Genomic DNA, 115343 nt, shown 5'->3' on the forward strand with positions numbered 1-115343 from the left:
TTCAACCGTCTTCAAACGAAATGGAAAATACTATATGACCTATACAGGTAACCACGTATTTAGCAAAGGATATCGGGTGGATGTGGCAGTTAGCACGACAGGTCCGAGGTCCGGATATGTTACTGATAGCACAAACCCGGTATTAATTCGTACAGAGGGTCCAACCGTGGGATTAGGACACAACACTGTAGTAACAGGACCTAATCTGGACACTCACTATATGATGTATCACAATTTGGAAGGTAACGGAATCATTGGACCGCTGCGGCATCTGAACATGGACCGAATTGTATGGAATAACGACAAGATGATCGTGCAAGGTCCGACTTCAACGGATCAACCCAATCCAGAAATGCCTGTTTTCTATGACTACTTCGATCGTTCTGCAATCGGAAGTAATTGGTCCAACGTGAACGGTGGTAATTGGGGCATCTACAATCAGGAACTCATGTGGCAAAATTCAATGGGCAGCTCAACTTGGTATAAACAAGTGACGGCTTTGAGCAGCGCATCGGATTATACGGCTGAATTTAACATGAAGGAAATGAATCGGGGAACGTCCACCAATCCGAGATACGGCGCTACATTCTCCTATACGAATGAGAACAACTACGGTGTTGCGCTGATCAGTTCGAAAAACAAAAGACTTGAGACATTTTTCCGAATTAACGGTGTGGATCAGGCTTGGCAAACATTCGATCTGCCTGCCGACTTCAATTATTCGAAATGGCATAACATACGGATAGAAAAATCGGGATCAACGTTTAAATACTACGTAGATGGTATGTTCAAAGCAACGCGTACCGCCAATGTAGGAGCAGGCAAAATTGGTGTTCTGACAGAGGATACACATGCGGACTTCGGCTATACTGCTTTTAACAATGATGTGAACGGAAGCAGTGCATGGAATGCCTCCAAGCCGATTCCAGGCACAATCGAGGCCGTTCATTATATGAAAGGAGGCGAGGGTGTCGCTTATCACGATACAACGGCTGGGAACCTGGGCGGGGCTTATCGTACCGATGCCGGGGATATTCGCCTGAATAACGAAGGACTGTACAACTTGGGCTGGAATCAGACGGGAGAATGGTATAAATACAAAGTAAACGTGGAGTCAAGTGGATATTACGATATTGATTTTCGCATGGCTACCTCGTTGGACGGGGCTCAGATCCGAGTGTGGGATGGTTCGACCGACTTAACGGGTATCGTCAATGTACCTAATACGGGCGGATGGGATAATTGGAAAAACATCTCCAAGAAAAAGGTCTATTTAAATGCTGGACAACGGGAATTAAAGGTTGAATTCGTAACAGGCGAGGCTGATTTCTCAAGAATGACGTTTCAGAAGAATGTTGATGTGACAAGTGTAAGTGATAATTTTAACGACGGCGACGATAATGGATGGACACGGTTTGAAGGAACCTGGGCTGTAGAGAATGGTGAATACAGTGCAGCGAGCACCGGACCTGCCAAATCTACATTTGGAGATTCAGGATGGGCAGATTATACGGTCGAGGCGGATATTAAGATGATTGACTCAGGGGGAGATGGGGGGTTACTTGTCAGAGTGTCCAATCCATCCCACGGTACAGAACGAGGTCAGAACAATTATGATGCTTTACAAGGATATTACGCCTATCTGACCACAAGCGGAGTTAGTCTGGGCAAGATGAATTATAATTGGGCGCTCCTCAAGAGCAACGCGCAATCATATTCCACCAATACCTGGTATCATATGAAAGTTGCCGTTAATGGTACAAACATCAAAGTTTATGTGGATGATATGGTCAACCCGAAGATCGATTATACTGACAACAGCCTGAATCCGTTCACGCATGGCAAAATCGGTGTTAGAACGGCAAACAAGCATACGCATTTCGATAACGTATCCGTTTCTCCTTGAGCCGGAAGCTAGGCGTTGAGAATGAAAATGGTTGTAACGAGAACTGAAATGCATATCAAGCCGCCAATTGGCGGCTTTTTTGCCTTAAACATGTAAGCTATTGCGACCAAATGATGCCTTCCTCTGATCTCCTTCACCACCGTCATTTCCCATTAGCCAATCCAACCCATTTCATTGATAATTAAATGATGGTTTCAACAGGAGAGGGTGGTTGGTAATGATGAAAAGTAGTGATCTGCTGATTGGATCGCATGTATCCTTTGGAGGAAAAGAGATGTTTCTTCAGGCTAGTAAAGAAGCCGCTTCTTACGGTGCATCTACTTTTCTGATGTACACTGGCGCACCGCAGAATTCGAAACGAAAATCTATTTCGCAATATAATATAGAAGCAGGTCATTTGCACATGAAGCAGCATGGCATTTCCAATATTGTCGTGCATGCTCCATTCCTGATTAATCTGGCGAATAGTTGCAAACGAGAGGTGTTTGATTTTAGCGTACAATTCCTGCGAGACGAGATCGAACGAACGGCAGCGCTGGGATCAAATCAGCTTGTTCTTCACCCCGGGGCCCACGTAAATGCTGGATTGGACATCGGTATTCGACAAATAATCCGGGGATTAAATGAAGTATTACAAGACGATAATCACCCGGAGGTACAGATTTCGTTGGAGACGATGGCGGGAAAAGGAACAGAGTGCGGAACAAGCTTTGAAGAACTGGCACAGATTGTCGATGGCGTGCAGCGGAATGAACGGATTTCCATATGTTTGGACACTTGTCATGTTCATGATGCCGGATACGATATTGTTGATAATTTTGATGGGGTACTTGAGCAGTTTGATAAGGTGCTTGGCCTTGATCGATTAAAAGTACTGCATATCAATGACTCCAAGAATGTGCGGGGATCGAGGAAAGATCGCCATGAAAACATTGGGCACGGACATATCGGACTTCAGACTTTGGATTATATCGTACATCATCCCCAGCTCGTGTCAATTCCGAAACTGCTTGAGACGCCGTCGATTGGCAAAATAAAATATAAAAGTGCACCTTATCGACATGAAATTGCCCTGTTAAGAAGAGAGTGCTCCGAACCCGTGCAGAAGGAAGAGGATTCTTTAGAAAACAGTAAATAGAGAGTATTCCAAACATTCGCTCACTCATTCCATGTTTATTCTCACGGGACATATGTTAAAATGGATGTAGAACGTTACTTTTTATTAAAAAGGAGGCCGCCATGCAGCCAATAGAGCCTCAAGACATCCAACACCGGATCAATCAACTTCTCGATCAGGACCTATATTTACACCTCGAACTCACGTCAGGTGCTTACGCCAGTCACTTCGATAGCACAAGGCATCCGGGGTCGGCATTCATTTCCAATGCGGTCATACGATATACGCAAGGATCTATCTCGGGCACAGGCCCATACCGAGTTGGTTTAAAAACCACTCACGGCTGGATATACGCTGAAGGACTTACACACATTGACGAGCTGGAACAAGAACGACTCATTCTGGCTGGTCACGATAGTCAAGGAAAGCTGGTTGTAGCTTTACAACTTAGTCGGGAATTGTTCTGATGAAAGCGGAGGATTAAATAAGCATGAATAACAAACAGATTGAACATCAGCGCATTTTAGTTGTGTTTCCCCATCCCGATGATGAAGCATTCACTGCTTCGGGAACGTTGGCGAAGTACATAGAAGGCGGTGCTCAAGTCACTTATGCTTGCCTGACTCTAGGGGAGATGGGACGTAATATGGGCATCCCTCCATTTGCCAACCGGGTCACCTTGCCAATAATCCGTAAGGATGAACTCATAGAGTCCTCCAATGCGATTGGTATTCAAGACTTAAGGATGCTCGGTTTTCATGATAAAATGATCGAGTTTGAAGACCCTGAGCTGCTAGATGGCCACATCTTAGCCCTGATCAAGGAGCTTAACCCTTCACTGGTCATTACTTTCTATCCGGGGTATAGTGTGCATCCCGATCATGATGCAACCGGAGCCGCGGTTACGCGAACGATTGGTCGATTGCCCGCAGAGGAGAGACCTATTGTGTACTGCTGCGCATTCTCGAACAATCACGAAGAGAGTATCGGGAAAGCGGATGTGATTGAAGACGTGAGCGGATTCCTTGCCAAGAAAATGGCGTCGATTCGAGCTCACCGTTCACAATTCCAAGCGCCGGAACTTGTCGGCAAGGGGAAATTGGACGATGAACAAATCCGAAATCGGTTTGGAAGAGAAGCATTTTGGACCTATAAGTTCAATTAATTTTACAATCTGTACAATCTAAATTACGTAAAAAGTCGCCATTATGGCGACTTTTTTTCGTTTTAAACATAACATATTGTTCAGGTGGAGAATGGAGTGAGTAGGGGCAATCGTATGGTTTCCATGCGCTTCCATGGGTAATAACATATTGACCATTAAACTTGTAAGGAGTGATACAATTGAAAGAACTTCGTTCTGTTTTTATTAAAATCCCGATACTCGTTATGTTTGTTGCACTTACAGCTTGCTCTGGAAAAACAGAGCTGCCTGCAACCTCTGAACCATCAGCACCAACAAATGAGTCGGTTACAGCTCCAACCACAGAAAATGAGGAAACATCTGAAACGACACGACCGCAAACAGAAAGTTTTGATTTGATGACAGGGGAGGGGAATTCATCACAAACGGCCACCTTGCATCAAGGGGAAGGTTTTACATTGTACGTGTTCGAGAAGTTTTCTTTTGATGCTGCCAAAGGCCGCTTGTCGCTGACAAGCAATCCGGACTACTATGTGGATATTGAACCACTGCCCTCAGATTATGATCTGGAAAAGCTTAAGACAACTGGGCAAGAGAACTTGGAAAAATTCGGTGCGGTGACTGATTATAGTGGCGAGTTGATTGAGCACCCGCTTGGTTTCGCCGAGCTTTATCTTCAAGCTTCAGGTGAAAAAGGGATAAACGATTATATGGTCTGGAAATCAGAAAAAGGTGACGCTTTTTTATTCCGTCTTCACAATGCCAAAGGGGAAGAAGCTTCCGATTTCGCTAGTCCGGTCCTTGTTTCCTTATCTACGGTTCAGGGCGAATAGTCGTCATCGTCATCTTAAGGAGTGAATGGACATCTTAATGCCAAAAATGCGAAGAAAACGAATCATTCGAATTACTGCGATAGTCATTTTACTTTTGCTCATAACGTGCATCGCATTTGTTTATGTTAATGACAGACCTGGCGGACTAGCCGATCGGCGCATGTCCAAAGCAATGGGAATGAGTGAAACCATGCATATTCCTATAGGAAAAACTGCTGAAGAAGCGATCCGAAAGTTTAGAAATAATGATGATTCATTACAAATCATTCATCAAGAACCGGTAGACGGCGGCATAATTTTGTTCAAACAAAAAACGGGTCAGGAAAATAACAGCAATCTTCAGATGGAGTATGCTCGGAAAATAATATTCGGATGGAAGTGGGCATGGGGTGGCGGATATTCCATTGGTGAATCATCTCAATTCACGTCTGCACTGGATTACATGAGCATACCTGAATTGAGTCACATATCGACACCTTTCCCTATGCTGTTTGGACATATATTAGACCCGGCTATTCAGCGTGTAACAGTCGAGTTTGAGGGAAATGAGAAACCAGTAGTTGCCGAAGCCAAGTTGGTTGAGGTGGGGCCGGAAAGCATAATCTGGTTTGTATCACTGCCCTCGTCTGCAACAATTCCGTATGAAATGAAGGGATTCAACGACAAAGGAGAACTCGTAACCCATAAACAAATTGATGATCCGAATGGCATGGGCGCCATGGTTCTGGGAGAACGTTAAAGAGTGTTCGTACGGAACCTGCGAGTAGGGCGAGATCGTCAAGTCTGGAAGACAATAAAAAGGGAACAACCCACTGTTTAGGGTTGTTCCCTTATACGTTACAAGGAAAATTCGGGTTTACAAAAAAATAAGTAAAAGAATTCCGACTACGAAGCAATAGTATGAAAAGTAAATCAAGTTCCCTCTTGCCATAATTCCCATGAACCATCTCATTGAAAAGTAGGTTACGATAAGGGTCGTAATGAACGCTAAAATGTAAGGTATAGCTAACTGCGCTCGGTGCGGATCGGTTACAATGTCAGAAGCCCCTAATATTACCCCGCCAATGCTGATCGGAATGTAGAGCATAAAAGAAAATTTCAACGCCGTTTCTTGTTTCATCCCGACAGCAATAGATGCAATGACTGTTGCACCAGAGCGGCTTATTCCCGGAATAAGAGCCACCGCTTGAGCCAGACCCACCAGTACTGCGTCTTTCGCAGACAAATCGCCATCTCTTTTGCGCCCGCGAAGGTTTCGAATGAGCCATAGGGCAACCCCTGTAATCAGTAAACTAATCGCAACCGTATAGACAGAAGTGAATATTTCTTCAATTTTATCCTTGAATAGCACAGCCCCAATCGCAGCAGGCAGGGTACCTATGATTATGTATAGACAAAACATAAAATCTGCTCTGTACTCCGCATTGCGAGAGACTAGAAATCGCCAGCCTCCTACAATAAGTTTTTTGATATCTTCCCGAAAAATAAACATAATGGCAATCAGTGAGGCTGTGTTTGTCAAAATTTCAAAGGATAATCCGTTCTGCTGCATGCCAAGCAGTCGTTGAACGATAATCAAATGTCCGCTTGAAGAAACCGGAATAGGCTCTGTAGCCCCTTGTACGATACCTAATAACACATATTTCAACCACAAAATAAAGTCTTCCATTGTATCCTCCTACTCATTATTTTCGATTAGCTTTGACATATTTCAGTTGGGCCACAATGATGACACTAATAATCACCAAAAGGAACCACGAACTTATCTTGCTAAAACTGACCAGTTGCCAGGAGTCATGCTGGTCAGGGTATTTCCAGCCGTTAAAAAATGTAGCTATATTTTCAGCAGTCCAGATGAAAAAACCTACGATGACAAAAGCGAGCGTTAACGGCATTCGATAGGTAGTTAATCGTACCCGATAGATAATCCATGTTTTACGAAAAACAATAAATACCAGAGCGGTCAACCACCAACGAAAATCGGGAATAAAATGATGTGTGAAAAAGTTGATATAGATGGCTCCTCCTAACAGAACCGAAGATGCAAACCCAGGCCAGCCTGTCATGTCCATACGCAATCTGCGCCATATTTGGCACATAAAGCTTGCTACACTTGCATACATAAATCCGCTATAAAGGGGAACGCCAAAGAGCTTGGTATAACCAGGCTCAGGGTATGACCAGGATCCCATCCACACCTTATACATCTCCAGTACCAATCCAATCACGTGAAATATACATATGACTTTGATTTCATCACGTGTTTCCAATCCGCTCCGGTACATAAGGTATTGTACTGCTAATAAAACAAGCAGAATGGCATCATAGCGATAAAGAAAGGGTATCTGAATTACGCTAGAAAGGGCCAACGTTCCAAAGATCGCCACAGGAAAAATGCAACTCATCGCCTGATGATAACCAAAATGCAGGAGCTGTACTAAAGGTTTCAAGTTATGTTTATCTCCTTCCTAAGCCTTGTTCATAATAATATAGATATGGTCCGTTTGTAAAAAGAGAAAAAAAGATCTATATATTTTCTTATTTTCAATTCGAGCTTATTCAAAGACAAAACAGGCCCCTCGTCAACTGGAGGGACCTTGTTTTTTGGCTAATTCAATTATGCATTTTCAGACAGCTTGTAGGCAGATTTAATCGTATGTTCAATGAGCGTCGCAATCGTTACAGGACCAACACCGCCCGGTACAGGTGTGATTGCTGAAGAAGGAACAAAGCAAGCTTCGTAGTCCACATCTCCGACGTTGCCTTTGTTATAACCTGCATCAATAACGACAGCACCTGGTTTAATCCAGTCTCCTTTAACAAAGAGCGGTTTGCCCACGGCTGCAATTATGATATCGCCAAGCTTCACGATTTCTTCCAGATTCACGGTTTTGGAGTGGCAAGTCGTCACCGTTGCATTCCGGTTGAGCAGCATGGCTGAGACAGGTTTGCCCAGAATTGGACTTCTTCCGATGACAACTGCATGTTTGCCCTCGATCTGAATATTGTAGAAATCCAAAATGCGCATAATAGCCTGTGGTGTACAGGAAGGGAATTCTGCGTCTCCAAAAGCATTAAGTGCAAAACCGAGAGTCGTAACACCGTCAACGTCTTTCTCGATACTAATGGCATCAAAAGCTGCTCTTTCATCGATATGATTCGGGACAGGGTGCTGAAGCAAAATACCGTGTACGGAAGGGTCATCATTTAGCTTGTTTATTTCTTGAATTAATTCATCCGTGGTGGTATCCGCAGAAAGAACGACCTTAATGGATTGCACGCCTAAGCGAGCACAAGCATTTCCTTTCATACGCACATAAGTCGCTGAAGAAGGATCATCTCCGACGAGAATTGTAGCGAGACAAGGCTGAATGCCTTTTTCCTTAAGAATGGCAACCTTCGAGGCCATGTCTTCCTTCATAAAATCTGCTACCGTTTGTCCATTCAAGATCAGTTTGTCAGTACTCATTTTCACATCGCCCTTTCAACATAAAAAAGAGGCAAGGAAATAAATATTCCTTACCTCTGCCCAGGCGTACGGCTTATTACAAAACCATATGCTCCCTCACGGTTCACCGTGTTCGCCAGTTACATATGATCGTTTAAATTGTTTAGATTGATAGTACTTGAAAAAGCAAAATTGTTCAATAGTTAATGGATTTCTCTTATAGAGAGAGATGATCTTAAGGATTAAGTATCTCGTCTATTAATGAAAATTCAACACGATCTACTTTCCAGCCCTTATTTGTATAGACGAGTGTGGCACTTCGGTAGAGTGTTTCCTTGTTACCGTAAACGGAACTAGAACCCGAGTATTGACTTAATCTAGCTGTATTACTGTCAGGGTAAGTCAGACCGGATTGGCTGATGATTTTGAATTTAAAGTCGTATTCCAGCCTATCCCGAATAATTTCGTTGATAAAACGATCTGTAAAATAGGCGCTAAAGTATGTCCGAATTTGCTTAATGGAAGACAGGTTTGTCGCTTCATTTAATTTATCAACGAAGATTTGCTGTTGTTTGGCCGTTATTCTCTTTGTATTGGGCACTTGCACTTTGGGTTTTGCCATCGTCACCTGTATTTGCGTGCCATCCAGAGTGATTGTTGCTTGGCTGGTTTGTTGATTCCATTGCACGTCAGCGCCTAAAGTTTGACTGATAAACCGCGCCGGGATATAGGTGGTGTTATCGTTTAATTCCGCAGGAACATCCAGAGAAACTGCCTCTTGGTTAACCAGTATCTTTTTAGAGTTAATGGTCAAAAGTATTGTCATTTCACCTTTGGTAATGGTGATATTTTTTAGTTCTTTATTCCAGTTAACTTCCGCTCCCAAGTTTTCGGACACTGCCCGTAACGGAATTAGAACACGATTATTTTGTAGCATGCCAGTATCCATTGTGATGTACTGGTTTGCAGCTTCCCCGGTAGCCGCAAAGCTCGGCAGGATGAGCAGAGTCGTTGTCAGCAAGGAAATAGTGATTTTTTTAAACATAGGCTCCTCCTCTAAGGATTAATTATTTAAATATGTAGACGTTATCAAAATAGAAAATGTTTCTGTATGTAAGATGCCATTCTCCAAGCAGTAAGGTAGCCTAGGGCTTAATTCTAATTTTTTACTTTTACCAGAGGAAATAGTTGATAACTGTTCTCACTCATGATATATTGTTAACAAGTAAACTATCTCGGATTAATTTCCTGAATTAGTTTAATCATTCAAGGTTTTTTTATTGTTTATAAGTAAATAAGGAGCGATTGAAGAATGGATTCAAACGATCGAACAAAACAGTTACTGTATGACCAATTTATCCGGTTTTTACATGTATATGAGAATCACAAGGATACGGAAATTGAACATTTTCTAAGTATCGCCCAGCGGGAAAGCATGGACAAAATCCCTCAGCATTTGACCGCGGTTCATATGATAGATTGCATTGGCAAGCATGAGCCTATTAACAACACAGGGATTGCTGAGGCGATGAATTTGTCCAAAGCAAGTATTACCAAGATCGGCAACAAACTGCTGGAGGAAGGATTCGTCAAACGTACGAAAATGAATGACAACAAGAAGGAGAGCTATTTCCGGTTGTCACCACAAGGCAAAAAGATCTTTGAACTGCATGAACGTTTACATGTACTTGAGGCTGAACGGTTCTATCGTTCTTTGGACAAATATTCGGAACCGGAGCTGAAAATAATACTTCAATTTCTTCAAGACAGCAGCATGGATATGGAATCCAGATAAACTGAAGGAGAGTGAAACACTTGAGTCTGGCAGAATTGATCAGGGAACGCAGAAGTATTCGTAAATGTAATTCTACACCGGTGGAAAAGGAGTTGGTTGTTGAATTGCTGCACAAGGCTACGCGGCTTCAACCATCTGTTGAAGCTGGCTTATGGCGTGTCGTTTATGCCGGAACCCCCGAAGCACGCAAACGGTTGGTGGACTGCATGCTGGAACAGATGTCGCAGAGCAAGCTCGGCAAGTTGATTCCGGGAAAACTGCTGGATGTGTTTAAAAAGAGGTTTACCGATATTCCTGCTCATGTCATTGTTATGTCGACTGTAGGACCGGATCGTCTGACCAATGATCGCAATTATGCGGCTGCCTGCGGGATGATGCAGAGCTTCCAACTGCTGGGATGGGAACAAGGGTTAGGAATGCTGTGGGATACAGAGTCCATGATTCAGAATGAAGGCTTTTTCAAAGGAATTGGACTGCGTGAGGATGAAAGATTTGTTGGCATTCTTCATATGGGATATTACGACAAAGCGCCAAGAAGCCGGAAAAGAACACCAGCTGAGCAAAAGTGGACTGTATTTCAGGGTCAGACTACGTAGAAGGGAGGATGTAAATATGGAATTGTCCGATCTGCAAGGGGGCATACACAGTCCGAAATATTTTTTGGATCGACCGGTATCACAGGAGCTAATCCTTGAATTGCTCAATCACGCCGTGTGGGCGCCAAATGATGGACTTCGTGAGCCGTGGCGATTTATTTTTGCCGATAATCGTAATGGGAAACTCATGCAGGGAATGCAGGAGCACGCTCCAGCGTATCTTCTGGTTCTGGTGAAGGAAGAGGCGGATCATCATAAGCGGGAAGAGGACTTTGCAGCTGTCTGCTGTCTGATCCAAAATTTTCGTTTGCTTGCCCATGAACAGGGCCTGGGTGTGCGCAGTACGTTGCATGACTGGATGTACGACCGGAGTCGTGCTGAAAAGTTTGGCGTGTTAGGCAACGAGCGAATTGCTGCGGTTCTGGAATTGGGATATGGCGCTGTACAGCTGGAAGGGAAAACTGAGATAACAGAACCTCAGCTTCAGTTCGAACTGCTGTAGCGTAGAAGATATAGGAAAGAAAATTTAAATGAATGAGGAACGACAAAACCTTGATCGGGATTGTCGTTCTTTTTTGTGCGGTGTGTATCCGATTTGTAGATTACAAGTCAGCTATAGCGGATACACACAACTAATCCAGAGATTCACCTATTTTAGAAAAATGATATTTCTATAATGTGTTAATTACCTTGTTATGAGAATTGAATTGTGTTCTATTCTGTAAAGCAGATAAATCACCATCTAAATTCTTCAGGTTGGGAAGGAAAGCTGCGGCGACCGAACAAAGCAAGGGGAGCAGACCCAAAGACAAGAATAAGAAAGGCAGACCATAGAGTTCTGCAACCGCTGCACCTGCAAAAGCACCTACAGGCTGTAGTCCGCCACCAATGAGGAACCGTATTGAGTTGACTCGGCCTTGAAGAGGTCCGGGGACAAGTGTACCATGCAAAGCTGAACTGAGAGAACCAAAGAAAGGTCCTGCTGCACCAGCGGCACATAAGGCAACGAGCGCAAACGGATAACTCGGGAATAGGCCCAGTAAGGCGTTAAAAAGCCCGATGGCGGCTAGGCTGCACAACATAACTGTCCGTCGTCTTTTGATTTCACCCATCCACGAGATGACCAAAAGTCCTATTAATGTGCCACATGCTGAAGCAGTGGTGAGTGTACCCATAGCAGCGGCATCCCGATTTAACACTTCACGAACAAAAGGAATCATCATCGTCCAGATTGCTACAGAAGACATGTTGCTGATCGAAACCATTCCCATAATCGAAAGCATGGCCGGGAAACTACGATAAAAGGAGAAACCTTCATGGATATCTCTGAAATAAGCCTTAATTGAAAATGAGGACTTAGCTGCTACTGGCTTCTGCATTGTGGGCAGATAGAGCAACGTGGCAATGGCGGCGGTGTAACAAACGGCGTTGATGCCCAGCGTTGGCAACGCCCCAGCTACGGCAGTAAGAGCTCCGGCTAAGGCTGGGCCCAACAAAGCAGCTGCATTACGGCAGCCGTCGATTACCGCGAATGCACGCACCAATTTGTGTTTATCTGATACTCCGGGAATAATTGCCATTGCGGTGGGCATGAATAGGGCAGAACATGCCCCGCTTAGTCCTGCGGCCAGGAAAAGATGCCATAATTGCAAGTGTCCTGCGAGTCCCAGACTCAGCGGTAATAAGAGAGCAAGCAACCTAACAGAAGCAAGCACTGCCATGAACCGCCCTCGGTGTAACCGATCGGCTAACGGCGAGCCGAGCAACCGAATGGCCACTTCTGGAATGCTAAAGCTTAGTGCCATCGCACCCATGGCCATCTTAGATGCAGTTATTTCATAGACAAGCCATTCCATAGCCAGAAGACCAAATACGTCACCAAATGAACTCAGAGTGACAGTCGCTAGTAAACCATAATAACTGCGCTTAAGCATGAGTGTTCCTCCGTGTGCGTAGGTTAAAGGGCATGATCATCATTCTTCAATATAAGCTGAAATCTGTTCCGAAAGCTTGTTGAGAGCTTCTAAACGCAAGCTGTAAGAGGTCGTTTTCTGGTTATGATGCACGATGACAAGCCCCGCTGCCCTTAATGAAATCAGGTGGTAGTGAACCGTACTTTTAGAAAGTTTAACCTCGCTAACGATCTCAGTGAATGTTAACTGCCTTCCAGCCAACAGGCGGAGGATATATAATCTGGTCTCGTCGGACAAAGCTCGCGTTAGACGCAACAACCGATGTTCAGGCCGACCCGTTGCTGGTGGGAGAATATCGGCAGAGTAACTTGTGAAAATCACTTCATCAAAGATGGCTGAGGTGACAAAGGGACGAGCATGATATTGAGGGATTAGAATCACTTGTTTGAGCAGAGGAGTGGGGTATAGACGCATACCTTCTGTTGCCTCCTCATAGACCTCTAAGTCATTGGTTCCGTTTAAACTGGACTGTCTGGTTTCAGCTTCTAAGGCGAGACCTTCGATAATCGCCGAATCAATTTGGCTGAAATAGTGGGTATCCCATTCACGCAGCGCTTCGGATGTCCGGCTGCGCAGTTCCGGGAGATTGGAGGGAACGGACAACTTCACATTAGCAGCGATGTCATATAGCTGGCCCGTGGTTAGGTCTTCAAGCCAATCCAAAAAACCACTCACTGAGCGTTCACCGGGACAACTCCAAATATAAGGTGCAAGGCTAAAATCATCTACAAGTTTCATCGTCTCCCGCATTTGTTGTAGTTTGGCAGGTGCGAACCGATCTTGTACTTCTCTGACCCATAGTTTTCCAGCATCCAGAGCATTATGATTCTGTTTACTCATGAAAACCGTCAGGCTGCTTACACATTCATAAATTGGCGCGAAATCAACTTCCACTTTGTAGTTCATAGCTCGAATTTCCCCCTGTTCTTTCTTGTTCTATATTTATAGAACAACTAATTTGTTTTATTTTATACGAACAATTATGGGTTTGCAACAAAAATGTCCAATGATTTGCTTATTCTCTTCAACGAAAAAAGACGTTCCCACGGGTGGCGAGCACCTGAAGAAGCGTCTTTATGATTTATAATGACAGCAAAATGAGCAGTCTGGTTTTAAAATAACTGAATAATACTCACCGATAGTGTATATTGAAAATTTAATCTTGGTTGAGTGCTGCTATCTGATCTTTCACATTTACATTACTTAATCCCCCGTGGTAACAAATGACAGATGTAATATCGAAATCTGCATATTTTCTCAACGAGAGCTTTGCTGCGTTCATATCCGGTGTAGTCGGGGCGTGAATTCCACCAAGTATACCTTCTACACTGTACATGGAATCCCCGGCAATGAGAGTTTTACTTTCCTTCAAATAAAGACTGATATGACCGGGTGTGTGTCCAGGCGTGTGAATAACGCGAATCCCGCCGCAAAACGGCAGTTCCTGACCATCTATTAAAGTATGGTTTACTGTGCCCTTTGGCGGATTATCCAGGTGACCATCTTTTATCAGAGGCAGTTCCCCTTGGATGTACGGCTTATCCAATTCGTGTGCATATACATAAACAGCGTTGCCACGCGTCTGTAAAATCTCCGGTAGATTCCCTATATGATCGACATCCTGATGGGTCAAAATAACTGCATTTAATTGGTCTATTGAAACGCCAGCCTTCTCCATTGCCACACGTAAATCCTTAAATTGACCTGGAAAACCAGTGTCTATTAGAATAGTCATTTCTTGATCCTTTAAAAGAATAGGGTGTATCACATTCCCATGATAGTCCAGATGGAGCATTTCGACTCCCTTTGAAATTTCCATAATATTAATCCTCCGTAGAAAGAAATTTATAAATAAAGTATCTCTTTGTAAACGAATCAAGTCATTAAAAAGATACGGGATAGAATTGGAAAAAAAGATTATTGTTTTCTCGTGAACCAAACCAAGTATAGGATGATCTAATGAATAGAAGGAATGAAGGGAAGGGGGAGCATTGGTGGATTTATCAGAAAAAGCCGAACTTGCAAGGCAAGGAGATAAGGAAGCTTTTGTATTTTTAATACGTGCTGTTCAACAAAGCCTATTTGTTATAGGAAGATCAATCGTTAAAACGGATGAAGATTGTGCAGATGCGATACAGGAGACCATTGCTAAAGCTTTTTCTAATGTACATACACTGAAAGAGCCAACTTATTTTAAAACTTGGATCATTCGGATTTTAATCAATGAGTGTAATCGGATTATTAAGAAAAAAAAGCGAGTATCCCTTGTCCCTTATGATATGAGAAAGACATCTTATAAGGGGGATTTTGAACAAATTGAGCTGTTTGAGGTAATTGACGAATTGGATGAACAGCTTCAAACCATCGTGACACTTTTTTATATCGAGGACTTATCGGTCAAGGAAATATCTAGAGTGCTTGAAGTTTCCGAAGGAACAGTAAAGTCAAGGTTATTCAGGGCCAGACGACAATTATCAGAGCTCGTTCTAGAGGAAGGAGAGGGCAAATATGAATTTTCATGATCCGGTTGACCGTGAGATCAAGCAATTATTAAATGCTAAAAGAAAAGACCTGATCATTCCTGATACAGTACAACTTGCTATGGAGAACGCACTTTCCTCCATTTCGGAGCAGAAGGTAAAAAAGAAATATCCCCATAAAAAATGGAGATGGGCAGCAGTAGCTTTAGCCCTCTTTTTCATCCTAGGAGCGGTTTCGATTTATTCCGTACCAACATTTGGTGAGATGATCCGGTCTTTATTTGCCAAGGATAACCCGGATATTGGACTTTTGCGGGCACAAGAATTGGGACTAGTGCATAATCCTCACATTAAAGTCAAGGACAAAGGTTATACGCTGGTAATTGATGAAGCAGTTGCAGACCCTACCCGAGTGACGATGGCTCTTCAACTCTTTGATAAAAAAGGTAAGCACGATCGCTATAAGTTACTCCTTGGAGATCTGAACAACATTACAATCAAAGATGCTAACGGTAAAGACTTGGACACCATGTACGATATGGGGTACACAAATGATTTTTATTATATGGTTGCTTTCTTCAATGAGCCATTGGAGACAGACAAGATTACGATAGAAGGGAATATTGGGACGCTTGGCAACAGAAACGAGCCTTCCATTGAAGGAGAATGGAACTTTAGCTTTGATATAGATATGAGAGAGGCTAACCAGCAAACGAAGATAGAAGAATTATCAGGTAGCTACACAACGCCACACGGAATGACAGTCACTTTAAAGAGGTTAACGAGAATGGTACAAGGAGTCCGTTTTGAACTGGAGACTGAACTTAATGATGCTGCAATGGCAAGGTCACCCGGTGATTTATGGGAAAAGCAGATGTTGAGCTTTCACTTTGAAACTAAAGAGAATGAAGAAATTCATTCGGTAAATTCGAGAAAGAATGGTGACATGGTTAGTCTGATGTCTACTGATTATGCAGTCATTGGAGACGGGAAGATTCGTTGGAGTTATATTTTCAAGTACTTGCCAGAGCATGAACCATATCGTTTTATTTTGGATGGTTACTCGGTCGCGGAAACAGACGGTAGCAGAATTTCCTTTAGGCCATCGGAGCTGATAGAACCCAAATCTTTTCAAATATTAACAGACCGCATAGAGTTGGTTGGGACGTCGCTTGAGGACTCACAAAACCCTGATGCCACATTTGAAACAGCCGTATCGTTCTACGGGGAAATGGATAACGAAATAAACAATGAAGAATGGAAAGCATACGATTCAGCAGGCAAGCAGTATGACGTTAGTAAGTGGGGGATTTCAACCTTAAAAAATACGCTTTCTAATAATTGGAGAGAGGGATTTATTAGTATGGGGAATCGCGATACGCAGCAGCCTTATGAATATCGGATTATGGGGTTAGACCACATTCCGGAGGAACTTATCCTGGTAAGACGTGTAGTGGATAAAAGGTACAAAGACCCGGACTGGTCCGTAATGCTAAAATAATTTATTAATGTGTAGTCTATCCAGCACTAATATCCTCAGCATCACTTTCACAGCCGCCCTTCTGGGCGGCTTTTTGCATATTTGTTTTCCTGTAGGTAGAAGTCGATTTTTAGAAGGAAAACAGACATAAATCTAAACATATTAGAGATTAATCTTTAGTTTGTCAGGTTTTTATGTAACCGTTATCATTCTATAATTTAGTCAGAAAGGAGGTAAAAGTAAAAAAAGAATTGCATCAAATGGTAATTGAGAACTTCAACCGAGAATCAGACGAAAGCAGTCGATAAGGCAAATACAATCATATTGGGAGGTAGAGTATGTTTAAATTTAGCAAAAAAATGTTGACGGTCATTCTTGCGGCTTCCATGAGTTTTGGCGTGTTTGCAGCAACCTCAAGTGCAGCGACAGATTATTGGCAGAATTGGACCGATGGCGGCGGTACGGTTAATGCTGTGAATGGGTCGGGCGGAAATTACAGTGTGACATGGCAAAATACGGGGAACTTTGTTGTTGGTAAAGGCTGGAATGTTGGATCTCCAAACCGGACAATTAACTATAATGCTGGGGTTTGGTCTCCATCCGGCAATGGCTATTTGACACTCTACGGGTGGACAAGAAATGCACTTATTGAATATTACGTTGTAGATAGCTGGGGCACTTACCGACCAACAGGAACGTTTAAAGGTACTGTCACCAGTGACGGAGGAACATATGACATCTATACAACGATGCGATATAATGCACCTTCCATTGATGGCACACAAACCTTTGCCCAGTACTGGAGCGTAAGACAGTCGAAGAGAGCGACCGGGGTTAACTCCGCTATTACGTTCAGCAACCATGTGAACGCATGGGCAAGTAAAGGAATGAATCTGGGTAGCAGTTGGTCATACCAGGTGTTAGCGACAGAAGGATATCAAAGCAGCGGAAGTTCTAACGTAACGGTGTGGTAAGTAATCCATGGTAAGCAACCCCACGGTGATCCGTTTAATGAAAGTAAAACAGATTTTTATACATTAGGGACAGGCTCAATGCCTTTTCCTCAGTTCTACCATCAGTCCGGAAATGTTGAAGGCCGTTTCAGTCAGACAAACGGTCTTCGACGTTGCCGCATACGAATGGCAGGCATCATAGCCAATTATTTTCCCATTAGCTTAAAGGAGATTGTTCAATGAGAAAGCTATTAATGTTCTTTTTAATAGCAACAATGGTAGTGATGAGTGCTTGTTCGCAGGATAAACCCGAACCGGAGGATAACCTTGTATTCGTGCAAGGTGGAACGTTTAAGAACAACAAGTCCAATTTTGCTGGAAGAAATGCGACCCTGTCTAACTTTTATATCGGGAAATATGAGGTAACTCAAAAAGAGTGGGAAGATGTCATGGGAAATAACCCCTCCGGATTCAAAGGAGATCAATTACCGGTAGAAATGGTGAGTTGGTATGATGCGGTAGAGTATTGCAATCAAAGAAGTATACAAGAGGGCTTGAAGCCGCATTACAACATCGATAAGGATACCAAAGACCTTAATAATAAGAATGAGAACGATAATATTAAATGGATAGTAACCATTAATGAGGGAACTAATGGTTACCGACTGCCTACAGAAGCGGAATGGGAATATGCCGCAAGCGGAGGTCAGGATAGCAAGAATTACACATACAGCGGCAGCGACAACGCCGACAAAGTCGCATGGTATTGGAAGAACGCCGGGGACAAAATCTTAACTGGAGACTGGAACTGGCCTGCCATAGAGAGCAACAAAAACCAAACCAAATCGATTGGTACTCAACAGCCCAACGAGCTTGGTATCTACGATATGTCTGGCAATGTAAGAGAATGGTGCTGGGACTGGTACAGCGATGCTGAGAGCCAAATGGCTTCATTTCGGGTAATAAAAGGCGGGGGCTGGATCGGTGGTGTCAACAATAACGAGATCGCTTTTCGAGGCAAATTCGATGCAAATGGTTTTGGTCCGGATCAGGGGTTTCGTGTTGTTCGCGGAGAATAGTCGAAACGTTGTAAAGTACCCAAATAGTTTAAGACGGCCCTATATGCTGCAAAGTAGGTCGTTGAACTTAAAGAGATGCCAAGGCTATAGCAGATTAGCCGGGGCATCTCTTTTTGAAATGCTTGTATTTCATTCTAATGCACAGGATCGGAAAGGTGATGCATTGTTTGTCGTACAAATCGACCCTTTATTTTGCAGGATCAAAAAGTATCCTACGACACAAAAATGATCGGATCATACAAAAAAGTGCGTACTATTCAACGATCAGGGCACCTGATAATCTAACATTCGAAGGGCAAGTTGAATTGTAGTTCAATATAAAAATCGTACTGAAGGGGTGGGAAAAATGCCAGCGTATCAACTTCACTTGAAAGATAAACGGATCGTATGGGGAAACGCAATAGATGTGGAGTCTCTCATTGGCACATATCCACAGGATTCAATTAGACCAGGAGAGAATGTGGCTTTGGATTGGAAATTGCCTAATGGCATATATAGAGCAAAAGAGGTCGTCATAGAGCTGGATAAACTGCTTGAGGCGATACTGGTTCAGCTGGGCGAACCGATAGACGGTAATCCTTCGGTGTTATTGGACAGCCTTCAGGCCAATTTGGCGATCTCCGGTGATCTTTCATCACTACCGCTTGGACCTTTGGCTTTGAAGGATAAGGCAGGTGTTGAAATTACGGCACAGGCGGCACGTATCGGTGAACAATTGGTTCTCTGGGCACGAGAGATTAATTCTGAAAAGAGGGCACTGGCACAATATGGACCGGAAACTCTAGGAGAGCTGGAATTTAGAAGTCATTGCTATGGTCATACCCTGATACCGGAAGCTATTGCTCAGGTTTGGGGTCCCGCTGGGGGACCAAGAGTTATGCAGTTATATAATGAATACTTGCACCAATTTGTATTGCTGCGGGATGCATTACTTCCCTTTGCCAATTGGGAACAAGTACCGTTTGAAGTCATGGAACACACGCAATTCAAAGGATTACGTTTTCTGGAGCCTGCCCGTAAGGTCTTTTTAACTCAATTGCTCGGGAAGGAATTAACTCACAAGGCGATTGTTCAATATGCACAGAGTGTGCTTAGCTCGAGTTTGACCTCTGCTGGTTACGGCTTTCAATATCCTTTGGGAACTGTGTTGCCCGCTGGATTGGGAGAGTCGGCTGGTACGGCTGCACGTTATCTTCTGAAGTGGCATCCGGTACAAACCATTGAGACTGAAGATACAAAAGATTTAGTTGCCATCTCTTTCGAATATGAATATGACGATTATTATGCTGCACCACGCGACGAAGCAGGAACGGGTATACCTGGCAGCAAGGATCACTTTCACATTTCAGAGAATCATAGTGATCTTCCATCCATCGCACGGCTGCTTCCGAATACAGATTCAGATCGAACGACCTTGCGTTTCAGACTGGAGAGGGAAGGTCATGTATCATCTAGTGTAGAACCTAGTGTGGATCTCGGTCAGCTCTTCAGGGGACATCGATTTTCATATCTGCCTGAAAAGAACAACCATTCCAAGGATGCTACTGTGAAGCGAACATCAACCAGCATTCATCAGGTAGCAGACATTTTGTCGCATTCCGGATTGGTGACAAATACGGATAATGGAGTCCATGTCATACCAACAGGCGGAAATGAACTTGTACAGTGGGCTTTGTTAGGCAAGCTGTATCCCGAAAATGTGGTGTTAGTGGACAAAGGAGATCAAGAGGAGCTGGAAGCAGCTTTGGTTTCTGGGAAGGGGTATGGAACGCAATTTTTGGTGTTGTAATGCTATAAACCATTCGTGACAGATGATATGACGACGGCAGCGTACTCGTACAGAGCTGCTGCCGTCTAATTACGACTACTTTAATTTACATTAGCGATGTCGCGGCGAGAGTCATCATTGTCGCAAGATACTTCGTCGGGGAATTTCTCGATATAAGTCGTGCCAAACTTGCACAACATCTGTAGCATGGGGGCCAGTTCCTCGCCCAGATCGGACAAATAATATTCTACTTTTGGCGGTGCAACCGGATAGACCTTGCGAATAATCAGGCCGTCACTTTCAAGCATTCTGAGCTGCATTGTAATCATGCGTTGGGTTGCGTCAGGAAGAAGTCGCTGAAGCTCATTAAACCGAATGGGACCTTTAGTTAAGTGATTGAGTATAGAAATTTTCCATTTGCCGCTAAGTAAGCTCATGACAATTTCCGAGGTACAGCGATAGGTTTTATTTCTAAAGTTAATCATCCTCCAACACATCTCTTTCACTTTGATTTTGTACTCCCCACTCACATAAACCTTCCAGAACAGGCAATAACGTTTCCGCTTTATCGGTCAGTCTGTACTCGACTTTAGGCGGGACTTGTGGATACTCTTTCCGTTCGACCATACCATCCGCTTCTAATTCTTTTAGTTGTGAACTCAGTGTTTTAAACGTAATCGCTCCAATTTGTCTTTTCAGTTCATTGAAGCGTACCGGTTGGTTTTCTGCCAAAAGATAAATAATGACCATCTTCCATTTGCCGCCAATGACAGACAATGTATAGCCAAAAGGCGTATCTTGAATATGTTTAACCTTACCTTGATATTCAGCCATGCTCATATTTATGCTATCCTTTCGGGTAGTACCTGTCATAATAGTGCGTACTACTTTTTGATTTGCGTTCAGTTTATACTAACCTTACTTTGAAGTAAAGGAGAGAAAACATGAATCAAAAAACAATACGTCTGTTAATGCCTCAATGGCAAGGGGGAAATAATCCTAACTACTCTTTTGGGGCGGAACTGCTTGCCTGGCTGGCTCCTGATAATGATCAACCCCTGATTCAAGTTCCTGTACAAGCATATGATGGAACCCCACTGGAAAACGAGAATGGTGTGAATGGAAGAAAACAGCTCATTGAACAACTCGAAGCAGCCCAGCATATTATTCATGCTCACAAGCCTGACCGTATCGTCATGTTTGGTGGGGATTGCTTGGTCGAACAAGCTCCGTTTGCCTATTTAAACGAACGGTATAATGGAGAATTAGGCTTAATCTGGATCGACGCGCACAGCGATTTGGTTGGTTACGCGGGTTATGATAACGGACATACGTTACCTCTGGGTAATCTTTTGGGAGAAGGGGATGAAGAGTTTGCAAAACATGTAAAAATCCCTCTAAAACCTGAAAATGTCTTTATCGCGGGGTTGGCAACACCTACAGAACAGGAAATCGAAGTGATCTCAGAAGCTTTTGAACGATTAGGTATAACGACAGCAGAATCAGATACTGAAATGATTCAAAGACTTGGCATTAAAACTGCCGGAGCCGAAGAATTAACGAAAAGTACAGCATCCATCAAAGAGTGGATCAAAGAAAGCGGTATTAAACATCTGGCTATTCACCTGGATCTAGATGTGCTTGATCCTAAGGATTTTCGCTCGTTATTATTCGCGAATCCTGAAGGCCCTTATACGTACTCTCCTGCGGGAAGCTTGCAAATTCCTCAGCTCCTTCATCTGCTAAAAGAATTGTCGGAAGAAACAGATGTTGTGGGATTGGGTATTACCGAGCATATGCCATGGGATTCAATTAACTTGAAGAACCTGCTAGGGGAAATACCTATTCTAAATAAATAATATCATTCAATATACTCACCAACGGATTTATAATACTAGAATAATAGGCTTACCATAAAAAATACACTCAGACACTTTATCATTGTGTGAAGTGTATTTTTTTGTGACTGTACGTGAGATAAAAGCTTAATAACATTTGAGTGCTGATGATTTGAAGCTATGGCTGGTGATCTGGGGTGCACTGTAAGACACCATTGGTCATTCACCTACATACATTATCTCAGGACAAATGACTATTGAAGTCAGTCATGGAGGTTTTAATCTTATGTCAATTAATCATCATTCGAATACATCACATCCTTATTGGATCGAGAACGTGGGCGGGAGAGAAAGGGAAGCTATGACTCCTCATCCTGTAGTTGTGGAGGTTAGGCAAGTCGCATCCAATCAGATTGTAGTGACGTACGATCAGCCAGCGGATTTAGCATCAGCAACAAACATATCGAATTATTGGATAAGAAGTAATATGTCTAGTCCATCAGATATAGCCAGTGTAGGAATGGGAGAAGCCATCACGAAAGAAAACACGATTCGTGCTGATCGGGGGATGATAGCTCCTATTAATAATTCCAAAACGAGATTTGTTATAACCTTCAATGTTAACGCGACTATGGGTGTTCTTTATATTTTGCTTCCATGCTTTGTCAATTTGGAGGGGAGATCCGGATTCACTGGTGGAAATTGGGGACCGTTCAGTAGAAATATGTTTATTGGGTTGTAGTAAACAGTTCAATAGGGCATGAACACAAAAAGTCGCCAGAAATGGCGACTTTTTTATCGATAGAAAGGGTCAGATTTCAAGTTTACGTGTACCGAGCCACTTCACCATTTCTGGGTCGTTATGAGAAAAGAACAGACTTTGCTTCGTATCTAATGCAGTAATTGATTCCATATCATTTTGGCTTAATTCAAAGTCAAAGATATTGAAGTTCTCAACAATTCTCTCTTTACGAACAGACTTCGGAATGACAACGACTTCTCTTTGTGTCAACCAGCGTAAAACGACCTGTGCAACAGATTTATTCACTTTTTTCGCAATGGATAGCAATACATCATTCTGGAAAAGATCATTTCTTCCTTCAGCAAAAGGCGCCCAGGATTGAATCTGAACATTATTTTCTTTCATAAAAGCAGCACTTTCGATTTGTTGATAGAAAGGGTGTGTTTCAACCTGGTTTACCGCAGGAACTACCTCATTATGAATGATTAAATCGATCAGACGATCCATCTGGAAGTTGCTAACTCCAATAGCACGGACCTTTCCTTCACGATACAATTCCTCCATAGCGCGCCAAGAGCCGTACACATCGCCAAAAGGCTGATGAATTAAATACAGATCCAACACATCCAATTGCAATCGATCCAGAGATTTTTGGAATGCTTTTTTAGTGTTTTCATATCCAGTATCCTGAACCCAAAGCTTTGTAGTAATAAATAATTCTTCTCTTGGGACACCACTTCGTTTAATGGCTCGACCAACGGCTTCTTCGTTCAGATATGAGGCAGCTGTATCAATCAGGCGATATCCTGCCATAATGGCATCGTAAACGCTTTGTTCGCATTCATTTTGATCTGCAATTTGATAAACACCAAAACCCATAATGGGCATCTCCACACCATTGTTAAGTATTACTTTTTCCATGTTAAAGCCCTCCTTCTTATAGGTTTATTATGTACCAAATCATCATTCTAGCGTTATATCATTCATATCAAATGTTTGCCTAATTATCTCACAGGACGTATAAAATTGATTTTTGACATTCAAGTAAAAGACTTCTATTCCGCTGAATAGAAGTCTTTGGATCTCCCTCTGAAAATCCCCTTTTCCAACCTTCCAAGCCAATTGAAAGAACTAAGCTATCTTTTATAGCTTGACCCAGGCCACCAGCCCATCGGGTTGATCCGGGTTAATACCATGGCGTTCGGCATTAGCCAAAGCAGCGATTTGCGAGATGAAAATGAAAGGAATACCCCGTACCGCTGTATTAAGCGGATGACTAGTTGTGATCTCAAGGTCGATGAACTTCTGCGGGATACCCATTGTTCGATCGGCAAACGTGATAATGGTGGCTCCACGCTCCTTAATATCCCTCAACAGATTGCGTTGATGCTCAATACCGCTGTCCGACAAGGCAGCAATCACTAAAGTATCCGAACCCACGGTGACCATCGGCCCGTGCCGAACGTCAAGAAGATGGTATGCGTGGGCTTGTGTCTTGGCAATTTCGGTCAGAGCGATGGCACCCTCGGCTGCGAGGCCTTGTAGTTCACCGTCTGCAAGCAGGACTGCATTCGTCCAATTGAAGTCGGAGACACGGCGGATGCTGTCCTCTACACGTGCCATGTAGGCTTCACCTTGATGAATCGCTTCCTGCATATCGATAATCAGCTCCTCATCACCAGCAAGAAAAGCGGCAAGCAGCAGATTGGCTGCATACAGATTGGTTACTGTGCGGGTCTGGCAAACGCTATGGTCGAAAGCCCAGGGCAGTTCCAGAGGGAACTCAGCGTTTTTGGATAACGGCGAGCCCGTTACACAAGAAATCGTTAATAATGGAATACGTTGATCGGACTGAAGTAAACGCAATGCTTCAACGACCTCACTCGTACTGCCAGATCGTGACGGCGCTATGATCAGGCTACCCTCCAGCATGGGACGATAGCGGTCTGCATGGAGCATGAGATCACCAGCGGCAAGTGACATTGCAGGCAGGCCAGCACGCAAACGGAAGGAAAAAGCGGCCGCTTCGCTCAAGCAATAGCTGGACCCGGCGCCAACAAAGGTTACGGAGGTAATCGCTTGAGCTTGGACAAAGGCAGTAAATTCCGTGCGCTTGGCCAGTAAATAGTTGTAGGTCTGCTGTAGGGCCTTATATTGTTCTTTTACTTCACGATACGTCAAACTCATAAAAATACCTCCCGGGAATGATTTAGATTGATAGCTTCAGTTTGTGATCTTTTCGATCAAATATATAGTTAAATGATTGTGATAATCATAATTATGCCTTTATATCCCTGTAAATTGCAATAGTTTTCCAAAATAATGATTGATTTAATCAAATAAAAAGATTATTATGATCACAAGCTAGAAATCATCAAATGTTTCCCATACTCATCTGACCCGTGAAGGGAGGTGCAGGATCGTTCAAATCGTCGCTATGTAACGACGAAACCTTAAAAGGGGGAATGGATATGCCACTGATCTCGTCCACTGAAATGCTGCAAACAGCTCGCAGGGATCAATACGCCATCGCTGCATTTAACGTTCATACCCTGGAAATGCTTCAGGCTGTCGTTGAAGCGGCTGTAGAAACCGAATCACCGCTCATTATTCAAACCACGGTGGGCACAGTCAACCACTTGGGACCAGATTACATTGCTCATGCGGCTAAAACCGCAGCGGACTTGACGGATATCCCCATCGCACTTCATTTGGATCACTGCACTGATTTTTCAACGATTATCCGATGCATACGAGCAGGTTATACCTCCGTTATGATCGATGCATCCATGTATCCTTTTGAAGAAAATGTGAACCTAACCCGTAAAGTGATGGAGGTTGCTCAGGCATCTGGCGTAAACGTGGAGGCTGAGCTTGGTAAGGTTGGCGGCGTTGAGGACGATATTGTCGTCGAGGAACAGCATGCTTCTCTAGCAGATCCGGAAGATTGCGTGCAGTTTGTTGAACGTACTGGTGTAACTACACTGGCTCCAGCAATCGGTACCGCACACGGTATTTATAAGGGACAGCCGAACATAGATTTTGAACGAATTGAAACCATTGCGAATCGAGTATCTGTTCCTTTGGTGCTGCACGGTGGTTCGGGCATACCAGCTGAACAGATTCATCGGGCGGTTGCACTTGGGATGTCCAAGGTAAATATAGCCACAGAGCTGCGTATTGCTTTTTCCGAAGCTATCAAAGATGTATTTTTAATCCATCCAGAAGAGAATGATCCACGTAAATACATGGCTCCGGCGAAGGGAGCAGTTAAACGGCTTGCCATGGAGAAAATACGGTTATGTGGAAGCACTGGCAAAGCCGGCGTAGTCCGATGATTACCACGGTCACACTCCATGCGGCCATCGACCGGACATTATACGTTGACAAGTTTGGCGTAGGTCAAATGCATCGGGTGACAAGACAGGTTAATGAGCCGGGCGGCAAAGGCAATAACGTAGCCAAGGTGATCCGGCAGCTCGGCGGTGAAGTCACAGCTACAGGCATTATTGCCGGCAATAACGGTGTATTTATTGAGAGAAATCTGACTGAACGAGGGATACGGACTGCTTTTATCCAATCAGCGGGAGACTCACGAGTCTGCCTCAACATTGTGGATGATTCCAGTGGTAGCTCTACCGAGCTGCTTGGGCAGGGTCCAAATATGTCAGAAGCTGAAGTTGAAGCGATCAAGAAAAAAGTACAGGAGCTCGCCATCCAGTCTAGTGCAGTTATTATGTCTGGAAGCTTGCCCCCAGGTGCACCGGACACATTGTACGCAGAACTGATTTGTATTGTTCGTTCAGCAGGCGCGCGAGCCTTTCTGGATACAGGTGGAACAAGTTTCACCATTGGGCTGAGTGCAACACCCCATTTCGTGAAGCCGAATGAGCAGGAGCTGGCCGAATGGCTGGGGCAGAAGCCAAGAAACGTGAGCGAATGGGCCCGTGCAGCGCACAGGTTGGCGGATCAAGACATTGATGAGGTGTGCATAACACTCGGCAGTGACGGTGCTCTGGCTATTTTAAACGGAAAAGCATATATGGTGAAGCCGCCAACCATTCAGCCTGTGAATACGGTAGGTTGCGGAGACGCCTTTGTTGCCGGCATGGCATATGCAGGAGAGCGCGGCGATTCGGATGAGTCCAGACTGCGTACGGCTGTCGCGGCTGCTGCTACGAATGCAATGTCTTCTAAAGCAGGTGACATCGACTATGTTCTGTTTGAGGAGTACGAACATCAGGTGCAAATTATACCTTTATGATGGTTGAAGGTTTTGAAAATCAGCTTCATATCCCTCATGAATAACCGTTAGAGAGATACTTTTCTTATGGGATGCAGTTCACGTCGACATATTGCAATCCATCCTTTCATCCTACACAATAGAGCTAGCACGGGCTGAAGTTAACGGATATCATGCAGGCCCAGACATATTAAAGGAGAGACTTATGCAATATTCAAAGGGTGAACTGCGCAGAGCACAAACATTGGAACTGATTAAATCGCATGGAAAAATATCGCTGCAAGAGATTGTCCAGACGGTTGGCTGCTCGGAAGCAACCGCAAGACGTGACTTGGACGCACTTGAAAAAGCGGGCGAAATTATTCGAACAAATGGGGGAGCCATATATGAAGGGGGCCTGACGTCGGCGGTATCGGAGCTACCTTTTGCAGCAAAACGCGATTTCCGACGGATGGATAAGGAACGGATCGCTGCCACGGCCGCTGCCCTTGTTAAAGAGGGAGACATTATCTGCCTGACGGGCGGTACAACGACGTTCTTTATTGCGAAAGCACTCAAAAAGCATCGTAATATTACGATTGTCACCAACGCGGTGAATATTGCTTATGAATTGGCTGATGCCGAAGATATTCAGGTTGTGGTCATTGGCGGCGTTATGCGGTCTAAAAGCTACGAGTTATGCGGTCCGCTGGCAGAAAGTGTGATCGACAAAATTAACATTACGAAAATGTTTCTCGGGGTGGACGGAGTAACGCAGAATTTTGGCTTTACGATGCATTCCGAGCTTGAAGCTCGTATTGCCCAATTAACAATGGAACGTTCCAGCGAAGTTTATGCTGTATTCGATCAAAGCAAGATTGAGAAAAGTGCTTTGTTTACGATTGCTCCCTTAACTCAGGTGACAGGGGTAATTACGAATAAACAGCCGGAGGGATGGTTTGAGCAGGCGTGCCAGGAGCATCAGATTGCGATACATACAACTACAGACCACATTGCTTCTATTTAAATACGCGTAATACTCAAACGCCCTTCCCTTCATATGCTGGCTAATTTGCAGGACAAGGGAGGATATGCGAATGCATTTTTCCAAGTTTATGCTGATCATTGCGATGGTTTGTGTTGTATTCGCTGAAGCAGGCTGTTCCAGCTCCTCCTCTTCAGGCGGCGATACATCCGCAGACCCGCAAGGTAAGGTGAATCTGGTCTTTTGGAGTCATCAGGAAGACGCCATTGTGGGCGCATACAAGAAATTAATATCCAAATACCAGACCTTACACCCCGATATAACGATCGAGTATCAGACCTTTCCATATGATGTATACAGCCAGAAGCTGAAAGCCTCATTCTCCGCGAAGAAACCACCCGATATTGCCGAATTTTTCGGCACGTGGGTGCCCGAATATTCCAAGAACGATCTGCTTGTCGAAATCCCTGATAGTGAAAATGTAAAAAAAGAGTACTATGATGCTCCCCTTGGGGGATATTTGCGAGACAACAAGTTATACGGGCTGCCACTTGAATACAACATTGAGAACGGCGGCATGTTGATTCACCCGCAAATGCTCAAAGACCAAGGCTTCGATCACGCACCGTCCAACTGGACAGAGCTTGTGGATTACGCCAAAAAATTGACTGTCCGTGAGAACAATGTCATCAAAGTCAAAGGCTTCGATTTTGTATCAGCAGACAATATTACGTTTACTTTCTTATCCCTTATTTTGCAGCAAGGTGCAAGTTTTATGGGTGAAGACGAACATGTTAATTTCCACTCACCGGAGGCGGAGAAAGCGATGTCCACCTTGGTCTCGCTCGTGGCCGATGACAAAGTTGCGGATTTAACCACGTTCGGCGGTGAGCTGGATACCTCTGACTATTTTTTTCAGGGGAAATCAGCCATGACCTATCGCGGTCCCTGGACGATTGCTGCAGGACAGAACAACTATAAGGTTGATGATTTTGAATACGTTTCCGTGCCTTCCTTTACGGAAAACCCACCCGTTTTTGCTGCCGAATCCGGTTGGGGGCTTGCGGTGTCCCAAAAAAGCAAACAGCAGGAGGCTGCGCTTGATTTCATCCAATTCATCTCGGAGAAGGACAACCTCTCGACATGGAATACGGACACCTTTACCGTACCAGCCAAAAAAGAAATTGCCGAAAACCCGGAATTCCTGAAGAACAATCCTCATCTAAAGCCTTCGCTGGACATATTGGCGTTAGGTCAATGGATCGGCCCAATAGCAGACCGGGATTTCTTCTTCAAGCAGGTTAACGACAATTTCCAGCTGATGGCTAGTGGACAACAGAGTGTCCAGGACGGATTGGCTAACATCGAACAGACGATCAACGATAATCAGGATCAACATAAGTGATAGGGGTGCTGGGGCATGAGTACTGCTATATCTACCAACAAGGCGGACAAGGTTAACCCAGCGGTAAAGTCAACAGCTTACAGGGCAAAACGAAGGTTCATCATCATCTCACTCGTACCGATCTTGCTTCTGTTCGGGGTGTTTGCTTTCCTTCCCATCGCATGGAGCCTGGGCTTATCCGCATTCAAGTATGACCCGCTCAGCTCAAACGCGATATTCGTGGGGGCGGAAAACTATATTCGCATGTTCCAGGACTCCATCTTTCTGAAGTCACTGTGGGTAACCTTCAAATTTGTATTTATCGCCGTATTGATAAACATTGTCATTACGCTTTTGATTGCTTCAGCGATTCAGCGAGTCCGCATCCCGTGGCTTAAAAATGGCTTTCGGACTATATTCTTTCTTCCCACGATCGCTCCGCTGGCGGGAACGGCCATCGTATGGAATACCATGTTCAATTACAATGACGGCTTGTTCAACATGATTCTCGCCAAGATGAATATGGCGCCGATCCAGTGGCTCAGTGATCCGCATTATGCGCTCTACTCCGTCATTATGATGACCTTGTGGGCTGATATTGGCTATAATATCGTTCTTTTTATTGCGGGACTGGATTCCATCCCGGATATGTACTATGAAGCAGCGACGCTGGAGGGGGCGGGCCGCTGGCATGTCTTTCTTCATATCACACTGCCATTGCTGCGTAGAACGTTGCTGTTTGTTTCCATCACGACAGTTGTTTCCTATTTTCAGGCCTTCCCACAATTTCAGATTATGACCAAGGGCGGACCCTTTAACGAAACACGAGTGCTGTCACTGCAAATCTATGAACAGGCCTTCTCCAGCTCCAATATGGGGTACGCATCTGCTATGGCAACCGTATTTCTAATGATCATCCTGCTTGTGACGCTGCTGCAACTTCGATGGGGACGCACGCAATGGGAACATTGAGAGGAGAGGGGAGAAGAAGCCGATGCCGCGTAAATTCAACCTGTGGGAAGGGTTTACTATTGCAGTTCTTGCAGTTATAGCTTGTGTTATGCTTTTGCCTTATGTCTGGATGGTACTTTCATCTCTGAAAAGTAACATGGACATCGTCTCAGGTTCCGCCGGTTTTTTACCAAGTAAGCCGAGTCTGGACGGATACCGAACGGTTTTTAGCGAGGCGCCGTTTGTCACGTGGCTGCTGAACAGTCTGATGACTTCCGTCATCATAACGGTAGTGACCTTGTTTACAAGCGCTCTAGCCGGATATGTCTTTGCCAAGCATCAGTTTAGAGGTAAGAAACTGCTGTTCATTCTGATCCTGGCAACCATGATGATTCCCTTTCAGGTTATTATGATTCCCACGTATCTGATCACGGCTGAGCTTGGACTGGTTAACCATTTGCTGGCGATTATTTTGCCCAATCTGGTTAGCTCCTACGGCGTATTTCTGGCTAAACAATTCATAGAAGAGATTCCACAGGAGCTGCTGGAGGCAGCAAGGATGGACGGTTCTGGCGAATTCAGGCTGATGCTTCGCATCGTTATGCCGCTTATTCTGCCGATGTTGTCAGCGTTGGGGATATTCACGTTTATGAACTCCTGGAACAACTATCTGTGGCCACTGATTGTATTAAATGATGAGAGCAAGATGACCGTTCCGCTGGCATTGGTCTATTTTAACGGAACACACCAGGTCAATTACAACGTCGTCATGTCAGCTGCGGTACTGATTACAATACCGGTTATTATAATGTTCCTGATCTTCCAGAAGCAATTTATTAAAGGCCTAGCTATGACGGGCATGAAATAACGGGTGAGGAGAAGAGTTATGACTAAAATCTCAATTATCGGAGCAGGCAGTGCATTTACACGAGAGATCGCTATGGATATCCTGCTGATTGAAGGCTTGGAGGGTGGAACGATTGCCCTGGTTGATATTGACGAGCGGCGGCTTGAGTTGGCACGCAGGCTGGTGCTTCAGATCGTGGAACAGACAGGGAAGACGTGGGAGGTGATTGCCTCTACGGATCGCAGAGAGGTCATCGGCGGTTCACAGTTCGTGATTAATCAAATTGAAGTAGGCGGGCTGGAGACGGTTCGTTATGAATATGAAATTCCGCTGAAATATGGGGTAAAGCAGTGCATTGGCGATACGCTGGGACCAGGGGGACTGTTCAAGACACTCCGTACCCTTCCCAGCTGGATGGAGATTGTGCGGGATATCGAAGCGCTCTGCCCAGACTGCATCATTCTAAACTATACCAACCCGATGTCGGCGGTTACACTCCTGACTTCCCGCATTACGGATATTCCGGTGGTGGGACTATGCCACTCTATCCAGAACACGTCGGCTCAACTGGCTGAATATGCAGGAGTTCCATATGAAGAGATGTCATGGAAAGCCGGAGGTATTAACCACATGTCCTGGTTCGTGGAGCTGTCCCACGCCGGGAGAGATCTGTATCCAGTATTACTGGAGAAAATACAAACTCCTGAACTGCTGCGGCAGGACCCGGTCCGCTTTGATGCGATGAAATACCTGGGTGCATTCGTTTCGGAATCCAGCGGCCATTTCTCGGAATATATCCCGTATTACCGTAAACGCCAATCACTTATCGACCAGCACTGCAACTCAGGTTATAACGGAGCTACGGGATTCTACGCTGACAACTGGCCGATCTGGCGGAGAGAGAATGATGAGCAGATCGTTTCACAGCTTGAGGGAACGGCACCGCTTGAGCTGAAATCCAGTAATGAATATGCAGCCATTATTATCGAAGCAGTATTGAAGAATGAGCCGAAGGTCATTTATGGTAACGTTCCTAACCGGGGGCTGATTGAAAATCTGCAGGCTGATGGTGTGGTGGAAGTGGCCTGTCTCGTTGATAGGAAAGGCGTTCAGCCTTGTCGCTTTGGAAGACTGCCCGAGCATTTGGCCGCATTGTGCCGCTCGAACATGGCTTTTTTTGACCTGGCAGTGGAAGCTGTGCGGAGGAGTGACAGGGAAATGGCTCGCCATGCACTGATGCTCGATCCACTAACTGCTGCTGTATGCTCCCTGGAGGAGATCGGAAGTATGTTCGATGAACTGTATGAGGCGGAACAGGGATTTGTTCCGGTATTGAAATGATGCAGAGACAACAAACAAGTCCCGTTGTTGTCATTGCTGGCGAGCTAAATGTAGACGTCATTGTATCGGGAACGGATGTCATGCCGGAATGGAATCGGGAGAAAATGGTTGATGGCTTCGAGATTGTACTTGGTTCCTCTTCAGCAATTACGGCCTGTGCGCTGGCAAGCCTGGGAGCGGATGTGAGATTCGTTAGCGTAGTGGGAGATGACGATTTCGGAAAATTCTGTATAGCTGAGCTGCAGCGTATGGGCGTAAATACAGAGCATATTACCCGATTGTCTGGCATCAAGACAGGTGTAACTCTGTCGCTCTCCACACCCGATGACCGCGGGTTGTTAACTTACGCTGGCAGTATCCCATTGTTAACACCGGATTATATCCCGGAGTCCCTGCTACAGCAGGCCGCACATCTTCATTTTGGTTCCTATTATTTGCAGGATGGAATGAGACCTCATTGGCGAGAGCTCTTTACAAGATTGCGGGCAGATGGGATCAGAACGTCTTTTGATACCGGTTGGGATGTATCCAATCAATGGGACCGCGAGGGCATAAGTGCACTACTGACGGTAACTGATTTGTTTATTCCCAGCGAGGATGAACTGCTGCACATTTTCCCTGCCGCTGGGGTAAGCCATGTGCTTGATTCCATGCTTCCTGATGTGGCAGGAATTGTAGCGGTCAAACAAGGGTCAAAAGGCGCTACACTACGTCAACTGGACGAAAGTAGAATATCGGCCGGATCTTACACTTTGACACCCGTCGATACGACAGGGGCAGGAGACTGTTTCAACGCAGGAATCATATATGGATACTTGCTTGGGATGCGAAGTGATGAACTGCTGCGATTTGCCAATGCATGTGGAGCATTGTCCACACTTGGCATTGGTGGCACAGGGAGTTTGCCGACAATGGAGGCTGTTCTTCTTTTGCAGGCTGAGCATGAACAATAAATCCTTGTTTTAATCTAACACAACCAAATTGATCAAAGGGAGTTGAGGATATGTTGAAATTCGGTAAAACATTGCTCGTGGGATTAAGTATGGCGGTAGGGATAGGACTGGTTTCAGGCATTGAATGGTCCTCATCTGCTGCCGCAGCAGGCACAGATTACTATGTAGCGACAAACGGAAATGACTCCAGTGCGGGAACGAGCAGCGCGCCATGGAAGACGCTCCAGCACGCAGCGGATGTTGTTCCTGCAGGCAGTACAGTGCATGTTCGTGGCGGTGTGTACAACCAGAAGCTGAAGATCACCCGCTCAGGCTCCGCTTCACAGGGGCCGATTGTATTCACTAACGATGGCACGGAGACTCCGATTATTGACGGTACAGGACTTTCGGTTAGTGGGATTGAAGGGTTGATTGACCTGACCGATGTGAATTACGTTACCCTTCAGGGATTTGAAATTCGCAATTATACTACAGCTACTAAGGACGTCATGCCCGTAGGCATTTATGTTCACGGATCAGGCAGCTTTATCAATTTGTCTGGTAACAAAGTCCATGATATCAAAAACACGGCCACCCCAACCGGCAGTGATCTCCTTGGCCGTGACGCACATGGGATCGCCGTATATGGAACAAAGGCACCGGAATCCATTCACGATATTACGATTAATGGTAATGAACTGTATAATCTTGTGCTCGGCTCCAGCGAATCCCTGGTTCTCAACGGTAACGTGGACACCTTCTCGGTGACGAATAATGTCATCCACGATAACGACAACATCGGCATTGATCTCATCGGATATGAGGGTAAAGCGCCGAATACGACTTACGATCAGGTACGGAACGGACTCGTGAAGGGCAACAGAGTCTACAATATCACTTCCAACAATAATCCTTCGTATGGGAAGTCACTTCCGAATAACAGTAATGCGGCCGATGGCATTTATGTCGATGGTGGCAAGGATAGTATTATTGAACAGAACTACAGCTACAACAATGATATCGGTATCGAGATTGCGTCCGAGCATGCCGGTAAATCTACCAGCAATATTACTGTTCGCAGCAACGCAGTCTACAACAACCGACTCACCGGCATCGCGATGGGCGGGTATGATACCAAACGCGGCTCCACCGTAAACTGTAAGATCGTTAACAATACCGTATACAAAAATGACACGCTTGGCGATGGTAGCGGCCAGCTTTACGTTCAATACGACACACAAAATAACGTAATTAAGAACAACATCTTCGTAGCCAGCTCTACAGATGTATTGATTTACAATGAATACACCAAAAATTCCGGAAACGTTGTGGATTATAATCTTTATTTTGCCCCTGCCGGAAGCAATGGAGCCAGCTGGACTTGGAAAAATAAAGATTACACAGGATTCTCCGCTTATAAAACGGGAACTGGCAATGACGCGCATTCCTTGTTCATTGATCCCAAATTTGTGAATGCTACAGGATACGATTTCCATCTTCAATCTACATCTCCAGCAATTGATGCCGGGAACACGGACAATGCAATTATTGGAACACTGGACATTGAGGGGAAACCAAGAGTCCAGGGAGCTGCTGTGAATATCGGCGCTTACGAGTGAGACTTATAACCTAACGGGAAGACTCTCCCGAAGGCAATCCAACAAAGGCAGCTGAGTAATCAGCTGCCTTTGTTTTATTTTATTTAAAGAGTAATAATCCTCTTTAAATAGCCGTGCCTGAGTTAGAACTTATCTAAACCAATATTTAGGTAGTCAGCGGCATTTCCATTTCGATCCAAGGATAGTAAAATCGGTTATAAGATGATTAATGCAAAGGTTAATTCACAACCGTAGTCAAGAAAGGAGGATATGGAATGAAACCCGGTTCCATTAAGCACAGCATGGTCATCTATGGGACCATAATCTTAATGCTGGTTTTGGCCGCGTGTTCCCAATCAGAGCAAAGTGAAAATCCATCACTCCCACAGCCCGTTCATCCTAAACAACAGCCGATTGAATACAAGTCGAACCCCGATGAACCCGCATGGAAGCTTGATACCACGCCTGTGGATTTGACCTGGTTTGTAGGTGCGAACTGGTATGGGCACACATGGGGTGAGAGCATGACCTCCAAAATTGTAACAGAGAAAACAGGTGTTAACATCAAATTCGAAGTGCCATCGGGTGAAGCAAGCGAACAAATTGCGCTCATGATGACTTCCGGTAAGCTGCCTGATTTGATGACAATAGGCTCGTGGGAAAGTGCGATTAATAAGTTGTGGGAAGGGGATCAGGTGTATGCCTTAAATGAACTGGCGGAGCAATATGATCCCTACTTTTTCAAGGTCGCGGGGGACGGTACACTGAAGTGGTATCGTCAGGAAAACGGCAATACATATGGCATTCCAAATGATTCATACAGTCCCAGCCTAATGCAGACAACCGGTTTGACGGCTGCGAACCAAACCTTTTTGGTAAGAAAGGATCTCTATGAGGCTATGGGTAGACCCGATTTGAGCACTCCGGAAGGCTTTCTGAACGCATTGCAATTGTTAAAAGATCAGTATTCTGTGTATAAAGGTCAGCTCATTAGTCCCTTCTTTGCTCAGGGGAATGTCTCTTATGGGATGACCGAGTACCTGCAAAACCTGCTGGCTATTCCCCATGAAAAGGAAGGAAAATTTAACGACCGTATGACCGACCCAGACTATATCACCTGGTTGAAAACCTTCCGTACAGCTTATGAGCGTGGCCTGATTAATGTGGATTTTCTGGTGGATTCGAATGCTCAGGTAGAGGAAAAAACCAGTAATTCCCGTTATTTTATGATGATTCGCGAGTGGACTGGCATGGCGGCTATCAATCCGATATTGGCGGCAGGTGCATATCCAAACTCATACTACATCGCTGTGGATGGCCCGCAAAACAGTCACGGTGATTCCGCCAGATTGTTCCCTGGTAACATGGACGGTTGGATGGTTACGATGATTAGCAAATCCACCAAGAGTCCTGAACGAGCCATCCGATTTTTGAGCTATTTAGCGAGTGAAGAAGGCCAAAGGGATGTATTTCTGGGTAAAGAAGGCGAAACATGGGCGATGAGGGATGGCAAACCGCAGTTGACGGCGGAAATGGTCCAATTGCTTGACACAGATAGGGAGCGTCTGGAAAAGGAATACGGTATCATGGATACCTACTGGATGCTGCGCAACCCTGCCTTCGTTAACCAGTGGAGACCAGAAAAGGCGCCATCCGTTAAGCAAATGGAGGAGTTCGCGAACAAACAGGCGGATATGGACAGCGGCATCTATAAGGGAATAGATCCTATAGGAGATTCCGATATAGCCTTATCCTGGTCGCGTATTTCTCAGAATTGGGAAGAAGTTCTGCCTGAACTGATTACTGCCAAAGATGAAGCTGCTTTTGATAAAATTTTCGAAAATTTCTTGGCCCGTCGTGTGAATTACGGTTTTAATCAGGTAATGGAATACCGTCAGACCGAGCTGAAAGCGAGAAAAGCCAAGATGGCTGAATAATCATTCCCTAACAACCTCGCTCTCTATCGACTAACTTGTAATATATGGTATAACAAAGGTGGTGAGGATTTCAGAGTGAATTACCTACTGACTAGAATGAGGAAACTTTACCGCAATGCCCGTATATCCCAAAAGCTGTTTCTGGCGTTTAGCCTGATGATTGCCATACCCGTTATTTTAGTATCCTTTTTATATATTCGCATGCAGGAAACCCAGCTATACAAGGACGCTATGTCAGCGGGCAACAGCCACGTTTCATGGCTAAACGAACAATTGCGCAGCAGAATGGATATCATTGAGAACGCTTCCAACACGGCACTCACTCAAAAGTCATTTGTGGATTTTATTCATTCTAATATGCTTGTGGATGGACTACGACTGGTGAAATTTAAGCAAAACCAATTTGAGCAAATGCAAAACATCATTCAAAGTAATGCGATGATCAGTGAGCTCAGCTTTTACGTGGATAACCCGAACTTGTATGAAATCTGGCCTGAGATCTATCATTATCAGAAATTTTGGCCGCAGGATTACTGGGCAAAGCTTCGGGATGAAGGTGGTGCGGCTTACCGTTTATTTTCTTTTAAGGATGGTGAACATACGCTATCATACTACCGGCTGGTTCGCCTTCAAGGTCAGGAGAAAAAACGACCTAGTATTATGGAAATTCGCGTTCCGCACAGTATGTTTTTCAGCGACCTGCTCCAGGAGAGCAAGGGAGACTTCTTTTCTGTTTTGATGAACGAAAGCGATCCTCCCCAATATGTTTATAATCCCCAGCATGAGTTTTCTCAAAAAGCCGGAGAAGGACTGGACGAAATCCTTGGCGGTATTCATCGCCAGCTGGATGTACTGCCACAGGAAAGTCCCGTTAAGATTAAGGTAGGTGATCAGAGCTACTATGCACTGTACCGCTATATCGCTCCGCTAAACACTTATGTGGTCGATATCGCCTCCCATCAGGCATTGATGAAGGGGCCACGCAGCTGGTATGCATTTGTGGTAACGATTACATTATGTGTTCTGCTGCTCATCATGCTGCTCGTATCACATACAACTCGGCGCATTTTCCGACGACTGGACAGCGTACTGGCTTCAATGCGTCAGGTACGAAAAGGGGAACTGGATGCAACGATTGATACCGGCCTAGATGAGAACGAAAGAGGGGATGAGATCGATGAGGTGGCTGTGAGCTACAACAAAATGTTACATGAGGTTCAACGTCTGATGACACAGGTCGTGGATAAACAATTAATCGCCAAAAACGCACAGCTGCATTCCCTGCATTCGCAGATCAACTCTCATTTTTTGTATAACGCACTGGAATCTATTCGAATGCTCGCGGAGGTTCAACGACAACCTGCTATTGCGAATTCATTGGTATCATTAGGTTCGCAACTTCGCTACAGCATGCAGTGGCGCAGCGATACGGTTGCGCTTCGCGAGGAACTTGCCAACATTCAAAGTTATATTCAATTTATTAATTTAATGGAAGGCGGCAGCATCATGTTGACGGCAGATCTCCCGCAGGAGGTGCTCCGCTATGCAATTCCTAAAATGTGCATGCAGCCTATCGTTGAAAATGCAGTTCATCACGCTGCACCATCAGGCGAGAGTGTGTGTATTCAGATCACCGTTTCAGTGGAGAATGAACGCTTGCTTATTAAGATACAAGATGATGGAGAGGGGTTAGACCCGGAGATGTTAGTTCGACTGCAAGCGGCACTGCGGGGAGACTCGGATTCGCCGATTGTTACCAGCAAGAATGGACTTGGTTTGGAAAATGTGAATAAGCGGCTGCAGCTTCATTATGGCGAGGATTATGGTCTTTGGATTGATAGTGTTCAGGGCGCTTATACCTGTGTAACGATACATTTGCCTTGGGAAAATGTAAATCTTGGAGGGTGGTAGGAGTGATCAATATTCTGGTTGTGGACGATCAAAAGCACATACGTGACGGTCTGCAGGCGATGCTGCATCAATTTCCTCTGGAGCTGAACAACATATACTCTGCCGCAAGTGGGATGGAGGCGCTAATCCTTTTGCGCCAGCATAACATTCACATCGTTATTACTGATATTATGATGCCGGACATGGACGGACTCGCACTGATGGCAAAGACCAAAGAGGAGCGCATCGAGGTGGAATACCTCATTATTAGCGGTTATAGTGATTTTACATATGCTCAAAAAGCCATCGAACTTGGGGCAAAGGGATACTTGTTAAAACCTCTGAAGCGAGAGGATCTGCAAACTTCACTAGAGCATGTATGGCAAGAAATCCAGACACGGCAGACGCTTACGTACAACATGCAGCATGTCTCCCGTCTCGCCCGAGAGACAGATCGTAAAGAATTACGAATGTTTATGCAGGGAGCGTTAAACGATGAGGCCTGGATCCTCCAAATCCAGGAACAAAATCCTTCGCTTTGGCACAATTATCGCTTATGTTTGCTGCGAGAGAAATGTTGGATCAACCAGCCGGGTTCCAGCAGCGTCCATAGCATGGAAGCTATTGCTTATAGTGTGTTCGGTAGACAAGGTTGCGTTTGCCTGCAACACAGCCCGTATCTGATCCTTGCAGTGGATGCAGCGATAGATCCGGATGCTTTGCCAGCGGCACTCAAGGAAGGAATGATCGATGCCATAACCGTTATGACTGACCCGCAGCAAGGATTAAAGATGTTGCCCGGCAGCTATACACAAGTACATGAGCTATTCCACCATAGTTATCTGTTTCCAGATCAATATATCATCCTGCCAGCAGCTATTGAGCATATGGAGCAGCAGTGGCAACTTCCCTATGAAGAACTGTATGAACTGTTCCAGTCTGTTGGGACCGACGATAGTGGTAAAATTGCTCAGGGCATTTCCGCAATATTTCATAAAAATGTGCTTCAACGCTATCATATTGGCTATACCCAACAGCTCTGTGGTGCCACAGTGCAGATGATGGAGGAATACGAACGAGTAATTCGCCCCTACATGGGTGAAGAAGCGCTGGATCTTGAATCTTTGCGTAATCTCTTTGATTATCCGGGGATGCGCGATTATATTCAAGCGCTGCAACAGCAGCTGCTTCGACTGAATCAGTTCTATTTTGAATATAAGCACAGTTATCGCAATTCTCAGGATTTAAATGAAGCCATCCGTTTTATACACGAGAGCTATCATAAGCCGCTGGACCTCGCGATGGTATCCAATCATGTGTCGCTTAATTACGCCTATTTCTCAAATCTATTCAAGAAGAACATTGGCAAAGGTTTTGCCGAATATCTGAGAGATGTACGTATGGATAAAGCACGGCGTCTACTAGCCGAAACCGATCATAAGATTGTTGAAGTTGCTGCTATGGTAGGTTATGAAAGCTACAAAAGCTTTACGCGAGCGTTCCGCCTTGTGATGGAAATTCAACCCACAGAGTATCGACAAATGATGCGCCAAAAGGTAGAACGTGAAGTGCACTATCACAGTACAAATATATAAATTGAATCAAAACCCAAAAAAATGGGATATAACAAAAATAATTGTACCTTTTCAGCAGATTATCCTATTCGATAGAATAAAGATATTCCCCGATGTAAGCGATTACCTTTATACGCATAGATTGGGTGAAACTATGATCCTATCAAAGGAGGGCAATTATGAAACCATCTCATTTTACGGAGAAACGGTTTATGAAAAAGGTACTTGGTTTGTTCTTAGTGGTTGTGATGCTGGCTAGTGTTGGCGTGCTGCCAACTTCAAAAGTTCAAGCAGCTGGAACGACAGTTACCTCAATGGAGTACTTCTCACCAGCGGATGGACCTGTTATTTCAAAATCAGGGGTTGGCAAAGCCAGCTACGGATTTGTTATGCCTAAGTTCAATGGGGGCACCGCTACGTGGAATGATGTCTACAGTGATGTGGGTGTCAATGTGAAAGTGGGTAACAACTGGGTTGATATTGATCAAGCCGGAGGTTATATCTATAACCAAAACTGGGGGCACTGGAGCGATGGTGGTTTCAATGGCTATTGGTTCACCCTTTCCGCAACAACCGAAATTCAACTGTACTCCAAAGCAAATGGTGTTAAGCTTGAATATCAACTTGTATTCCAAAATATTAACAAAACAACCATCACAGCGATGAATCCGACACAAGGGCCGCAAATTACAGCAAGTTTCACAGGCGGTGCAGGCTTTACATATCCAACGTTCAACAATGATTCTGCGGTAACCTATGAAGCCGTAGCGGATGATTTGAAGGTGTATGTAAAACCTGTAAACAGCAGCACATGGATTGATATTGACAATAATGCAGCTAGCGGTTGGATTTATGATCATAACTTCGGCCAATTCACCGACGGTGGTGGAGGGTACTGGTTTAACGTAACGGAGTCGATCAACGTCAAATTGGAATCAAAGACTTCTTCAGCTAACCTTGTTTATACCATTACGTTTAATGAACCTACAAGAAATTCATATGTCATTACGCCATACGAAGGAACAACCTTCACAGCAGATGCGAATGGTTCCATTGGAATTCCACTTCCCAAAATTGATGGGGGTGCGCCAATCGCCAAGGAACTGGGCAACTTTGTATACCAGATTAACATCAATGGGCAATGGGTGGAGTTGAGTAACTCCAGTCAGAGCAAGTTTGCATACTCCGCTAATGGCTATAACAATATGTCTGATGCCAATCAGTGGGGATACTGGGCCGATTATATCTATGGTCTTTGGTTCCAGCCAATCCAGGAAAATATGCAAATCCGTATCGGATATCCGCTGAACGGACAGGCGGGTGGAAATATTGGCAACAACTTTGTCAACTATACCTTCATCGGTAATCCAAATGCTCCGCGTCCGGATGTATCCGATCAAGAGGATATCTCCATCGGAACACCAACCGACCCAGCTATCGCGGGCATGAATCTCATCTGGCAGGATGAATTCAACGGAACTACGCTGGATACAAGTAAATGGAACTATGAAACAGGATATTATCTCAATAACGATCCGTCTACCTGGGGATGGGGTAATGCAGAGCTACAGCACTACACCAATAGCACCCAAAATGTATATGTACAGGACGGAAAACTGAATATCAAAGCCATGAATGATAGCAAATCTTTCCCGCAGGATCCGAATCGGTATGCACAGTATTCTTCAGGTAAGATTAACACCAAGGATAAACTTTCCTTGAAGTACGGCAGAGTAGATTTTCGTGCTAAGCTTCCTACAGGGGATGGCGTTTGGCCAGCACTGTGGATGCTTCCAAAAGATTCTGTATACGGCACATGGGCTGCATCAGGTGAAATCGATGTTATGGAAGCAAGAGGACGTCTACCTGGGTCTGTAAGCGGTACCGTACATTTTGGCGGACAATGGCCGGTGAACCAGTCTTCGGGTGGCGATTATCACTTCCCAGAAGGGCAAACTTTTGCCAATGATTATCATGTATACTCGGTAGTCTGGGAAGAGGACAACATTAAATGGTATGTCGACGGCAAGTTTTTCTATAAAGTCACTAACCAGCAGTGGTATTCCACAGCTGCACCGAACAATCCGAACGCACCTTTCGATGAGCCGTTCTATCTCATTATGAACTTGGCAGTCGGCGGAAACTTCGACGGTGGCCGTACTCCAAACGCATCCGATATCCCGGCAACTATGCAAGTGGATTATGTACGTGTGTATAAAGAACAGTAATAAAACAGCCGTTTCCGCGATTGGGGTCGTGTCGAGGCCAGTCACCATAGTTATGGGTGATGAGGCAAGCTGAACGGAGAAGAAAAGACAGGCAAGACCAACAACAAAATGTTGTTGGTCTTTGTCGTTTGAGAAGGTAGCCGGTTAGTCTCAAGCGAAACTAATCTTTTCTACAATAATGAAGCAGCCTTCGTTCAACAATTGAACGAAGGCTGCTTCTTAGAATCTTTATATCAAGCCTATTTATTTTGTGATTTCATGGAAATGGTTTTAACGACGGGAAGATTCTTGAGCGGGTACTACAGAAGCCTCTTCACGAACTGCCGCTTGAGCCGATGGACGAGCTACTACAGCTGCTTCATCACGAACTGTGGGTTGTGCTGCTGAACGTGCTACCACAGGAGATTCTTCAGGCACAACCGCCTGTGCTGATGGACGCGTTACTACAGGAGCTTCTTGACGGGCTACCACTTGGTCATCCGAATGTGGTACCACAGAAACTTCCTCGCGAGCTGCCGCTTGAGCTGATGGGTGTGTTACTACTGGAACTTCCTCACGAGCTGTCGCTTGAGCTGATGGACGTGTTACTGCAGGAGCTTCTTCTCGGACAGCCGCTTGCTGCGATGGACGCGTTACCGCGGAAGCTTCCTCACTCGCAACCACCCTCGGAGTATTGCTGGAAGCCCAAGCTGTTGTCACTGTACTAATTGCAGCAACGACGAATAGCGTCGATATCGCTACAACAAAGGTTTTCTTTTTCACATTCTTTACGTTAAGCATAAAAGTTAATCTCCTTTTTAGTTGTTTGCCATCCCCGGATAAAGAGGAGCAGAATTGTATAGGTAGATTCCTTGATCCTGCCACTACGTTCAGGATGGTTTCCCCATATCGTTTACGATCCGCAAGGGACATTCCCTTTACAACTTCTTCATCGCAGGACAGTTCACTCCACGTATGAATATCTTTCGAAAGCATATGAACCAATGGATTGAACCAATGCAATGCACGGGCTACTAATATGAGCGTTTTGATCCATAGATCTTTCCTTTTCAGGTGGATCAGTTCATGATGGAACACCATACCGATATCCACACTTTCAGAATTCTTCAGAGGCAGATAAATAGTAGGTTTGCTCAATCCAATTAGAAAAGGACTGCGAATTAGAGTGCTGTAAGCAAGCCGAACCTCTCTCTTGAGACCCAGATTCTCCTTGATTACAGGGAGCAGCATCGCAACTTCACTGTTCTTCGGAACGATAGTTCGCGTAAGTTTTAATGTCTTGAGAAACCTGTGATAACAATATGTCTGCCATGCTGCAAAAGCTATGACCCCGATTACCCATAAGCATATTAAAGCGAGAGCTACATTTGCTGAAATGGTCTGTACCTGGATGGCAGGAGTCGGATTGAATGCTCCAGGTAACACTTGTTGAACATTTAAGGGTAACTCGTTTACTGTAGTACTGGATGTGAACAACGAAAAAATCCAATTAAAGACCAGAAAGATGGGCAATAGATACAAAACTAAAGCCATTTTCCCAATTCCAAAACGCCATTTTGCAGGAATGACTTGAAAGGGAGCAAGGCGCAAAGACAGAATGAAAGCGACAACGACACTTCCGGCAACAGTCAGCGTAGACAGTAATACAAGAATGCTATTCATTGACTACACCTACTTTTCTGAAAACCATTGTCTCAGCTCTGCAATGTCTTGATCAGAAAGCTTGTCGCCATCATACAAAGCTGAAATCAAATTTTTTACAGAGCCTTGATATAATCCATCCAGGACTTGTTGTGCCTCCAATAGCTTGTAGTCTTCGGGCGAAATACAGGGAACATACTTGTTGGTACGTCCATCCCTTGTAGCTGTAAGGGCCCCTTTGTCTACTAGCCTAGAGAGAAAGGTGGAGATGGTTTGCGCCTTCCATGCTTTACCCCTTTGGGAAAACATGTTCAGCAGTTCGGTGGAGGTGACAGGTGGCTCACACTCCCAGATCACTTCCATCAGCTCCATTTCAGTATCCGATAATTTTTGAAGATGGTTCACGGTGAACACTCCTTAACTTCGTTATGCGTCCATATCGAAGGTTATTACTACACTACGTAGTAGATATAATTTACTACAACGTGTAGTAGGTAGTCAAGTATTGAATGGATGCTGCGGAACCAGAGTCAGGTTTGTACTAGCTATATAAGTTCAACTAATGAATATTTACACTGACACTCCGATGACAGAACAACCTTCCGATCGCTGTTATCCCCAGATTTTTTTGAATCCTTTTTGAAAAGGGGAAATCCGGGGATAAAGGCGAACGCTTCGCTTCTTCAGGTTATTTCTGTCCTCTCCGTTATCGTGTAAATGTTTAGTTGAACATATATAGTAAGTTCAATCTTTGATTGATTTTAATGCAGAGACGAATGTCTGGAGTATATACTTAGTCTTAAATCCTGAAATCACTATAGAGGAGAAATCATATGAATCTGTTTCATATACAATCTACATTGCAAGAGGTCGACTGGACCGCGTCGTTCCTGGAGAATAACTTTATCGGCATTGGTTGGCCGGCGACAGGAGATTTGGAGCACGAGTCTACAGAAGAATGGAAAGCGCAACTAGTTCAACGCTACAGGATAGGAAAGGCGGAACTTCGTGATGTCCTGGACACGCTCCATACTTTTGTCTACGTCATGCAGGATGGGGATTATGTCTTGATAAATGATGATCAATGGGCATATGTTGGGGATTTGGGCGATTATTTTTACGATGATTCAAACGGAACCGGAGAGGAATACATATGTCATCGACGAGGTGTTACCTGGCTGGGACGTATTCCCTTAGCAGAGTTAAGTGACAAAGTACTTGCACTTGTAAGTCATTATTCAATCATTGCGAAATTCGAACATCCAATTTCTCAGGCTCAACTGGAACCTTGGGTTTCGATCACCTCTGAAACCACTGAAGGAGATAATGATTCTTCAGTTAGAGTAGATGAAGGTACTATTCAAGAAGCGCTCAATGTTCTAAAAAAGGCATTGCATAGCGAAGAAGAAGATCTGCGAATCCGTGCAGCGGCGGCAATTTTACAATACGCCAAATCCTAGGGGCTTTCTCACTTTGATTTCTTTATTATCGGCTTTCTAGTAAGGGATAAGAGGTGGGACAAAGGACATATGTATATGAGTTAAATAATAGTTAGTGTTGACCAGACGCCAAATGGTGTCATAATATTTAAGCGACACTACATGGGTTCGAATGAAATTAACTGCTTTCTCTTGGCAATCATATGTAAGAGAAGAATTATTTTAGAAAACACAATAATATGACTAGCATGATGAAGGATGGTCCCTGATGACAATTAATAAAACAAATCCCAAGGTGGATGAATATTTAAACAAAGCAAAGAAGTGGAAAGAAGAATCGGAGAAGCTAAGAGAGATCGTTCTATCCTGTGGCCTTACAGAAGACTATAAATGGATGCATCCTTGTTACACGTTGGAGAATAAAAACATCGTTATCATTCATGGATTTAAGGAGTATTGTGCGCTTCTTTTCCATAAAGGAGCCTTGTTAAAGGATAAGCAAGGTATTCTAATCCAACAAACAGAAAATGTACAAGCTGCTCGCCAGATCCGGTTCACCAATCTTCAACAAATCGTTGACATGGAAACTATCCTGAAAGAGTACATTCTTGAAGCCATTGAGGTTGAAAAGGCCGGATTGAAAGTGGAACTCAAAAAAAATACAGAATATGATGTTCCAGAAGAGTTTCAAACTAAACTGGATGAAAATCCTGCTTTGAAAACGGCATTTGAAGCATTGACGCCTGGACGTCAACGGGCATACCTTTTTTATTTTTCGCAACCAAAGCAATCCAAAACACGCGTGTCAAGGGTTGAGAAATCTACACAGCAAATTCTGGATGGTAAAGGGTTAAATGATTAAACCGTTAATGTACCGGGGAAGCAGTTTGTTTTGAAAATCATTTTTATGCGTCGAAACACCCGCCTTAGTGGGTGTTTTTTTGTTTTGTCTTTTGTCGAATATGAAAGCATCTTGTCAAATGCACTATTGCATGGTATCGTTGATAACGATTATCAATATCACTTGAAGAAGGTGGGTTTATTTTGCTGAAACGAAGAAACTCGATATGGCTTTTGTCTGCTCTCATTATATTGCTTGTACTGAGTGCATGCGGTCAGGCCGCAACGACAAGCAATACAACGGAGACAACAACAACCGGTGCTGCAGACACTGAATCATCAACCGACTCAACTTCTGCGTCTGGTGCCGCTACCACAACAGGTGCCGAGGGAGAGACCGTTACATATCAGTCAGATGCAGGTGAAGTACAAGTACCTGTAGATCCGAAGCGGATCATCGATCTGACGGCATTTTCAACAGGGTACTTTGTTGCACTTGATGCTCCAGTCGTCGGTGCAACGTCAGGCGCCATAAACAACAAGTACATCAAGGATCAGCTCAAAAGTGAGGGGGCAACAGATCTGGGAGAGCAGCCCACAGCCGAGCAACTGATCAGCCTAAAGCCTGATCTGATCATCGCATACACCAGTATGGAGGGTCTCGACAAGTTGTCGCAGATTGCACCAGTGGTACAGTTACAATATGGTAAGCGCAATTTCAAGGACCTCATGTTGGAGATGGGTAAACTAACCAATAGAGAAGCCCAGGCAAAAGACTGGATTTCGCAATGGGAAGCGAAGATCAATGAGCTCAAGCCAAAAGTACTTGCCGCTGTGGGAGATCGTACAGTTTCCATTTTGAATCCATACGCCAAAGGATTATTTGTATTTGGGCATAATTACGGTCGTGGTGGTGAAATACTCTATGACGAATTTGGCCTGAAGGCACCAAAAAGGGCTCAGACAGAGGCAATTGACAGTGGCACAGGCTGGGCCTCAATCTCGATGGAAGTGTTACCGGAATATGCAGGCGACATCATTTTCACCAGCCCGTGGTCAGGAGATACAACCGATCCGAAGATTGTTTATGATAATACGGTGTGGAAAAACCTAACTGCGGTCAAAGAGGGCCATGTGTTCCAGCTTGATCCGACCTCCGATACATACAACGACCCTGTATCGCTTGAAGGTCAGCTGAAGTTTATTTCGGACAGACTACTTTCAGTGAAGTAGTCCTTGAGTAATATATATTTTTTCAACCCTTTGGCGAATCTGGCCCAAAGGGTTTTTCAATTTCATTTTCATGATAATATGAGATGAAGTATGCGAAATAAATCTGGGTTAGGAGAAGATAATATGGACGTTTTTGCAGAATATCTAGCACGAATTGATAACCTAGGACATCGGGACCGTACGGAAGAAGTTTTAGAATGGATTATCAAGAAGTACCCCAATTTAGTACCTAAAATAGCGTGGAATCAGCCCATGTTTACCGATCATGGCACATTTATTATTGGATTTAGTGTATCCAAACATCATTTGGCTGTGGCGCCTGAGAAGGCAGGGATTAATCATTTTTCCGATGAAATTGTGAAGGCCGGTTATGAGCACACCAAGGAGTTGGTGCGTATCCGGTGGGATGGACCGGTTGATTTTTCATTACTGGAACGAATGATTGATTTCAACATTACGGAAAAAGCAGACTGTTCAACCTTTTGGCGGAAATAGGCATGATCGATAGCCTACAACAAAAGACCTCGCTCTCACTTACGTCGGTGAGCGGGGTCTTTGTAATGGGTTATTCAGCAATTGGTTTGCACATTGCACCAAAATAATCTATGACTACGCTGCGAAACGCGATAGCTGCTTTCGATATATATCTGTTTTTATGCGACAATAAAGCAATTTCCCGCACAAGGTTCTGATCCTCGATTCGGAGATATACAATGCGTTCCTGCGGGTTTCTTGCTGTATTGGGTATAAAGGCAATCCCAATCTCCGCCTCCACAAGTGCAGTTAATCTTGCAGGCTCATCTCCTTCATAAACATACTTCGGTACGAATCCGACGGATTGGCATTTGGAGTCCACCAGATCACGAATACCATATCCTTTTGTCACCCCCACAAACCACTCATCCTTAAGCTCCTCTAATGTGATGCTGCTTCGATCCGCATATCGATGACCGAGAGGCACAGCTACTACAATTGGGTCCTGGAACAGCATCTGACATTCGATATCATCTCCTTGGATTGGAGGGGAAGACAGGCAAAAATCAATTTCGCCTCGGTGGAGAAGCGTGCACATGTCTTCCAACGTAACCATTTGTACATGAAACTGAACATTCGGCTTATTTTTTTCGGAATTCCCGCAAGATTCCTGGTAATGTGCTTGCTGTAGTAACTGCCAATTGAAGTGTACCGTGATCCGGGTTGGAGAGATCAGCAATTTCCTGTTTTCCCTGTTCCAATTCGAATAAGGCTTTTTCGGTCCGTCGAAGGAATGTTCTTCCGAATTCGTTTAACCGCAGTTTTCTGCCCAATCGATCAAATAACGGTGCACCCAAGTCATCCTCCAAACGTTGTATCGTCTTGCTCAGTGAGGATTGAGTGACATGCAGCTTACCCGCAGCTTCTGTAACATGTTCACATCGGGCTAACGTTAGAAAATAGCGTAGCTGAAGAAGTTCCATTTTGCACCACTCTCTTATTCCTTTTAGTTCATCAAATCATAACATAAAATGCGTTGGAATAAATAAAGGGATTCCATTAAGATGACAACAGAAGAAGGAGGGATATACATAATGAATGCTCGAAATATATGGTTAATGATATCTGTGGGCTTGGGAATCATGCTGAATCCGCTCAATTCCTCCATGATATCTATAGCAATTGCAAGATTACAACAGGAGTTTATACTTGATGTTACGACCGTGTCATGGATTATTTTTTCCTTTTACATTGCAAGTGCTGTGGCTCAACCGGTCATGGGCAAGTGCAGTGATCTGTTCGGCCTTAGAAAGATATTCCTTATCGGTCTGGTTGTTGTCTCTGGTTCCTCCATGTTAGCTCCGTTATCTCCGGACTTTTCTTGGCTTATCGTATTCCGGATCATTCAATCTGTTGGCACAAGCATGATGGTAGCCGTCGGAATGGCGATTGTAAGAATCCACGTTACTGAGAAGCAGGCTGCTGCCCTGTCTATCCTTGCGATGTTCCTGTCCGGTGCAGCCGCGATAGGCCCTTTTATTGGCGGTGTATTGATCCATTGGTGGGATTGGCAAAGTATTTTTCTAGTGAATATTCCATTGGTGATCGCAAGCTTTATATTCGCCTGGAAAACCATTCCCAAAGAAACGACCCTCAAAACCAACCATGGTGACATGTCCATGAAGAAATGGTTCCTGCTGATTGATGCGCCAGGCATACTCTTGTTCACAGTCGCATTGGTGACTCTGCTAATGAGCGTGCTTTCCGTTAAATCAACCGGACATCTTTTAACTTGGCACCTTATGGCAGGGGGGATCGGTTTGCTTGCATTAGCAAGTTTTATACGACATGAATTGAAAACAGCCTCCCCTTTTATTCCGCTGAAAGTATTTGCCAAATATCCTGAAATGACCTGGGTTAATGTACAATTTATGCTGGTTAACACTCTGTTTTACGCTCTGTTTTTTGGTGTGCCATCTTATTTACAGCAGGTACGCCATCTGAACGAAGTTCATACAGGACTAATGATGCTAACCCTCGGTTTATGTTCACTCATCAGTTCTCCTTTTGCCGGACGCTGGATTGACAAATCAGGTACACGGCCAGCTTTGATCGTTTCAGCGGTGTTAATGACGTTCGGGTCCATCTTGATTGTGGCATTGGATAAGACTTCACCAGTGGTGAATGTCATCTTGCCCTTAGCTGTATTTGGTATAAGTAATGGGCTCAACAGTGTTGGTATGCAGGCGGCTTTGTTTAAGAGCACACCCAAAGATATGATCGGTGTCGCTTCAGGTATTTTTAATACATCGAGATATCTGGGGACCATTTTGTCATCGTTGTTGATTGGAATTGTCATGGGAGACACATTCAGTTTTATAGGATTTCAAATGCTCGGAATCATCCTGACGGTATTAGCTGCATCTTTAATCATGATGACCTTACGACGCCAGAAATCATCGGCAACGCAGACGTTATAGTGTCGAATCTCATAATTCACATCATTACGTAGTCATATATTGCTTTCGAAATTGAAGCGGAGACAATCCGATATAGCGTGCTCATTTAATACAAACAGCTTCTTTTTTTAAACGAAATTTAAGATACGCATTAATCCAGTGTAAGGTTGATCTTCTATACTTGCCTCTGAGCTTCAAAAATCATTCGAGGGAGAGATTTATATCAATCATTCACGTTCATACACATCAAATCGAATCAGAATAACAGCCATCAGCGCACTCGCTATGATTCTGACCGCATGCCCAATCATAAGTACGGGTAGTGCTGCCGCTAATGCAGCTCCTGTATCTGCTATTTCACAGGCCACAAAAGATATTCAGGCTCAAGTGCCTATCCAATATCAAATTCAAGCACGGCTGGATGAGAAGAAGATGACCATAGAGGGGAGTGAATCCATTACTTACCGAAATACAAGTAAAGATACATTGAAGCAACTGGTTTTTCATACTTATGCTGATGCCAACCTTTCGGAATCGACGCAGACGACCATGTTTAAACATTCCAATGAAGAGATTAGCAAAAATAACCTTGATAAGAAACCGGAAGACTTTCTTGGAGGAATTGATATTGAGAAGGTGACGACCGGCGGAAAAACCCTTGATTTCGGTAATAAAGACCAAGCTATGTCGGTGAAATTAGAGCAAGCCCTTCAGCCTGGTGAATCCGTGTCGGTTCAAGTCCATTTTAATCTGAAGATTCCCTATGGCTCACAGCGGTTATCGTATTACAAAGATATTATCAATGGGGCTCATTGGTTCCCTGTAATGTCAGTCTATGATGAGGCCAAGCATGAATGGGATAGCAAACCTTATAGTAAAACATTTGAAACGGATTATTATACTTCCGCGGATTATGAAGTTCAGTTCAATGTTCCCGATCAATATCAGGTAGTTATGCCTGGTACGATAACTACACGGGATGATGCAGAGACTGGACGCAAAGTGGTATCCACCGTAGCCGAGAATACGAGGGAGTTTGCTTTCTTTGCCAGCCCAAACTTCAAAGTGGACAGCGTAACCCGGAATGGCCTCACCGTAGAGTATTATTATTTTGACAACCAGCCAGGTAAGAAAAAAATCGTTGATGGGTATGTTGATCAAGCATTCAAAGCCATTGATTTTTTCAGTGATAAATACGGTAAATATCCTTATCCTGAATTTCGGATTGTTGAATCATATGTAGAAGGTGTAGCTATCGAGTATTCAAGGCTTATCCAAATGGGGCAAATCGGAATAAATTCTGCTCCAGAACAGGACACCGTATTTGTGCATGAAATCGCGCACCAGTGGTTTCATGCGTTAATCGGGAATAACTCGGAGACAGAGTCTTTCCTGGACGAAGGATTTGCAGATTTCTCCAAAGTGTATTTTTCTGAGAAGCAGGGGGATACGATGAATGGGTTCAAGTCCATCCAATTTGACGATTCCACTGTGGATAAGGCCATTGCTTCAACTAATGACGAGGTGGGAGATTGGGCAAGCCCAGTTTATTACGATAAAGGCCGTCAAGCGATATATCAATTGTACCGTTCCGTCGGGGAAGAGAAATTCGATGCCTTTATGAAAGAGTATTTTAAACGCTATGTGTACCAAAACGCTACGATTGACGGACTTCTGCAAACGATAGAAGATGTACTGGGGAAAGAGGCGCGAGATGATATGAAGACGGCTTTATATGAGCCTAATTTTATGCTGAAGCCCGAATATCAACTGTCGAACGAGGAGAAAACGGCATATCTGCATGATCAGTTTCAATCGTTGTATGAAACAGCATTAACTCAGGTTCCGAATTTACCTTTTGAAACGATGAGCCGTGTGATGGATAAAGCTCTTCAAGGTGAGCCATTAGCCATTGTGCTCAGTGATCAGGTGAGCAAGGCAGCGAACAAACAGCAGGAAGCCATGGTGAACCAACTGACAACTCTTTTGGATTTAAGCGGAGTGAAGTATGACCTGATTCGGGACCGGCAGGAATTGAAGCAAAAAATGAAAAAGGAACTGGCTACCAGCAACCTGATTGTACTTGGCAACGCCAAATCAAATGGTTTTGTACAAGCATTAAAATCCAGCATTATAGACCGTGCTACCCATATCGGGTTTAAATGGAAAACGACTATGAACCAACCGTCTGCTGCTGGAGCCTATGTGATCAAACACCCTTATAATCAAAATCGTTTGATGCTGCACTACTTCTGGAATGAAGATCATCTGAGCAGCGGGAGTCTTGAACCATTTATGATGAAGATGCAGCAATCCATTGGATTCAGCAGCGCTTATTATCAGTACTATATATTGGACAAGACGGGCAAGGTAACCCTGGATAAAAAAGTGGAAAATCCACTTTCAAAATTATTCGCTGAGGAATAACCCGAAGTGTTCATTCTTATAAAGAAAGATTAAATACCTTGGCAATTGTCATCGGAAGATCATCATTTTGTCTGTTATAGAGTCGCCTATATGGCGACTTTTTTTATTTAAGTTCAATTTAGGTTTTTAAAAGTAGTCCTGAAGGGTAAATATAACGTGGATCTTTAAATGGATGTCAAATAAAACGTTGCGGAGGAAAGTGAAGAATGTTAGGGAAAGCATTGATTGTTAATATACTGCAAATAATAACAATATAATGTGCAAAGACACCTAAAAATGTACGACAGTAACATCAATGACAAGAAAATGATTAGGATTCGGAGAACACCGAGATGAGGAGGACATATGAAAACAACCAAGGTCTCATTTTTTGTACTATCACTAATTCTGCTCCTAGTGGCGGGGTTATCCGGATGGTCGGGGGATGCCAATGCAAACTCCAATTCAGGTAAAACCTATGTGATCGGTACGGACATCACATTTGCACCGTTTGAATATCAAGATGAAAACGGGGATTATGTAGGCATCGATATGGATTTGCTGGATGCGATCGCCAAAGACCAGAACTTTAATTATCAAATCAAAGCCCTGGGATTTAATGCGGCTGTGCAAGCTCTTGAGTCCAATCAGGTGGATGGCGTCATTGCCGGGATGAGTATCACGGATGAACGCAAACAAAAGTTTGATTTTTCAGAGCCGTATTATCAATCAGGCGTCGTAATGGGTGTTAGCATAAATAACGATACCGTAAAAAGCTACGAAGATCTCCGCGGTAAAAAGGTCGCTGTGAAAACAGGCACAGAAGGGTACACCTTTGCTGAATCCATCGCCTCAAAATATGGTTTTACCATTGTTCCATTCGATGATTCTTCGCAAATGTATGATGATGTGAAAACTGGAAACTCGGTTGCATGTTTTGAAGATGAACCTGTCCTAAAATTTGGGATAAAACAGAATAACGGTTTGAAAACCGTTACCGATAGAGAAGACGGAGCTTCCTATGGATTTGCGGTAAGCAAGGGGAAGAATCAAGAACTCCTAAAGATGTTTAATGAAGGATTAGTGAATATCAAGGCTAATGGTGAATTTAAGCGCATTACCGAGGAATATGTTGGCGAGAATGCCACTGTCGCAAACCAGGGTCGTTGGGAATTAGTTCAGAAATCTCTACCTGTGCTGTTCAAAGGTATGGGGAAAACACTCTTGTATACGATTATTTCGCTGTTTTTCGCCTTTATCATCGGCTTGATTTTTGCTTTTATGAAAGTGGGTCAAAATAAGTTCTTTCGTGTTGTTGCTACCGTATTTGTGGATATTTTCCGCGGGATACCGTTGATCGTCCTAGCATTCTTTATTTATTTCGGGATTCCTCAGGCCATGGGCTTCACCATGCCACTGTTCCTTGCCGCTATTCTGACTCTAAGTTTGAATGCAGGGGCTTACGTGACCGAAATTATTCGCGGGGGTATTCAATCGATTGATCGTGGACAGATGGAAGCAGCCCGTTCATTGGGACTTCCTTATCGCAAAGCCATGATAAAAATCGTAATCCCTCAGGCCATACGGGTTATGATTCCTTCATTTATTAATCAGATGGTTATAACATTGAAAGATACGTCGATCTTGTCCGTCATTGGCTTGGTGGAGTTGACGCAATCCGGTAAGATTGTCATCGCAAGAACATTCGCCTCTTTCGATATTTGGTTGACCGTTGCGATTATGTACCTGATTGTTATCATCACATTGACTAAAATTGCTGACTACCTGGAGGTGAGGGTTCGTCGTGGGTAAAATTAACGTTGAAGGATTAAAGAAAAGTTTTGGCACGAATCATGTGTTGAAGGGCATCGATATATCGGTCAACGAAGGTGAAGTTGTCTGTGTCATTGGACCTTCAGGTTCAGGTAAAAGTACGTTTTTGCGCTGCATTAACCAGTTAGATGAGATCACAGCTGGACGGGTTATCGTAGATGATCGGGATCTAAATGATCCCAAAACGAACATTAACAAAGCTCGCGAGAACATAGGTATGGTATTTCAGCATTTTAACCTGTTTCCTCATTTCAGCGTGCTCAAAAATATCATGTTTGCACCCAGAGAACTTGGGATTTTAAAAGAACAGGAAGCACGTGATACGGCACTTCGTTTACTTGATCGGGTTGGTTTGTCGGATAAAGCAGACAGCTATCCCAACCAACTTTCGGGCGGACAAAAACAACGCGTAGCGATCGCCCGTGCGCTTGCCATGAATCCGGACGTAATGTTATTCGATGAACCAACTTCGGCACTCGACCCCGAGATGGTAGGCGAAGTCCTTGGTGTAATGAAGGATCTTGCGAGCGAAGGTATGACGATGATCATCGTGACCCATGAAATGGGGTTTGCCCGTGAAGTTGCGGATCGGGTTGTCTTCATGGACGGTGGATATGTTGTAGAACAGGGCACGCCTGATGAAATATTCGGAAATCCAAAAAATGAACGAACGATCAGCTTCCTGGAGAAAGTACTCTAAAACCATACCAAAAAGCCTTCAAGGCTTCGTTCTTGAAGGTTTTTTGGTATGTTGTAATTACCTGGTTCTACACCCGGACCTCTCATATCACTCATCCAAATTGAAATTCTTCAACGAATAAGTAGTCATTTGCATGTTATTGGCGTAGTCAATTTGAAAAATACAGGAATAAATCACGTTTAATACGTAGTCAAAGGCAATTTGTGATGAAAATGTACCGATCTTTGCATGTTTTGTTTCGTCATTCGGCACCTGGATACAGATCGTGCTCATTTTGGCCAACTCACTTTGATGATTCGCGGTAATCGTAATAAATGGAATTTTTTCACGCGAGAAATGTTGGGCTGCCTTTAGGAAAATGGGCGATTTTTCATGATAGGTCAAAAAAATGGCGCAATCCTGTGGGGTAAGATTTATGGTGTGGTAGGCCCATTCAGATAGCTCTGTTGTGATCACGACGTATTTATTGATTTTAATCAATTTATTCTGAAAGCTCTTCGCGCGAATCTGAGAATCCCCCAACGCATAGATGAAGATTCGTTTCGCCTGATCGAGCAAATGGGCTGCTTCTGTTAGAGAGGCTTCATCCATAAAAGCAAAGTTTTTCTCAATCGTTTCTTTCATTAGTTCAGCTATATCTTTTGCCACCTGGAGTGAAGATTCACCGAGAGCGAACGGATAATTGGGATCGATATTGGAGATGTTCTGAGCATCTTGTTGAAACTCTCGAGCAAGCTTAATGCTGAACTCCTTAAACCCCGAAAGTCCAAGCTTATGAGTCAATCGATTGATGGCAGAATGTGACGTGTATGTAGCTTTGGCAAGCTCTTGAATATTCAAGTGAAGCATTAGCTCCTTATGAGTCAGAATATAAGAAGCAATGCTTTTTTCATTTGGTGTAAAGTTGTTCATGTCTGTTAATTGGGTCAATATTTTCAACAGGTTCACCCCGGATTCATTGAAATAACGTTGATGTAGAGCGTCCAGTAAACATTTTGTTTAAAGAGAGGGCATCCGAAATACGAATTATTGGTCAAATGTACCGTAATTTCTTCAAAGCTCCTCCGGAGGATTTTCTTCTTCTATAATAAATGAAAAAGAGCCTAAGGGGGAATTCATATGTTAACCATCGGTTATATTGGCAATGGCAAAAGTACAAATCGTTATCATCTTCCTTTTTCATTGAATCGGGATCATTTGAAAGTAAAAACGATATACGCCCGTCATCCGGAGAAAACAGAGTGGGAGAAGGCTCCTGGTGTTCTGTATACAGATGATCTTGCAGCTTTAATGAATGACGATGACATTCAGTTGGTCGTGGTCTGTACACATACCGAATCCCATTATGAGTATGCAAAGAGGGCACTTGATCACGGAAAACATGTACTTGTTGAAAAACCTTTTATGCTGACCAAAGAAGAAGCCGAATCCATTTTCCAATACGCCAAAGAAAAAAATCTCTTGATTCAATGTTATCAGAACCGACGATATGACTCGGATTTTCTGACGACCAAGAAAGTGATTGAATCAGGAAAGCTTGGCGATTTGCTGGAAGTGGAGATGCATTACGATTATTATCGACCGGAGATTCCGAATGCTACCACCCATTTTTCCAAATACAAAAGTTATTTATACGGGCACGGTGTTCACACCATTGATCAGGTATTATCCTATTTCGGGCAACCGGACAAGATACATTACGATGTTCGTCAATTGCTGGGTCCTGGCAGAATGAATGATTATTTCGATCTAGACTTTTATTATTCTTCGCTGAAAGTATCAGTCAAATCCAGCTTTTTCCGCTTAAAGCCACGCCCGAGTTTTGTAGTATACGGCAAAAAGGGGGTATTCGTAAAACAAACTGAGGATCGTCAAGAGGAACATCTGAAGTTATTTTACCTTCCCAAAGGACATCCCGATTTTGGTAAGGATATGCCTCAGCACTATGGCGTACTGACGTATCTGGATGAAGAAGGAATCTATCATGAAGAAAAAGTAACTTCTGAACAAGGCGATTATGCAAGAGTGTACGACGATATCTATGAAGCCATCAACCATGGCAAAGAAAAAGTGATTCAAGACCAAGAAACGATCGCGGTTATGGAAATATTAGAAAAAGGTATGGAGGAGTGTAACTAATATGAAACTCGGAATTGTCGGAACTGGAATGATTGTAAAGGATCTATTGAGCTTTATTCATGAAATTCCAGCGATTACCTTGGAGGCCATATGTTCCAGACCTAGTCATCTGGATAAATTGCTGACTCTGCAAGAGCAGTATGGAATTGCTCGAATACATTTAGAATATAGCGAAATGATTACGAATGATGAAGTGGATACGATCTATATCGGGCTTCCGAATCATCTTCATTATGCATATGCCAAAGAAGCGTTATTGGGCGGCAAACATGTTATCTGTGAGAAGCCGTTCACTTCCAACCTGCAAGAATTTCTTGAACTTAAAGAGATTGCACGGCAAAAACAGCTAGTGTTGGTCGAAGCCATCACAAACCAATATTTGAAGAACTATTTGTCTATGAAGGAGAATCTGCGTAAACTGGGTGACATCAAAATTGTGGAGTGTAACTATTCCCAATATTCATCCCGCTATGAGGCTTTTCAGGCTGGAGAAGTGCTGCCAGCATTTAATCCGGAAATGTCTGGTGGAGCCTTGATGGATATTAATTTGTATAATATTCATCTGGTCGTAGGGCTTTTCGGAAGCCCGAAGAAGGTGGAATACTGGGCCAACGTGGAACGCGGAATTGACACTTCAGGCATGTTGCTTTTGGACTACGGTGAGTTCAAGTGTGTTTGCATAGGCTCCAAAGACAGCACAGCCCCCAATGCAATGAACATCCAAGGGAATAAAGGATATATCCATATGACGAGCTCGGCCAACAAATGTGAATCCTTTGATCTTGCGCTTCATAAGGAAACGCCGATTCGGGTAGATATTAAGGATCATCCTCATCGCATGTATGACGAGTTTGTTGAATTCGAGCGTATGATTCGTGAACAAGATCTGGAGAAAGTCACAGCTATGCTTGAGCATAGCGAGAAGGTGATGGAGGTTATTGAACAAGCCAAACAATCTGCCAATCTTGTATTTGGACCTGATCGATAATATATTTTGAAATTTCAGAATGATTGTATTGTAACTTTTTGTGCACTTCCCAAGATGACTGTGTTAAAATGCGGTGAAAGATATAAGAATTCATGTGTCAGTGAACCAATAACAGTCTTCTTGGGGAGTATTTAATGATAACGATTAAAGACGTAGCAAAGTTAGCGGGTGTCGCGAGTTCAACCGTGTCCTATGTACTCAACGGCAAAAAACATGTAAGTGAGCACACAAGACAGAAAGTACTTGCAGCAGCAAGTGAGCTTAATTACATCAAGCATGGAGCCGCATCCGAATTAAAGCGAAAAAACACACAAACGATTGGTGTTATTGTTCATGATATGTCCGTCCCCTATTTTTCAGACTTGGTGAGTGGGATTGAATCCAGCGCCATAAGTCAGGGATACGACTTGATCGTATGCAGCTCTTTAGGCGGAGAGCGATCGACAGCTGCACGCTTTATCAGGGAGAGAAGGCTGGACGGCGTGATTGTAATCGCTGAAAATATTGAAGATGAGTTGTTGTTGCAGGCTGCCGAAACGGGATTTCCTATTGTAGTGATGGACCGGGAACTCCATAGTGAGCATATTGTAAATGTTCTGATGGATGATGAGCAAGGTGGTTATATGGCAACCCGTTTTCTTCTGGATAAAGGTCACCGCGCAATAGCCTATATTAGCGGGCCTTTAAGTTCGGATTGTAATCTGATGCGATATCAGGGTTATCTGAGAGCTATGCATGAAGCAGGGGTGGAAGAGAATGAGAATTGGAGACTTGGCGGCCAATTTCTGAAAACAGGTGGCTACAACGCAGCCAAGTTGCTAATGGAGGGAGAGCTTCCAACGGCAGTCTTTTTTGCGAATGATGAAATGGCCATTGGAGGCTTAGAGGCTTTTAAAGAACATCAGGTCTCCATACCCGAAGATCTATCCATTATTGGATTTGACAACATACATGTATCCGAATACTTAAATCCACCTCTTACGACTTTTCGACAACCCAAAACAGACGCAGGCTCCTTTGCTGGACATGTACTCATTCAAATGTTAAAAGGAGAGGCTGTTGAGTCTACTTACAGGATCAATATACAGTGTGTCGAACGTGACTCTGTTTCGCAGATGATCCTTTCTGAACGATGAGTGCACATACATTTTCAATGAACAGCCCTAATCACGGGGCTGTTTTTCTTTTTGTAGAAACCATCCATCACATTCGCCATATCTGACACTTGTCTTAAAGTCACAATGTTGACAAGAGGAGAACTCTCCGTTTAATATTTAATAGAGGTTAAGTGGAGAACTCTCCTCTTATCCTTTAAGTACGCCATTTTAGATAATGGTTCAAATTGTTCGCTTCATAATAACAATCTGAGAGGATGGATTGAAGATGGTATTGATGAAGAATAAAGTAGTCATTGTTACAGGTGCAGGAACCGGCCTTGGTAAAGCTGTGGCGATAAAACTGGCTGAAGAGGGAGCACAAGTTGTTTTAGTTGGACGTCGAAAAGAAAAATTGCAGGACGTGGCACAGATCATAAAAAACTCAGGAGGCCAATCTTTGATCATTCCTGCGGATATAACGGATCAGGATGACGTTCAGCGCCTCCGTGACCAAGTGCTGGAGCAGACAGGACGGATAGACGTATTGATCAACAACGCGCAGGGGGTACAGGTGCGCACATCCCCATTCATGATATGACATTGGAAACATGGGATGATAACATCCGCCTCAATTTATATAGTCCATTTTTAGTGACCAAAACATTTCTTCCAATCATGAGAGCTCAGCAGTATGGACGCATTGTATCCATTACTTCCATAATGGCCAATCTGAACTATCCGGGATTCGGGGCATATTCAGCTGCCAAAGCCGGGCTGGAGGCATTAATGAGAACGATAGCAATTGAGGAAGCAAAACATGGAATATTGGTTAATATGTTCGATCCGGGCAATTTGAGAACTGAACAAAATCCAAGGGGTGAGAAGGAACCGGATTCAGTTGTTGATAAAATTGTTAATCTCGCTTCCTTGACGGAAAACGGCTCCAGTGGAGAAGTTGTTAGAGCACTAACGTAGGTTAGAGAGCCCAAAATGCATTGAATTCCGTTTCCTGTTATTCTATTATTAAAAGCTAAAAAGGCGGGACTATTCATGTCCATGAGAAACGGGAAGATAATCAAAGCACCACAAGGACTGGAACGTGCACCAGACAAACAAGGAAGCTTAAAGCAGAATGGGTTATCCGTCATTCAATTCTGTTTACACACACAAGGGACAACAGGCTCGTATTTTCTGAAAGATCATATGTTGTTGTTCGTTATATCAGGCATCTACACGGTTCGATTCATGGATCAGGAGTACACTGTACGCAGTAATGAAATGGTGTTTCTTCACAAATCAATTCGCATTGATTACATAAAGTCGGGTGAACAAGGATCGGAGTTCATACTGGACTATATGATGTTTTTCCTGAACGAAAATATGCTTGCGGAGTTTATTCAGTTTTCTGGCTTCAAACCGACGGATACCGTGAATGAAATCATGCCGGTGTCCATTATTCCGGTCAATGAACTCACTCGCTCTTATATAGCGTCATTGAAACCCTATTTCGAAAATCCGGATGAGGTAAAAGACGGTCTGATCCGCCTCAAATTCATGGAACTCCTGTTTCATCTGGCGCAGGCCAACGATCATTTCTTACACCAACTTCTGCTACCGAATCATGATAAAAACAGTAACTTCGGCAAAATAATGGAGGAGAATATCACCAATCCCATCTCCATAAGTGATCTGGCTTATTTGTCCGGCAAAAGCCTGTCTACCTTCAAAAGGGATTTTCAGGCCCTCTACCACACTTCACCCTTGAAATGGATTCGTAATCAGAGGCTGGATAAAGCCAAGAAACTGTTGGCCGAGACGTCTCTGTCCGTTACCGATGTCTGTTTCTCAACAGGTTTCGAAAACGTTGCTCATTTTTCCAAAGTGTTTAAGCTTCAGGTCGGGCTTCCGCCCTCGGAGTTTAGACAGCAATGCAAACGAAGCGAGGGAAAAACAACATAAAGCCAGCTTAATCGGTCCATACTTTAAGCATAAGTGACTATGTACCACTGTTGAGTAAAGCGCTTCGCGATAAAATATCGTGAAACGCTTTTTTTCATTATTTGAGACAAATGAGCTAAATAAACAAATCCAATGAGCTTAGCAGCAAAGAAATGCATCTATTTTCTTGTTATTGTTGTCTCATGCGTTACAACGTTGTCTCAACCTAAATGTCTGAGGAGGATTAACCAATGGAATATGTGAAATTAGGAAATACAGGCATGGAAGTATCTCGACTTTGTCTTGGCTGCATGGGATTTGGTGAACCAGGGCATGGATTTCATCAATGGGTGCTGGATGAAGAGAATAGTCGTCCCGTCATTCAGAAAGCCTTGGAGTTAGGTATTAATTTCTTTGATACAGCAAATGTATATGCAGGCGGAACAAGTGAGGAAATCCTCGGTCGGGCTCTCAAGGACTACGCTAATCGAGATGAAATTGTCCTTGCAACAAAAGTCTTTTCCCGCATGCATGATGGTCCGAATGGCGCCGGACTTTCTCGAAAGGCAATTATGAGTGAGATCGACAAGAGCCTCAAGAGGCTGGGAACGGACTATGTGGATTTGTATCAAATTCACCGCTGGGACAACCATACCCCTATTGAAGAGACCATGGAAGCATTACATGATGTGGTGAAGGCAGGGAAGGCAAGATATATTGGTGCATCTGCCATGTCAGCGTGGCAATTCCAAAAGGCTTTGTATGTTGCCGAGAGAAATGGATGGACCCGCTTTGTATCGATGCAGAACCACTATAACCTGATCTACCGTGAAGAGGAAAGGGAAATGATGCCTCTTTGTCAGGAAGAGAAAATCGGAGTAATTCCTTACAGCCCACTTGCTTCTGGCCGGTTGACCAGGGATTGGCAGGAAACAACACAACGTTCCGAGACGGATCAGGTTCAAAAGGCCAAATACGATGCGACAGCCAGCACCGATCAATTGGTGGTAGAGCGGGTTGCAGAAATCGCCGAAAAACGCGGCGTTCCCCGTGTACAAATCGCTCTTGCCTGGTTGCTGCACAAGAATCCGGTTACGGCTCCGATAATTGGCGCTACGAAGACATCCCATCTCGAAAATGCAGCTGAAGCTCTGTCGATTGCATTAACATCAGAAGAAATGGCGCGCTTGGAAGAGCCGTATGTACCTCATCCGGTATATGGACTTAATGTTGGATTTAAGTAATGTAAGAAGAAGAACCAATCCGGAAAGCGGATTGGTTTTTTTGAGCAGAACAACAGAGAAAACAGACTAATTCTTTCTTTGTTGTTTGATCTCATTACTCGAATTCCGAAAACCCTTAGGCGTTTGGTTTTGATGTTTTTTGAAAGACTGAATGAAGTTATTTACATGGTTAAAACCAACCCTATGAGCTATTTCAGTTACTGTATAATCGGTTGAAATTAATAACTCCATGCTCTTTTTGATCCGGTACTTAATTAAGTAATCATACGGTGTCATATGAATGGTCTTCTTAAAACTCCGTGTGCACTCCGAGATGCTCAGATGTGCTGTATCAGCAATTTCTTGCAGGGTAATATTCGTTGAATACTGCTGATGGATAAAGCTGAGCATGAGTTGAAGGCGCTCTTGCTGAAGTTTTACATATTTGGGCGCCTCCTCGGAGGAAAGCGTAATATTATGAATCAAAATTAACCACAATTGTACGGTTTTGATGGAAACCTCATATTCCCATCCCCATTTTTTTTTCATATCAAATCTCTTTTTCATATCCCATAACATATCTAGCACAATCTGTTGCCATTCTACATCGCCCTTGATTACTAGCGAAACCAGGGCAGAGTCCGTATAAGGTAATACATAATTTTTCTCCATGGCACTATCCGCGTAGAAGGCTAATAGCTTTTCAGGGAAATTAAAGCTCACATATTGTCCGTTGTGGGTCAGATGCGTCGTAACATGCAGAACTCCCTTATTAATTAGGATAGCTTGACCAGCCAATAGCTCATGATCAACACCGTTTACCTGTATAACTAACCTTCCTTGAGTAACCAATGTAATCTGTAGCTCTTCATGCCAATGCAGGTCATTAAATCCCCTACCTTCAGGAATAATTTTCTCGGAATTAGCCGTGTACATAATATATGGAAATGAAGCATCAGGAAAAAGAATCGTCTCGTGAAGCTGCTTTGACATTTAAATGTGTCCTTTCGAATGATGATATTTATATATAATATAGCGATATTATTACACAATTAAAACATTAACGATGATATTATTATATCCAATCTTTGTTTTATCACTATAATCCTGTGCACAGAATTTGGATAGAACATGTTGAAGGAGCAAGTTTAGAAATGAATAAATCGTTGTATCCGCCTCATCCGTACATGCTGCTATTTATCAGCATTTTGTCCATCTCAATCTCTTCCATATTGATAAAGTCCTCAGAGACGCCAACCTCTGTAGCTGGGATGTACAGATTGTTCATAACCGTAATACTAATGCTTCCTTTTGTACCTTGGAAAAGTCTTCGAAACCTTAAGATGAACAAAAATGATTGGAGTGTTGTGTTGTTAGCCGGACTCTTTCTCGGGTTACATTTCTTATTTTGGATGGAGTCATTGGTGCATACCTCTGTTGCAAGTTCCATGGTCATTTTATCGTTGCAGCCCTTATTTGTAATGGTCGGGTCATACTTCATCTTCAAGGAACGAGCAAACATGGTTACCATCCTATGCATGGTCACTGCTCTTGCAGGATCAGTCATTATCGCATGGGGCGACATCGGGGTGTCAAGAGAGGCACTGATCGGAGATGGATTATCTTTATTAGGTACAATCGCGGTTTCGGCATATATGCTTGCTGGACAAAAAGTAAGTCATAAAATCAATGCAAATGTGTACAGCGTTATTGTTTTCTTCCTTGCGGGAAGTGTCTTGCTTATCTACAGTCTATTCAATCATATCTCCCTGACCGGATATAACACTTCAGATTGGATGTATTTCTTGTTGCTTGCCATAATTCCAACCATCTTTGGACAATTACTAGTTAATCTATTATTGAAATCTTTAGGCGCAACGACTTTATCTGTGGGTATTATTGGAGAGCCTGTTCTTGCCATCATACTCGCCTTTGTATTTCTGGGAGAGACCATCTCTCTGTTTCAGTTTATAGGCGGGATGATGACTGTACTCGGCATGGGGGGATATTTTTGGGCAAAATCCTGGCGATACACCGTTTCTGAAGTTCGAACTTGACGTGAATTTACACAACTACAACTATAAGACAAGTAGAAGAGGAGAATATATATGGCTACCATTGATGATTTTTTGAAACTGGATATTCGCGTCGGAACCGTTACAAAAGCTGAGTTTTTTGCAGAAGCGAAAGTGCCGGCGATCAAACTTGAGATTGATTTTGGACAAGACATTGGAATAAAAAATTCTAGTGCACAAATTACTAAAAGATATGCAGCCGAGGAACTGATCGGGAAACAAATCATAGGGGTAGTCAACTTTCCACCGCGCCGGATAGCCGGGTTTAAATCAGAAGTATTGGTTCTGGGAGGAATACCCGATAAAGGGGATGTCGTTCTGTTAAAACCAGATATCAAACTGCCCGATGGAACTCCGATTGGATAATAGCTCGTTTTGTCATATTGGCGTAACAGACAACGGGTAAGATGGCTATCGAGGTGATTGACTTTGAAGAAAATATCAACCAAATCGAGTTGGCCTATCGGAAAAAATGTTTTACTCTCAGCGGCCATTTTGATTGCACTAGCTGGATGCAGTTCTAATTCAGCTTCTCCAAAGCCATTGGAGATTTCAGGGATGAACAGCAGTCAGGAGGAGAAGGAGGCCGTTCCTTCGGAGAAAATGAGCTATTGGAATGCACAGCGAAAAGGGACTAATTTTATGAACTCCACATCCCTCCCTGACAACTATGAAGCAGCCAAGGAACAGGGCATAGAGTTTGTACGGCTTGCGCCCGATAAGTGGAGTAAGGATCGAGATTTTTTGTTTAACGACAAGCCAGATGCCAATATTAACGCAGATTTTTTGATAGGCAGCTCGGATAAGTACGAAGGTATCGTGGAAGAAGATTTTGCCCGACTCAAAGCGGATCTGGACGCCGCGGAAGCTAAAGGGATGAAAGTGATTATTACGGTGCTTAGCTTACCAGGAGATCGTTGGCGGCAGTTCAACGGGGCCAAAAATGATGATCGGATCTGGAATGATACTGAATATCACAAGCAGGCCGCTCAGTTTTGGAAGGATCTTGCACAACGATTGAAGAATCATCCTGCCGTCATCGGCTATAACCTGATTAATGAGCCTCATCCGGAAACGGGTACGGGTTTTCATGACTTCTGGACGCAGGATTATTCAGAGTGGTATGCCAAAGTGGAACATACCGCAGCTGATCTGAATTCACTCTATGACACGATAACCAAAGAGATCAGGACGGTAGACCAGACAACTCCCATTATTCTGGATTCAGGGCTCTACGCAACACCTTGGGCTTTTACGTATCTGAAACCGATTGATGATCCTAATGTGCTGTATGCTTTTCATATGTATGAGCCTTATGAGATGACAAGCCAGAACAAGAAAAAAGGATTTACGTATTCTTATCCGGGGAGCGTAAAGGTTGGAGATGATAAGACGGAAAAAGAGTTTAACCGTCAGACTCTGAAACAATTTGTCGAGCCTGTCGCCAAGTGGGCTTCTGATCATAACATACCTGCGAACCGGATTATAGCTTCGGAATTCGGAACGAACCGAATGGTTCAAGGTGCAGATCGATACATGGCGGATCTGATATCTATCTTTAATGAATACGGATGGCATTGGGCTTTCTATGCATTTCGTGAAGATACATGGGATGGGATGGACTATGAATTAGGCAGTGAGAAGCCCAACTGGAAGTATTGGGATGCCATTGAAAAAGGAGAGCAGCCAGCACGCGGTAAGGCAGACAATCCGATTTGGAATGAGATCAAGGAAAGCCTGACGAAGTGAAATGGAGAAAGATCACCATTGCAATATTGCTTGTTCTATTAGGAATCGGCTGTTATGCAAGGGAGATTGAACCTAAAGCTCTGGCAGTAACTCGCCTGGATATCGTCAATGAATTTGTGCCAATATCAATGAATGGAATTCAAATTGTGCAATTCTCTGACACCCACTTGGGTCTCGATTATTCGGTGGATCAACTTCAATCTTTAGTTGATCGTATGAATCGTCTGAAGCCAGATATCGTGGTGTTCACTGGAGATTTAATGGATCATTACACACGCTTTGGCTCGGAAAATAGAAAGAAAGCACAGCCAGTGTTAGCGAAAATAAATGCCCCTCTCGGAAAATATGCGGTTTACGGAAATCACGACAGGGGAGGCGGCGGCAGCCAAAAGTATAAGCAATACATGGAGGACGCGGGATTTACCGTATTGGTCAATGAGGTGCATACGATCCGTACCGCCACAGGGGATAAAATAAACATAGCCGGACTCGATGATTTTTTGCTTGGAAAGCCGCAAGTTAAGCGTACGCTGCAATCGCTCCGTAAAGAGGATTTCAACCTGCTACTCGTTCATGAACCGGATGTTGCGGATCAATTGAGCGCATATCCGATTGACCTGCAGCTGTCCGGCCATAGCCATGGTGGGCAAGTCAGAATTCCTTTGATCAAACCGCTTATTACAACTGCATTAGCTCACAAATATGTCGCAGGACTATACTCTTTGCAAGGCAAAAGCAAGCCGCTAAAGCTATATGTCAACCGAGGAATCGGAACCACCCGAATGCCTCTGCGCTTCTTCGCAAAACCGGAGTTAACCGTGATTCGTTTGACTGCCGCTGTAAGCTGATGTTAACTAAGTAAAGCTACCACTCACGGCAGATGCAACCTAGAATGCAGAACAGCCTCCGAAAAATTATTCGGGGGCTGTTCTTGATTTGAAGTTCATTCTGATGATGAATTCTGGAATAACTAGCAGCAAAGCAATAGAGCCATAAATACTTACAGTGTAGCTTGTAACATAAGCCAACCCGAATCCCTGATGAAAAAGGGAAGTGATGAGGTGAATCAACATGTTCGTGAAGCAAAAGGCATAACTTCGAATCATCCAGTTCCGATGTTGGATTATGCGTTTCTGTTTAATCTGAATGAGAGCGGTAATCGTAATGAATAGCCAGATGATATTAAGCGCATTGAAACCGATACTGCTTATTTTCCCTCCAGTAGCGTAAGGGGCCATATAACCGGAAGTCAGTACAACAAGCGCTACGGACACAATGTAAACATAACCATTTATACGGTGGAACCTACGGCTCTTTTCAAAAATCCGATTAGAGAAGTTGAGTAATCCAGACGCCATGGCCAAACATGCAAAAGCAACATGAACGTACATGACATTCAGCCAGATCGGAAGATGAAGCTCACGCTTCGAACCGGTTTTATGGCTTAAAAAGCTTGAAGCTTCTGGGTCTATCCAATAGTTCTTCACTAGAGCATACACAATAAAGAAAATACTGACGCAGGCCAGCCATCCGTATAACGTTCCTCGTTTCTTCATATCAAACAACAACCCCCGAAACTCTTTTTTGTGCACATAGCTAACCAGGCTAGTTTATTCGTTTTCCTGTTAATTTGGAAGCAGGAAGAAGGCCAGCCTTAGCGATTCCATTCATTTGATCTCCATCCACGGCAACTTCGAATTTCAGATTCAAACGCATGGGTTTAGTAATTGACAGGCTCCAGGTCAACTTGTTGTCGCAGAGTACAGGGTTCATAAATGGGATTGTTTCGTTACCTTGTGTTGCTGTGCCCTGGATCACATCAGAAATTGTCTTTATGTAGAGTTTGACCTCCAGTTTACCGACAGGTGTAGCGATTGTTGTGTCCCAATTCCCATCAAAGACGGTTGTCTGAGTGTTCTCATTAAGCAGTATGCCAGAGGTCACTACCGTTTGATTCATTACCATGTTCGGTTCGTTGTCCGTCAACGACTTGTGAGTGGTGGGCGAAATGCCCTTTGCTCTCCAAACGGTTCCTCTACGCTCATACTCAAACAACTGCTCTATCTCGTGTGCGATACGTGGTCCCAGTTCACGTTCGACCAGATACAACGCAACATCAAGCCCCGAGGTCACACCGCCGCCAGTAACCAGATTACCATCATCCACTACGCGTGCCGGGACAGGAATTGCCCCAGTCGCACCAAGTAAATCCATACCCAAACGATGTGTTACAGCAGATCTTCCTTCCAGGAGTCCTCCCATAGCTAACAAGAGGGAACCACCGCAGACTGTAGCGACTAAGATGTCTTTGTGGTCGAGAGCTGTCTTGATCATTGTAGTCAATTCCGTATTCATGGCTTTACCAAGAATGGCAGGAATCGAGTCTGGACCATCTCCTTCAACATTACCGGCTGCACCAGGCACAAGGATGATACCCCCACGTTCCGGGTCAAGAGTGTTGTTCGCTTCAATTGTCAAACCATTCATACCACTAGTCACTGGTCTTGGACCTTCAGCCGTGACCATCTCTACTCTTACGGCGTTGTCGGTATGCATGGAAGCGGCGCAAAATACTTCGTAAGGTGCAACGGCATCCAATAGGTCGAAGCCATCAAATAACACGATTTGAACAGTTAACATTTCATCCATCCCCTTATCTTTAAGTCGTCCGTACTCACAGTTAGAATCGTAACAAACGAATATCTCAAAGGAAGTCCTAAAAAGGTCACAAAACGATAAACAAATCATCACAGAATTTAGTCTCGACTTGGTAAAGGAAGAAAAAATGATAAACTAGATGGCAGAGGTGGGATAAGCATGAGTATGTATCATACGATACTTGTTGTAGATGATGATCAGAGCATCGTCGAGCTATTAAGGGACTTTCTAGAGAATGACCAATTTCACGTAAAGACTGCTTGTGATACGGAACAAGCTTGGGCCATACTGCAACAGCATTCCATAGATTGCATTGTACTGGACATTATGATGCCGGGACAAAACGGATTTGAGCTATGCCGTAGAATTCGAGGGGACAGCAATGTTCCAATCCTTTTCTTGAGTGCTCGCAGTGATGATGTGGACAAGATCCGTGGCCTTACGCTCGGAGGAGATGATTATATCGTCAAAACGGCTTCGCCTGGGGAAATTGTTGCCAGAGTGAAAGCCGTGTTACGGCGCACTACTTCCAGGCAACCCATGGAAAGGAAGATCTTGGATTATGGACGCATCCAGTTAAATCTGACTGCAAGAGAAGTCCTGGTCGAAGGGGGAACAGTCGAGCTTACACCTAAAGAATATGAGTTGTTGCGATTATTTGCGGAGCACCCGAGGCAGGTTTTCTCCTACGAACAACTGCTTGCAAAGTTTTGGGAAGGTGTAGGCGACAGGCATACCATTCGGGTACATCTTAGCCGGCTTCGCGAAAAAATTGAATCCGATCCAAACCATCCACAATTCCTCATCAACGTGTGGGGAGTAGGATACCGTTTTGAGGGAGTGTAACATGAGAAAACTCCGTATTCGTACATTTACTATGCTTTGTTTATTCTTCTTGCTTACATTGCCTTGGATCTTTTTTGTCACGGCTCACTTTATGGACACTCAGTCGTTTAGCATCTCTACAAGCCAACAGCAAAATGAAACGCTGCAAAGACATCTCACTGAGATGATCCACATGATTGAAGTTGGTACGGATAAATGGACGGATACCGGTTGGCAAAACGAACTTCATACTGAGTTGAGCAAAGCAAAGATGGATGTGGAGATTGAATCTGCGTCCAATTCGGAAATATATCGTTCCAGCCCGAAGCGTCACAGTCGATTCTCGTCGACCGAACAGTTCTCTGTCATAAAGGATGGGGAATTGCTGGGGAGGGTTGTTCTTTATCTGCCTAAATCCAACGGAGTTCCAATGATTGCTGCATTTTTCGGACTGCTGCTTTCTTTCTTTGTGGTTGGAGTTGAAATGAGAAGATTCCTTCTTAAACCTCTTGAGAAAATGAGCAAGGCGGCCAGACAAATTGCAGCAGGACATTGGGAAGTCCAATTACCTAAATCCAGAATCACGGAAATTGCCGAAGTCCGTGATGGATTCGAAGTTATGGTGAAGGGGCTTGAACAATCCCACCGTAAACAAGTGGAGCTTGAGGAAGAACGCAGATTTGTCACCGCAGCCGTTGCACATGATTTACGCACACCGTTGTTTGCCTTGCGGGGGTATTTGGATGGATTGGAACAAGGAATAGCTCAGTCACCGGAGAAGGTCACCCGATATATTGCCGTATGCAAAGAGAAATCCGCTCAATTGGATCGATTGGTTGAGGACCTATTCACTTTTACAAAAATGGAGTACTTGGAAAGTGAACTTAACACAAGAACGCTAGATTTAACACAGATCCTCCGAAGGTCGATAGAGAGTGTGAGTCCACAAGCTGAGCAGAAACATATTTCTATCTTAAACCAATTAACTGACGGTTGTTGTATTAACGGAGATTCGTATGTATTGGAGCGTGCGATGAACAATATATTGGAGAATGCCGTTAGATATACGCCATCAGGTGGCGCAATAACAGTCCAATGCTTTAAAGACGGCAATAAAATCAGGTTTATTATCCGTGATACCGGACTTGGCTTCTCTTTCGAAGAATTAGAGCGCGTTTTTGAACCTCTGTATCGTGGGGAAACGTCTCGAAGTCGTGCAACTGGAGGCAGTGGATTAGGATTAACGATCTCACAACGAATGATGAAGCAACATGGAGGCGAACTTATGGTAAGTAACCACCCTGACGGTGGAGCAGTTCTGACAGGATGTTTACCGCTAACTGACCCGAATTAAAAAGATTTGAGCGGTCCTTGTCTCCTAAGATTAGCGTATGTTATTTAACGCATATTATGATGGATTTTGACTTCAGACTGGAAGAGAGGTAAGCCTTATCCCAGCTTCCAGTCTGGATATCACGATATTATGCTTGATTTGTTAACGTGTTAGATATAATATGTTCATATGTTTAAACTCTTAAACGTAATGGAGTGATTTAAATGCAAGCCATGGTAATTGAGAAATACGGGAAGAATGTTCCCTTGATACAGAAAGAAATGCCTATTCCTCAAATCGGAGATCATGATGTCTTGGTGGAAATCCATGCAGCAAGCTTAAATCCGATTGATTTTAAAATAAAAGAGGGCAAGGTAAAGCTCCTGCTGAATTACAAGATGCCATTGATCCTTGGAAATGATTTTTCCGGTGTTGTGGTCAAGGTGGGTAAACAGGTAAACGCTTATAAACCTGGAGATGAGGTATATGGAAGACCTCGTAAAGACAGAATTGGAACTTTGGCTGAATACATTGCTGTCCATGAAGAAGACATCGCGCTGAAGCCCCAAAACTTAAACTTTGAAGAAGCAGCATCCATACCACTGGTCGGTCTTACGACATATCAAGCCTTTTACGATATTTTGAACCTTCAGAAAGGCCAAAAAATATTGATTCACGCAGGATCAGGAGGGGTTGGCACGTTCGCCATCCAGTTGGCCAAATTAATGGGAGCTTATGTTGCCACTACTGCCAGCGATAGAGGTTACGCATTGGTCCAATCCCTTGGTGCCGATCGTATTATCAATTATCGTAAAGAAAATTTTGAAGAAATGCTGTCGGGATATGACGCGGTGTATGACACGATAGGAGGCGAGGTGCTGGAAAAATCCTTCCAAGTACTTAAGCCGAATGGGAAAATAGTATCTATTTCCGGTTTGCCGAACGCGAGATTCGGGCGAGAAGCCAACTTAGGCTGGTTAAAGACCACACTGCTATCGATGGTGAGCCATAGGATTACAACTCTTGAGAAGAAAAACCAGGCAAGATATCATTTTCTGTTTATGAAACCAAGCGGGTTGCAATTAGAGCGAATAAAGGGTTACTTGGAGGAAGGTCTCATTAAACCGGTGATTGATAAGGTTTATGATTTCAAGGATATCGGGCAAGCATTTCAGTATCTTGAAGGTGGAAGTGCTAAAGGAAAGGTCATCGTTAAAATGAAGTAAAGTGTTCAATGGGGATGAATACCGTTCTTGTCCGAATGGAGGACAAGAACGGATACTATAATTCTCTTTATTTTATCGGTATCCAGATTTGAGGCGGCTGGTGAGGTCCTGGATATACTTCAAGTTCAGGTATACTCGCATGCTTGTAAGGGTTGGAAGGGAACCATTCAGAAATAATCTGCTTCCATAAACGCTGCATACTCTCCGGCATTGGACCTTCGACTTCAAAGACACTCCATTTGGAAGCTGGAATTGTAAAGGATGATAATCCTTCAGGTACTTCACCATCATACGACGTAGCAATCCAGTATTCCATCTGCTTCTCCTGAATCTCGTTCTGATCCACACAGACACCTAATAATCCTTGAATTACACCATTATTCAATTCAAATAAACGATCTTCTGTACCACTCGTATACGCATCCTGCCACATCTTGGCTATGCCTCGTAAGTTTTCCCCATCAATATAAGAGAAAGCCTGCTTTATCCCTACTAATGTAAACGCAGCTTGTTCAACAATTCTGTGATTCATCGGTTCTGCTCCTTTTAGACTTAAATGAATAACCAAACGATTATACGATTTGATAGAAGTACTGTTCTTACGCGCTTCACTGGGGGCAATTCCGTGCTGCCTCCGAAAAGCTTTGGAGAAAGATTCAGGAGTGTCATAGCCATACTTGAGCGCCAGATCAATGATTTTGTGATCACTCTGTATAAGTTCATTTGCTGCCAATGTTAATCGTCTTCGTCTGATATATTCGGCTACGGTAACATCAGTTAATAAGGCAAACGTACGTTGAAAATGAAAGGGAGAAATATGAGCTTGTGCTGCAATTTGCTCCATTGTCATATTTTCGAGTAAATGTTCTTCCATATATGCAATAGCTAGCTGTAATGATTCGATCCAGTTCATACGGTTAACCACTCCTTGATTCTTATAATAGATGAAGACTGATTCAAGAACCTGTCATTATGTGCTTTCATTTGTCCGGTTAGGGAAAGAGGGAGAGGGAAACCCAATACACACGAAAAAAGATGACCCCCTGATAAATTCAAAGGCCATCTTTTGGCAAACGAAAAAAAGAATTGAACGAAAAATAACGCTATGATATAATCGTTAGCGCCATTGACAAACAAAATTAAACTATGTACTTATTTTTATCCCTACTTTAATTTTACATCTGGAATTTTGATTTGTCAATGCTCTTTTTCATCCAAAAATAGGAAAAGGAGTGGTTAGAGAGATGCAAACAAAAGATTGGCAGCTGGAACAGGAACGGCTGGAGTCTGTGAGGAACAAACTGCAGGCCAAAATCGCAGAATTGGAGCCAAAGGTTGCCGGAATGCATGACCAGGCTACGGAAATTCGCAAGCGCTTTTGGGAAGAAGTTACGATCAACACTAGCACCCACGAAGATTTCGAAGAGACTTTCTACACCATTAACCAGCAGTCCGCGGTATTGGCCGAGCGGGAACGTGGTCACATGCGGTTGACGCAGCAATGGAATAACATGAAACGTTTGCTCCCGTCCCCTTATTTTGGCCGCATCGACTTTCAGGAGAAAGGTCTGGCCCACACCGATCAGATCTATATCGGCGTATCTTCTTTTGTCGACCAAGATGGATTGAGCTTTCTGATCTATGATTGGCGTACACCGATCGCGAGCATGTACTACGATTCTTCCCCCGGTGTAGCGTCCTATGTGACGCCGATCGGAAGAATCGATGGCACAATAGAGCTCAAACGGCAATTTCAGATCCATAACGGAGAAATCCGCAATATGTTTGATGCAAACGAGACGATTGGAGACCAATTGTTGCAGCAAGTGCTCGGCAAAGGTGCGGATTCACAAATGAAAAGCATCGTGGCAACCATTCAGAAGGAACAAAACGCCATTATCCGTAATGACACAAGCCGAATGCTTATCGTACAAGGAGCAGCGGGTAGCGGTAAAACTTCGGCAGCCTTGCAGCGAGTGGCGTACTTATTGTACAAACACCGCCAGACGATCAGTGCTGATCAGATCGTCCTTTTCTCACCGAATCCGATGTTTGGCAGTTATATTTCCACTGTCCTTCCGGAGCTCGGTGAAGATAATATGCAGCAGACCACTTTTCAACAATTTCTCGACTATTGGCTCGGCTCTTCGTTGCGTCCGGAGGACATCTTTGATCAGATTGAATATGTACTGACCGCGCATGAAGCTCCAGGCTATGAGGCGCGGCTTCAGGGGATCGAATATAAAGCTTCAGATGCTTTTTTGCAGGCCTTGCAGAACTATGGAAACTGGTTGGGGCAGGAAGGTATGCGATTCAACAGCATTCGGTTTCGGAACCGGGATTTGATTACTGCGGAGCAAATGAGAGACAAATTTTACGGTTATGATCGTTCCCTGCCCTTGCTAAATCGCGTTGTACTCTTACAGGAATGGCTGCTGAAAGAGCTGGCTTCCCTGGAACGCAAGGAACGTGAAGAATCGTGGGTACAGGAAGAATTGAATTATCTCGACAACGATCAGTATGCGGATATCTTCGAAGTACTGCATAAAGATAAGGAAGTATTTGATATCGCAGAACAGTACGCCCAAATTCGTGAGAAAATAAGCAAGAAGCGTCGAGAAGATGAAGGTGATTTTGACTTTGCCCAGAAGGAGGAGGAACTGCTCGGCCGCAAGATCGTGAAAGAACGGTTTAGCCCACTAAGAAAAGGTATCAAGAAATTCTCGTTTGTTGATATCAAAGGCATATATGGCGAATTGTTTGTTGACGAAGCCACTTATCGGGAGAAAACGAATGCTACGTTTATCCCCTCGCTATGGCCTGAGATATGCAGTCAAACCAAGGAAAGCCTGATCCGGAACGAGTTGTTCCATGAGGATGCGACGCCCTATTTGTATGTAAAAGAAATGATTGAAGGTGTCCGGACAAACACGGAAATTAAGTATGTCTTCGTTGACGAGGGTCAGGATTATTCAACATTTCAATATGAATATCTCAAAAAGCTGTTTCCTCGAGCCCGTATGACCGTGCTCGGCGATTTCGGGCAAGCGATCTTCACGCAGGCTACTAATTTGGCCGCAGCTGATTCACCATTAGTCCGTCTCTACGGTGAAGCCGAAACAAGTCTTTTCTCCCTAGTACGCAGTTATCGCTCAACGAAGGAGATCGTTGAATTTACAAGAGCGATGCTTCCAGACGGAGATGAAATTGTACCCTTTGAAAGAAAAGGCCTAAAGCCCCTGCTGACGAGAAGCAACGACAGAGAGAAGCTGGATGCACAAATGGTGGCAGATATCGCTGGGCTAAGAGCCGAGGGCTTTGATTCCATCGCTATTATTACGAAGACCGCCGCCGAAAGCCACAAGGCCTATGAATCGTTACAGATTCAAGGAGGCGAAGCTTTACAGCTCGTTACAAAGGAAACGTTCAACTTCGAAAAAGGTGTAATGGTCATTCCTGTGTACCTTGCCAAAGGTGTTGAGTTCGATGCAGTCTTGGTCTATGATGCTTCGTCTGGAGCTTATAGCCGCGACAATGAACGCAAACTTTTTTATACGGCTTGTACGCGCGCTATGCATCGCCTTCATCTGTACATGGCGGGCGATTGGTCGCCTTTCATACAGGCCTTGCCAGCGGATTTGTATGAGGAATCAGAGGCCTATACAACCAAGTAAACATGCCGGGACTGTCAGATCTAACAGCGTATGAGAATTGACTACTCAAATAAGTAGCACTAGTCGCCTTTTAGGCGACTTTTTTTTGAATTTCTAAGTCATTATAGAGACGAACTTGTCAGCGATAACCTTTGGATTATTTCCATATTGTTATACTCAGCATAAATTTTATTATATGGGTGGACTAAGATTACAGTTATATAATAGAAATACGTAAACAGAAGAATAGATTGTATACATAAAGTATAGAGGAGCTAAGATCATGTTAACCAAAATGAACTTGCAGGGAAGCTGGGAGCTTCAACTGGATGAACATAAACAAGGCGCTCAAGGCCCATTTGACGATACCATAACGCTGCCGAACACGACTTCTCATGCACGCAAAGGAAGAAAGAATGATGTGGCTCACATCGGGTCTTTGACTGATGAATATGCATATGAAGGATGGGTGTGGCTGAAAAGGGAGATTGATATACCTTCAACGCTTGCTGGCAAGAAATGCAGTTTGTATCTGGAACGCACGCGCATAACCAAGTTATGGGTCGATGGTGAAGAAGTTGGAGCGCAGGATAGTCTTAACACCCCCCATGTGTATATCTTGCCGGAAGGGCTATCGGAGGGAGAACACACCCTCACTATCCGGGTCGATAATACGGAATATCCGACGAAAGGCGGACATCTTACATCCATCGATACTCAGACCAACTGGAACGGAATTACCGGGAAGCTGGAGCTTCATTTTTACCACGATGTGCACTTGGGTGAGGTACAGATCTATCCCAATGCTACAGAGCGAACATTCAGAATCACAAGTACATTGTCCACATCGATACCAGGTACTGTATTGTCCGTTACTGCGCAAACCTTCAAGCCGCTCTTAAAAGAGACTCATGGATATATAGCATCAGACAGAAATCATGTGGTGAATGAGCAAACCTATCTATGTAACCAGGATGAAGTTCATGTGCTCTACAATATGGGAGACGACGCATTTCTCTGGAGTGACTCTGACCCACATCTGTATGTGCTGACCCTTACTCTGATGGGTGAACATGGCGATGTGCTGGATACAACTGAAATCATAACAGGACTGCGAGATTTTGAAGCTAATGGAGATGCTTTTACCATCAACGGTCGAAAGACCTTTCTTCGTGGAAAACATGATGGTCTAATCTTCCCGCTTACAGGTTACGCGCCAACCGATGTGGATGAATGGCTGCAAATCCTGAGTATTTCCAAATCATATGGTATAAATCATTATCGTTTCCATACCTGTTGTCCACCTGAAGCAGCGTTCACCGCTGCAGATATGCTTGGTATCTATATGGAGCCTGAGTTGCCATTCTGGGGAACAATCACGGATGAACTTGACCCACAGCATAATCAGGCTGAACAGGACTATCTTATTCGTGAAGGCTTTGCCATGCTCAAGGCGTTTGGGAATCATCCTTCTTTTGTAATGATGTCACTCGGTAATGAACTTTGGGGCAGTAAAGAAAGACTGAATGCCATTATCAAAGCGTATAGAGCATTTGATCCACGCCCTCTGTACACCCAGGGTTCAAACAATTTTCAGTTCACTCCGCTGATTCTAGAGGAAGAAGATTTTTACTGTGGCGTACGTTTTTCCAAAGATAGACTTTTCCGCGGCTCTTATGCCATGTGTGATGCACCGTTGGGTCATGTTCAAACCGACGTGCCTGGTACCCTGAAGGATTACGACGACATGATCTTGCCAGATAGGACAGTTTCGGAGAATGAGGGAATTCAAGCAGAAGAATCGGAAATTCAAATTCAATATGGCACGGAGGCCAAGATCGTGAAAGCCGCTTCTGTTGAACAACAACTCATTCCACATCTACCCGTCATCTCCCATGAGATTGGACAATATGCCATGTATCCCAATTATGAAGAGATCGAGAAGTATACCGGATCGCTGAAGGCAAAAAACTTCGAGGTGTTTCGGGAACGATTGCAATCCAAAGGAATGGGACATCTGGCTGAACCCTTTTTCAAAAGCTCTGGCAAACTTGCAGTAGCCTGCTATAAGGAGGAGCTTGAGGCGGCATTTCGATCCAATCATCTGGCAGGATTTCAATTGCTCGATCTTCAGGACTTTAGTGGACAGGGGACCGCACTGGTAGGTATTTTGGATGCCTTCATGGATCCGAAAGGGCTGGTTACTCCTGAGGAGTGGAGGACGTATTGCTCCGATGCAGTCCTTCTGGCCCGATTCGAGAAATTTAACTACAATTCGGGTGAAGATTTCAATGCCCATATTCAATTAAGGTACTACCGGGCAGATTCATTGAGTGGTCAGACTGTGGAGTGGGAAATGCGTGATTCGGATCAGCGGATTGTACAAGGAAAAGACGAGATTTCCTTTGTATCTGGAGAAACTTGGTTTGAGATTAGCCAAATAAAGTTCAAGCTGCCTGATGTGAAAAAGATGACGCCAATCACTCTATCCCTGCATATTCCAGGTACCGATATTCGGAAACAATATGACCTATGGGTATACCCTGATCATGATGTGACAGCTATTGAACAAGACTATATTTATAAGGAATTGTCCGATGAAGTAATTGCCTTACTTGAAAAAGGTGAGAGCGTGCTGCTGCTCCCAACACTCGAAGATAACGACAGTTCAGTCGAAGGCACATATTGTACCGATTTCTGGTGTTATCCGATGTTCCGATCCATTTCGGAAAGCATGAACAAGCAAGTTCCCGTCGGCACACTAGGCATTCTAATCAATAACTCACACCCTGCATTGAAGCACTTTCCAAGTGAGACCCATTCCACTTATCCTTGGTGGCATATCGTTATGAATTCACGGTCTATTATTTTGGATAAAGTCGCAGAGAATGTTCAACCTTTCGTTCAAACCATCGATAATTTTGAACGTAATCATAAGCTGGGGCTGCTGTTTGAATGTCAAGTTGGAAAAGGCAAGCTGCTGGTTGGAGCACTACATTATGATAAATTGATTAAACAGACAGAAGGGCGCCAGTTACTCTACAGCCTTGCACAATATGTAAAAAGTGAGGACTTCCAACCGGAAGCCAAGATAGAAATGGATGATCTTCAACAGTTGTTAGGAAAGAAATAGATATAGTTAACGTAAACATTATTATGTAAACTTATTTAAGTCAGTTTTATTTCTTTTTACCTTAATGACATAAAACCTCCATCATATGTAAACCGTAATGGGGTACGCATGAAGGAGGATACATATGAAAAGTCATGTGCATCAAAAAGAAGAAGAGAAACTGAGCTGGATTAGTCTTTCCTTATTTGGAGCGGGGTGTACGCTGGGAACCGGATTTTTCCTCGGAACAAGTCTGGCTATTCATTGGTCCGGTTTATCCGTGCTTGTACTTTTGGTGCTGGCTGCTGCGGGGACCTATTTTGTATTTGGAGCATTAGCTCAGATGACGGCAGAAGATCCGAAAGAAGGGGCTTTTCGAACATATGCCGGTGAAGCGTTCGGCCCATGGGCCGGTTTCGGAAGCGGATGGATGTATTGGTCTTCCGAAATGCTGATCATGGGCAGTTCATTAACTGCTCTCGGATTATTCTCTCAATTTTGGTTTCCCAAGTTTCCGTTGTGGGTGTTTGTGGCAGTATACGCATGTATTGGATTGTTCATCGCCGCATTGGGAGCCAAAGGGTTAACTCAAACAGAAAATGTACTCGCAGTAATCAAGTTAGCTGCAACGGTTGCTTTTATCGCAATTGCAGCAGCGGCTTGTCTGGGCTGGTTAGATGTGAAGATTACGCCGCAGAAAATAACGAATGAATGGTTCCCTCACAAAATAAAAGGCGTGTGGACCGGGTTTATTTATGCCTTTTTTGCCTTTGCCGGGATTGAGGTCATGGGTTTAATGGCAGCCAAGCTGAAAGAACCTAAAGATGCAGTGAAATCAGGCAGAGTGATGTTATTAACCGTCAGTACGCTGTATGTTGTGGCGATTGCCTTAATCCTTCTTCTGGTTCCTGCTGCTAAATTAACACCAGACGAGAGTCCTCTCGTCAAAGCGATGTCATCGATTGGATTTACGGTCGTGGTTCATATTCTCAATGGAATTTTGATAATCGCCGGGTTCTCCACGATGGTCGCTTCAATCTATGCGATTACGTCCATGTTGGTTAAATTGGGTGAAGACGGAGATGCACCGAAGATGTTTACGAAGACTTGGGGAAAAAAGAACATGCCCCTATATGCATTAGGATGCACTGCGGCTGGATTAATCATTTCTACTCTCCTGGCATTATGGATGCCTAAGAGCCTATTCGAATATGTAACAACCGCAGGTAGCTTGGTATTAATGTATACCTGGCTTCTGATTTGCATCACGTATATCAAGAAAATGAAGCCAACAAGTTGGAATCGCATCAAAGTGTGGATCGCCATGGTCCTTATACTTGCAGCAGTAGCTGGCACGGCTATGGAAAAAGCCAGCAGAAGAGGTCTGCTGGCAAGTATAGGTCTTGTTGTATTGATAGCCTTGATTACTTACATTGTAAACAAAGTACGAAAACCGCAACCTTCGCCATCTACTGAACCATCAAAGCCCTGAATGGGTGACTCTGGTATCAGCTATTTCGTTAATTTACTAATGGCTTGCTTCATGCGCATAAAAGGACATTTGGAAGGGGTCTGCTCGTCATCGGGCAGGAAATATTGTTTCCATTCCAGATTATCCTGTTCCCCATACCACATGAGCGAAGGATGAGCAGGAACGGCATCATAGGCCGCCAAACGCTTACGAATCAAGGTTTTCATTTTTCGGCCAAGAGGTGTGTTGTCATTAATCGATTCAAACACCCACCGTGGTTGAAAAGCAAACATAAGATAAGGGAAGTGCCTACTGGCTCTAAGTTCGTGCGCGGGAGTGGCACAGAAACAAAAGTAAGGCTCCCCGCCAAAGCAAAATTCCCATGTGGCTTCATGCGGATCAGTCGAAATATGTTCAGGCCAGGAGGCAGTATCCAGTGAACTTACCCGGTTAAGCATCTCCCAGAACAAGGACTGATACTGCTCAACTGTTGTGTTGTTTCTCAAATCATCCGGTGTCTCGCAAATGACAACCAAAGAAGCGTAATGTCCCGTTTCCCGAGAAACAGGCCCATATTGACTAAGTAATTCCGCCATGTCTTCAGCAGAAGCTTGTGTACGCGGATCCCTGGTGAATCCGTATCTCAAATGTCCGGAGAGAAAACCCATCCGTCCGGGTACACAAGGATACGTATTATCCTCATCTGCAATCATATTGGAAAATTTTGAATAAGCGTCCTGCTGCCATTCGGGCAGACCTTTGAATGATGCATTTATTTCATCGGCACTGTACAGCTCTGCCATGGATTCCCCAACTCCATTCCACATGATACCGTTAACGTATTAATGCGGATGGCGTTGGGTGACTGTCCAGTGTAGTTTTTATGTCAGAAAAAGATAGATCGTACAGCTTCAAAACCGAAGTACAGGCCAAATCCGATCAGACAGATTCCTGAGATAATGGAGATCCAGCGCAAAACGGTTTCGTTGCTGCGTTTATGAAATCGACTAGCCATGCCAGCCATGATGACATCCCAGACAAGGATTCCTATGAAAATACCAGAACTGTATAGTAGCAGATGAGCGGTGTCGGTATGCTTCACGGTTGTAGCAAGGATAGAGCCGTAAATGCCGAGCCAGAATAAAATATTCAGGGGATTGGACAGGGCCATGAGAAAGCCAGAGACAAAAGATTTCCCAACCCTCGCTTCTGCTGTAGAAGAGGTTTGGATACCGTCTTTTAACTTGGAAAGTGTTTCCACACCGGTATACACCAGAATAAAACTGCCAAAAGACCAAAGAAAAGAGCGCATGAAAGGCGTGTCCAGAAAATGGGCAACTCCAAAGTAGATCAGAAGCATGTACACCAAATCGGCAAACATGGCTCCCAGTCCCAGAATCCAGGCATGCATAAATCCGTGGCGGGCTCCGCGATCCAACTGAGCGGCATTAATCGGACCAATTGGAGCGGATAGTGAGATTCCCAGAATAATATAACTAAACAGTACAGACATATACGCGTTCACTCCTTAACGGGTTCGACGAATTGTACCGGTAAGTCACACACATATGGGTACAAGTCATCGTATTCCCGTCTGGAGCAAATTAGAACAAGCTGTGTGTCGCTTAATCTGATAAGGACTCTACATCCAGCTGAATGGCTGTACAATGATATCCGTTGCATGAGCTTTCTTCACAAGGACAAGCTGACAGACCGATAACCAAATCAATCAATGCCTCCATCTCCACATAATCACCGGCGCGCGAATCTGGAGCTACGACATCAATCTTGCCCAGATCATCTACGACCGATTTCATAAACAAATTAAATGGATAATGCTGATCCGGCGGCAAGATCCCGAACGGTTCAAGAGCCTGATTTAGGTTATGATAGCAGCTTGCATGATCCTTTTTGTCATATAATACTTCATACATTTCCGGACGACAGGCAGAGTTGAAGAAATCATGAACACCAACCGTGTCACGAACGATCTTAAGCAATGGTTGATATTGATTGGAATACACGGATTGTCCTGGTTTGATCCGGTAGGACCGCAAAACGTCCATCGTTACACCTGGGTCTAGTCGATTATTGGCATTTTGAGCATCATATGCAACAAAATCAACGACCTGCTGCCCCTCCAAATCGGTCACCCGAATTAATGAACCTTTATTTACCTTGACGGCATAACCCGTTTTGGCCGGGATACGAACAGACTGTTTATGGCGTTCCGTTGTATTCATATTCATTCGTCACATTCCTCCGCAGTTTTTGCTTTCAGTATGCGGAGCTGACATGGCTTTCATGCACATTGGCAAACATAAGGCTCACATTGAAAATGATACAGGTTGTATTCAGCGTTTATGCTGGAAACAGTGGATTACCCTTCATGCCGACCCATAGTTCGGATGTTTCCAGCTGACCAGCCAGATGAAGCAACCAGTCTTCACGGCCTTTGGTTGCCATAATCTGTACACCCATGGGCAGGCCTTCAGGAGTCAGATGCACAGGAACACTCATGGCGGGTTGACCCGTCAGATTCGCGAGCTGAGTGAACGGAGTGTAGGTAAGACTTGGTTCAAACATCTCATAAATCAACTGCTGCTGCTGGATCTTGTCCAAATCGCTAATACGCATCAGATGCTGAATTTGTTCATCATGAGGTGTCAATTCGCCGATTTTGGGTGCCGGAAAAGCATTGACAGGTGTGACATAAAAATCATAGCGTTCAAACAATGTGGACATCTGAGCTGCGGCAACATCCCATTCGGCCAGACTATGTACGAATTCGGCAGCGGATACTTTTTTGCCTGCTTCAGCCAGCACCCAGGACTCGATCTCCATATCAGCAGAGGTTAATGCTCTGCCCATAGAACGTTCCATCGAAGAGATCATCGCCGCCATTTCGCCGCTGTTCATCATGTAATAGTTCTCCATCAATTTGACTCCATTAACCGGACTCAGCTTTTCTTCAACCTCATGACCTTGTTCTTCCAGCCAGCGGACGAGCTTGTATACAGATTCTTTGGCTTCCGCGCTGACAGGTGTCCCCACAGGCGAATCCGTAGTATACGCAATTTTCAGTTTGCGTTGATGAGGATAGTGCATATCAGCCAAGTAGCTTCCTGGAAAGAGGGGAGCATGAAACGCAGCTTCTGGCTGAATCACTTGCAGTGTATCCAGCAAAGCAGCGCTGTCGCGAACGGAACGGGACAAGGCAAAATCAATTGAAGCACCCTGCCACTGACGACCAACTCCCGGTCCAACAGGTGTCCGTCCACGTGTAGGTTTTAGTCCGAACAAGCCGCTGAATGAAGCAGGGATTCGGATGGAACCGCCACCGTCACTGGCTCCCGCAAGGGGTACAATTCCCGAGGCTACCGCGGCAGCGGCACCTCCACTTGAACCGCCTGGCGAGTGATTCGTATTCCATGGATTTCGACTTGGACCGTGAAGACGGGGTTCAGTAATATTTTTCAGGCCAAATTCCGGTGTGTTGGTATGTCCGATGATAATGAAGCCTGCATCGCGCAGACGGGAAACGAAATTAGAATTCCGCTGTGCCCGATGCTCACTGAGAAGACGAGAACCCGAGGTGAGAATTTCACCTTCCAGGGATTGAGAGATATCTTTCAATAACAAGGGCACGCCGGCAAAGGGCTGCTCTCCCGGGCGAACTATACTCGCTTCCTGACGTGCACGTGTTTCATATGTACGAATGACTGCATTGAGCTGCGGGTTCACTTCTTCCAGGCGTGCATACGCCGCTTCCAGCAATTCGACAGGCGATATCTCCCGTGCGCGAACCAATTCAGCCAAACCTATAGCATCGTAAGATGTATACGAAAATGATGAAGACGAAGACATGATGATCGTTCCTCTCTAAATTGACTTAATCTACTATTCCATAAGTCATCGTACCACCGGAATAGCGAAAAGACAAAAGGCACTGAACATCTCAAAGGATGTCCAGTGCCTTAATTGATTTGCTTTTATATAAAATTCAATCCGTACGGAGCTTTGGTGCACCGTCAGCCGGAGTCGCTGATCGTTCTTGCTGTTTGGAGATGGCGAATAGGGCAATCCAGATGAGGATGAAGCCCACCAGTTGCTCCCATGTAATTAATGTGCGGAATGCAATCCAGTTTACCAGTACACCGGCCATCGGGAAGCTCAGTTCTGCGAGCGTTGCGACTGAGGCCTTGGTGGAGGAGAGCCCTTTGTAATATAACAGAAGACTCAGTAACCCTGGCAGTAATGCCTGACCCAGAATATTAAGTGCTACAGCCGCCTGTTCACCTGTAGCGGAAGGGAATGTCCAGGCAGCACCTTCGTTCCACGTCATAAAGATCAGCAGTGGCAAGGCTACGACAAAGCGCAGAGAGGTGACCGTTTCATAACGGGTTTGCCCCAGCATCAGCCGCCCCATAACTGTTGAACCGCCCCACAATGCAGCTGCACCCAGTGATAACAGGCTACCTGCATGAACCCAATTGTCCCAGTTGCCAAGGGGAAGGGTAAATCCAAACGTGAGCAGGTATGTTCCTGCAAGTGCAATGATAAACAGTCCACCGAAGCGGCGAGGCAATGTTTCTTTCAGCAGCAGCTTAGCCAGAACAATCGCAAATAGCGGCTGCATCTTTTGCAATAACAAAACGGTGTTGGGATCGTTATGCGTAAGTGCCAGGGTGAACAATACCGTGGCGAGAGCAGATCCTCCCCAGGAGATAAATATCACGGCAATCCAGTGGCGAGCACGCAGGTTTTTCAGATCGGCCCGGAACTTCCATAACACGGGAATCGCCACAAGGCTGACAATAATATGTTCCACCAGTACAATCTGCGTGGAGGTCATCGTTTTGAGCAAAATAATACGGAACAGTGGATCTACACCCCAAAGGGCGGCGCCGAGCACGACGAGCCAGAATCCGGTATTACTTCGTTCCTTGCGGTAAACTGTTGATGCAGGTTGTGTCTTTTCCATATTCAGGACTCCTTCGTCAGAACACGGAATCTTCAGTTGGCAAAATCGACAAAAGCCCCCGTTTTGGTATACACCAAATAAACGGGGGCTCAATCATTGACATGTCGTACGAAAATAAGCCTTTCGGTAACGGCATGTCAATGTGTTGATCTTCTCTCATCCGGACTTTACCGTCGGCCTTGGAGTCACACCAAGTCAGTCGCTGAATCCCTACATCGGGTCAAACAGCGAGTCGCGGGCTGGTTCCGAAGAACATCACCGCCGGTTGGGAATTGCACCCTACCCCGAAGATCCTATTCAATTATATTGTGTATTGAACAAGCTGTAACATTAATAAGTCCATCTTATTCCTGTAAGCGCTAGCAGTTCAAGTGTTTTTTTAGAATATGATATTCCAGCTTCCTTGTTGTCTGCGTAATAATACAATCTGTCCTGCATGATACGCATCGTGGAGTACCCAGCGGGCAAGCTCATGTGCCCATTTTTCATCTGTATCCATGTACGGGGCTTCAAGATCGGATTCTTCTAATGAAGCGAGCTGATCACGAAGTTGTCCGGCTAATTGCGTTGTATTTTGCATAAGTACACTCCAGCCAGCAGTATCAGAAGGGTCGCCCGGATCTCCGAAGGTGGATTCATTGTTTTCGGCAGGAGCACCAGAGGGTGTTGTGCCCTGAATACGACTCAACAAGCGATGATTATAGTAATACATATGGTTAACCAACTGCCAGATGCTTAATCCACCGGATGATGGAACCCAGGCTGCCTGTTCAGCAGTCAGTCCTTCGAGTGCCTTGGATAAAGGCACAATCCAGTTACATTGATCCCAGGTATCATCTTTCTGAATGAGCAATAGTTCTGTTGCTGTTGTAGTCATTGATTTTTCCTCCCTAAAATGAATTCATGGTAACTAGCTAAAGTGCTTAAATGTGGTTACAATTAATATAACCCAAACATGAATAATTGTAACTATCTTTTTAAATATAGGTAGTTACATTTTAGCGGAGGTACGTATGGATAGACTATGGACTGATTTTGTAAACAGTGATTACCATGACTGGCGTGGCGGGGATCGTTCAGAGGACAAGCTTGGTAAAACCGAATGGCAGCAAGGATTTATCAAACAATGGCAACTGATTGCACCTGTACCTGCTTCTCCGGAAGAGGAGGGAGCCTTGAGAAACTTTAGAAATGAATTGCAGGCTCTTGCAAGTCGTTTATCTGACGGAAATGCATTATCGAACCAAGACCTGGAATGGCTAAACGCCATGATGAAGGAAGGTCAAGTCATAAGAAAACTGAACGTTGGAGATGAGGGACTTAAGCTTTCACTTATTCCTGTAGGAACTCAATGGAAGCAGGTCATGGCTGAGGTAGCAGCCGATTTTGCCATCACCCTAGTTGAAGGGGATGGGGGAAGGATTCGTATCTGTGACAATACGGATTGTCGTTGGATGTTCTATGACGATACGCGCAGTAGAACCCAGAAGTATTGTGATGACAAGATGTGTGGTAATCTGATGAAGGTTAGAAGATTTCGGGCAAAACAGAAGAAGGATCAGCAGCAAGAGTAGAGTGTATGAGAGTACGGCGTATGCACAGAGTGATTTGCGGTACTTTTCGACAACCGGGAAATGTTCAATAGGTTTTTTTGTAATCAAAATTGAATGTTTCCATCCTCTTCTATATAATGGTTATATACTTAAAATATTTCAGCTAGTCATTTCATCATCAGAGATTAACATCCGGGATTCAAGCGTATATCCAACAAAAAACAATGATTGGAGATGTGTCTTGTGGGGACAAGTTATCTACTGAAAAATGGTTGTGTATTGTCTATGGATTCGTCGGTAGGTCAGTATAAACGGGCGGACGTTCTTATTGAGGATTCTCTTATAACTGCTATCCGGCCCGACCTGAGTTGTATTGAAGCGGAAGTAATAGATGCATCGGAGATGATCATACTCCCTGGACTTGTAGATACGCACCGGCATGTATGGGAATCACTTCTAAAAACAGCGGGAACCAACTGGTCACTTCCGGTCTATCTGCAGAATCTCTACTATGGAGCGATGGGAAGTAAACTCCGGCCACAAGACAGCTATATCGCCAATTTTCTCGGTTCTTTGGAAGCGCTTAATGCAGGAGTGACCACGGTGCTTGACTGGAGTATGCCGTATTCCCCGGAGCATACGGATGAACTGATTCGCGGACTTCAGGATGCGGGTATTCGGTCGGTTTTCGCTTATGGTCTACCGGGTGAGACGCCCTACTGGAACAGAGAGAGCAAGCTGACGTATTCGAATGATGTGAGAAGAGTCAAGGAACAGTATTTTTCTTCACGGGATCAGCTTCTCACGTTCGGCCTTGCAATTCGTGGTCCGGAGTTCAGCCATTGGGATACCACAGTGAAGGAAATTCAGCTTGCTCAAGAGCTTGATGCGATATGTTCAATGCATGTTGGCTTTGGAAGCTGGGGATCCGTAGATCGTTCGATAAGTAAAATGTATGAGGCTGGTTTACTGAGCCCAGGCCTGAACGTCGTACACGGAAATACGATGGATACGGATGAGTATAAAATGTTGGCCGATAGCGGCGCCTCACTGTCCGTCACACCAGAAGTAGAGATGATGATGGGGCATGGGTATCCGGCAACGGGGTACTTCCTTGAAAACGGAGGAACTCCAACGCTCGGAGTCGATGTTGTAACATCGACGGGTGGGGATATGTTCTCCCAGATGAAATTTGCACTTCAAGCTGAACGTTCCCGTGAAAATGAACAACTTTTGCTGCAGGGTGAAATGCCTGGCGAGCTTAATCTGCAATCCAGTCAAGTTCTAAGATTTGCAACTTCTGCTGGCGCGAAGGCTCTGGGACTTGAGCGGAAGATTGGTACACTTACGCCAGGTAAAGAAGCAGATCTGATTATGATCCGAACCACCGATCTTAACTTGTTCCCGGTGCATGATCCGGTTGGAGCCGTCGTTCAATTTGCCAATCCATCCAATGTGGATACCGTGTTTGTAGCAGGTCAGCCGGTGAAGCGCGAAGGCAAGCTGCTGCATGTCGATCTGAACGAGGTTCGGCGGAAGGCTTTGGACAGCAAGGAATATCTGCTATCTCAATATCAGATGTCGGATGCAGAGCGAATTGTATTTTCATAAGTTAGATGATCCGTGTGAGTGAAAGAGTGATTCTCTTCCGGAATGAATAGAGTGGATGTTCTTATCTCGTTTATAGATCTATTAGCGTTACAAGTGATGGGCCGCATACGGATATGCGGCTCTTTGGCGTAGTGTTTATCGTGCAACAGGACAGGGGGAGCAAGGAATAAACCGCAAAAAGAGGCGAAAAGGCACTGTATTTGCATAGTTGCATGTAACAACCAGTTTATGATGTTTTGGTTAAGAAAAAAGCTATTAAAAAACTGCGCATAATATAAATTATACGCAGTTTTCTTTTAAATCGATTTTCATATTCTCCCCTGTCCAACAGATCATGATAAATTTCGTCTAGAACGCACAAAATATACCTTCACCCAAAAATAAATTTAACAAAGCAACGCGACAAAGTGTAGAAATCGATAGATTTTTGTAGTTGATCGGTAAGATAGAACAAAGGACTTTTTCATAGAACAGATGACCCAAACAAAATATTTGAAGTAAAGAGACACATTCATCATTTTCAATACGAGAGGAAACTGTGTATGAACGAAAACCAGAATCGATCTTCCCTGTTTAGAAAAAAGCCAATTGCCACCGGAGATAACGAAAGCAACATGTTGAAGAAGGTGCTTGGCCCATTGGATCTGATGACTCTCGGGGTAGGTGCGATTATCGGTACGGGGATCTTTGTATTAACTGGTGTTGCTGCCGCAAAATATGCAGGTCCCGGTTTGGTACTTTCTTTTCTGCTGGCAGGTATTATCTGCGCCTTCGCTGCATTGTGTTACTCGGAGTTTGCTTCCAGTGTGCCTGCTTCAGGAAGTGCGTATACATATAGCTATACCGCTTTTGGCGAAGTCATTGCCTGGATTCTCGGATGGGATCTTATTCTGGAGTATGGATTTGCAAGTGCGGCTGTTGCCAGCGGCTGGTCTGGATATTTTCAAACGTTATTGTCTGGATTCGGGTTGCAATTACCCCATGCGCTCACTAGTGCATTTAGTCCTGAAAAGGGAACCTATTTTGATATCACCGCAGCGGTGATTACGTTAATCATTACATTCCTGCTCACCCGAGGGGTGAAAGAGGCTGCTCGTGCCAACGGAATCATGGTAGCGATTAAAATTATCGTGGTGCTGATCTTTATCGGAGTGGGTGTGTTCTATGTGCAGCCGGATAACTGGCAACCATTCCTTCCGTTTGGCATCTCAGGGGTAACCGCAGGGGCGGCAACGGTATTTTTTGCTTACATTGGTTTCGATGCGGTATCCACGGCTGCGGAAGAAGTGAAACGTCCTCAACGGGACTTGCCAATCGGTATTATTGCATCCCTTGCGATCTGTACGGTGCTTTACATCGTTGTATCATTAATCCTGACAGGGATTGTACCTTATCACATGCTGAATGTGAGTGATCCGGTTGCCTTTGCCTTTGAGTTTGTGCAATTGAAAGGATTGTCCTGGATTGTTTCGCTTGGAGCGATTACCGGAATTACCACTGTATTACTTGTAATGATGTATGGTCAGACACGTTTGCTTTATTCCATGTCACGAGACGGACTATTGTCTCCGGTGTTCTCCAAAGTCAGTGGTAAAAGCCAAACACCTGCTACGGGAACTTGGGTTGCTGGGATCATCGTCGCTTTATTCTCGGGATTCATCTCACTTGGTCATCTGGCGGAGTTGACGAACATCGGAACACTGTTTGCTTTCGCGGTTGTGAGTCTGGGGATTATCGTATTGCGTAAAAACAACCCGGAACTCAAAAGGGGATTCCGCGTGCCTTTCGTCCCATTGATTCCTATTCTGAGTGCTGTTGGCTGTATGTACCTCATGACACGTCTTGCGGCTCTGACCTGGATTACGTTCTTCGGTTGGTTAATTATTGGTTTAATCATCTACTTTGTCTACGGTCGTCATCACAGTCATTTAAATCCGGCACGGCGTATATCGGACACGTTCAAAACAACAAAGGGGAAATAGCTGTCATAGCTGATTCCTACATTGTAGAGATATCTTGAAAGATTAGTAAATTAATTTGTCACACTGAAACTATACGTTAATAGAGTCAACTGCATTGTCTCATACTGCATCGCCAAAGCGGCGCGGTATGGGGCTTTTTTTGTGAGAGCAGTTCATGTAATGCGAAAAAAAGCAGAGATAGATAAGGCTATATTTGGGTATCTAATAAGTAATACATCTATCCTTGTGAGCGGAACCGGGGTTGCGGTCAGGGCAAATATGACATATATTTGGGGGTGTGACATGCCATCAGACATAGGAGAGGGGATGTACCATGAACACACCAGTACATACCAATCAACAGCACCATAATTCGAATTTCGGTTTTGCATTGGCTGACTCAGCCGTACTTGCCGAGACGAAGCTAATCCTTTCACATCCAGAGGACACAAACAAATATCAAGTGGATATTGATCCGCAGCGGCTTTTGAAGGATGGACGCAAAGTATCGGTTGTTGCACAACATATGAATGCACCGCTGGATCGACAAGATGCCATTATCATATATGGGGAGGAGCTGGGATTTGCACAATATGCAGTTACCCTGCGACCAGACAGTACATGCTCACTCACTCCCATTGAAGGAATAGATCATCCGATCGTATTGAATTTGGGTGACTTTGCAGAAGGGGAATACGAGCTGCGAATTTCACTGCATGTCAAAACACCCCGCATCGCAGAGGGACCGCTGGAGCCCGAGCAGCATGCCATGGTGAAATACGCTCAGGTGGTAACAGTTGCGATATGTCTGTTTCCAGCCGAAGCTTCGCAGATGAATACAGCGCTTGAAACGGTATGGACACGGGATAATCATGTGTTTGACTCCTACGGCAGTGGTGGCTTTATTCTCGCAGATCTGCCTCGTATGGCGAAACTTGTAGAAGATCTGATCGGTTCTGGAAACCATAATCTGATTGAACAATTCAGTGAGGGTGACCTTTCGGACACCTTGCTGGAGGAAGGTCTCATGGCGATTGCCTGGGGAGTAACACCTTGGTGTTATTCGATATATTCGGCTCCGGATGAACATTCGAGAACTATACTTTCGGTAGACAAGCTGGGTGATGAACCTCAGACCACGGGGATATACCGTGTGCATCCTGAAATTAAACAATTAAGTATCGTGCCGGTAAACGAATTGGCATACTGGCCATCCTGTGCAGAGAAAGCATGGCCTGTAATTGATGTTGCGGGTGAAGGCGAGACGTTGCGTATGGACTTGTATGTTCAGATCTGTGAATCAGTGAATGGACTGCACGAAAATCCACTCCCTTCATTTGTACTCACCCGCAGTGAGGGACAACCCGAAGCGATCATTCCACTAATCGATGTCGTAATTGTAGATTAATAAATAGAAGTGTGGTGACGAACACAGATGATGACCGAAGAGATTCAGGAGCAATACGCCGATGAGCTTGAAGCTTTTCATATATGGATGAAAGATGCGGGCTACACGGGACATACGGTAAAATCATACACAGGTGACGTTGCTGAATTTCTCGTCTCTATTCATGGAAAGTCACTGGAGCAGGTCAAAAAACTTCATGTGTTATCCTTCTTGTCCCGAGCTCGGGAACGAGGGGTAAGTGACTCGACGCGTAATCGGAAACACGCTGCGGTGAACTGTTTTTATAAGTCATTGATTGAGCTTGAATTGGTGACCAATAACCCAGCTTTCGGAATCAAGAAATCCAAAACCGAGCAAAATCGGGCCCCCGTCTTCCTTGATGAAAGCGGTTTGGAACGATTTTTGCAATCGGTTGAGGGTAAGTACCGTACACGAAACCTGGCTATTTTTCTACTCATGGGATACATGGGATTGCGGGTCGGAGAGGTGCATGCCTTGAACTGCAAAGATTATAATGCGGAACGGCGCACACTGGATGTATTCGGTAAGGGCCGGAAATGGCGTACATTGCCTGTGCCTGAGACCGTTGCCGAACTGTTATCCCAGGCTCTTCAGGAGCGGCTGGATCCATGGCGGGCGAAAGAAGAGGCATTATTCGTGTCTCAAAAGGGGAAACGATTGTCGATACGCAGTATTCAGCTTATATCAACCGAAACTTTTGAACGCTTTCAGCAGGAATCAGCCTCCAATCAGCGTGTGAACTATTCCAGTCATAAACTGCGTCACTCATTTGCGACCATGATGCTTAGACGCGGAGCAGATCTGCGAACGGTTCAGGAGCTGTTGGGTCACTCCTCCATTCAAACCACCACAGTGTACACCCACGTAACCAGCCGCGAGAAGGAAGAAGCGATGGCCTTGCTGGATGTCAAACTTCCCGCGTTTGTGGCTGATATGTAAAAGATAAGCTTTGTTTATATAATAGAAGAAAGTAATGATAGAAAAGCCTGTCCAAAACGACAGGTTTTTTTTGCATTTTGATGGAGTGGATTATTAATACATTTAATGGAAAATGAGAGGCGGTCTGAAATTATAAAATAATTTCGTTTTTTATTATTACAGAATAATTATTATGTAAACTTAAATTATGAAATCAATGTTTACTTTTCTTTTCCATATGAAATAGGGTGATATACTACCCAGACATTGACCTTCAATTGAAACTTAACGATATACAACAGTGTAAGCTATTAATAAGACCAAAGGACCACTCGCATCTTCGCAATGAAGATACAGGTGGTCCTTTAGTTATACAACCTTAACGCTATTTAATCATTATAAAATAACGTGATTAGTCAAACGCCTGGATTTGGATTTACTCCAGTCCGGCAATTTGTTCCTTCAATTTGTTAGCAGAGGCTTGGAAAGCGACTTTCTCCGTCTCATTCAAAGGAAGTGGCAAAATCTCACGCACGCCGTTGCGGTCAACTACACATGGAACACCCAGATATACATCGGATACGCCATTGTAATCTTCCAGCAATGTGGAAACGTTCAGTACGGAGCCTTCATTGCCCAGAATGGCAGCCACAATACGGTCCAAAGCGAGCGCAATTGCATAGGAAGTGGCACCTTTGGCATTAATAATCTCATAAGCCGCATTTTTAGTCCGGTCGAAGATATCTTGTTGTGTTTCTTCATCCAGATCCAGATTCGTTCCTGCAACGTTGGCGAGACTCCATACCGGTACTTCGGAATCGCCATGCTCCCCGATAATATGAGCGTGAATACTGCGTGGATCAATTCCTTTGTTTTTACCAATAAGGTAACGGAAACGTGCGCTGTCCAGCAAAGTACCAGAACCAATTACGCGTGAAGCGGGCCAACCGCTTTGTTTCCAAGAAGTATAGGACAAAATATCTACAGGGTTCGTTGCAATCAAAAGAATACCATGGGAATTAACCTCAGTTATACGTTCAATGATCTCTTTGAAAATGCTTGCATTTTTCTTCAGTAGATCAATGCGAGTCTCTCCTGGTTTTTGGGAAGCACCTGCAGTAATAATAATGATGTCTGCGTCTTTGCAGTCGGAGTAATCGCCTGCCCATACTTTAACGCCTCCGGTAAATGGGAGACCGTGGTTCATATCCAGCATTTCGCCGGTAGCCTTATCATGATTCACATCCACAAATACCAACTCGGACGAACGCTGTCTTAACATCAGCGTGTATCCCGTTGTTGTTCCCACCGCACCCATGCCTACAATAACGACACGACTTGGTTTGAGCGCTGCACTGTTTACCATTTTCATATCCTCTCCTTTTTGGGGTATACTTCCATCCATATTAAGGGATAAGCGTGCGAAAAGCGAGCCATGTCTATAAACTTTTTCACATTTCATGTCTTTTTACGGAGGATTTCGTCGAAAACCTGGTTTATGTTTTATACAAGAAACAGATGCACTAAAATGATCGCTGTCTGCTTCCAGAGAGTGGAGATGAACCTTTTCGACATCGTTTGTGGTAGAATAGGAGCAGTGGATTCAGATGAATCGTAAAAACAACATGAATGGACAGGCATGCGCGCCTGCTTATTGGATGAGAGAGGTGGAAACCACTTGCGTTCGCAATGGATCAAAATCGCGCAGACAGCATTGCTGTCTATCGGTATAGCTGCTCTGCTGGCGGCTTGCACCGATTCGGGAGAGACCCCGGTGGCAGAGCCGCCGCAGGAGCAAGAAGATAACGGGAATATGGGCCAGACCTTAACTGTTGTTCCCCCCGCAAACAGTACACAAGCTTCGGATACAGCCAAATATCAAATTCAGACCCGTTTAACCGATTTCCAGTTGCTTAATGGTAACGGTGGATTAGCGTGGGGAGTGACGCGGAACGCCTTGCGTCTGTATTATACTCAGGATCAGGGAAGTACCTGGACCAACATCTCACCTTCGGAAAATGTTCAGTTTCCGGCTAATCCGCAATATGGACAAAGCATTTATTTTGTAGATAGTACACATGGATGGATTGTTCGTGAAGGAATGGGTGGAACAGATACGATGGTGCTGCGCACGAATAATGGTGGAGCGAGTTGGAGTCTGTCCTCCTTATCGAAGACGGATAAAGTGACGGCCATTACATTTGTTTCTCCTGAGAAAGGCTGGATACTGACAACAGTGGATACTTCCATTGGCAAGCAAGACAAGAAATTGTATCTTACCGAAGATGGCGGTATTACCTGGAATCAGATGACTTCGAGTGACGAAGATGGTAAACCAGCATCTGCAGAGATCCCTACACGGGGTTATTCAACTGGGATGACGTTCTCGGACTCGGATCACGGGTTCTTGACCGCTCTAGAGTTCGGTACGCCGAAATTGTACGTTACAGCGGACGGTGGCCAACATTGGAAGTCGGGCCCGTCATTCTTTGACCGAAACAAATTTAACGGATGTGGTAATTTTAACATCAGCTCGCCACAGTTTTTTGGACGGGAAGCTCAAACTGCCTGGATGTCAATATCCTGTTCTCAAGGGGAAAGCACCAAATTCAACGGGTTTTTCACAACAAATGGCGGAGAGAGCTGGCAGTTATCAACGTTCAGTCTGAATAAACAAACCGGAATCAATCGCGGTCTGACTCCTACATTTCTAAATCCCTTGGAAGGCTGGGTCATGCAGAAAGGCAAGACTTATTACACGAAAGATGCCGGCAAGACTTGGAAAGCACTTCCTACAAGTGAAGTACTAGAAAACATTCTTAAAGAGTACCCTGAGATCGTCAAGCTCCAAATGGTTTCTTCGAAACTAGGCTGGATTTTGGTCGAAAATACAGATGCCAAAAGATCACTGTTGCTGCAAACCATAGACGGCGGTGTGCGTTGGAAAGTACTATAATTGCGTTCGAATAAAACGTCTTAAGAAAGGGAACCTACGGGTTTCTTTTCATTTTAATTACTTTGTGAAATAAATCACAATAAATCCCTTCAAATGATGTTATATTGAATTCAAGAAGAGATGGGAGTGATGAACATGAGAACGAATGAACAAGCTCAATTCACGCAGGCGGACGAGTTAACCAGATACATGCTCCAATTATGCTACACATGTGATGATGCCAACCGTTGTACCACCGAGGAAGAAGTCAAAGCCTGCATGGCGAAGCACGCACAGGCAGATGAACCGGAGCAAGCGGATGGTGAAGAAGTCACTCGCGGATTCATGGATCTGATGTACGCGTAGACTCATAGGAAGAATATTAAGTGTTCTGAATATAACAGTCAGATTGTTAGGAAACATCTCCAAGCGGGGATGTTTCCTTTTTGTGCGGATTGACTCTTGCTTATGGAATCAAATCACAAAAGAAATTTATAAGAGAAAGATACATAATTGGTTAAAACATAATAAATCAAAACTATATACTATCACGATCAGAGCCTTTTTTTTGCTTTACTCCTCTTAAAAAGGGCCAATCTACCACGTTAATAGCCTTTTTTTCCTAAATATAGGTTGTAGTTTAGTTGAATATGGTTTTTCGTCCATACACCAAACTAACCACATACGTACGTTAAACTATGTCTATAGGGAGGTGTCCACACGATGAGCAGTTCAGAAGAGAAGAAGCGATCTAAGAGAAAAAAGGTAACGGCATATCCTTGCAAATCTAAAAGAAAAGATTGCAAAGTGAAGGTGGCTAAAAAAATAGTTCAGGTAAAATGTCCGCCACCTAAAGTGAAAATTATTACGCCTACGGTCACTGGTCCAACAGGACCACAAGGTACTCAGGGCGCACAGGGAATTCAAGGACAGCAAGGGGTGCAAGGACCACCTGGAGCTCAGGGTCCGGCCGGAGGCCCTCCAGGTCCACAAGGACCTCAAGGTCAACCTGGACCAGCGGGAGCCATGGGTCCACAGGGGCTGGCTGGTCCAGCCGGACCGATGGGCGTGCAGGGTATTCCTGGGGAACAAGGACTTGTGGGTCCACAAGGACCTCAGGGTGTGCCGGGCCCAGCTGGCGCTATTGGACCGCAAGGCTTTCCCGGTGCGACTGGGGCCACGGGCGCAGCTGGTGTTGCAGGTCCAGCAGGTGCCACGGGTGCCACGGGTGTTACAGGAGTGGCGGGTCCAGCGGGGCCTACCGGAGTGACAGGCGCAGCTGGAGTGGCAGGTGCCACGGGTGCTGCAGGATTGGCAGGTCCAGCGGGGCCTACCGGAGCGACAGGCGCAGCTGGTGTAGCAGGTCCAACGGGCGTCACCGGAACCACGGGAGTAGCTGGACCAACGGGTGTTACTGGCGCTACAGGAGTAGCCGGAGGGGTTCTTGGATTTGCCGATTTTTTTGCGCTGATGCCTCCAGACAATGCAGCAACGGTTGCTCCGGGCGCGGATGTAAGTTTTCCGCAAGATGGACCTACAAGTGGGACTACAATTACTCGTACAGGACCGAGTACATTTAATTTGGCTGCGATCGGTACGTATCTGGTTTTGTTTCAGGGGAGTATGAATGAAGCTGGGCAACTTATGTTAACACTTAATGGCGCTGACCTCTCCAATTCAGTTGTGGGGCGGGCAACAGGTACAAGTCAGATGCCAGGAATGGCTATCGTGCAAACAACAGTAATTAATACAATACTCACTGTACGCAATCCAGCTGGAGAATCAACGGCATTAACCATGACTCCGCTCGCAGGAGGAACAAGGCCAGTTTCGGCACATCTGGTTATTACTCAATTAGCATAGAGAGGGGGTAGGGTACCTCAACTGGGATAACGTTCATTCATCAAGGCGCTATCCCAGTTGGTGCCAAGGATTTGATTAGGACGAGGCGCATTGATATGTTAATACATATTGGATTTGAATACGAATAACAAGTTCCCTGTTAACGTGCATATATATTACAGAAGACGGGTCAAGACTCCGGCTGTCCTAGGTTTGATGAACGGAGGGGAGAGACATGGGCATTGAATCATCCTGGATGTTTGATTTTTTTGGAACCGTCTTTCCGGTAGTATTTGTCCTGATTATAGGTATCGTTCTTCTGTCGGTAGGGAAAGAAGTATGGAGATGGGGTCGTAATAACTCAGAGCCTCTGCTTACCGTACCTTCACGGATTACCAGCAGGAGAATGCAGATGAGTCAGTCGCACTCCGAACCAGGAAGTACAGCCCGTACGCTTTATTACATCACATTTGAAGTGGAGAGCGGGGATCGTCTCGAATTCAAGGTGAATGGTGATGAGTACGGCTTGTGCGCCGAGGGAGATGAAGGTCGACTCTCTTTCAAGGGAACGCGTTATGTAGGCTTTGAACGCTACAATCGTTTGTATTCAGAGCGTGTACGCGGATAAACCGGCTGGCTTGCGCCATAGTGGCGTAAGCTTTTTTTAATTTCTTTTATGGACAAGCGTTTCTTAATGGGGCTAACGTGTTTTTATATAAGAAGAGACTTTATTCAATTTATGGTCCATATTCGGTGAGTTGATGTAGGCTTATGTAATGAATGGACCATCCCAATAGAGGAGGAAATGATGATGTCATTTACAGATCAAGTCGTGGTTGTAACGGGAGCAGCCCAAGGAATCGGACGAAGTGTAGCTGAGGCCTATGCGGTTGCAGGGGCTAAAGTCGTACTTGCCGACTATCAGGAAGCCGAAGGGGCTGCTGCGGCAGCTTCGATTCGCAATGAAGGCGGAGAAGCCATCTTTGTCCAGTGTGATGTACGTCAAGAGAAGGATATAACAAACCTCATTCAAACGACAATGGATGAATTCAAACAGATTGATGTGCTTATAAACAATGCGGGTGTCTCCAGATGGAAGTCTCCCTATGAGCTAACGCTGGAAGAGTGGGACGATATACTCAATACCAATGTGCGAAGTTGCTTTCTCGCAAGCCGGGAAGCGGCCAAACATATGAAGCACAACGAAAATGGTGGAGCAATTGTGAACATGGCCTCAACACGTGCGTTGATGTCAGAGCCGGAAACAGAGGCCTATGCTGCGTCCAAGGGAGCTATCGTGGCGTTGACACATGCGATGGCCGTATCCTTGGGTAAAGACAAAATTCGGGTCAATTGTATCAGTCCGGGATGGATTGAGACAGGAAATGTGGAGAAATTGAAGCCAGAGGACCATGAACAGCACCCGGCAGGACGTGTAGGTGTTCCTTCGGATATCTCCCGCGCTTGTTTATATTTGTCCGATCCGAGCAATACCTTTGTCACAGGGACCAACCTGATTATTGACGGGGGCATGACCCGAAAAATGATATATGAGGACTAGTACCGGGATTTCTCCGGTCAATTGTAAACTTTTGAAAACATAGCAGAAATAAGCCCAAGTTAAGCACTTGGGCTTATTTGTTTTTGGTAACTCGGTTGCTATAATAAATGTGATTTTACCACAGTACAGGAATGGAGGGAGAATATGTTCGGGAACTCATCCCGGAAAGTGTTTTGGCTATTAATGCTGATTGGAGGGATTATAATGACAGGCTTTGAATCTACTGCTGAGGCTGACGCAGATATAAGAGCAGCCTGGGTATGGCAGGCCAAGTCTGTCAGTGATGGAGGAAACGAGCTGCTGGACAATGCAGCTAAACATAAGATTAACAGACTGTATGTGAATGTGGATATGAATCTGTCAGAGGATGTCTATCATACGTTTATAGCCAAAGCCAGCAAGGCTGGAATTGCGGTTGAAGCTCTGGGTGGAGATCCGTCATGGGCAGTGAGTGGTCGTGAAGGTCCAATGCTCAAACTGGCGTCCTGGGTAAGTAATTATAACCTCGCTGCAAAGCCGGAAGAGCGATTTGACGCCCTTCACCTGGATATCAAACCTTATGTACTGCCACAGTGGAAAGAAGATGCTAAGCCGCTGGTCCAATCCTGGGTTGTCAATATGAAGCTCTTGCTGGAACAGGTGAAACAGGCTGGGGCGGTTGAAGTGAATGTTGACTTGCCGTTTTGGCTGGATTCTTACACGGTGACAGGTAGCAGAACCACTGACGATGCGGATAACGAGTCGTTGTCACACTGGTTTATTGGACAATTTGATCATATTACGCTGCTCGCTTACCGTGACAGCGCGCAAGGAAACAATGGAATTATACGTTTGGTAGAACAGGAAATGATATGGGCTGACGCCAGAAATGGTTCTATTACCGTTGGGGTAAATACCAAGCCTATGCCTGGGGAAGAGTTCACGACGTTTGCCGGAAAAGGCGCTGCGCAATTGGAGAGTGTCATAAAGGAAGTGGCGTCTGCATTCACAGATCATGCTTCCTACGCAGGTTCAGCTGTGCATGACATCGTGTACTGGGGGCAGTTGGAGCCAGAGGAAGTACCATTACCGGAGAATCCATCCAATCAACCGGAAATCCGGGGAACCTATATCTGGCAGGCTTCTCAAGTTACGAATGACGGTGGAGATCACATTCTGGAGTTCGCCAAAGAGCAAAACATCAATTGGTTATACGTCCGGCTTGATTTGGATCAACCGTACTCCAGTTATCGCAGTTTTGTGAAACGCGCACAGGCTCAAGGTATTGAGGTTCATGCCATGGGCGGCCATCCAATCTGGGGTAAAAAGGAAAATCGGCCACGGATACAACGCTTGATCGATTATGTGAAAAATTATAACGCCGAATCTGAACCGGATGAACGTTTTAAGGGAATCCATCTCGATATTGAACCATACACCTTACCTGAATGGGAAAATGATCGGGATACGCTGCTGACCGAATGGGCTGCCAATATTGCTTATTTCCATGAAGAGACGAAAAAGGACAGTGATCTGGAAACGAGTGCCGATCTGGCCGTTTGGCTGGATACGTTCCCGTTACCGGGAAGAGACATGTCTGTCAGTGAATACATGATCACAACACTGGATCACATATCTCTGATGGCATTCCGTAACATCGCTGAAGGCTCCAATGGAATTGCCGACGTCGTCAGTCAGGAAATGAAAATTGCGGATCGTTTGGGTAAACCACTGTTGATCTCGGTGGAGATGAAAGAGAATTTTGAAGGTAGACATATTTCATTTTATGATAAGGGAGCAGCGGAAATGGAACGCCAGCTGGCACTGCTTCCCGATCTGTTAAGCGAGTATAAAGCCTACAAAGGCAATATCGTACATGCTTACGATTACTGGATTCAAGCCAAGCCCTGAGTAGGCAGGTTATATAGGAAATGTTATGTCTCGGGACTTCACATAGGGTGAGGTTCCGGGCATTTTTTATGAGAAAAAGATAAAATCGTGTCACCGAATGGGCATCTGCACAATACGATATACGGTGATGAAGAGGTTCAACAAGGGAGGAAACAGGATATGGCTGTTATTAAAGCCAACTCGGAAGACGTCAAGCTGCTCGCTAGACTGATGAGAGCGGAGGCTGAAGGTGACGGCGAACAAGGCATGCTGCTTGTAGGCAATGTGGGTGTAAACCGGGTGCTCGGCGATTGCTTGGATTTCGGTGATATTCGGGACATTAATCGAATGGTGTTTCAGAACCCGGGTGGCTTCGAATCAACGCAAAAGGGATATTTCTACCAACGGGCAAGACAATCGGAAATACGCTTGGCACAGCGTGTCATTAATGGTGAACGCTTCTGGCCAGCCAGCAACTCCCTGTGGTTTTTCCGTCCTGTGGGAGAATGTCCGCCAACGTGGTATGACCAGCAAAATACAGGCCGCTTCAAGGCGCATTGTTTCTTCAGTCCGACAGGCGAAGACTGTCCAACCGTATATTAAATTTTGGGAGGAATCATTATGATTAACCAGCCTTATCAACCAACACAGGTTATGGGCCAACAGGCCAATTCGCAAGTTCAAGGAACATCATATAAAATCGGTAACGGTATGCCGATGATGTCCCCAACACCAGGCATGGTTTCACCTAGCTCCACAGGCGTACCTCCGCTTGTATCAAGCGGTGCTCCAATGACACCTACGGGTGGAGTTGTAACCACAACTGCGCCACAGTTTGAACAATCCTACATCGAAAATATTTTACGGCTTAACCTGGGTAAATGTGGAACATTCTACATGACATACGAAGGTAACAAAGAGTGGAATGCCCGCATTTTCCAAGGCATTCTGGAAGCCGCTGGTCGTGACCATATCATCATCAGTGACCCGAACAGCGGAAAACGGATCATGCTTCTGATGGTCAATTTCGACTACGCTACATTCGATGAGCCGTTGTTGTATCAATATCCAGGTGTGATCGGAAACTATCCGCAACAACCGAGCAGACGTTAATCTGTAGGAAAAAAAGAACATAATATAATACGGCCATACAGAGGCTGTCTCGATTGCGGATGTTATTCCGCAAACGGGGCAGCTTTTCCTATATGATGATAAAGAGCATAATCAAATAGAAAATTAAACATAAGCAGAAGTAACCTTTTTCTCAAATCAGGGCACTTAAAGATAAATACATCAAGCAGCAAGCGCACAGGAAGGAGCGAAACATATTGAAGATATGGATCGATGGAGCAATCAAGGGCGAAGCCGAGGCATATGAACAGCTGGTGACGCAATTTCGGGGGATGGCACTGGCTGTCGCCTATCAAAAATTAGGGGATACGTTCCTGGCCGAAGATGTAGTACAAGAGGCATTCACGGAGGCCTTTGCGAATTTGTCCAAACTGGACAACCCTGATGCTTTTCCCGGGTGGTTCAAAGTCATCGTGGAGAGACAGTGTTACCGTCTAATGAGGCGTAAGCAGCATGGCACCGTCCCGGTCCTGGAGATTCAGGATGTAATTCAAGAAGAGGATCAGACTCATAACCCTGAAGAACAGGCTTTGAAAGGAGAGGTGCATCGTATCCTGCGAGATTCGATTTCCATTTTGCCAACTTCCATGCAGCTTGCTGTTGAACTGTTTTATTTTCAGGGCTACTCGCTCAAGGAAATGTCGGAATTCCTCGGGGTTAATGTTCCGGCTCTAAAGAAACGGTTGTATGATGCCAGATCCAGGCTCAGACGTTCATTGCCTGTGGCGGATGTGATTTCAGTATTTAGTGATCTATACGAAGGAGGAAAAGGGATGCTTCACATTATGAATGGTGACCATGCGGCAGATCGATTAAGACAAAGCGGGATTCAAGGTGAAATTCTGGTCTGGCGAGAGCTCTATACATTTGGACCGATAACAAGAAATATGAGGAATGAGAAAGATCGAAGTGGACGTGCACAATATTTGGAGCAGCACTTGGTATCCCACAGACTGAATATTTGAAAATTAAGGAACTTGAGCAGACGCTTAAGTCATTCCATCAGCACGAAGAGATCGTCCTGTGGTTTGAGTATGACCTCTATGATCAGGCGATGTTATCGTATTTGCTGCACTATTTCAAGGAACAGGACCTGAAAAATACAAAGCTGAATCTGTTATGCATCGATGCCTATCCAGATATTGAACATTTTCGGGGACTTGGGCAACTTACACCCTCACAGATCGGACGTTTATCAGGTACCTGGCATGTGATGGGGGCAGAGGAAATCAAGGCTGGCAGCGATTTTTGGGGTGCGTATGCATCCTCTGACATTCAGTATCACAAGGACTACTTGCTGAAAAATACATCGGTGCTCCCTTTTGCACATGCTGCATTCAAGGCCCACCTGTCCCGTCTGCCTTCTGTATCGAACGGACTGGGCATAATTGAGCAATCCACACTGGAGGCCGTAAGAGAGGGCGTGGATAGCCCTTATCCATTATTCAAGCATGTTGGAGATCAACTGCATATCTTGGGAATGGGTGATCTGGAGTACTGGGCTCATCTGAAGAGAATGACGGAGCAACCTCATGCTTTACTTCAATTAAGCGGTGTACAAGCTTTTCCTAACTTCCAGCAGCATCATGATGAATTCCGTCACGGTGTCTTGTCTTTGACCAAACTCGGTATTCAGGTGCTGAATGGAGAAGCAGATTGGGCACTATTAAGACATGATACATCTTGGATTGGCGGTCTTCAGATCGGCAAAGGGGAAGACACGCCGTGGCGCTGGGACACCGTTAATGGGAACGTAGTGATCCTATAGAGAATGAGTTGGCATCAGAAAGAGAATAAATCAGTAGAAGCAGTAGAGCAAAGCGTTAAGTAAACGTGCTAGCTAATCCTCATTATCCATAAAATCATGAAAAAAGAGTATCCCGCCATGCCTGAGCATGAGCTAGGATACTCTTTTGTTAGTTCACCGTTGTGCTACTTGGACGCATCCAACTTCAATGCAGTTACCATCTTACGGAACACATCCGTATTATCGAGATAGCCGGAGAACAGACGGGACCCTGGTCCCGAGGCATTGATTGGCACATCGTCGAATGTGTGGACTTCCTGGCCTTCATCATGAGGCAAGTTACCCGTGTAGTGAACACCGTCCGGATCTTTGTCCGGGTTAGCGATATACCATGTTTTGTCTTTGACGTTAGGGTCCTGAATGGTAGGGCTGATTGGTACCGGATTAGCAAGATAGTCCTCGTTGTTATCCGGCATATTGCCCCAGCCGACAGCAATCTTCCACTCGGAATCCGGATTATCCGGGAAGCCATCTCCGTTTGCATCCACATACGTCGGGAACTTGGAATCAGCATATGTGCCGATCAATTCACGGAGTTCGTCGCCCGATTTACCTTTGGCGGCTTCCGTGTTATACGTTCCGTTGAGGGTAAGGGAATGACCATGGTCGGATGTGACGATAACGAGCGTATCCGGGTGTTTCTTCGCATATTCCTTAACCCGACCAACCGTTTGATCGAATTCAATTGCATCCCATACGGAACGTTCAAAATCCATCGTGTGAGCCTGTTTATCAATTGATGCACCTTCGACCATCAGGAAAAATCCGTTCTTGTTCTGTTCCAGCACCTGAAGGGCTGTGTCGGTCATTTCCATCAACGTTGGCTGATCGGTATCCTTGCCCACAATTTCTGCATTGTTAGGTTGAGTATACTCCCGGTCATAATATACGTTCATGTTGCCTTTGCGGAATAATCCAAGCAATGATTTGGTAGAGGCAGACTTGTCCAGATTCGTTGCATCTGTAACATAGGTATATCCTTCTTTTTTGAACTCCTCCACAATATTGCGTCCATCTTTGCGTTTTCCGCCGTCAGCTGCTGGAAGGAACCACTCCAGTCCACCGCCCAGAATTACATCCGGTCGATTGGCTTCATTCAGATACATGCCGGCGATCGCTTCTTGCTCTCCGCGCTTACGTGTATGTACAGCCATCGCAGCAGGTGTCGCATCTGTCACATCCGCAGTCGTTACAAGGCCGGTAGCCATGCCACGTGTCCGTTTCACCAGCTCAACGATGTTTTCCACCTTCGGATCGTCAAAAGGGTCTGGTGTATTGTCTGGGTAGACACCCTCGGCATTTACAGCTGTTTTGTGACCGGTTGCATAAGCGGAAGCACTATTGGCGGAATCGGTGACGATGGAATCCATGCCAGACGTGGTGACCATGCCCATGGCATCCATTTGTTCCATCTCCAGCCAACCCTTGAATTTGCCTTCGTTAATACCCTTGGATACAACACGTGCGGCGGTACGAATATTGGCACTCATGCCATCGCCGATCATCAGAACGACATTTTTGGCTTGCTCACCGTTTGTCAATGTGGCTGTGTCTTTGGAAGGATCGAACACTTGGTATACGACCCGTGAATATGTACGCTTGCCTGTAGCAGTCGTTTCGGCGGTTACCACGATGGAATCGCTCTCTTTGAAGGCAACATCCCGTATGGTGTATTCTGTACTCAGGTCGGTGCTGGTTGTCCATGTTCCGGACTTGCCGAAGTATTTGTCCGGTGACAAACCATTAACCTGGATTTTAATGTCTTTCGAATTCAGCTTGGCACCGTTCAGCTCAACCCGGAAATCCAGCTTTTGGCCTGCGAGAATCTGAGCACGGTCGATAGGTAAAATGGTAAATGCGGCCGGGGCCGTCTGTAGCTGGGCAGATACGGGTTCAGCATGGACCTGCCAGGGCACTGCTGTGATCGCAACAGCCGCGCTGAGTAGTAGAGCATTCCATTTCATAGCATGATGGCTTTTCAATGTACATACCTCCGGAATCAAAAATTGTTGTTCTATTTGGAAGTATATCGCTGAATGATTAACTGAGCGTAAGAGAAAAGTTAAACCGTACGCAAGAAGATGCATATATTTGTTAGTAAAACGTAAAAAAAACTGCGCATTCGGTACATTTGTTAACGAAATAGCCTGTATGCATCATTTCGTTGTCATAGGACACGGATTGACTGTGTAGTGTAGAATTATATAATAAAAGAAGCATATCCTTGTTAATCGACAGAAGAAGGTGGAGGTGAACGCATTGGGAAGTTGAAACTGCATATGAGCGGCAGAATGGCAAATATCCTACATTTTCGAAGGAGGTGGACCTATTTGCCGAAGAATGACGGCGAATAGGATGATAATTTGAGTGACCCCTTACCGAGTATATTAAATTTATTTTTAATTGCTTTGCTTGTATTGATGAATGGTTTCTTTGTCTCGGCAGAATTCGCGATGGTCAAAGTTCGTGGTAGCCGGATTGAAGCTTTGGTGGAAACAGGTAATAAAAATGCGATTTATGCTTCCAATATTGTACGCAACATGGATGCTTATCTATCCGCGTGTCAATTGGGCATAACGCTTGCTTCACTTGGACTCGGTTGGCTGGGAGAGCCAGCGATTGCTCACCTGTTAGAGCCCATGTTTACTGCATTTGGAATGGGTCCGGTATACGTACACGGTATTTCCATTGCGATTGCTTTTGTTATTATTACGATTTTGCATATTGTACTCGGGGAACTTGCTCCCAAGACGATGGCCATCCGCAAATCAGAGACGATCACGTTATGGTCTGCGGCGTTGCTTACGTTCTTTTACAAATTAATGTATCCCTTTATATGGGCATTGAATGGTATGGCGAACAGCCTGCTGAGAGTGTTTCGCATGGCACCGGCCTCGGAGCATGACTCAGCGCATAGTGAAGATGAAATACGCATTCTGATGAAAGAAAGCAATAAGAGCGGTTTAATTGACAATACTGAATTGGCACTTGTTGATAATATATTTGATTTTACGGCAACAACCGCCCGTGAGATTATGATTCCGCGGACGGAAATGATCTGCCTGAATGCCAATCAGTCCATGCTGGAAAATCTGGAAATTGCCAGTGAAAGCATGCGTACCCGTTATCCGGTTTATAACGGTGACAAAGACCATATTATCGGTTTTATTCACATTAAAGACCTGATGCGATCTCAGCTTACAGATACCATCTCGGTGATTCGGCCGATTCTCGCAGTACCCGATTCCACTCCCATCAGTGACCTGCTCAAGCGGATGCAACGTAGCAAGACACAGATTGCCATCCTGATTGATGAGTACGGAGGAACCTCCGGCCTTGTAACGCTTGAAGACATCATGGAAGAGATTGTGGGCGAGATTCAGGACGAATTTGACCAAGAGCGTCCATCAATTGAGAAAGTGGATGAGATGGAATATTCCATTGACGGCCTCATGCTGATTGAAGAGGTTAGTGAACGCTTTGGGCTGGATATGGACCGGGCGGATTATGATACGATTGGCGGCTGGTTATACTCCAGAGTAGAGGCCATCCCACCAGAAGTGGGGCAATCGGTAGAGTATGGTGGATATGTCTTTGTTATTCAAGAGACCGAACATAAGCGGATTTCACGTGTGAATGTGATTAAGCTGGAACTGATGGTTGAAGGCGAAGGAGCCTGATTCAAGGTATTATTTTTGGAGACAGGAGATCCGGTCTATTGAGAAGCCGTACGGTGGAATATTTCACTGTGCGGCTTTTTGTTTACCCTATAATCGTAGCATGCACGGCTGCAAACAGGGTATAATGGAACGACTTTGCAAGATAGGAGAGGTTGAGATTGAGCTATCGCATTGAGGTTGGATTTACGTCTGTATTTGAATTCATGGCTAGTTTGCATACATATATTTGCCGAAAATCGCATAAAAAGATTGATTTATCCATAGCCTGGGCGCTAGAAACAGAAGGACAGCTAACTCCTGAGCTTGCTGCTGTCTTGCAAAATATGAACGTGGATGATGATTGGAAATGGATGTATCTGCTTGTCTGTTTGCAAGTGGAAGCCGAGGAGCCGGAGGATTTTATTGAATGGTTCAGCCAACGAACAGTGCTTGAACTCCATGACATTTTTAGTCGGTACAGCTTCCCGTATACAGATGATATCGCTGCTTTCCAGACTAAGATGACCTATGTCTTAACCGGGTGGAATGAGCAATATTTTCGCTTGCTTGATCCCGTAATCTTACAACATCTGCGCCAGGAGGTTCTGAACCGCAAGGAACAGTTAAGTCAATCTCCCCAGGAAAAAGTACTCGACGATGCGACCAACGGTTTGATGTTCCGGGACATAAAGGGGCTGGAGAGACTGCTGCTTGTACCACAATTTCATTTTCAGCCGCTAAATGTCATCCTGCATTTTGGGGATACTCTGCTGTGCCATTATTCCTCCAGATTGTATATGGGAGACCATGAGTATATTCCGACCCATCATTTGCGTGTGATTCGCAGCTTGGGAGAGAAGAACCGACTGAAAATCATGCGTTTTCTGCATCAGGGACCGCGTTCGTTCATAGAAATTGTTCGTCACTTGAAGCTCTCCAAAGGAATTACTCATGACCATCTTTCCAAGCTTCGTGGAGCAGGGTTGGTCTATGCTCATTTTGAAGGAGAGAGCCTGGTTGAGTATTCTCTTCGTCTTCATGCACTGGAGCAGATTTTGCCGAATGTGATGAATTATTTGGAACAATAACGTTTATCAAAATGTGGTTTTTAGAAAAAAAGTATTCCTCTGATACAGCCGTATGTTTGTTGTGGCCGAACTGAAATTTATTCAGGAAATCCGCGCAAAACATACGGCTATTTTATCGCTTTAAAGTGGATATTAATGGGTTTAATATAAATATTTTTTTGTGGTTCTCTATTTACAGAACCGAATGCGGTTCTTATAATAGGGCTTATCGAACTTATACCTTACTAATTTCATAGGAATTATATATATTCTGGATTATTTCGGGAATTAGGAACGGCTGAGCGAGAAAAATATGGATCATTTATGAATTGGGGAGGATTTTATGAGAGTGAAAGGTTTATCCGTGGCATCGTTAATTATCAGTAGTGCAATTGTGTTATCGGCATGTGCTGGAGGTGGGGGAGCAGAGACCACTACTGCTGGAAGCGGGACAACGAATCCGGGGACACAAGCCACTCCGGTTTCAGCAGCACTGGATGCACCATTTCAGGCGACGGACCTGAATCAATTACCTGAGACGGCAAAAAAACGGACGGATACGGTGATTGTGGGACTTACGGATCCCAGCGGAGCTTTCACACCGTACTTCCATCAAAGCGGATATGATGGCAACGTTGCTTCATTGCTATTTGCTTCACTTGTGACCGTAGATGAGAAGGGATTGCCTGTTCCTGATCTCGCTGAAAGCTGGGATGTGTCCGACGATCAGCGTACATACACGTTTCATCTGAGAAAAGATTCCAAGTTCAGTGACGGCTCCACGCTCACCGCAGATGATATTGCTTTTACATGGACCATTCTGCATGACAAGTCGTATGACGGTGGATTCGATATTTTCTCCACCAAGGTGAAAGGCGGCAAAGCGTATACCGAAGGAAAGGCAGATCACATTGAGGGTATTAAGGTCATTGATCCGTTAACGATCTCGGTCACGCTGGAACAACCCAACGCAACTGCTCTGCTTACATTGGGCTCTGAAGTGTTGTCCAAAGCCTACTACGGCAAAGACTATCAGTTCGGAAAGCTCGAATACATTAAAAATCTTCATGCAACGCCTGTAGGCAATGGTCCTTATAAACTCGAAAAGTTCATTCCGGGTCAGGAAGTCCGATTCGTTGCCAATGAATTCTACTACAAGGGCAAACCGAAAACCGAGCATTTCATATATAAAACATCGGAAGGAGACACCTGGCAGTTTATTGAGACCGGAGAGATCGACTTCACTTCGTTCACGGCTACCCAGGAGAATATTGATAAGCTGAAAAATATCCCATACCTCAACCTTCTGCCTTACACACCAAGTACATACGGATATTTACAGCTCAATCTGGAACATGAACAGCTTCAGGAAAAAGAAGTACGGCAAGCCATTACCTATGGCCTGGATCGTCAGTCCATCTATGTAGATGCCAACCAAGGGGCAGGGGCTGTTGCCAACATCCCGACTTCACCTATTTCCTGGTCTTATACGGAAGAAGGTATTAATCCATACGCCTATGATCCGGACAAAGCCAATCAATTGCTGGACGACGCAGGCTGGGTGTCTGGAGCGGATGGCATCCGTGAGAAAAACGGGAAGAAGTTATCTCTTCATTTCCTCGGAACGAAAAGTCCGGCCACGGATATCTTCATTGCTGTAGCCAAAGAAAACTTCGAGGCGATTGGCGTGCAGTTCCAGCCTGAAGTCTTCGCGGATTTCAACTCACTTGTCTCCAAAGTGGAGGGCGGCGATTACGACGTGGCTTCCTTCTCCACACCGATGCTAACGGATCCTTCAGACGGGGTACTGCAATTTGTGGATGGTGAGCTGAAAGGGTACGACAATCCCAAAGTGAAAGAGCTTTACAACAAAGGTTTGGCTACGACAGACATTGAGGAGCGCAAGGCAGTATACAAAGAGTTGTACCAGTTGCTCAACGATGAGCTGCCTGTCATTTTCACTAGTTACAAAAAAACAGTCTATGCCTATAACGGTCGGATCGATGGGCTCTCTGTCAGTCCATACCGCGGGATTGCAACCAGCTTGCCGGAATGGTCTCTGAAATAAGCGTTTGTATGAATCAAGAAACATCAATACCGAAATAAACAAAACGTCCCTTGTGTTTGCGATGTCGCAGATGCAGGGGACGCATTGATAAGGAGCCTGATATGAGCACTTACATTGTGAAACGGATGACATACATGGTTCTTATTTTGCTGGCCGCTTCCGTTCTGATTTTCAGCCTGTATGCACTTACTCCTGGAGATTACATCTCCAGCAACATTAAGCTGAGTCCTGAGCGCAAGGCCGAACTGCGCGAATTATACGGACTGGACAAGCCAGTTATCGAACGGTATCTCATCTGGATGAAAAATGCTGTACACGGGGACTTCGGATATTCATTGGCACAACAAAAGCCAGTACTCTCGCTGTTCAACGAATATATCTGGAATTCATTCCTGTTAGCTGCGGTGACCACGTTCCTGACCTGGTTCATCGCGGTTATTATCGGTGTGATCGCTGCCTATAAGCAGTACTCGTGGTTCGATACCTTCGTGATGATAGGCATATTTGCAGCCATGTCCGTGCCATCCTTCTTTATCGGATTGTTTTTGATTAAACTGCTGGCGGTTGACTTAAAATGGTTGCCTCCAGGCGGCATGATGACTACAGGAAGTAATGCCACCGGTCTGGCCTATGTCAAAGAGGTGATTCAGCACATGACCTTGCCTGTAATTGTCATGACCCTGCTTGGGGTAGGCTCACTTACCCGTTACTTCCGCAGCAACATGATTGATGTGATCAAGCAGGATTATATTCGAACAGCGCGAGCCAAGGGTTTAAAAGAAAGCAAAGTGTTATATACCCATGCCTTGCGCAATGCTCTTTTACCTGCAATTACACTGATTGGATTCGAGCTGCCGTCCTTATTCGGCGGTTCACTGATTATTGAGAAAATATTCAGCTGGCCCGGTATCGGCCAGTTATATATGCAGTCCTTCTCACTGCGTGATTATCCGCTGCTGATGGGCTTTACCATGTTTATCGCCATCCTGACCGTCATTGGAACGCTACTGTCTGATGTGCTCTATCACATCGCAGATCCGCGTGTCCGTTTGCAATAGGGGGCTATGAAAATGACAATCTCTTCATCGTCTGTAACGAGAAATGCCGCAGAAGCTGCCTTACCTTTAAAGGTTCCTACCAAGTCTTCTTTATGGAAATTGTCGCTCCGAAGACTGCTCAAGAACAAACTTGCCGTTGGCGGATTCATCGTGGTTTTGTTGATGTTTGTGGCTTGTTTCATTGGACCGCTGTTCTCACCTTATACCGATAACAAGATCAATATGGCGGCGATGAAACAAGGTCCAGGCATTCATCATTGGCTTGGTACGGATGCGCTTGGTAGGGATGTGCTTACCCGTGTGCTGATGGCTGGTCGTATCTCGCTCACTGTTGGTTTGGCTTCCATGGTTCTATCCGTATTTATCGGCTCCTTGCTTGGAGCCATCGCCGGATATTATCGTGGCATTGTTGATCAGGTCATTATGCGGATTGCCGACTTGCTGCTTACGATTCCGGGATTGCCGCTGCTGTTCATTTTCGGCGCGTTGTTATCGGATTGGAAAGTTCCGCCGGATTCCAGAATGTATATCGTCATGTTGATGCTCAGCTTTGTCAATTGGCCCGGTATGGCCCGAATGGTACGGGGACAGATGTTAAGCTTGCGAGAACGTGAGTTCATGCAGGCTGCTGTTGTTCTTGGCTTGCGTGACCGTCGCAAACTGTTTCACCATCTTCTACCCAATATTGTCCCGCTTCTCATCGTCATGGCGACTCTGAATATCGGAGGGTCCATTCTCAGCGAATCGGTACTTAGCTTTTTTGGACTGGGTGTCATGCCGCCAACGCCTACATGGGGCAATATGATCGATGCGGCCAACAACATGATTGATTTTCAACAGCATCCGTGGTTATGGATTCCGCCAGGGCTGTCCATTTTCGTGACCGTTATTGCGATTAACATTTTTGGTGATGGTCTTCGAGACGTATTAGATCCCAAACAGAAGAGAAGGTGAGCACGCCTCATGCAAAATATGATTGAAATTGAACAACTTGAAACTCATTTTTACTCAGAAGAAGGCAATGTCAAAGCCGTGGACGGCGTAAGCCTGAATGTACGTGAAGGCGAGACGGTGTGCATCGTTGGTGAATCAGGTTGCGGCAAAAGTGTAACCGCCATGTCGATTATGGGATTGATTGAAGAACCGGCTGGCAAGGTAGTAGGAGGTGTGATCCGTTTTGATGGACGGGATCTGCTCCGTGAAAGTAAATCTTCGCTGCGTGCCATCCGGGGCAATGACATCTCCATGATTTTTCAGGAACCGATGTCCTCGTTGAATCCCGTGCTGAAGATCGGTGAGCAATTAATGGAGCCGCTGATTGTACACTTGAAAATGAGTAAAAAGCAGGCTCGTGCCAGAGCGGTTGAGCTGATTGCCGAAGTTGGTATTTCACGACCGGAACAGATTGCAAACAGCTATCCGCACGAACTGAGTGGAGGTATGCTGCAGCGCATTATGATTGCCATTGCCATCTCATGTAACCCGAAACTGTTAATCGCGGATGAACCAACCACCGCACTGGATGTGACCATTCAAGCGCAGATATTGGATATGTTACAACATATCAAGTCCCAGTCAGGAACCTCCATTCTGATGATCACGCATGACCTTGGCGTTGTAGCCGAAATGGCGGATTATGTCGTTGTAATGTATGCAGGCAAAGTGGTGGAAGAGGGGGAAGTTGTGCAATTGTTCGAGTCTCCCAAACATCCATATACCCAGGGATTACTACGCTCCAAGCCGATTATCAATCAACGACAGGACGAATTGTATTCGATACCCGGACATGTACCTGATCCACTATCCTTAAAAGATTCCTGTCATTTTGCTGATCGTTGTGAGCACTGTATGTCGATATGCACCACGCAAATGCCTACGCTGAAGCAGCTTGGGCCCGGACAGAAGGCTGCATGCTGGCTGTATGAGGAGGCATTGAGTCATGTCTGAACCTCTATTGGAAATCGAACATCTCAAAACCTATTTTCCTGTGCGCAAAGGTTTATTGAATCGTACAGTAGCCCATGTGAAAGCAGTCGATGATATCAGCATCACAATCCATGAAGGCGAAACGTTTGGATTAGTGGGTGAATCCGGAAGTGGCAAGAGCACCGTTGGAAGAACGATCGTGCGCTTAACGGAAAAAACGGAAGGACAGATTCGTTTTCAAGGTGTTGACTTGCATCAGTTATCTATGCAGGAAGTGCGGAAGATCCGTCCGCAGCTTCAACTTATTTTCCAGGACCCCTACAGTTCACTGAATCCGCGCATTCGCATTGGTGATGCGATCGGGGAGGCTGTATTGGATCACGGATTGGCTACCGCAAGCGAGGTTCGTGA

Annotated in this window: 102 protein-coding genes, 1 pseudogene and 2 riboswitches (2 of these 105 running past the window's edge); of the genes and pseudogenes, 76 read left to right on the top strand and 27 right to left on the bottom strand. The window is 44.7% G+C overall.

What is annotated here, in order from left to right:
* The 6 genes from BLV50_RS05205 to BLV50_RS05230 all read left to right on the top strand — a co-directional run.
* On the top strand, positions 1–1906 hold the 3' portion of the coding sequence (locus BLV50_RS05205; protein ID WP_256337854.1) for a family 43 glycosylhydrolase. 566 nt of this gene lie to the left of the window's left edge; only the last 1906 of its 2472 coding nucleotides appear in the window; its start codon lies off the left edge, out of view; it ends in the stop codon at positions 1904–1906.
* Positions 1907–2126: 220 nt separating this feature from the next.
* Positions 2127–3044 carry a deoxyribonuclease IV gene (locus BLV50_RS05210; protein WP_090807494.1) on the top strand — a complete coding sequence of 306 codons (918 nt, stop codon included), beginning with the start codon at positions 2127–2129 and terminating at the stop codon, positions 3042–3044.
* A gap of 101 nt (positions 3045–3145) precedes the next feature.
* Positions 3146–3490 carry a YojF family protein gene (locus BLV50_RS05215; protein WP_024631702.1) on the top strand — a complete coding sequence of 115 codons (345 nt, stop codon included), beginning with the start codon at positions 3146–3148 and terminating at the stop codon, positions 3488–3490.
* 23 nt (positions 3491–3513) lie between these two features.
* Positions 3514–4188, top strand: coding sequence for a bacillithiol biosynthesis deacetylase BshB2 (gene bshB2, locus BLV50_RS05220; RefSeq protein WP_079696165.1), 675 nt, complete (start codon positions 3514–3516; stop codon positions 4186–4188).
* 170 nt (positions 4189–4358) lie between these two features.
* Entirely contained in the window at positions 4359–5000 is a 642-nt protein-coding gene (locus BLV50_RS05225; protein ID WP_371129219.1) for a hypothetical protein, read from the top strand.
* Positions 5001–5046: 46 nt separating this feature from the next.
* Complete coding sequence (locus BLV50_RS05230; RefSeq protein ID WP_256337855.1) at positions 5047–5739, top strand: hypothetical protein; 693 nt, start codon at positions 5047–5049, stop codon at positions 5737–5739.
* Positions 5740–5856: 117 nt separating this feature from the next.
* Here BLV50_RS05230 and BLV50_RS05235 read toward each other — a convergent pair whose 3' ends face one another.
* The 4 genes from BLV50_RS05235 to BLV50_RS05250 form a co-directional block, all read right to left on the bottom strand.
* Entirely contained in the window at positions 5857–6669 is an 813-nt protein-coding gene (locus BLV50_RS05235; RefSeq protein ID WP_063565034.1) for an undecaprenyl-diphosphate phosphatase, read from the bottom strand.
* Between the two features lie 16 nt (positions 6670–6685).
* Positions 6686–7450: a DUF817 domain-containing protein gene (locus BLV50_RS05240; protein WP_072732831.1), complete on the bottom strand. Its 765-nt coding sequence runs from the start codon at positions 7448–7450 to the stop codon at positions 6686–6688.
* 167 nt (positions 7451–7617) lie between these two features.
* Positions 7618–8469 (bottom strand): bifunctional 5,10-methylenetetrahydrofolate dehydrogenase/5,10-methenyltetrahydrofolate cyclohydrolase, encoded by an 852-nt coding sequence (locus BLV50_RS05245; RefSeq protein WP_063565033.1) that lies wholly within the window; start codon positions 8467–8469, stop codon positions 7618–7620.
* Positions 8470–8520: 51 nt separating this feature from the next.
* Positions 8521–8602, bottom strand: a riboswitch (ZMP/ZTP riboswitch).
* A gap of 81 nt (positions 8603–8683) precedes the next feature.
* Positions 8684–9493 carry a stalk domain-containing protein gene (locus tag BLV50_RS05250; RefSeq protein ID WP_090806294.1) on the bottom strand — a complete coding sequence of 270 codons (810 nt, stop codon included), beginning with the start codon at positions 9491–9493 and terminating at the stop codon, positions 8684–8686.
* A gap of 267 nt (positions 9494–9760) precedes the next feature.
* Here BLV50_RS05250 and BLV50_RS05255 point away from each other — a divergent pair, with 267 nt between their 5' ends.
* The 3 genes from BLV50_RS05255 to BLV50_RS05265 are packed head-to-tail and all read left to right on the top strand — an operon-like array spanning position 9761 to position 11341.
* Entirely contained in the window at positions 9761–10243 is a 483-nt protein-coding gene (locus BLV50_RS05255) for a MarR family transcriptional regulator (protein WP_063565031.1), read from the top strand.
* Between the two features lie 11 nt (positions 10244–10254).
* Positions 10255–10839 carry a nitroreductase family protein gene (locus BLV50_RS05260; RefSeq protein ID WP_256337856.1) on the top strand — a complete coding sequence of 195 codons (585 nt, stop codon included), beginning with the start codon at positions 10255–10257 and terminating at the stop codon, positions 10837–10839.
* Between the two features lie 16 nt (positions 10840–10855).
* Positions 10856–11341: a nitroreductase family protein gene (locus tag BLV50_RS05265; RefSeq protein ID WP_063565029.1), complete on the top strand. Its 486-nt coding sequence runs from the start codon at positions 10856–10858 to the stop codon at positions 11339–11341.
* 169 nt (positions 11342–11510) lie between these two features.
* Here the strand turns inward: BLV50_RS05265 and BLV50_RS05270 are convergent, their stop codons facing one another.
* The 3 genes from BLV50_RS05270 to BLV50_RS05280 form a co-directional block, all read right to left on the bottom strand.
* Entirely contained in the window at positions 11511–12773 is a 1263-nt protein-coding gene (locus tag BLV50_RS05270) for an MFS transporter (protein ID WP_079696067.1), read from the bottom strand.
* A gap of 39 nt (positions 12774–12812) precedes the next feature.
* On the bottom strand, positions 12813–13652 hold the full coding sequence (locus tag BLV50_RS05275; protein WP_218135363.1) for an ArsR/SmtB family transcription factor: 840 nt from the start codon (positions 13650–13652) through the stop codon (positions 12813–12815).
* Positions 13653–13968: 316 nt separating this feature from the next.
* Positions 13969–14631, bottom strand: coding sequence for an MBL fold metallo-hydrolase (locus BLV50_RS05280; RefSeq protein ID WP_079696065.1), 663 nt, complete (start codon positions 14629–14631; stop codon positions 13969–13971).
* 175 nt (positions 14632–14806) lie between these two features.
* On the opposite strand from BLV50_RS05280, the gene BLV50_RS05285 reads away from it, so the two are divergent.
* The 5 genes from BLV50_RS05285 (at position 14807) to BLV50_RS05305 (ending at position 20593) form a co-directional block, all read left to right on the top strand.
* A complete protein-coding gene (locus tag BLV50_RS05285) occupies positions 14807–15334 on the top strand; it encodes a sigma-70 family RNA polymerase sigma factor (protein WP_090806298.1) in 528 nt (175 codons plus the stop codon).
* Positions 15321–16793: a DUF4179 domain-containing protein gene (locus tag BLV50_RS05290; protein ID WP_090806300.1), complete on the top strand. Its 1473-nt coding sequence runs from the start codon at positions 15321–15323 to the stop codon at positions 16791–16793. The genes BLV50_RS05285 and BLV50_RS05290 overlap by 14 nt, the downstream gene beginning before the upstream one ends.
* A gap of 317 nt (positions 16794–17110) precedes the next feature.
* A complete protein-coding gene (locus BLV50_RS05295; protein WP_072732839.1) occupies positions 17111–17746 on the top strand; it encodes a glycoside hydrolase family 11 protein in 636 nt (211 codons plus the stop codon).
* Between the two features lie 218 nt (positions 17747–17964).
* Positions 17965–18804 (top strand): formylglycine-generating enzyme family protein, encoded by an 840-nt coding sequence (locus BLV50_RS05300; protein ID WP_090806302.1) that lies wholly within the window; start codon positions 17965–17967, stop codon positions 18802–18804.
* A 346-nt stretch (positions 18805–19150) separates the two neighbouring features.
* Positions 19151–20593 carry a hypothetical protein gene (locus BLV50_RS05305; protein ID WP_090806304.1) on the top strand — a complete coding sequence of 481 codons (1443 nt, stop codon included), beginning with the start codon at positions 19151–19153 and terminating at the stop codon, positions 20591–20593.
* Between the two features lie 80 nt (positions 20594–20673).
* Here BLV50_RS05305 and BLV50_RS05310 read toward each other — a convergent pair whose 3' ends face one another.
* Both BLV50_RS05310 and BLV50_RS05315 read right to left on the bottom strand, forming a co-directional pair.
* A complete protein-coding gene (locus tag BLV50_RS05310) occupies positions 20674–21057 on the bottom strand; it encodes a winged helix-turn-helix transcriptional regulator (protein WP_063565020.1) in 384 nt (127 codons plus the stop codon).
* Complete coding sequence (locus BLV50_RS05315; RefSeq protein ID WP_063565019.1) at positions 21050–21412, bottom strand: winged helix-turn-helix transcriptional regulator; 363 nt, start codon at positions 21410–21412, stop codon at positions 21050–21052. The genes BLV50_RS05310 and BLV50_RS05315 overlap by 8 nt, the downstream gene beginning before the upstream one ends.
* A 104-nt stretch (positions 21413–21516) precedes the next feature.
* Between BLV50_RS05315 and BLV50_RS05320 the strand changes: the two genes are divergently transcribed.
* A complete protein-coding gene (locus tag BLV50_RS05320) occupies positions 21517–22431 on the top strand; it encodes an arginase family protein (protein WP_090806306.1) in 915 nt (304 codons plus the stop codon).
* A 265-nt stretch (positions 22432–22696) separates the two neighbouring features.
* Positions 22697–23152 (top strand): hypothetical protein, encoded by a 456-nt coding sequence (locus tag BLV50_RS05325; RefSeq protein WP_329959852.1) that lies wholly within the window; start codon positions 22697–22699, stop codon positions 23150–23152.
* Positions 23153–23221: 69 nt separating this feature from the next.
* Here the strand turns inward: BLV50_RS05325 and BLV50_RS05330 are convergent, their stop codons facing one another.
* Both BLV50_RS05330 and BLV50_RS05335 read right to left on the bottom strand, forming a co-directional pair.
* A complete protein-coding gene (locus BLV50_RS05330; RefSeq protein WP_090806308.1) occupies positions 23222–24073 on the bottom strand; it encodes an aldo/keto reductase in 852 nt (283 codons plus the stop codon).
* A 222-nt stretch (positions 24074–24295) separates the two neighbouring features.
* On the bottom strand, positions 24296–25339 hold the full coding sequence (locus BLV50_RS05335) for an SIS domain-containing protein (RefSeq protein WP_072732843.1): 1044 nt from the start codon (positions 25337–25339) through the stop codon (positions 24296–24298).
* A 284-nt stretch (positions 25340–25623) separates the two neighbouring features.
* On the opposite strand from BLV50_RS05335, the gene fba reads away from it, so the two are divergent.
* The 13 genes from fba to BLV50_RS05400 all read left to right on the top strand — a co-directional run bounded on the left by fba (position 25624) and on the right by BLV50_RS05400 (position 43041).
* Positions 25624–26490, top strand: coding sequence for a class II fructose-1,6-bisphosphate aldolase (gene fba, locus BLV50_RS05340; protein WP_072732844.1), 867 nt, complete (start codon positions 25624–25626; stop codon positions 26488–26490).
* The gene (locus BLV50_RS05345) at positions 26454–27416 is read left to right on the top strand and encodes a 1-phosphofructokinase family hexose kinase (protein WP_090807496.1); all 963 of its coding nucleotides are present in this window, start codon (positions 26454–26456) and stop codon (positions 27414–27416) included. The genes fba and BLV50_RS05345 overlap by 37 nt, the downstream gene beginning before the upstream one ends.
* A gap of 184 nt (positions 27417–27600) precedes the next feature.
* On the top strand, positions 27601–28401 hold the full coding sequence (locus BLV50_RS05350) for a DeoR/GlpR family DNA-binding transcription regulator (protein WP_063565015.1): 801 nt from the start codon (positions 27601–27603) through the stop codon (positions 28399–28401).
* A 70-nt stretch (positions 28402–28471) separates the two neighbouring features.
* Positions 28472–29764, top strand: a complete 1293-nt coding sequence (locus BLV50_RS05355; protein ID WP_090806310.1) for an ABC transporter substrate-binding protein — start codon at positions 28472–28474, stop codon at positions 29762–29764.
* 15 nt (positions 29765–29779) lie between these two features.
* The gene (locus BLV50_RS05360; RefSeq protein ID WP_063565013.1) at positions 29780–30715 is read left to right on the top strand and encodes a carbohydrate ABC transporter permease; all 936 of its coding nucleotides are present in this window, start codon (positions 29780–29782) and stop codon (positions 30713–30715) included.
* Positions 30716–30737: 22 nt separating this feature from the next.
* Entirely contained in the window at positions 30738–31562 is an 825-nt protein-coding gene (locus BLV50_RS05365) for a carbohydrate ABC transporter permease (protein ID WP_090806312.1), read from the top strand.
* Between the two features lie 18 nt (positions 31563–31580).
* The gene (gene melA, locus BLV50_RS05370; RefSeq protein ID WP_090806313.1) at positions 31581–32882 is read left to right on the top strand and encodes an alpha-galactosidase; all 1302 of its coding nucleotides are present in this window, start codon (positions 31581–31583) and stop codon (positions 32880–32882) included.
* The gene (locus BLV50_RS05375; RefSeq protein ID WP_177031162.1) at positions 32882–33835 is read left to right on the top strand and encodes a carbohydrate kinase family protein; all 954 of its coding nucleotides are present in this window, start codon (positions 32882–32884) and stop codon (positions 33833–33835) included. The genes melA and BLV50_RS05375 overlap by 1 nt, the downstream gene beginning before the upstream one ends.
* A 50-nt stretch (positions 33836–33885) precedes the next feature.
* On the top strand, positions 33886–35433 hold the full coding sequence (locus tag BLV50_RS05380) for a right-handed parallel beta-helix repeat-containing protein (RefSeq protein WP_090806316.1): 1548 nt from the start codon (positions 33886–33888) through the stop codon (positions 35431–35433).
* 254 nt (positions 35434–35687) lie between these two features.
* Entirely contained in the window at positions 35688–37349 is a 1662-nt protein-coding gene (locus tag BLV50_RS05385) for an extracellular solute-binding protein (protein ID WP_090806318.1), read from the top strand.
* Positions 37350–37445: 96 nt separating this feature from the next.
* Positions 37446–39260 carry a sensor histidine kinase gene (locus BLV50_RS05390; RefSeq protein WP_090806320.1) on the top strand — a complete coding sequence of 605 codons (1815 nt, stop codon included), beginning with the start codon at positions 37446–37448 and terminating at the stop codon, positions 39258–39260.
* Between the two features lie 2 nt (positions 39261–39262).
* Positions 39263–40834 (top strand): response regulator, encoded by a 1572-nt coding sequence (locus tag BLV50_RS05395; protein ID WP_072732853.1) that lies wholly within the window; start codon positions 39263–39265, stop codon positions 40832–40834.
* Positions 40835–40992: 158 nt separating this feature from the next.
* Positions 40993–43041, top strand: coding sequence for a glycoside hydrolase family 16 protein (locus BLV50_RS05400; RefSeq protein WP_256337857.1), 2049 nt, complete (start codon positions 40993–40995; stop codon positions 43039–43041).
* A gap of 270 nt (positions 43042–43311) precedes the next feature.
* Here the strand turns inward: BLV50_RS05400 and BLV50_RS05405 are convergent, their stop codons facing one another.
* Both BLV50_RS05405 and BLV50_RS05410 read right to left on the bottom strand, forming a co-directional pair.
* The gene (locus BLV50_RS05405) at positions 43312–44703 is read right to left on the bottom strand and encodes a M56 family metallopeptidase (protein ID WP_090806321.1); all 1392 of its coding nucleotides are present in this window, start codon (positions 44701–44703) and stop codon (positions 43312–43314) included.
* A 9-nt stretch (positions 44704–44712) separates the two neighbouring features.
* Positions 44713–45087: a BlaI/MecI/CopY family transcriptional regulator gene (locus BLV50_RS05410; protein ID WP_063565003.1), complete on the bottom strand. Its 375-nt coding sequence runs from the start codon at positions 45085–45087 to the stop codon at positions 44713–44715.
* A 428-nt stretch (positions 45088–45515) separates the two neighbouring features.
* On the opposite strand from BLV50_RS05410, the gene BLV50_RS05415 reads away from it, so the two are divergent.
* The 4 genes from BLV50_RS05415 (at position 45516) to BLV50_RS05430 (ending at position 48689) form a co-directional block, all read left to right on the top strand.
* On the top strand, positions 45516–46142 hold the full coding sequence (locus BLV50_RS05415; protein ID WP_063565002.1) for a hypothetical protein: 627 nt from the start codon (positions 45516–45518) through the stop codon (positions 46140–46142).
* Positions 46143–46389: 247 nt separating this feature from the next.
* Positions 46390–46983, top strand: coding sequence for a YdeI/OmpD-associated family protein (locus BLV50_RS05420; RefSeq protein WP_090806322.1), 594 nt, complete (start codon positions 46390–46392; stop codon positions 46981–46983).
* A 182-nt stretch (positions 46984–47165) separates the two neighbouring features.
* On the top strand, positions 47166–48194 hold the full coding sequence (locus BLV50_RS05425) for an ABC transporter substrate-binding protein (protein ID WP_090806324.1): 1029 nt from the start codon (positions 47166–47168) through the stop codon (positions 48192–48194).
* Between the two features lie 123 nt (positions 48195–48317).
* The gene (locus BLV50_RS05430; protein WP_063565000.1) at positions 48318–48689 is read left to right on the top strand and encodes an iron chaperone; all 372 of its coding nucleotides are present in this window, start codon (positions 48318–48320) and stop codon (positions 48687–48689) included.
* 70 nt (positions 48690–48759) lie between these two features.
* On the opposite strand, the pseudogene BLV50_RS05435 reads toward BLV50_RS05430, so the two are convergent.
* Positions 48760–49651: pseudogene (locus BLV50_RS05435) on the bottom strand (LysR family transcriptional regulator).
* A gap of 111 nt (positions 49652–49762) precedes the next feature.
* On the opposite strand from BLV50_RS05435, the gene BLV50_RS05440 reads away from it, so the two are divergent.
* The 4 genes from BLV50_RS05440 (at position 49763) to BLV50_RS05455 (ending at position 56066) form a co-directional block, all read left to right on the top strand.
* Positions 49763–51148 (top strand): MFS transporter, encoded by a 1386-nt coding sequence (locus BLV50_RS05440; protein ID WP_090806326.1) that lies wholly within the window; start codon positions 49763–49765, stop codon positions 51146–51148.
* 264 nt (positions 51149–51412) lie between these two features.
* On the top strand, positions 51413–53554 hold the full coding sequence (locus tag BLV50_RS05445; protein WP_090806328.1) for a M1 family metallopeptidase: 2142 nt from the start codon (positions 51413–51415) through the stop codon (positions 53552–53554).
* 345 nt (positions 53555–53899) lie between these two features.
* Positions 53900–55345 (top strand): amino acid ABC transporter substrate-binding protein/permease, encoded by a 1446-nt coding sequence (locus tag BLV50_RS05450; protein ID WP_090806330.1) that lies wholly within the window; start codon positions 53900–53902, stop codon positions 55343–55345.
* Positions 55338–56066: an amino acid ABC transporter ATP-binding protein gene (locus tag BLV50_RS05455; RefSeq protein ID WP_072732861.1), complete on the top strand. Its 729-nt coding sequence runs from the start codon at positions 55338–55340 to the stop codon at positions 56064–56066. Before BLV50_RS05450 ends, BLV50_RS05455 begins: the two co-directional genes overlap by 8 nt.
* A gap of 87 nt (positions 56067–56153) precedes the next feature.
* Here BLV50_RS05455 and BLV50_RS05460 read toward each other — a convergent pair whose 3' ends face one another.
* Entirely contained in the window at positions 56154–57005 is an 852-nt protein-coding gene (locus BLV50_RS05460) for a MurR/RpiR family transcriptional regulator (RefSeq protein ID WP_072732862.1), read from the bottom strand.
* Positions 57006–57185: 180 nt separating this feature from the next.
* Here BLV50_RS05460 and BLV50_RS05465 point away from each other — a divergent pair, with 180 nt between their 5' ends.
* From BLV50_RS05465 to BLV50_RS05490, 7 genes are all read left to right on the top strand, one after another.
* Positions 57186–58205 (top strand): Gfo/Idh/MocA family oxidoreductase, encoded by a 1020-nt coding sequence (locus BLV50_RS05465; protein ID WP_090806332.1) that lies wholly within the window; start codon positions 57186–57188, stop codon positions 58203–58205.
* Between the two features lies 1 nt (position 58206).
* The gene (locus BLV50_RS05470; protein ID WP_090806333.1) at positions 58207–59193 is read left to right on the top strand and encodes a Gfo/Idh/MocA family protein; all 987 of its coding nucleotides are present in this window, start codon (positions 58207–58209) and stop codon (positions 59191–59193) included.
* A 134-nt stretch (positions 59194–59327) separates the two neighbouring features.
* The gene (locus tag BLV50_RS05475) at positions 59328–60329 is read left to right on the top strand and encodes a LacI family DNA-binding transcriptional regulator (protein ID WP_063564991.1); all 1002 of its coding nucleotides are present in this window, start codon (positions 59328–59330) and stop codon (positions 60327–60329) included.
* A gap of 256 nt (positions 60330–60585) precedes the next feature.
* Positions 60586–60888: an SDR family NAD(P)-dependent oxidoreductase gene (locus BLV50_RS33300; protein ID WP_256337858.1), complete on the top strand. Its 303-nt coding sequence runs from the start codon at positions 60586–60588 to the stop codon at positions 60886–60888.
* Entirely contained in the window at positions 60885–61265 is a 381-nt protein-coding gene (locus BLV50_RS33305) for an SDR family NAD(P)-dependent oxidoreductase (protein WP_256337859.1), read from the top strand. The genes BLV50_RS33300 and BLV50_RS33305 overlap by 4 nt, the downstream gene beginning before the upstream one ends.
* A 75-nt stretch (positions 61266–61340) precedes the next feature.
* Entirely contained in the window at positions 61341–62249 is a 909-nt protein-coding gene (locus BLV50_RS05485; RefSeq protein ID WP_090806335.1) for an AraC family transcriptional regulator, read from the top strand.
* 230 nt (positions 62250–62479) lie between these two features.
* Positions 62480–63472 (top strand): aldo/keto reductase, encoded by a 993-nt coding sequence (locus tag BLV50_RS05490; RefSeq protein WP_063564988.1) that lies wholly within the window; start codon positions 62480–62482, stop codon positions 63470–63472.
* 66 nt (positions 63473–63538) lie between these two features.
* Here BLV50_RS05490 and BLV50_RS05495 read toward each other — a convergent pair whose 3' ends face one another.
* Positions 63539–64444, bottom strand: coding sequence for an AraC family transcriptional regulator (locus BLV50_RS05495; RefSeq protein ID WP_063564987.1), 906 nt, complete (start codon positions 64442–64444; stop codon positions 63539–63541).
* Between the two features lie 242 nt (positions 64445–64686).
* Here BLV50_RS05495 and BLV50_RS05500 point away from each other — a divergent pair, with 242 nt between their 5' ends.
* The 4 genes from BLV50_RS05500 (at position 64687) to BLV50_RS05515 (ending at position 68123) form a co-directional block, all read left to right on the top strand.
* The gene (locus BLV50_RS05500) at positions 64687–65508 is read left to right on the top strand and encodes a DMT family transporter (RefSeq protein WP_256337927.1); all 822 of its coding nucleotides are present in this window, start codon (positions 64687–64689) and stop codon (positions 65506–65508) included.
* A gap of 51 nt (positions 65509–65559) precedes the next feature.
* The gene (gene csaA / locus BLV50_RS05505; protein WP_079696036.1) at positions 65560–65892 is read left to right on the top strand and encodes a chaperone CsaA; all 333 of its coding nucleotides are present in this window, start codon (positions 65560–65562) and stop codon (positions 65890–65892) included.
* Between the two features lie 192 nt (positions 65893–66084).
* Positions 66085–67275: a glycoside hydrolase family 5 protein gene (locus tag BLV50_RS05510; protein ID WP_090806340.1), complete on the top strand. Its 1191-nt coding sequence runs from the start codon at positions 66085–66087 to the stop codon at positions 67273–67275.
* Positions 67272–68123 carry a metallophosphoesterase gene (locus tag BLV50_RS05515; RefSeq protein ID WP_090806342.1) on the top strand — a complete coding sequence of 284 codons (852 nt, stop codon included), beginning with the start codon at positions 67272–67274 and terminating at the stop codon, positions 68121–68123. The genes BLV50_RS05510 and BLV50_RS05515 overlap by 4 nt, the downstream gene beginning before the upstream one ends.
* A 66-nt stretch (positions 68124–68189) precedes the next feature.
* Here the strand turns inward: BLV50_RS05515 and BLV50_RS05520 are convergent, their stop codons facing one another.
* The gene (locus BLV50_RS05520) at positions 68190–68831 is read right to left on the bottom strand and encodes a DUF2306 domain-containing protein (RefSeq protein ID WP_090807498.1); all 642 of its coding nucleotides are present in this window, start codon (positions 68829–68831) and stop codon (positions 68190–68192) included.
* Positions 68832–68880: 49 nt separating this feature from the next.
* Complete coding sequence (locus BLV50_RS05525; protein WP_090806344.1) at positions 68881–69915, bottom strand: DJ-1/PfpI family protein; 1035 nt, start codon at positions 69913–69915, stop codon at positions 68881–68883.
* Positions 69916–70092: 177 nt separating this feature from the next.
* Between BLV50_RS05525 and BLV50_RS05530 the strand changes: the two genes are divergently transcribed.
* The 3 genes from BLV50_RS05530 to BLV50_RS05540 all read left to right on the top strand — a co-directional run bounded on the left by BLV50_RS05530 (position 70093) and on the right by BLV50_RS05540 (position 73317).
* A complete protein-coding gene (locus BLV50_RS05530) occupies positions 70093–70779 on the top strand; it encodes a response regulator transcription factor (protein ID WP_090806346.1) in 687 nt (228 codons plus the stop codon).
* A 1-nt stretch (position 70780) separates the two neighbouring features.
* Positions 70781–72112: a sensor histidine kinase gene (locus tag BLV50_RS05535; RefSeq protein ID WP_090806348.1), complete on the top strand. Its 1332-nt coding sequence runs from the start codon at positions 70781–70783 to the stop codon at positions 72110–72112.
* A gap of 203 nt (positions 72113–72315) precedes the next feature.
* Positions 72316–73317 (top strand): NADP-dependent oxidoreductase, encoded by a 1002-nt coding sequence (locus BLV50_RS05540; protein ID WP_090806350.1) that lies wholly within the window; start codon positions 72316–72318, stop codon positions 73315–73317.
* 67 nt (positions 73318–73384) lie between these two features.
* Here the strand turns inward: BLV50_RS05540 and BLV50_RS05545 are convergent, their stop codons facing one another.
* Positions 73385–74230, bottom strand: coding sequence for an AraC family transcriptional regulator (locus tag BLV50_RS05545; RefSeq protein ID WP_090806352.1), 846 nt, complete (start codon positions 74228–74230; stop codon positions 73385–73387).
* A gap of 331 nt (positions 74231–74561) precedes the next feature.
* Between BLV50_RS05545 and helD the strand changes: the two genes are divergently transcribed.
* The 3 genes from helD to BLV50_RS05560 all read left to right on the top strand — a co-directional run bounded on the left by helD (position 74562) and on the right by BLV50_RS05560 (position 81574).
* Positions 74562–76991: an RNA polymerase recycling motor HelD gene (helD, locus tag BLV50_RS05550; RefSeq protein ID WP_090806354.1), complete on the top strand. Its 2430-nt coding sequence runs from the start codon at positions 74562–74564 to the stop codon at positions 76989–76991.
* A 262-nt stretch (positions 76992–77253) separates the two neighbouring features.
* Complete coding sequence (locus BLV50_RS05555) at positions 77254–80103, top strand: glycoside hydrolase family 2 TIM barrel-domain containing protein (RefSeq protein WP_090806356.1); 2850 nt, start codon at positions 77254–77256, stop codon at positions 80101–80103.
* A gap of 124 nt (positions 80104–80227) precedes the next feature.
* Complete coding sequence (locus tag BLV50_RS05560; RefSeq protein WP_090806358.1) at positions 80228–81574, top strand: amino acid permease; 1347 nt, start codon at positions 80228–80230, stop codon at positions 81572–81574.
* Positions 81575–81594: 20 nt separating this feature from the next.
* Here BLV50_RS05560 and BLV50_RS05565 read toward each other — a convergent pair whose 3' ends face one another.
* The 6 genes from BLV50_RS05565 to BLV50_RS05590 form a co-directional block, all read right to left on the bottom strand.
* The gene (locus BLV50_RS05565; protein WP_090806360.1) at positions 81595–82356 is read right to left on the bottom strand and encodes a YqcI/YcgG family protein; all 762 of its coding nucleotides are present in this window, start codon (positions 82354–82356) and stop codon (positions 81595–81597) included.
* An 83-nt stretch (positions 82357–82439) separates the two neighbouring features.
* Positions 82440–83066 (bottom strand): LysE family transporter, encoded by a 627-nt coding sequence (locus tag BLV50_RS05570; RefSeq protein WP_063564972.1) that lies wholly within the window; start codon positions 83064–83066, stop codon positions 82440–82442.
* 112 nt (positions 83067–83178) lie between these two features.
* Positions 83179–83802, bottom strand: coding sequence for an urea carboxylase-associated family protein (locus tag BLV50_RS05575; protein ID WP_256337860.1), 624 nt, complete (start codon positions 83800–83802; stop codon positions 83179–83181).
* A 112-nt stretch (positions 83803–83914) separates the two neighbouring features.
* Positions 83915–85420, bottom strand: a complete 1506-nt coding sequence (locus BLV50_RS05580) for an amidase (RefSeq protein ID WP_090806362.1) — start codon at positions 85418–85420, stop codon at positions 83915–83917.
* Between the two features lie 136 nt (positions 85421–85556).
* Entirely contained in the window at positions 85557–86537 is a 981-nt protein-coding gene (locus BLV50_RS05585; RefSeq protein WP_063564970.1) for a DMT family transporter, read from the bottom strand.
* 144 nt (positions 86538–86681) lie between these two features.
* Positions 86682–86833: riboswitch (FMN riboswitch) on the bottom strand.
* Positions 86834–86916: 83 nt separating this feature from the next.
* Positions 86917–87414, bottom strand: a complete 498-nt coding sequence (locus BLV50_RS05590) for a DinB family protein (RefSeq protein ID WP_090806364.1) — start codon at positions 87412–87414, stop codon at positions 86917–86919.
* 136 nt (positions 87415–87550) lie between these two features.
* Between BLV50_RS05590 and BLV50_RS05595 the strand changes: the two genes are divergently transcribed.
* From BLV50_RS05595 to BLV50_RS05615, 5 genes are all read left to right on the top strand, one after another.
* Complete coding sequence (locus BLV50_RS05595; protein WP_090806366.1) at positions 87551–88111, top strand: CGNR zinc finger domain-containing protein; 561 nt, start codon at positions 87551–87553, stop codon at positions 88109–88111.
* A 213-nt stretch (positions 88112–88324) separates the two neighbouring features.
* Positions 88325–89701 carry an amidohydrolase family protein gene (locus tag BLV50_RS05600; RefSeq protein WP_090806368.1) on the top strand — a complete coding sequence of 459 codons (1377 nt, stop codon included), beginning with the start codon at positions 88325–88327 and terminating at the stop codon, positions 89699–89701.
* A 542-nt stretch (positions 89702–90243) separates the two neighbouring features.
* Positions 90244–91683 carry a branched-chain amino acid transporter BcaP gene (locus tag BLV50_RS05605; protein ID WP_090806370.1) on the top strand — a complete coding sequence of 480 codons (1440 nt, stop codon included), beginning with the start codon at positions 90244–90246 and terminating at the stop codon, positions 91681–91683.
* 313 nt (positions 91684–91996) lie between these two features.
* Entirely contained in the window at positions 91997–93070 is a 1074-nt protein-coding gene (locus BLV50_RS05610) for a hypothetical protein (protein WP_090806372.1), read from the top strand.
* Between the two features lie 27 nt (positions 93071–93097).
* Positions 93098–94030 carry a tyrosine-type recombinase/integrase gene (locus BLV50_RS05615; protein ID WP_072732885.1) on the top strand — a complete coding sequence of 311 codons (933 nt, stop codon included), beginning with the start codon at positions 93098–93100 and terminating at the stop codon, positions 94028–94030.
* 415 nt (positions 94031–94445) lie between these two features.
* Here the strand turns inward: BLV50_RS05615 and BLV50_RS05620 are convergent, their stop codons facing one another.
* Entirely contained in the window at positions 94446–95375 is a 930-nt protein-coding gene (locus BLV50_RS05620; protein WP_063564963.1) for an L-lactate dehydrogenase, read from the bottom strand.
* A gap of 312 nt (positions 95376–95687) precedes the next feature.
* Between BLV50_RS05620 and BLV50_RS05625 the strand changes: the two genes are divergently transcribed.
* The 10 genes from BLV50_RS05625 to BLV50_RS33315 all read left to right on the top strand — a co-directional run bounded on the left by BLV50_RS05625 (position 95688) and on the right by BLV50_RS33315 (position 105115).
* Entirely contained in the window at positions 95688–96965 is a 1278-nt protein-coding gene (locus BLV50_RS05625; RefSeq protein WP_063564962.1) for a VPS10 domain-containing protein, read from the top strand.
* Positions 96966–97100: 135 nt separating this feature from the next.
* Positions 97101–97310 (top strand): hypothetical protein, encoded by a 210-nt coding sequence (locus BLV50_RS05630; RefSeq protein WP_063564961.1) that lies wholly within the window; start codon positions 97101–97103, stop codon positions 97308–97310.
* 357 nt (positions 97311–97667) lie between these two features.
* Positions 97668–98807: a collagen-like protein gene (locus BLV50_RS05635; RefSeq protein ID WP_090806374.1), complete on the top strand. Its 1140-nt coding sequence runs from the start codon at positions 97668–97670 to the stop codon at positions 98805–98807.
* Positions 98808–99021: 214 nt separating this feature from the next.
* Entirely contained in the window at positions 99022–99414 is a 393-nt protein-coding gene (locus tag BLV50_RS05640; protein WP_062319566.1) for a DUF2500 domain-containing protein, read from the top strand.
* A gap of 183 nt (positions 99415–99597) precedes the next feature.
* On the top strand, positions 99598–100347 hold the full coding sequence (locus BLV50_RS05645) for an SDR family NAD(P)-dependent oxidoreductase (protein WP_090806376.1): 750 nt from the start codon (positions 99598–99600) through the stop codon (positions 100345–100347).
* Between the two features lie 204 nt (positions 100348–100551).
* A complete protein-coding gene (locus BLV50_RS05650; protein WP_256337861.1) occupies positions 100552–102237 on the top strand; it encodes a hypothetical protein in 1686 nt (561 codons plus the stop codon).
* Between the two features lie 159 nt (positions 102238–102396).
* Positions 102397–102819, top strand: a complete 423-nt coding sequence (locus BLV50_RS05655; RefSeq protein ID WP_063563952.1) for a cell wall hydrolase — start codon at positions 102397–102399, stop codon at positions 102817–102819.
* 18 nt (positions 102820–102837) lie between these two features.
* Entirely contained in the window at positions 102838–103329 is a 492-nt protein-coding gene (gerQ, locus tag BLV50_RS05660; protein WP_063563951.1) for a spore coat protein GerQ, read from the top strand.
* Between the two features lie 215 nt (positions 103330–103544).
* Complete coding sequence (locus BLV50_RS33310) at positions 103545–104312, top strand: sigma-70 family RNA polymerase sigma factor (RefSeq protein WP_256337862.1); 768 nt, start codon at positions 103545–103547, stop codon at positions 104310–104312.
* A complete protein-coding gene (locus tag BLV50_RS33315) occupies positions 104309–105115 on the top strand; it encodes a DUF1835 domain-containing protein (RefSeq protein WP_256337863.1) in 807 nt (268 codons plus the stop codon). The genes BLV50_RS33310 and BLV50_RS33315 overlap by 4 nt, the downstream gene beginning before the upstream one ends.
* A gap of 164 nt (positions 105116–105279) precedes the next feature.
* Here the strand turns inward: BLV50_RS33315 and BLV50_RS05670 are convergent, their stop codons facing one another.
* Positions 105280–107136, bottom strand: coding sequence for an alkaline phosphatase (locus BLV50_RS05670; protein WP_205411994.1), 1857 nt, complete (start codon positions 107134–107136; stop codon positions 105280–105282).
* 381 nt (positions 107137–107517) lie between these two features.
* Between BLV50_RS05670 and BLV50_RS05675 the strand changes: the two genes are divergently transcribed.
* The 7 genes from BLV50_RS05675 to BLV50_RS05705 all read left to right on the top strand — a co-directional run.
* A complete protein-coding gene (locus tag BLV50_RS05675; RefSeq protein ID WP_063563949.1) occupies positions 107518–108834 on the top strand; it encodes a hemolysin family protein in 1317 nt (438 codons plus the stop codon).
* Between the two features lie 158 nt (positions 108835–108992).
* Positions 108993–109901 (top strand): ArsR/SmtB family transcription factor, encoded by a 909-nt coding sequence (locus BLV50_RS05680; protein WP_244552079.1) that lies wholly within the window; start codon positions 108993–108995, stop codon positions 109899–109901.
* 322 nt (positions 109902–110223) lie between these two features.
* Positions 110224–111948, top strand: a complete 1725-nt coding sequence (locus BLV50_RS05685; protein WP_090806380.1) for an ABC transporter substrate-binding protein — start codon at positions 110224–110226, stop codon at positions 111946–111948.
* A 101-nt stretch (positions 111949–112049) separates the two neighbouring features.
* Entirely contained in the window at positions 112050–113006 is a 957-nt protein-coding gene (locus BLV50_RS05690) for an ABC transporter permease (protein WP_063563946.1), read from the top strand.
* 12 nt (positions 113007–113018) lie between these two features.
* The gene (gene opp4C, locus BLV50_RS05695) at positions 113019–113960 is read left to right on the top strand and encodes an oligopeptide ABC transporter permease (protein ID WP_063563945.1); all 942 of its coding nucleotides are present in this window, start codon (positions 113019–113021) and stop codon (positions 113958–113960) included.
* 9 nt (positions 113961–113969) lie between these two features.
* Positions 113970–114953: an ABC transporter ATP-binding protein gene (locus BLV50_RS05700; RefSeq protein ID WP_063563944.1), complete on the top strand. Its 984-nt coding sequence runs from the start codon at positions 113970–113972 to the stop codon at positions 114951–114953.
* Positions 114946–115343, top strand: partial view of an ABC transporter ATP-binding protein gene (locus BLV50_RS05705; RefSeq protein ID WP_072732894.1) — the beginning only. Its footprint extends 568 nt past the window's final position; the window shows 398 of its 966 coding nt (coding positions 1–398); its start codon is at positions 114946–114948; its stop codon lies beyond the right edge, outside the window. The genes BLV50_RS05700 and BLV50_RS05705 overlap by 8 nt, the downstream gene beginning before the upstream one ends.

Origin of the sequence: Paenibacillus sp. 276b, assembly GCF_900107875.1 — a bacterium.
In the GTDB taxonomy this organism is placed as follows: domain Bacteria; phylum Bacillota; class Bacilli; order Paenibacillales; family Paenibacillaceae; genus Paenibacillus; species Paenibacillus marchantiae.

Bases quoted from the DNA above. Each gene is read 5' to 3' on its own strand.
- opp4C (WP_063563945.1), top strand. From the start codon at position 113,019: ATGACAATCTCTTCATCGTCTGTAACGAGAAATGCCGCAGAAGCTGCC.
- BLV50_RS05275 (WP_218135363.1), bottom strand. From the start codon at position 13,652: ATGAGTAAACAGAATCATAATGCTCTGGATGCTGGAAAACTATGGGTC.
- bshB2 (WP_079696165.1), top strand. From the start codon at position 3,514: ATGAATAACAAACAGATTGAACATCAGCGCATTTTAGTTGTGTTTCCC.
- BLV50_RS05470 (WP_090806333.1), top strand. From the start codon at position 58,207: ATGAAACTCGGAATTGTCGGAACTGGAATGATTGTAAAGGATCTATTG.
- BLV50_RS05345 (WP_090807496.1), top strand. From the start codon at position 26,454: ATGTGGAAGCACTGGCAAAGCCGGCGTAGTCCGATGATTACCACGGTC.
- BLV50_RS05245 (WP_063565033.1), bottom strand. From the start codon at position 8,469: ATGAGTACTGACAAACTGATCTTGAATGGACAAACGGTAGCAGATTTT.
- BLV50_RS05560 (WP_090806358.1), top strand. From the start codon at position 80,228: ATGAAAAGTCATGTGCATCAAAAAGAAGAAGAGAAACTGAGCTGGATT.
- BLV50_RS05540 (WP_090806350.1), top strand. From the start codon at position 72,316: ATGCAAGCCATGGTAATTGAGAAATACGGGAAGAATGTTCCCTTGATA.
- BLV50_RS05385 (WP_090806318.1), top strand. From the start codon at position 35,688: ATGAAACCCGGTTCCATTAAGCACAGCATGGTCATCTATGGGACCATA.
- helD (WP_090806354.1), top strand. From the start codon at position 74,562: ATGCAAACAAAAGATTGGCAGCTGGAACAGGAACGGCTGGAGTCTGTG.
- BLV50_RS05585 (WP_063564970.1), bottom strand. From the start codon at position 86,537: ATGGAAAAGACACAACCTGCATCAACAGTTTACCGCAAGGAACGAAGT.
- gerQ (WP_063563951.1), top strand. From the start codon at position 102,838: ATGATTAACCAGCCTTATCAACCAACACAGGTTATGGGCCAACAGGCC.
- BLV50_RS05320 (WP_090806306.1), top strand. From the start codon at position 21,517: ATGAATCAAAAAACAATACGTCTGTTAATGCCTCAATGGCAAGGGGGA.
- BLV50_RS05555 (WP_090806356.1), top strand. From the start codon at position 77,254: ATGTTAACCAAAATGAACTTGCAGGGAAGCTGGGAGCTTCAACTGGAT.
- BLV50_RS05530 (WP_090806346.1), top strand. From the start codon at position 70,093: ATGAGTATGTATCATACGATACTTGTTGTAGATGATGATCAGAGCATC.
- BLV50_RS05440 (WP_090806326.1), top strand. From the start codon at position 49,763: ATGAATGCTCGAAATATATGGTTAATGATATCTGTGGGCTTGGGAATC.
- BLV50_RS05595 (WP_090806366.1), top strand. From the start codon at position 87,551: ATGGATAGACTATGGACTGATTTTGTAAACAGTGATTACCATGACTGG.
- BLV50_RS05355 (WP_090806310.1), top strand. From the start codon at position 28,472: ATGCATTTTTCCAAGTTTATGCTGATCATTGCGATGGTTTGTGTTGTA.
- BLV50_RS05310 (WP_063565020.1), bottom strand. From the start codon at position 21,057: ATGATTAACTTTAGAAATAAAACCTATCGCTGTACCTCGGAAATTGTC.
- BLV50_RS05645 (WP_090806376.1), top strand. From the start codon at position 99,598: ATGTCATTTACAGATCAAGTCGTGGTTGTAACGGGAGCAGCCCAAGGA.
- BLV50_RS05295 (WP_072732839.1), top strand. From the start codon at position 17,111: ATGTTTAAATTTAGCAAAAAAATGTTGACGGTCATTCTTGCGGCTTCC.
- BLV50_RS05700 (WP_063563944.1), top strand. From the start codon at position 113,970: ATGCAAAATATGATTGAAATTGAACAACTTGAAACTCATTTTTACTCA.
- BLV50_RS05265 (WP_063565029.1), top strand. From the start codon at position 10,856: ATGGAATTGTCCGATCTGCAAGGGGGCATACACAGTCCGAAATATTTT.
- BLV50_RS05620 (WP_063564963.1), bottom strand. From the start codon at position 95,375: ATGGTAAACAGTGCAGCGCTCAAACCAAGTCGTGTCGTTATTGTAGGC.
- BLV50_RS05565 (WP_090806360.1), bottom strand. From the start codon at position 82,356: ATGGCAGAGCTGTACAGTGCCGATGAAATAAATGCATCATTCAAAGGT.
- BLV50_RS05360 (WP_063565013.1), top strand. From the start codon at position 29,780: ATGAGTACTGCTATATCTACCAACAAGGCGGACAAGGTTAACCCAGCG.
- BLV50_RS05635 (WP_090806374.1), top strand. From the start codon at position 97,668: ATGAGCAGTTCAGAAGAGAAGAAGCGATCTAAGAGAAAAAAGGTAACG.
- BLV50_RS05315 (WP_063565019.1), bottom strand. From the start codon at position 21,412: ATGAGCATGGCTGAATATCAAGGTAAGGTTAAACATATTCAAGATACG.
- BLV50_RS05375 (WP_177031162.1), top strand. From the start codon at position 32,882: ATGCAGAGACAACAAACAAGTCCCGTTGTTGTCATTGCTGGCGAGCTA.
- BLV50_RS05445 (WP_090806328.1), top strand. From the start codon at position 51,413: ATGATTCTGACCGCATGCCCAATCATAAGTACGGGTAGTGCTGCCGCT.
- BLV50_RS33300 (WP_256337858.1), top strand. From the start codon at position 60,586: ATGAAGAATAAAGTAGTCATTGTTACAGGTGCAGGAACCGGCCTTGGT.
- BLV50_RS05450 (WP_090806330.1), top strand. From the start codon at position 53,900: ATGAAAACAACCAAGGTCTCATTTTTTGTACTATCACTAATTCTGCTC.
- BLV50_RS05350 (WP_063565015.1), top strand. From the start codon at position 27,601: ATGCAATATTCAAAGGGTGAACTGCGCAGAGCACAAACATTGGAACTG.
- csaA (WP_079696036.1), top strand. From the start codon at position 65,560: ATGGCTACCATTGATGATTTTTTGAAACTGGATATTCGCGTCGGAACC.
- BLV50_RS05330 (WP_090806308.1), bottom strand. From the start codon at position 24,073: ATGGAAAAAGTAATACTTAACAATGGTGTGGAGATGCCCATTATGGGT.
- BLV50_RS05525 (WP_090806344.1), bottom strand. From the start codon at position 69,915: ATGTTAACTGTTCAAATCGTGTTATTTGATGGCTTCGACCTATTGGAT.
- BLV50_RS05485 (WP_090806335.1), top strand. From the start codon at position 61,341: ATGTCCATGAGAAACGGGAAGATAATCAAAGCACCACAAGGACTGGAA.
- BLV50_RS05520 (WP_090807498.1), bottom strand. From the start codon at position 68,831: ATGAAGAAACGAGGAACGTTATACGGATGGCTGGCCTGCGTCAGTATT.
- BLV50_RS05590 (WP_090806364.1), bottom strand. From the start codon at position 87,414: ATGACTACAACAGCAACAGAACTATTGCTCATTCAGAAAGATGATACC.
- BLV50_RS05690 (WP_063563946.1), top strand. From the start codon at position 112,050: ATGAGCACTTACATTGTGAAACGGATGACATACATGGTTCTTATTTTG.
- BLV50_RS05600 (WP_090806368.1), top strand. From the start codon at position 88,325: ATGTGTCTTGTGGGGACAAGTTATCTACTGAAAAATGGTTGTGTATTG.
- BLV50_RS05580 (WP_090806362.1), bottom strand. From the start codon at position 85,420: ATGTCTTCGTCTTCATCATTTTCGTATACATCTTACGATGCTATAGGT.
- BLV50_RS05325 (WP_329959852.1), top strand. From the start codon at position 22,697: ATGTCAATTAATCATCATTCGAATACATCACATCCTTATTGGATCGAG.
- BLV50_RS05430 (WP_063565000.1), top strand. From the start codon at position 48,318: ATGGACGTTTTTGCAGAATATCTAGCACGAATTGATAACCTAGGACAT.
- BLV50_RS05300 (WP_090806302.1), top strand. From the start codon at position 17,965: ATGAGAAAGCTATTAATGTTCTTTTTAATAGCAACAATGGTAGTGATG.
- BLV50_RS05305 (WP_090806304.1), top strand. From the start codon at position 19,151: ATGCCAGCGTATCAACTTCACTTGAAAGATAAACGGATCGTATGGGGA.
- BLV50_RS05230 (WP_256337855.1), top strand. From the start codon at position 5,047: ATGCGAAGAAAACGAATCATTCGAATTACTGCGATAGTCATTTTACTT.
- BLV50_RS05685 (WP_090806380.1), top strand. From the start codon at position 110,224: ATGAGAGTGAAAGGTTTATCCGTGGCATCGTTAATTATCAGTAGTGCA.
- BLV50_RS05365 (WP_090806312.1), top strand. From the start codon at position 30,738: ATGCCGCGTAAATTCAACCTGTGGGAAGGGTTTACTATTGCAGTTCTT.
- BLV50_RS05655 (WP_063563952.1), top strand. From the start codon at position 102,397: ATGGCTGTTATTAAAGCCAACTCGGAAGACGTCAAGCTGCTCGCTAGA.
- BLV50_RS05615 (WP_072732885.1), top strand. From the start codon at position 93,098: ATGATGACCGAAGAGATTCAGGAGCAATACGCCGATGAGCTTGAAGCT.
- BLV50_RS05290 (WP_090806300.1), top strand. From the start codon at position 15,321: ATGAATTTTCATGATCCGGTTGACCGTGAGATCAAGCAATTATTAAAT.
- BLV50_RS05405 (WP_090806321.1), bottom strand. From the start codon at position 44,703: ATGAATAGCATTCTTGTATTACTGTCTACGCTGACTGTTGCCGGAAGT.
- BLV50_RS05215 (WP_024631702.1), top strand. From the start codon at position 3,146: ATGCAGCCAATAGAGCCTCAAGACATCCAACACCGGATCAATCAACTT.
- BLV50_RS05535 (WP_090806348.1), top strand. From the start codon at position 70,781: ATGAGAAAACTCCGTATTCGTACATTTACTATGCTTTGTTTATTCTTC.
- BLV50_RS33305 (WP_256337859.1), top strand. From the start codon at position 60,885: ATGACATTGGAAACATGGGATGATAACATCCGCCTCAATTTATATAGT.
- BLV50_RS05390 (WP_090806320.1), top strand. From the start codon at position 37,446: ATGAGGAAACTTTACCGCAATGCCCGTATATCCCAAAAGCTGTTTCTG.
- BLV50_RS05255 (WP_063565031.1), top strand. From the start codon at position 9,761: ATGGATTCAAACGATCGAACAAAACAGTTACTGTATGACCAATTTATC.
- BLV50_RS05235 (WP_063565034.1), bottom strand. From the start codon at position 6,669: ATGGAAGACTTTATTTTGTGGTTGAAATATGTGTTATTAGGTATCGTA.
- BLV50_RS05510 (WP_090806340.1), top strand. From the start codon at position 66,085: ATGAACAGCAGTCAGGAGGAGAAGGAGGCCGTTCCTTCGGAGAAAATG.
- BLV50_RS05210 (WP_090807494.1), top strand. From the start codon at position 2,127: ATGAAAAGTAGTGATCTGCTGATTGGATCGCATGTATCCTTTGGAGGA.
- BLV50_RS05605 (WP_090806370.1), top strand. From the start codon at position 90,244: ATGAACGAAAACCAGAATCGATCTTCCCTGTTTAGAAAAAAGCCAATT.
- BLV50_RS05335 (WP_072732843.1), bottom strand. From the start codon at position 25,339: ATGAGTTTGACGTATCGTGAAGTAAAAGAACAATATAAGGCCCTACAG.
- BLV50_RS05280 (WP_079696065.1), bottom strand. From the start codon at position 14,631: ATGGAAATTTCAAAGGGAGTCGAAATGCTCCATCTGGACTATCATGGG.
- fba (WP_072732844.1), top strand. From the start codon at position 25,624: ATGCCACTGATCTCGTCCACTGAAATGCTGCAAACAGCTCGCAGGGAT.
- BLV50_RS05495 (WP_063564987.1), bottom strand. From the start codon at position 64,444: ATGTCAAAGCAGCTTCACGAGACGATTCTTTTTCCTGATGCTTCATTT.
- BLV50_RS05610 (WP_090806372.1), top strand. From the start codon at position 91,997: ATGAACACACCAGTACATACCAATCAACAGCACCATAATTCGAATTTC.
- BLV50_RS05270 (WP_079696067.1), bottom strand. From the start codon at position 12,773: ATGCTTAAGCGCAGTTATTATGGTTTACTAGCGACTGTCACTCTGAGT.
- BLV50_RS05380 (WP_090806316.1), top strand. From the start codon at position 33,886: ATGTTGAAATTCGGTAAAACATTGCTCGTGGGATTAAGTATGGCGGTA.
- melA (WP_090806313.1), top strand. From the start codon at position 31,581: ATGACTAAAATCTCAATTATCGGAGCAGGCAGTGCATTTACACGAGAG.
- BLV50_RS05475 (WP_063564991.1), top strand. From the start codon at position 59,328: ATGATAACGATTAAAGACGTAGCAAAGTTAGCGGGTGTCGCGAGTTCA.
- BLV50_RS05570 (WP_063564972.1), bottom strand. From the start codon at position 83,066: ATGTCTGTACTGTTTAGTTATATTATTCTGGGAATCTCACTATCCGCT.
- BLV50_RS05490 (WP_063564988.1), top strand. From the start codon at position 62,480: ATGGAATATGTGAAATTAGGAAATACAGGCATGGAAGTATCTCGACTT.
- BLV50_RS05465 (WP_090806332.1), top strand. From the start codon at position 57,186: ATGTTAACCATCGGTTATATTGGCAATGGCAAAAGTACAAATCGTTAT.
- BLV50_RS05400 (WP_256337857.1), top strand. From the start codon at position 40,993: ATGAAACCATCTCATTTTACGGAGAAACGGTTTATGAAAAAGGTACTT.
- BLV50_RS05575 (WP_256337860.1), bottom strand. From the start codon at position 83,802: ATGAATATGAATACAACGGAACGCCATAAACAGTCTGTTCGTATCCCG.
- BLV50_RS05630 (WP_063564961.1), top strand. From the start codon at position 97,101: ATGAGAACGAATGAACAAGCTCAATTCACGCAGGCGGACGAGTTAACC.
- BLV50_RS05415 (WP_063565002.1), top strand. From the start codon at position 45,516: ATGAATCTGTTTCATATACAATCTACATTGCAAGAGGTCGACTGGACC.
- BLV50_RS05545 (WP_090806352.1), bottom strand. From the start codon at position 74,230: ATGAACTGGATCGAATCATTACAGCTAGCTATTGCATATATGGAAGAA.
- BLV50_RS05250 (WP_090806294.1), bottom strand. From the start codon at position 9,493: ATGTTTAAAAAAATCACTATTTCCTTGCTGACAACGACTCTGCTCATC.
- BLV50_RS05420 (WP_090806322.1), top strand. From the start codon at position 46,390: ATGACAATTAATAAAACAAATCCCAAGGTGGATGAATATTTAAACAAA.
- BLV50_RS05650 (WP_256337861.1), top strand. From the start codon at position 100,552: ATGACAGGCTTTGAATCTACTGCTGAGGCTGACGCAGATATAAGAGCA.
- BLV50_RS05640 (WP_062319566.1), top strand. From the start codon at position 99,022: ATGGGCATTGAATCATCCTGGATGTTTGATTTTTTTGGAACCGTCTTT.